At 66.2% G+C, this 109,077-nt stretch carries 120 protein-coding genes, 1 tRNA gene and 2 pseudogenes (2 of these 123 only partly in view); 60 read left to right on the forward strand and 63 right to left on the reverse strand.

What is annotated here, in order from left to right; translation table 11 throughout:
- Positions 1-197 (reverse strand): annotated as a pseudogene (locus tag HAPAU_RS03835) (basic amino acid ABC transporter substrate-binding protein); it reaches 579 nt to the left of the window's first position.
- 62 nt (positions 198-259) lie between these two features.
- Complete coding sequence (locus HAPAU_RS03840) at positions 260-1,051, reverse strand: alpha/beta fold hydrolase (protein ID WP_066379833.1); 792 nt, start codon at positions 1,049-1,051, stop codon at positions 260-262.
- Positions 1,052-1,185: 134 nt separating this feature from the next.
- On the opposite strand from HAPAU_RS03840, the gene HAPAU_RS03845 reads away from it, so the two are divergent.
- The gene (locus HAPAU_RS03845) at positions 1,186-2,613 is read left to right on the forward strand and encodes a sugar porter family MFS transporter (RefSeq protein WP_066379835.1); all 1,428 of its coding nucleotides are present in this window, start codon (positions 1,186-1,188) and stop codon (positions 2,611-2,613) included.
- A gap of 33 nt (positions 2,614-2,646) precedes the next feature.
- Here HAPAU_RS03845 and alaS read toward each other — a convergent pair whose 3' ends face one another.
- Both alaS and HAPAU_RS03855 read right to left on the reverse strand, forming a co-directional pair.
- Entirely contained in the window at positions 2,647-5,412 is a 2,766-nt protein-coding gene (gene alaS, locus HAPAU_RS03850) for an alanine--tRNA ligase (protein WP_066379843.1), read from the reverse strand.
- Positions 5,413-5,492: 80 nt separating this feature from the next.
- Positions 5,493-5,984 carry a YciE/YciF ferroxidase family protein gene (locus HAPAU_RS03855; protein ID WP_066379845.1) on the reverse strand — a complete coding sequence of 164 codons (492 nt, stop codon included), beginning with the start codon at positions 5,982-5,984 and terminating at the stop codon, positions 5,493-5,495.
- Positions 5,985-6,151: 167 nt separating this feature from the next.
- Here HAPAU_RS03855 and HAPAU_RS03860 point away from each other — a divergent pair, with 167 nt between their 5' ends.
- Positions 6,152-6,406 (forward strand): acylphosphatase, encoded by a 255-nt coding sequence (locus tag HAPAU_RS03860; RefSeq protein WP_245634021.1) that lies wholly within the window; start codon positions 6,152-6,154, stop codon positions 6,404-6,406.
- On the opposite strand, the gene HAPAU_RS03865 is transcribed toward HAPAU_RS03860, so the two are convergent.
- Positions 6,407-7,396: a replication factor C small subunit gene (locus HAPAU_RS03865; protein WP_066379848.1), complete on the reverse strand. Its 990-nt coding sequence runs from the start codon at positions 7,394-7,396 to the stop codon at positions 6,407-6,409.
- A gap of 96 nt (positions 7,397-7,492) precedes the next feature.
- Between HAPAU_RS03865 and HAPAU_RS03870 the strand changes: the two genes are divergently transcribed.
- Genes HAPAU_RS03870 through HAPAU_RS03880 form a run of 3 tightly spaced genes read left to right on the forward strand, consistent with a single transcriptional unit; the run spans position 7,493 to position 9,130 of the window.
- Complete coding sequence (locus HAPAU_RS03870) at positions 7,493-8,539, forward strand: bactofilin family protein (RefSeq protein WP_066379850.1); 1,047 nt, start codon at positions 7,493-7,495, stop codon at positions 8,537-8,539.
- A gap of 25 nt (positions 8,540-8,564) precedes the next feature.
- Positions 8,565-8,762 (forward strand): ubiquitin-like small modifier protein SAMP2, encoded by a 198-nt coding sequence (gene samp2, locus HAPAU_RS03875; RefSeq protein WP_066379854.1) that lies wholly within the window; start codon positions 8,565-8,567, stop codon positions 8,760-8,762.
- A complete protein-coding gene (locus tag HAPAU_RS03880; RefSeq protein ID WP_066379856.1) occupies positions 8,759-9,130 on the forward strand; it encodes a GNAT family N-acetyltransferase in 372 nt (123 codons plus the stop codon). Before samp2 ends, HAPAU_RS03880 begins: the two co-directional genes overlap by 4 nt.
- Here HAPAU_RS03880 and HAPAU_RS03885 read toward each other — a convergent pair.
- On the reverse strand, positions 9,114-10,484 hold the full coding sequence (locus tag HAPAU_RS03885) for a phosphoglucomutase/phosphomannomutase family protein (protein ID WP_066379857.1): 1,371 nt from the start codon (positions 10,482-10,484) through the stop codon (positions 9,114-9,116). The two genes, HAPAU_RS03880 and HAPAU_RS03885, sit on opposite strands and share 17 nt — an antisense overlap.
- 80 nt (positions 10,485-10,564) lie before the next feature.
- On the opposite strand from HAPAU_RS03885, the gene HAPAU_RS03890 reads away from it, so the two are divergent.
- On the forward strand, positions 10,565-11,128 hold the full coding sequence (locus tag HAPAU_RS03890) for an NADPH-dependent FMN reductase (RefSeq protein ID WP_066379864.1): 564 nt from the start codon (positions 10,565-10,567) through the stop codon (positions 11,126-11,128).
- Here the strand turns inward: HAPAU_RS03890 and HAPAU_RS03895 are convergent.
- The 3 genes from HAPAU_RS03895 to larB all read right to left on the reverse strand — a co-directional run bounded on the left by HAPAU_RS03895 (position 11,122) and on the right by larB (position 12,505).
- Positions 11,122-11,364, reverse strand: coding sequence for a GIY-YIG nuclease family protein (locus tag HAPAU_RS03895; RefSeq protein WP_066379865.1), 243 nt, complete (start codon positions 11,362-11,364; stop codon positions 11,122-11,124). The two genes, HAPAU_RS03890 and HAPAU_RS03895, sit on opposite strands and share 7 nt — an antisense overlap.
- A gap of 55 nt (positions 11,365-11,419) precedes the next feature.
- Positions 11,420-11,569 (reverse strand): DUF7563 family protein, encoded by a 150-nt coding sequence (locus tag HAPAU_RS20820; RefSeq protein ID WP_449267233.1) that lies wholly within the window; start codon positions 11,567-11,569, stop codon positions 11,420-11,422.
- A gap of 183 nt (positions 11,570-11,752) precedes the next feature.
- The gene (gene larB, locus HAPAU_RS03900) at positions 11,753-12,505 is read right to left on the reverse strand and encodes a nickel pincer cofactor biosynthesis protein LarB (protein ID WP_066379867.1); all 753 of its coding nucleotides are present in this window, start codon (positions 12,503-12,505) and stop codon (positions 11,753-11,755) included.
- A 96-nt stretch (positions 12,506-12,601) separates the two neighbouring features.
- On the opposite strand from larB, the gene HAPAU_RS03905 reads away from it, so the two are divergent.
- Positions 12,602-12,769 carry a DNA-binding protein gene (locus tag HAPAU_RS03905; protein ID WP_066379868.1) on the forward strand — a complete coding sequence of 56 codons (168 nt, stop codon included), beginning with the start codon at positions 12,602-12,604 and terminating at the stop codon, positions 12,767-12,769.
- A 37-nt stretch (positions 12,770-12,806) separates the two neighbouring features.
- Here HAPAU_RS03905 and rpiA read toward each other — a convergent pair whose 3' ends face one another.
- Entirely contained in the window at positions 12,807-13,490 is a 684-nt protein-coding gene (rpiA, locus tag HAPAU_RS03910; RefSeq protein ID WP_066379870.1) for a ribose-5-phosphate isomerase RpiA, read from the reverse strand.
- Positions 13,491-13,790: 300 nt separating this feature from the next.
- Between rpiA and HAPAU_RS03915 the strand changes: the two genes are divergently transcribed.
- From HAPAU_RS03915 to HAPAU_RS03925, 3 genes are all read left to right on the forward strand, one after another.
- A complete protein-coding gene (locus HAPAU_RS03915) occupies positions 13,791-14,135 on the forward strand; it encodes a four-helix bundle copper-binding protein (protein WP_066379872.1) in 345 nt (114 codons plus the stop codon).
- 80 nt (positions 14,136-14,215) lie between these two features.
- Positions 14,216-14,932, forward strand: a complete 717-nt coding sequence (locus tag HAPAU_RS03920) for an ABC transporter ATP-binding protein (RefSeq protein ID WP_066379875.1) — start codon at positions 14,216-14,218, stop codon at positions 14,930-14,932.
- Positions 14,929-16,167, forward strand: coding sequence for an ABC transporter permease (locus HAPAU_RS03925; RefSeq protein ID WP_066379876.1), 1,239 nt, complete (start codon positions 14,929-14,931; stop codon positions 16,165-16,167). Before HAPAU_RS03920 ends, HAPAU_RS03925 begins: the two co-directional genes overlap by 4 nt.
- 21 nt (positions 16,168-16,188) lie before the next feature.
- Here the strand turns inward: HAPAU_RS03925 and HAPAU_RS03930 are convergent, their stop codons facing one another.
- The 3 genes from HAPAU_RS03930 to HAPAU_RS03940 form a co-directional block, all read right to left on the reverse strand.
- Entirely contained in the window at positions 16,189-17,316 is a 1,128-nt protein-coding gene (locus HAPAU_RS03930) for an ORC1-type DNA replication protein (protein WP_066379877.1), read from the reverse strand.
- Positions 17,317-17,439: 123 nt separating this feature from the next.
- A complete protein-coding gene (locus HAPAU_RS03935) occupies positions 17,440-17,640 on the reverse strand; it encodes a hypothetical protein (RefSeq protein WP_066379879.1) in 201 nt (66 codons plus the stop codon).
- Positions 17,637-19,613, reverse strand: coding sequence for a MutS-related protein (locus HAPAU_RS03940; RefSeq protein ID WP_066379881.1), 1,977 nt, complete (start codon positions 19,611-19,613; stop codon positions 17,637-17,639). Before HAPAU_RS03940 ends, HAPAU_RS03935 begins: the two co-directional genes overlap by 4 nt.
- A gap of 92 nt (positions 19,614-19,705) precedes the next feature.
- On the opposite strand from HAPAU_RS03940, the gene larE reads away from it, so the two are divergent.
- Positions 19,706-20,563, forward strand: coding sequence for an ATP-dependent sacrificial sulfur transferase LarE (gene larE / locus HAPAU_RS03945; RefSeq protein WP_066379883.1), 858 nt, complete (start codon positions 19,706-19,708; stop codon positions 20,561-20,563).
- A 1-nt stretch (position 20,564) separates the two neighbouring features.
- Here larE and HAPAU_RS03950 read toward each other — a convergent pair whose 3' ends face one another.
- Positions 20,565-21,194 carry a DUF502 domain-containing protein gene (locus tag HAPAU_RS03950; RefSeq protein WP_066379887.1) on the reverse strand — a complete coding sequence of 210 codons (630 nt, stop codon included), beginning with the start codon at positions 21,192-21,194 and terminating at the stop codon, positions 20,565-20,567.
- Positions 21,195-21,231: 37 nt separating this feature from the next.
- On the reverse strand, positions 21,232-22,068 hold the full coding sequence (locus tag HAPAU_RS03955) for a proline dehydrogenase family protein (RefSeq protein ID WP_066379889.1): 837 nt from the start codon (positions 22,066-22,068) through the stop codon (positions 21,232-21,234).
- Between the two features lie 88 nt (positions 22,069-22,156).
- Between HAPAU_RS03955 and HAPAU_RS03960 the strand changes: the two genes are divergently transcribed.
- Together HAPAU_RS03960 and HAPAU_RS03965 are read left to right on the forward strand one after the other, a co-directional pair.
- A complete protein-coding gene (locus tag HAPAU_RS03960) occupies positions 22,157-22,702 on the forward strand; it encodes a CDP-2,3-bis-(O-geranylgeranyl)-sn-glycerol synthase (RefSeq protein WP_066379892.1) in 546 nt (181 codons plus the stop codon).
- A gap of 278 nt (positions 22,703-22,980) precedes the next feature.
- Entirely contained in the window at positions 22,981-23,385 is a 405-nt protein-coding gene (locus tag HAPAU_RS03965) for a hypothetical protein (protein ID WP_066379894.1), read from the forward strand.
- Here HAPAU_RS03965 and HAPAU_RS03970 read toward each other — a convergent pair whose 3' ends face one another.
- The 4 genes from HAPAU_RS03970 to HAPAU_RS03980 are packed head-to-tail and all read right to left on the reverse strand — an operon-like array spanning position 23,386 to position 26,955.
- Positions 23,386-24,216, reverse strand: coding sequence for an FkbM family methyltransferase (locus tag HAPAU_RS03970; RefSeq protein ID WP_066379899.1), 831 nt, complete (start codon positions 24,214-24,216; stop codon positions 23,386-23,388).
- Between the two features lie 56 nt (positions 24,217-24,272).
- Positions 24,273-24,407, reverse strand: coding sequence for a hypothetical protein (locus HAPAU_RS22735; protein WP_281177860.1), 135 nt, complete (start codon positions 24,405-24,407; stop codon positions 24,273-24,275).
- Positions 24,408-24,427: 20 nt separating this feature from the next.
- Positions 24,428-25,522 (reverse strand): aminopeptidase, encoded by a 1,095-nt coding sequence (locus tag HAPAU_RS03975; protein WP_066379900.1) that lies wholly within the window; start codon positions 25,520-25,522, stop codon positions 24,428-24,430.
- 38 nt (positions 25,523-25,560) lie between these two features.
- Positions 25,561-26,955, reverse strand: a complete 1,395-nt coding sequence (locus HAPAU_RS03980) for an SLC13 family permease (protein WP_066379902.1) — start codon at positions 26,953-26,955, stop codon at positions 25,561-25,563.
- Positions 26,956-27,066: 111 nt separating this feature from the next.
- Here HAPAU_RS03980 and HAPAU_RS03985 point away from each other — a divergent pair, with 111 nt between their 5' ends.
- Positions 27,067-28,083 carry a threonine aldolase family protein gene (locus HAPAU_RS03985; RefSeq protein WP_066379904.1) on the forward strand — a complete coding sequence of 339 codons (1,017 nt, stop codon included), beginning with the start codon at positions 27,067-27,069 and terminating at the stop codon, positions 28,081-28,083.
- Here HAPAU_RS03985 and HAPAU_RS22740 read toward each other — a convergent pair.
- Positions 28,080-28,211, reverse strand: a complete 132-nt coding sequence (locus tag HAPAU_RS22740; protein ID WP_281177861.1) for a DUF7859 family protein — start codon at positions 28,209-28,211, stop codon at positions 28,080-28,082. The two genes, HAPAU_RS03985 and HAPAU_RS22740, sit on opposite strands and share 4 nt — an antisense overlap.
- Before the next feature lie 113 nt (positions 28,212-28,324).
- Between HAPAU_RS22740 and HAPAU_RS03990 the strand changes: the two genes are divergently transcribed.
- On the forward strand, positions 28,325-28,804 hold the full coding sequence (locus HAPAU_RS03990) for a DUF2267 domain-containing protein (RefSeq protein ID WP_066379906.1): 480 nt from the start codon (positions 28,325-28,327) through the stop codon (positions 28,802-28,804).
- On the opposite strand, the gene HAPAU_RS03995 is transcribed toward HAPAU_RS03990, so the two are convergent.
- On the reverse strand, positions 28,801-29,304 hold the full coding sequence (locus HAPAU_RS03995; RefSeq protein WP_066379913.1) for a metallophosphoesterase: 504 nt from the start codon (positions 29,302-29,304) through the stop codon (positions 28,801-28,803). The genes HAPAU_RS03990 and HAPAU_RS03995 overlap by 4 nt on opposite strands.
- A gap of 100 nt (positions 29,305-29,404) precedes the next feature.
- Here HAPAU_RS03995 and HAPAU_RS04000 point away from each other — a divergent pair, with 100 nt between their 5' ends.
- Both HAPAU_RS04000 and HAPAU_RS04005 read left to right on the forward strand, forming a co-directional pair.
- Positions 29,405-30,355, forward strand: a complete 951-nt coding sequence (locus HAPAU_RS04000; protein WP_066379916.1) for a cation diffusion facilitator family transporter — start codon at positions 29,405-29,407, stop codon at positions 30,353-30,355.
- 37 nt (positions 30,356-30,392) lie between these two features.
- Positions 30,393-32,570, forward strand: a complete 2,178-nt coding sequence (locus tag HAPAU_RS04005) for an ATP-dependent DNA helicase (RefSeq protein WP_066379919.1) — start codon at positions 30,393-30,395, stop codon at positions 32,568-32,570.
- Here the strand turns inward: HAPAU_RS04005 and HAPAU_RS04010 are convergent.
- Positions 32,559-33,068, reverse strand: a complete 510-nt coding sequence (locus HAPAU_RS04010; protein WP_066379921.1) for a 2'-5' RNA ligase family protein — start codon at positions 33,066-33,068, stop codon at positions 32,559-32,561. The genes HAPAU_RS04005 and HAPAU_RS04010 overlap by 12 nt on opposite strands.
- Positions 33,069-33,486: 418 nt before the next feature.
- Between HAPAU_RS04010 and HAPAU_RS04015 the strand changes: the two genes are divergently transcribed.
- From HAPAU_RS04015 to argF, 9 genes are all read left to right on the forward strand, one after another.
- Positions 33,487-34,722, forward strand: coding sequence for an argininosuccinate synthase (locus HAPAU_RS04015; protein ID WP_066379924.1), 1,236 nt, complete (start codon positions 33,487-33,489; stop codon positions 34,720-34,722).
- Between the two features lies 1 nt (position 34,723).
- Positions 34,724-36,172, forward strand: a complete 1,449-nt coding sequence (gene argH, locus HAPAU_RS04020) for an argininosuccinate lyase (RefSeq protein WP_066379926.1) — start codon at positions 34,724-34,726, stop codon at positions 36,170-36,172.
- A 164-nt stretch (positions 36,173-36,336) separates the two neighbouring features.
- Positions 36,337-36,522: a lysine biosynthesis protein LysW gene (lysW, locus tag HAPAU_RS04025; RefSeq protein ID WP_008418861.1), complete on the forward strand. Its 186-nt coding sequence runs from the start codon at positions 36,337-36,339 to the stop codon at positions 36,520-36,522.
- A 96-nt stretch (positions 36,523-36,618) separates the two neighbouring features.
- On the forward strand, positions 36,619-37,485 hold the full coding sequence (gene lysX / locus HAPAU_RS04030; protein WP_066379929.1) for a lysine biosynthesis protein LysX: 867 nt from the start codon (positions 36,619-36,621) through the stop codon (positions 37,483-37,485).
- Entirely contained in the window at positions 37,485-38,561 is a 1,077-nt protein-coding gene (argC, locus tag HAPAU_RS04035; RefSeq protein ID WP_066379931.1) for an N-acetyl-gamma-glutamyl-phosphate reductase, read from the forward strand. The genes lysX and argC overlap by 1 nt, the downstream gene beginning before the upstream one ends.
- Positions 38,561-39,397, forward strand: a complete 837-nt coding sequence (locus HAPAU_RS04040; protein WP_066379934.1) for an acetylglutamate/acetylaminoadipate kinase — start codon at positions 38,561-38,563, stop codon at positions 39,395-39,397. The genes argC and HAPAU_RS04040 overlap by 1 nt, the downstream gene beginning before the upstream one ends.
- Positions 39,394-40,533, forward strand: coding sequence for an aspartate aminotransferase family protein (locus tag HAPAU_RS04045; protein ID WP_066379937.1), 1,140 nt, complete (start codon positions 39,394-39,396; stop codon positions 40,531-40,533). Before HAPAU_RS04040 ends, HAPAU_RS04045 begins: the two co-directional genes overlap by 4 nt.
- A gap of 1 nt (position 40,534) precedes the next feature.
- Complete coding sequence (locus HAPAU_RS04050; protein WP_066379939.1) at positions 40,535-41,581, forward strand: [LysW]-lysine hydrolase; 1,047 nt, start codon at positions 40,535-40,537, stop codon at positions 41,579-41,581.
- Complete coding sequence (gene argF / locus HAPAU_RS04055; RefSeq protein ID WP_066379941.1) at positions 41,578-42,486, forward strand: ornithine carbamoyltransferase; 909 nt, start codon at positions 41,578-41,580, stop codon at positions 42,484-42,486. Before HAPAU_RS04050 ends, argF begins: the two co-directional genes overlap by 4 nt.
- A 36-nt stretch (positions 42,487-42,522) precedes the next feature.
- Here the strand turns inward: argF and HAPAU_RS04060 are convergent, their stop codons facing one another.
- The gene (locus HAPAU_RS04060; RefSeq protein WP_066379944.1) at positions 42,523-42,990 is read right to left on the reverse strand and encodes a DUF6789 family protein; all 468 of its coding nucleotides are present in this window, start codon (positions 42,988-42,990) and stop codon (positions 42,523-42,525) included.
- A gap of 124 nt (positions 42,991-43,114) precedes the next feature.
- Between HAPAU_RS04060 and HAPAU_RS04065 the strand changes: the two genes are divergently transcribed.
- Genes HAPAU_RS04065 through thrC form a run of 3 tightly spaced genes read left to right on the forward strand, consistent with a single transcriptional unit; the run spans position 43,115 to position 45,057 of the window.
- Entirely contained in the window at positions 43,115-43,360 is a 246-nt protein-coding gene (locus HAPAU_RS04065; RefSeq protein WP_066379947.1) for a hypothetical protein, read from the forward strand.
- Positions 43,361-43,420: 60 nt separating this feature from the next.
- The gene (locus HAPAU_RS04070; RefSeq protein WP_394327288.1) at positions 43,421-43,777 is read left to right on the forward strand and encodes a helix-turn-helix domain-containing protein; all 357 of its coding nucleotides are present in this window, start codon (positions 43,421-43,423) and stop codon (positions 43,775-43,777) included.
- A gap of 23 nt (positions 43,778-43,800) precedes the next feature.
- On the forward strand, positions 43,801-45,057 hold the full coding sequence (gene thrC, locus HAPAU_RS04075) for a threonine synthase (RefSeq protein ID WP_066379953.1): 1,257 nt from the start codon (positions 43,801-43,803) through the stop codon (positions 45,055-45,057).
- A gap of 36 nt (positions 45,058-45,093) precedes the next feature.
- On the opposite strand, the gene HAPAU_RS04080 is transcribed toward thrC, so the two are convergent.
- Together HAPAU_RS04080 and serA are read right to left on the reverse strand one after the other, a co-directional pair.
- The gene (locus HAPAU_RS04080) at positions 45,094-45,636 is read right to left on the reverse strand and encodes a putative phosphothreonine lyase domain-containing protein (protein ID WP_066379956.1); all 543 of its coding nucleotides are present in this window, start codon (positions 45,634-45,636) and stop codon (positions 45,094-45,096) included.
- Positions 45,637-45,750: 114 nt separating this feature from the next.
- Positions 45,751-47,364, reverse strand: a complete 1,614-nt coding sequence (gene serA / locus HAPAU_RS04085; RefSeq protein ID WP_066379958.1) for a phosphoglycerate dehydrogenase — start codon at positions 47,362-47,364, stop codon at positions 45,751-45,753.
- A gap of 117 nt (positions 47,365-47,481) precedes the next feature.
- Here serA and HAPAU_RS04090 point away from each other — a divergent pair, with 117 nt between their 5' ends.
- Positions 47,482-48,189 (forward strand): class I SAM-dependent methyltransferase, encoded by a 708-nt coding sequence (locus HAPAU_RS04090; RefSeq protein ID WP_066379959.1) that lies wholly within the window; start codon positions 47,482-47,484, stop codon positions 48,187-48,189.
- 375 nt (positions 48,190-48,564) lie between these two features.
- Here the strand turns inward: HAPAU_RS04090 and HAPAU_RS04095 are convergent, their stop codons facing one another.
- Entirely contained in the window at positions 48,565-49,131 is a 567-nt protein-coding gene (locus tag HAPAU_RS04095) for an NUDIX hydrolase N-terminal domain-containing protein (RefSeq protein ID WP_084383661.1), read from the reverse strand.
- A 51-nt stretch (positions 49,132-49,182) separates the two neighbouring features.
- Here HAPAU_RS04095 and serB point away from each other — a divergent pair, with 51 nt between their 5' ends.
- Together serB and HAPAU_RS20825 are read left to right on the forward strand one after the other, a co-directional pair.
- Positions 49,183-49,833 carry a phosphoserine phosphatase SerB gene (gene serB, locus HAPAU_RS04100; protein WP_066379963.1) on the forward strand — a complete coding sequence of 217 codons (651 nt, stop codon included), beginning with the start codon at positions 49,183-49,185 and terminating at the stop codon, positions 49,831-49,833.
- A gap of 120 nt (positions 49,834-49,953) precedes the next feature.
- Positions 49,954-50,202 (forward strand): hypothetical protein, encoded by a 249-nt coding sequence (locus HAPAU_RS20825; RefSeq protein WP_157078415.1) that lies wholly within the window; start codon positions 49,954-49,956, stop codon positions 50,200-50,202.
- A 13-nt stretch (positions 50,203-50,215) separates the two neighbouring features.
- Here HAPAU_RS20825 and metX read toward each other — a convergent pair whose 3' ends face one another.
- Positions 50,216-51,415 (reverse strand): homoserine O-acetyltransferase MetX, encoded by a 1,200-nt coding sequence (metX, locus tag HAPAU_RS04110; RefSeq protein ID WP_066379966.1) that lies wholly within the window; start codon positions 51,413-51,415, stop codon positions 50,216-50,218.
- The gene (locus HAPAU_RS04115) at positions 51,412-52,701 is read right to left on the reverse strand and encodes an O-acetylhomoserine aminocarboxypropyltransferase/cysteine synthase family protein (protein ID WP_066379968.1); all 1,290 of its coding nucleotides are present in this window, start codon (positions 52,699-52,701) and stop codon (positions 51,412-51,414) included. The genes metX and HAPAU_RS04115 overlap by 4 nt, the downstream gene beginning before the upstream one ends.
- Before the next feature lie 180 nt (positions 52,702-52,881).
- Between HAPAU_RS04115 and HAPAU_RS04120 the strand changes: the two genes are divergently transcribed.
- The 10 genes from HAPAU_RS04120 to HAPAU_RS04150 all read left to right on the forward strand — a co-directional run bounded on the left by HAPAU_RS04120 (position 52,882) and on the right by HAPAU_RS04150 (position 61,058).
- Positions 52,882-54,078 (forward strand): MFS transporter, encoded by a 1,197-nt coding sequence (locus HAPAU_RS04120; protein WP_066380315.1) that lies wholly within the window; start codon positions 52,882-52,884, stop codon positions 54,076-54,078.
- An 83-nt stretch (positions 54,079-54,161) separates the two neighbouring features.
- Positions 54,162-54,557 (forward strand): hypothetical protein, encoded by a 396-nt coding sequence (locus HAPAU_RS22870; RefSeq protein ID WP_368085872.1) that lies wholly within the window; start codon positions 54,162-54,164, stop codon positions 54,555-54,557.
- On the forward strand, positions 54,470-55,243 hold the full coding sequence (locus HAPAU_RS22180) for a serine hydrolase domain-containing protein (RefSeq protein ID WP_368085873.1): 774 nt from the start codon (positions 54,470-54,472) through the stop codon (positions 55,241-55,243). The genes HAPAU_RS22870 and HAPAU_RS22180 overlap by 88 nt, the downstream gene beginning before the upstream one ends.
- Positions 55,182-55,334, forward strand: coding sequence for a hypothetical protein (locus HAPAU_RS22185; RefSeq protein WP_245634023.1), 153 nt, complete (start codon positions 55,182-55,184; stop codon positions 55,332-55,334). Before HAPAU_RS22180 ends, HAPAU_RS22185 begins: the two co-directional genes overlap by 62 nt.
- The gene (locus HAPAU_RS22190) at positions 55,331-56,020 is read left to right on the forward strand and encodes a hypothetical protein (RefSeq protein WP_245634024.1); all 690 of its coding nucleotides are present in this window, start codon (positions 55,331-55,333) and stop codon (positions 56,018-56,020) included. Before HAPAU_RS22185 ends, HAPAU_RS22190 begins: the two co-directional genes overlap by 4 nt.
- A gap of 57 nt (positions 56,021-56,077) precedes the next feature.
- On the forward strand, positions 56,078-56,554 hold the full coding sequence (locus HAPAU_RS04130; RefSeq protein WP_066379970.1) for a hypothetical protein: 477 nt from the start codon (positions 56,078-56,080) through the stop codon (positions 56,552-56,554).
- 36 nt (positions 56,555-56,590) lie between these two features.
- Positions 56,591-57,763 (forward strand): enolase C-terminal domain-like protein, encoded by a 1,173-nt coding sequence (locus HAPAU_RS04135; RefSeq protein ID WP_066379972.1) that lies wholly within the window; start codon positions 56,591-56,593, stop codon positions 57,761-57,763.
- Between the two features lie 102 nt (positions 57,764-57,865).
- Entirely contained in the window at positions 57,866-58,495 is a 630-nt protein-coding gene (locus HAPAU_RS04140) for a hypothetical protein (protein ID WP_066380316.1), read from the forward strand.
- Positions 58,492-59,358: an energy-coupling factor transporter transmembrane component T family protein gene (locus tag HAPAU_RS04145; protein ID WP_084383662.1), complete on the forward strand. Its 867-nt coding sequence runs from the start codon at positions 58,492-58,494 to the stop codon at positions 59,356-59,358. The genes HAPAU_RS04140 and HAPAU_RS04145 overlap by 4 nt, the downstream gene beginning before the upstream one ends.
- Positions 59,355-61,058, forward strand: a complete 1,704-nt coding sequence (locus tag HAPAU_RS04150) for an ABC transporter ATP-binding protein (protein WP_066379975.1) — start codon at positions 59,355-59,357, stop codon at positions 61,056-61,058. The genes HAPAU_RS04145 and HAPAU_RS04150 overlap by 4 nt, the downstream gene beginning before the upstream one ends.
- Positions 61,059-61,063: 5 nt before the next feature.
- Here HAPAU_RS04150 and HAPAU_RS04155 read toward each other — a convergent pair whose 3' ends face one another.
- Both HAPAU_RS04155 and HAPAU_RS04160 read right to left on the reverse strand, forming a co-directional pair.
- Complete coding sequence (locus HAPAU_RS04155; protein ID WP_066379978.1) at positions 61,064-61,963, reverse strand: nucleoside hydrolase; 900 nt, start codon at positions 61,961-61,963, stop codon at positions 61,064-61,066.
- 50 nt (positions 61,964-62,013) lie between these two features.
- Positions 62,014-63,126 (reverse strand): pyridoxal-phosphate-dependent aminotransferase family protein, encoded by a 1,113-nt coding sequence (locus HAPAU_RS04160; RefSeq protein ID WP_066380318.1) that lies wholly within the window; start codon positions 63,124-63,126, stop codon positions 62,014-62,016.
- 212 nt (positions 63,127-63,338) lie between these two features.
- Between HAPAU_RS04160 and HAPAU_RS04165 the strand changes: the two genes are divergently transcribed.
- Together HAPAU_RS04165 and ligA are read left to right on the forward strand one after the other, a co-directional pair.
- On the forward strand, positions 63,339-64,169 hold the full coding sequence (locus HAPAU_RS04165) for a manganese catalase family protein (RefSeq protein WP_066379983.1): 831 nt from the start codon (positions 63,339-63,341) through the stop codon (positions 64,167-64,169).
- An 84-nt stretch (positions 64,170-64,253) separates the two neighbouring features.
- Positions 64,254-66,368: an NAD-dependent DNA ligase LigA gene (gene ligA, locus HAPAU_RS04170; RefSeq protein WP_066379985.1), complete on the forward strand. Its 2,115-nt coding sequence runs from the start codon at positions 64,254-64,256 to the stop codon at positions 66,366-66,368.
- Here the strand turns inward: ligA and HAPAU_RS04175 are convergent, their stop codons facing one another.
- The 4 genes from HAPAU_RS04175 to HAPAU_RS04190 are packed head-to-tail and all read right to left on the reverse strand — an operon-like array spanning position 66,369 to position 68,706.
- On the reverse strand, positions 66,369-67,262 hold the full coding sequence (locus HAPAU_RS04175; RefSeq protein WP_066379987.1) for an ABC transporter permease: 894 nt from the start codon (positions 67,260-67,262) through the stop codon (positions 66,369-66,371).
- Entirely contained in the window at positions 67,259-68,167 is a 909-nt protein-coding gene (locus tag HAPAU_RS04180; RefSeq protein ID WP_066379990.1) for an ABC transporter ATP-binding protein, read from the reverse strand. Before HAPAU_RS04180 ends, HAPAU_RS04175 begins: the two co-directional genes overlap by 4 nt.
- A 42-nt stretch (positions 68,168-68,209) precedes the next feature.
- Positions 68,210-68,464 carry a hypothetical protein gene (locus HAPAU_RS04185; RefSeq protein ID WP_066379992.1) on the reverse strand — a complete coding sequence of 85 codons (255 nt, stop codon included), beginning with the start codon at positions 68,462-68,464 and terminating at the stop codon, positions 68,210-68,212.
- 38 nt (positions 68,465-68,502) lie between these two features.
- The gene (locus tag HAPAU_RS04190; RefSeq protein WP_066379993.1) at positions 68,503-68,706 is read right to left on the reverse strand and encodes a dodecin family protein; all 204 of its coding nucleotides are present in this window, start codon (positions 68,704-68,706) and stop codon (positions 68,503-68,505) included.
- A gap of 126 nt (positions 68,707-68,832) precedes the next feature.
- Between HAPAU_RS04190 and HAPAU_RS04195 the strand changes: the two genes are divergently transcribed.
- On the forward strand, positions 68,833-70,575 hold the full coding sequence (locus HAPAU_RS04195) for an excinuclease ABC subunit C (protein ID WP_066380000.1): 1,743 nt from the start codon (positions 68,833-68,835) through the stop codon (positions 70,573-70,575).
- 52 nt (positions 70,576-70,627) lie between these two features.
- Here HAPAU_RS04195 and HAPAU_RS04200 read toward each other — a convergent pair whose 3' ends face one another.
- The 3 genes from HAPAU_RS04200 to HAPAU_RS04210 all read right to left on the reverse strand — a co-directional run bounded on the left by HAPAU_RS04200 (position 70,628) and on the right by HAPAU_RS04210 (position 74,951).
- The gene (locus HAPAU_RS04200; RefSeq protein ID WP_066380001.1) at positions 70,628-71,437 is read right to left on the reverse strand and encodes a DUF7839 domain-containing protein; all 810 of its coding nucleotides are present in this window, start codon (positions 71,435-71,437) and stop codon (positions 70,628-70,630) included.
- Between the two features lie 122 nt (positions 71,438-71,559).
- Positions 71,560-72,552, reverse strand: a complete 993-nt coding sequence (locus tag HAPAU_RS04205; RefSeq protein ID WP_066380002.1) for a ribonucleotide-diphosphate reductase subunit beta — start codon at positions 72,550-72,552, stop codon at positions 71,560-71,562.
- Positions 72,552-74,951: a ribonucleoside-diphosphate reductase subunit alpha gene (locus HAPAU_RS04210; protein WP_066380003.1), complete on the reverse strand. Its 2,400-nt coding sequence runs from the start codon at positions 74,949-74,951 to the stop codon at positions 72,552-72,554. The genes HAPAU_RS04205 and HAPAU_RS04210 overlap by 1 nt, the downstream gene beginning before the upstream one ends.
- A 303-nt stretch (positions 74,952-75,254) precedes the next feature.
- On the opposite strand from HAPAU_RS04210, the gene HAPAU_RS04215 reads away from it, so the two are divergent.
- Complete coding sequence (locus tag HAPAU_RS04215) at positions 75,255-76,319, forward strand: nicotinate-nucleotide--dimethylbenzimidazole phosphoribosyltransferase (RefSeq protein WP_066380005.1); 1,065 nt, start codon at positions 75,255-75,257, stop codon at positions 76,317-76,319.
- On the opposite strand, the gene uvrB is transcribed toward HAPAU_RS04215, so the two are convergent.
- Complete coding sequence (uvrB, locus tag HAPAU_RS04220) at positions 76,316-78,376, reverse strand: excinuclease ABC subunit UvrB (protein WP_066380008.1); 2,061 nt, start codon at positions 78,374-78,376, stop codon at positions 76,316-76,318. The genes HAPAU_RS04215 and uvrB overlap by 4 nt on opposite strands.
- Positions 78,377-78,540: 164 nt before the next feature.
- Here uvrB and HAPAU_RS20830 point away from each other — a divergent pair, with 164 nt between their 5' ends.
- The 3 genes from HAPAU_RS20830 to HAPAU_RS04230 all read left to right on the forward strand — a co-directional run bounded on the left by HAPAU_RS20830 (position 78,541) and on the right by HAPAU_RS04230 (position 81,156).
- Positions 78,541-78,702 (forward strand): hypothetical protein, encoded by a 162-nt coding sequence (locus tag HAPAU_RS20830; RefSeq protein WP_157078416.1) that lies wholly within the window; start codon positions 78,541-78,543, stop codon positions 78,700-78,702.
- 79 nt (positions 78,703-78,781) lie between these two features.
- The gene (locus HAPAU_RS04225) at positions 78,782-79,543 is read left to right on the forward strand and encodes a sulfite exporter TauE/SafE family protein (RefSeq protein ID WP_066380010.1); all 762 of its coding nucleotides are present in this window, start codon (positions 78,782-78,784) and stop codon (positions 79,541-79,543) included.
- A gap of 56 nt (positions 79,544-79,599) precedes the next feature.
- Positions 79,600-81,156, forward strand: coding sequence for a stage II sporulation protein M (locus HAPAU_RS04230; RefSeq protein WP_066380012.1), 1,557 nt, complete (start codon positions 79,600-79,602; stop codon positions 81,154-81,156).
- Positions 81,157-81,342: 186 nt separating this feature from the next.
- Here HAPAU_RS04230 and HAPAU_RS04235 read toward each other — a convergent pair whose 3' ends face one another.
- From HAPAU_RS04235 to HAPAU_RS04245, 3 genes are all read right to left on the reverse strand, one after another.
- Complete coding sequence (locus HAPAU_RS04235; RefSeq protein WP_066380014.1) at positions 81,343-82,023, reverse strand: class I SAM-dependent methyltransferase; 681 nt, start codon at positions 82,021-82,023, stop codon at positions 81,343-81,345.
- A 46-nt stretch (positions 82,024-82,069) separates the two neighbouring features.
- Positions 82,070-82,585 (reverse strand): magnesium transporter, encoded by a 516-nt coding sequence (locus HAPAU_RS04240; RefSeq protein ID WP_368085874.1) that lies wholly within the window; start codon positions 82,583-82,585, stop codon positions 82,070-82,072.
- A gap of 116 nt (positions 82,586-82,701) precedes the next feature.
- A complete protein-coding gene (locus HAPAU_RS04245; RefSeq protein WP_066380015.1) occupies positions 82,702-83,271 on the reverse strand; it encodes a magnesium transporter in 570 nt (189 codons plus the stop codon).
- Between the two features lie 128 nt (positions 83,272-83,399).
- On the opposite strand from HAPAU_RS04245, the gene HAPAU_RS04250 reads away from it, so the two are divergent.
- Complete coding sequence (locus tag HAPAU_RS04250) at positions 83,400-83,978, forward strand: DUF7090 family protein (protein ID WP_066380018.1); 579 nt, start codon at positions 83,400-83,402, stop codon at positions 83,976-83,978.
- A gap of 55 nt (positions 83,979-84,033) precedes the next feature.
- Here the strand turns inward: HAPAU_RS04250 and HAPAU_RS04255 are convergent, their stop codons facing one another.
- The 5 genes from HAPAU_RS04255 to HAPAU_RS04270 all read right to left on the reverse strand — a co-directional run bounded on the left by HAPAU_RS04255 (position 84,034) and on the right by HAPAU_RS04270 (position 86,631).
- Positions 84,034-84,837, reverse strand: coding sequence for a DUF7089 family protein (locus HAPAU_RS04255; protein WP_066380020.1), 804 nt, complete (start codon positions 84,835-84,837; stop codon positions 84,034-84,036).
- Entirely contained in the window at positions 84,834-84,926 is a 93-nt protein-coding gene (locus tag HAPAU_RS20835) for an adenosine deaminase (protein ID WP_157078417.1), read from the reverse strand. The genes HAPAU_RS04255 and HAPAU_RS20835 overlap by 4 nt, the downstream gene beginning before the upstream one ends.
- A 178-nt stretch (positions 84,927-85,104) precedes the next feature.
- Positions 85,105-85,596 (reverse strand): Zn-ribbon domain-containing protein, encoded by a 492-nt coding sequence (locus HAPAU_RS04260; protein WP_084383663.1) that lies wholly within the window; start codon positions 85,594-85,596, stop codon positions 85,105-85,107.
- Between the two features lie 2 nt (positions 85,597-85,598).
- A complete protein-coding gene (locus tag HAPAU_RS04265) occupies positions 85,599-85,985 on the reverse strand; it encodes a DUF2073 domain-containing protein (protein WP_066380022.1) in 387 nt (128 codons plus the stop codon).
- A gap of 4 nt (positions 85,986-85,989) precedes the next feature.
- On the reverse strand, positions 85,990-86,631 hold the full coding sequence (locus HAPAU_RS04270) for an Era-like GTP-binding protein (protein WP_066380027.1): 642 nt from the start codon (positions 86,629-86,631) through the stop codon (positions 85,990-85,992).
- 676 nt (positions 86,632-87,307) lie between these two features.
- On the opposite strand from HAPAU_RS04270, the gene HAPAU_RS04275 reads away from it, so the two are divergent.
- A complete protein-coding gene (locus HAPAU_RS04275; protein ID WP_066380029.1) occupies positions 87,308-88,810 on the forward strand; it encodes a Cdc6/Cdc18 family protein in 1,503 nt (500 codons plus the stop codon).
- 36 nt (positions 88,811-88,846) lie between these two features.
- On the opposite strand, the gene HAPAU_RS04280 is transcribed toward HAPAU_RS04275, so the two are convergent.
- Positions 88,847-89,662 carry a S26 family signal peptidase gene (locus HAPAU_RS04280; protein WP_245634027.1) on the reverse strand — a complete coding sequence of 272 codons (816 nt, stop codon included), beginning with the start codon at positions 89,660-89,662 and terminating at the stop codon, positions 88,847-88,849.
- 81 nt (positions 89,663-89,743) lie between these two features.
- Between HAPAU_RS04280 and HAPAU_RS04285 the strand changes: the two genes are divergently transcribed.
- A complete protein-coding gene (locus HAPAU_RS04285; protein WP_066380031.1) occupies positions 89,744-91,324 on the forward strand; it encodes a DNA-directed DNA polymerase II small subunit in 1,581 nt (526 codons plus the stop codon).
- Positions 91,325-91,447: 123 nt separating this feature from the next.
- On the forward strand, positions 91,448-92,626 hold the full coding sequence (locus HAPAU_RS04290) for an aspartate kinase (RefSeq protein WP_066380033.1): 1,179 nt from the start codon (positions 91,448-91,450) through the stop codon (positions 92,624-92,626).
- A 1-nt stretch (position 92,627) separates the two neighbouring features.
- On the opposite strand, the gene HAPAU_RS04295 is transcribed toward HAPAU_RS04290, so the two are convergent.
- Positions 92,628-93,287, reverse strand: coding sequence for a metallophosphoesterase family protein (locus tag HAPAU_RS04295; RefSeq protein ID WP_066380035.1), 660 nt, complete (start codon positions 93,285-93,287; stop codon positions 92,628-92,630).
- Positions 93,288-93,312: 25 nt separating this feature from the next.
- Positions 93,313-93,891, reverse strand: coding sequence for an IMP cyclohydrolase (locus tag HAPAU_RS04300; RefSeq protein WP_066380036.1), 579 nt, complete (start codon positions 93,889-93,891; stop codon positions 93,313-93,315).
- Positions 93,892-94,023: 132 nt separating this feature from the next.
- Between HAPAU_RS04300 and HAPAU_RS04305 the strand changes: the two genes are divergently transcribed.
- The 4 genes from HAPAU_RS04305 to HAPAU_RS04320 all read left to right on the forward strand — a co-directional run bounded on the left by HAPAU_RS04305 (position 94,024) and on the right by HAPAU_RS04320 (position 96,036).
- A tRNA-Gln gene (locus HAPAU_RS04305) sits at positions 94,024-94,096 on the forward strand.
- 132 nt (positions 94,097-94,228) lie between these two features.
- Positions 94,229-94,570, forward strand: coding sequence for a DUF7344 domain-containing protein (locus HAPAU_RS04310; protein ID WP_066380045.1), 342 nt, complete (start codon positions 94,229-94,231; stop codon positions 94,568-94,570).
- A gap of 113 nt (positions 94,571-94,683) precedes the next feature.
- The gene (locus HAPAU_RS04315) at positions 94,684-94,878 is read left to right on the forward strand and encodes a cold-shock protein (protein ID WP_066380048.1); all 195 of its coding nucleotides are present in this window, start codon (positions 94,684-94,686) and stop codon (positions 94,876-94,878) included.
- A 225-nt stretch (positions 94,879-95,103) separates the two neighbouring features.
- On the forward strand, positions 95,104-96,036 hold the full coding sequence (locus HAPAU_RS04320; protein ID WP_066380050.1) for an oxidoreductase: 933 nt from the start codon (positions 95,104-95,106) through the stop codon (positions 96,034-96,036).
- On the opposite strand, the pseudogene HAPAU_RS04325 reads toward HAPAU_RS04320, so the two are convergent.
- The 8 genes and pseudogenes from HAPAU_RS04325 to HAPAU_RS04360 all read right to left on the reverse strand — a co-directional run bounded on the left by HAPAU_RS04325 (position 96,024) and on the right by HAPAU_RS04360 (position 103,507).
- Positions 96,024-97,344, reverse strand: a pseudogene (locus HAPAU_RS04325) (cytochrome P450). The gene HAPAU_RS04320 and the pseudogene HAPAU_RS04325 overlap by 13 nt on opposite strands.
- Before the next feature lie 93 nt (positions 97,345-97,437).
- A complete protein-coding gene (locus tag HAPAU_RS04330; RefSeq protein ID WP_066380055.1) occupies positions 97,438-98,028 on the reverse strand; it encodes a metal-dependent hydrolase in 591 nt (196 codons plus the stop codon).
- A 211-nt stretch (positions 98,029-98,239) separates the two neighbouring features.
- Positions 98,240-98,446, reverse strand: a complete 207-nt coding sequence (locus tag HAPAU_RS04335; RefSeq protein ID WP_066380057.1) for a hypothetical protein — start codon at positions 98,444-98,446, stop codon at positions 98,240-98,242.
- A 91-nt stretch (positions 98,447-98,537) separates the two neighbouring features.
- Positions 98,538-99,017, reverse strand: coding sequence for a DUF456 domain-containing protein (locus tag HAPAU_RS04340; RefSeq protein WP_066380058.1), 480 nt, complete (start codon positions 99,015-99,017; stop codon positions 98,538-98,540).
- Positions 99,017-100,306: an oxidoreductase gene (locus HAPAU_RS04345; RefSeq protein ID WP_066380060.1), complete on the reverse strand. Its 1,290-nt coding sequence runs from the start codon at positions 100,304-100,306 to the stop codon at positions 99,017-99,019. Before HAPAU_RS04345 ends, HAPAU_RS04340 begins: the two co-directional genes overlap by 1 nt.
- A gap of 39 nt (positions 100,307-100,345) precedes the next feature.
- Complete coding sequence (locus tag HAPAU_RS04350) at positions 100,346-100,720, reverse strand: DUF5789 family protein (RefSeq protein WP_066380323.1); 375 nt, start codon at positions 100,718-100,720, stop codon at positions 100,346-100,348.
- Between the two features lie 54 nt (positions 100,721-100,774).
- Positions 100,775-101,269 (reverse strand): KEOPS complex subunit Cgi121, encoded by a 495-nt coding sequence (gene cgi121, locus HAPAU_RS04355; RefSeq protein ID WP_066380062.1) that lies wholly within the window; start codon positions 101,267-101,269, stop codon positions 100,775-100,777.
- Positions 101,270-103,507 (reverse strand): ATP-dependent DNA helicase, encoded by a 2,238-nt coding sequence (locus HAPAU_RS04360; protein WP_066380071.1) that lies wholly within the window; start codon positions 103,505-103,507, stop codon positions 101,270-101,272.
- A gap of 88 nt (positions 103,508-103,595) precedes the next feature.
- Here HAPAU_RS04360 and HAPAU_RS04365 point away from each other — a divergent pair, with 88 nt between their 5' ends.
- Positions 103,596-103,841, forward strand: coding sequence for a ferredoxin (locus HAPAU_RS04365; protein WP_066380072.1), 246 nt, complete (start codon positions 103,596-103,598; stop codon positions 103,839-103,841).
- On the opposite strand, the gene HAPAU_RS04370 is transcribed toward HAPAU_RS04365, so the two are convergent.
- From HAPAU_RS04370 to mdh, 4 genes are all read right to left on the reverse strand, one after another.
- Positions 103,838-104,320, reverse strand: coding sequence for a cupin domain-containing protein (locus tag HAPAU_RS04370; RefSeq protein WP_066380074.1), 483 nt, complete (start codon positions 104,318-104,320; stop codon positions 103,838-103,840). The two genes, HAPAU_RS04365 and HAPAU_RS04370, sit on opposite strands and share 4 nt — an antisense overlap.
- Before the next feature lie 58 nt (positions 104,321-104,378).
- A complete protein-coding gene (locus HAPAU_RS04375) occupies positions 104,379-104,576 on the reverse strand; it encodes a hypothetical protein (protein WP_066380076.1) in 198 nt (65 codons plus the stop codon).
- Between the two features lie 46 nt (positions 104,577-104,622).
- On the reverse strand, positions 104,623-104,883 hold the full coding sequence (locus HAPAU_RS04380; RefSeq protein ID WP_066380078.1) for a hypothetical protein: 261 nt from the start codon (positions 104,881-104,883) through the stop codon (positions 104,623-104,625).
- A 65-nt stretch (positions 104,884-104,948) separates the two neighbouring features.
- Positions 104,949-105,863: a malate dehydrogenase gene (mdh, locus tag HAPAU_RS04385; protein ID WP_066380079.1), complete on the reverse strand. Its 915-nt coding sequence runs from the start codon at positions 105,861-105,863 to the stop codon at positions 104,949-104,951.
- A gap of 110 nt (positions 105,864-105,973) precedes the next feature.
- Here mdh and HAPAU_RS04390 point away from each other — a divergent pair, with 110 nt between their 5' ends.
- Both HAPAU_RS04390 and HAPAU_RS04395 read left to right on the forward strand, forming a co-directional pair.
- Positions 105,974-106,561, forward strand: a complete 588-nt coding sequence (locus HAPAU_RS04390; RefSeq protein WP_066380080.1) for an Sjogren's syndrome/scleroderma autoantigen 1 family protein — start codon at positions 105,974-105,976, stop codon at positions 106,559-106,561.
- Positions 106,562-106,697: 136 nt separating this feature from the next.
- Positions 106,698-108,326: an acyl-CoA synthetase gene (locus tag HAPAU_RS04395; protein ID WP_066380081.1), complete on the forward strand. Its 1,629-nt coding sequence runs from the start codon at positions 106,698-106,700 to the stop codon at positions 108,324-108,326.
- Here the strand turns inward: HAPAU_RS04395 and HAPAU_RS04400 are convergent.
- Positions 108,323-108,556: a hypothetical protein gene (locus HAPAU_RS04400; RefSeq protein ID WP_066380083.1), complete on the reverse strand. Its 234-nt coding sequence runs from the start codon at positions 108,554-108,556 to the stop codon at positions 108,323-108,325. The genes HAPAU_RS04395 and HAPAU_RS04400 overlap by 4 nt on opposite strands.
- Before the next feature lie 95 nt (positions 108,557-108,651).
- Positions 108,652-109,077: the end of a DEAD/DEAH box helicase gene (locus HAPAU_RS04405; RefSeq protein ID WP_066380084.1), read on the reverse strand. 1,989 nt of this gene lie beyond the right edge of the window; only the last 426 of its 2,415 coding nucleotides appear in the window; its start codon lies beyond the right edge, outside the window — the gene reads right to left on this strand; its stop codon occupies positions 108,652-108,654.

A 109,077-nucleotide genomic window follows, 5' to 3' on the forward strand; every position in this document is an offset into this window, starting at 1 on the left:
CTCGACGACGGCCGAAAGCAGGTCGACGTCGAACCCGACCAGATCGCCCCCTCCTTCATCTCGAACGGCGGGAACCCCGGCGCGGTCCCGGCGACGATCTCCGAGTCGTCGCCGCCGCCGAGCCCGCCGAGACAACCCGCAAGCGAGATCCCGGTGACCGCCCCGCCGGTCGTCTTCAAATACGTCCGTCTGTCCATACACTGATGTACGAAGCGGACGTTTATAACTACCTTTCGATGACAGCTATCGGCTTCGGTCGCTACTCGGGGATCGATTCGAAAAAGCCCGACAGGCGGTCGTTGACGGGGCGTGAGCGCTCGATCCACACCCCGTGGCCCGCCCCCTCGTAGACCTCGCGGGTCGCCCTCGGGAACCCCTCGGCCAGCAGATCTGCGTGCTCGACGGGAACGACCTCGTCTGCCCCGCCGTGGAGAACGAGCGCCGGGATCGTGACCTCGTAGAGCCAGTCGCTCGCGTCGAAGGCCTCGAAGGCGGCGTTCTGTGCCTCCCAGCCCGCACGATCCGCATCACCCGCCGCCCGCCACTCGACGATCCCCTCGATCACGTCGGGCTGTTCGGAGACGAAGTCCTCGGAAAGGAGTGCCAACAGCGAGTCCCGGAGCGCCTCGGGGTCGTCGGGCGGCGCGAACAGCCGCTTGCGGGGTTCCTCCGGGAGTCGCGACCGCGGTCCACCGGGGCTCGTCCCGATCAGGGCGAGGCTCCGCGCCCGTCCGTACTCGCGGGCGTACTGGAGCGCGACCATTCCTCCCAGTCCAGCGCCGACGAGGTGGGCACGGCGAATCCCGTGATCCGCGAGGACGGCCTCCAGATCGGCAGCGAGATCCCCGACCGAGTAGGGACCCGGCGGTGCATCCGACCGACCGGCCCCCCGCATATCGTAGCCGAGGACCTCGTAGGGCCCCGCGAGCGCGGCGTGCTGCCAACCCCACTGCCACGCACCCAGTCCGAGATCCGGGAGGAAGACGATTGTCTCGCCCGATCCCTCGCGTTCGTAGTACAGCGAAACCCCCTCGTGGTGTGCGCTGGCCATCACCGACGGTATCGTCCGGCGCAGGGTAAGATGCTCGATCACCAGTTCATGAACGATGATATAAATTTACAATCGTTGTAGATAAATCGAGAGATTCGTAACGGTATGGTTCAGAGTCTCGGAAACGATCGATAATGAGTGTACGAGACGGGGCGGGCCTCGCGGGAGATCGCAACCGATTCGTCGTGATCACCGCCGCGCTGGCCGCGCTGAACGGGCTGTTGTTCGGGTTCGACACCGGCGTCATCTCGGGGGCGCTGCTGTACATCGGCGAGACGTTCCCCGCACTGGAGGAGTCGGCGTTCCTCGAAGGGGTGGTCGTCAGCGGCGCGCTGGTCGGGGCGGCAATCGGCGCGGCGATCGGCGGCCGACTCGCCGATCGAATCGGTCGGCGGCGGCTGATCATCCTCGGGGCGTGTATCTTCTTCGTCGGATCGCTGGGAATGGCGACCGCACAGAGCGTCGCGTGGCTCATCGCCGCGCGGGTGTTCAACGGGATCGCGATCGGCTTCGCCTCGATCGTCGGGCCGCTCTATATCTCGGAGATATCGCCGCCCGAGATCCGCGGCTCGCTCGTCTCGTTCAACCAACTGGCGATTACCAGCGGGATCCTCGTCTCGTACGTGGTGAACTACGCGCTGGCGAGTCAGGGCGCGTGGCGACTCATGCTCGGTACGGGGATGATTCCCGCCCTCGCGTTGCTCGCCGGGATGTACTTCATGCCCGAGAGCCCCCGCTGGCTGATCGAGCAGGGCCGTGAGAGCGAGGCCCGCGGGACGCTCTCTCGGATCAGGAGCGAGGCGGGTCTCGACGAGGAGATCGCCGAGATGAAGCGGATGGCGGCCGTCGAGGACGGCGATCTGGGTGAGCTGGTGAAACCGTGGATCCGCCCCGCGATGGTCGTCGGAATCGGGCTCGCGGTCTTCCAGCAGATTACCGGAATCAACACGGTCATCTACTACGCGCCGACCATCCTCGCATCGACCGGCTTCGGCAGCGTCGGCTCGATCCTCGCCACCGTCGGAGTCGGCGTCATCAACGTCGCCATGACGGTCGTCGCCATCCTGCTGCTCGACCGGGTGGGTCGCCGCCCGCTCCTGATCGGCGGCATGGTCGGGATGTTCGCCACGCTGCTGGTGCTGGGTGGTGCCTTCTACCTGCCCGGGTTGGGCGGCACGCTTGGTTACGTCGCCACCGGCAGCCTGATGCTCTACGTCGCCTTCTTCGCCATCGGCCTCGGGCCGGTCTTCTGGCTGCTCATCTCGGAGATCTACCCGCTCAACGTCCGCGGGACCGCGATGGGCGTCGCGACGGTCGTCAACTGGCTCGCGAACCTCGCGGTCGCCCAGCTGTTCCCCCAGCTGTTCGAGCTGATCGGGCCCGCCTTTACGTTCTGGCTGTTCGCCCTGCTGACTGCCGGGGCCGTCGTGTTCTCTCACTACGTCGTCCCCGAGACGAACAGACGGACGTTAGAGGAGATCGAGGACGACCTCCGCGAGACGGCGCTCGGAAACGAGCAGCTGTCGATGGCCGATCGATCGACACAGGACGGCGGCGACTAAGTCCCGGCGGTCTGAAACCGCAAAAAGGCTATTTCAGGCGTTCAGGACCCGCTTGAGGACATCGGGGGCGTCTTCGAGCGCCTCGTCGAGTTTTCCAGCGTCGGGGCCGCCACCCTGTGCGAAATCCGGTGGGCCGCCCCCGCCGCCGCCGACGCGATCCGCGAGCGTGCCGACGACCTCACCGGCGTTGATGCCGACGCCGTCGGGGACCGCGACGACGAACTGCGCGCCGTCGGCACCGCTTCCGAGGACGGCGACCTTGCCCTCGCCCACGAGCGCGTTCGCCGTGGCGCGCAGCTCGTCGCTGTCGGCGTCGAGTCGCTGGATCACGGCGGTCGCCTCGCCCAGTTCGACCACCTCGCCCTCGCCGGCGCGTAGCTCGGCGAGTTCCTCGGTCAGCGCCTCGATCTCTTTTCCTCTGGCCTTCCACTCCTCGAAGAAGCGCTCGGCGGTACCGGGGACCTCCGCCGGTGAGACGTCGAGGACCGCGGCGGCCTCGTAGAGGGCGTCCTCGGTCTCCTGGGTCGCCTCGATGGCGGCCGCGCCCGCCGAGAAGGTCAGCCGTTCGACCCCGTCCTGAACCCGCTCGGTCGAAACGATCTTGATCGCGCCGATGTCGCCGGTTCGCGAGACGTGGGTGCCCCCGCAGGCCTGGACGTCCTCCGCGACGTGGATCAGTCGGATCCGCTCGCCCGGCGGGATCCCGCCCTGATAGAGGTCGAAACCGTGTTCGGCCTCGGCCTCGTTTCTGTGGGGCCACTCCTCGGTGACGGGGACGTTGTCACGGACAAGGTGGTTCGCGATCCGCTCGATCTCCTTTACCTGCTCCCGGCCGATCCGGTCGTAGTGCCGGACGTCGAGCCGGGCGCTCTCGACCCCCTTCTGTGCGCCGGCCTGCCGGATGTGCTCGCCGAGCACCTCGCGGGTCGCGTGCCCGACGATGTGGGTCGCGGTGTGATGGGCCATGAGCCGCTGACGGCGCTCGGGGTCGACCCGGCCGCGCACGAGCGCCCCTTTCTCGGGTTCCTCTTCGACCCGGTGGAGGACCACGCCTTCGTCTTCCTGTACGTCCGAGACGGCATAGCTACCGTCGTCGGTCGAAATGGTTCCGCGGTCGGCGGGCTGGCCGCCGCCCTCGGGGTAGAACATCGTCTGATCGAGGACGACGTCAAAGCCCTCCGCCCGGTCGATCACGTCGAGGATCACCGCCTCGAACTCCGTCCGGGTCTGGTCCTCGTAGTAGAGCTTCTCGGTGTCGGGAAGCTCCGCGACCCGCTCGTCGCGCTCCTCGGTATCGCGCATCGCTTCGCCGGCGTCGTGGCGACCCGCAACCAAACTGTAGAAGTCGTCGGGGATCTCGACGCTCGCCCCGACTTCCTCCGCGATCTTCTCGACCATGTCGGGCTGGATCCCATGGGAGTCGTAGAGTTCCAGCAGTTCCTCCGTGGGGATCGGCTCGTCGCGTTCGGCGTACTCCTGTGCGAGCTGTTCGACCCGCCGGCCGCCCCGTTCGAGGGTTTCACGGTACTTCTCGACCTCCGTGCGCACGATGTCGCGAATGGTATCGCGGTTCTCGTAGCCCAACCGTTCTGCCTGCATGTCGACGAGCTCGTCGAGCGGCGCGTCGACGCCCACCGTATCACAGAGCCGTTTGGTGCGCCGCAGGACCATTCTGGTCAGGTATCCCGTCGCGACGTTCGAGGGGACGATCCCGTCCCCGAGCATATAAGCCAAAGTCCGGCAGTGGTCGGCGATGGCGTAGACGGCCTCCATCGGTTCCATCAGCGCTTCGAGTTCGCTCACGTCGACGCCGACGCCGGCGGCGATCTCGCCGCGAGCGCTCTCCATGTCCTCGGCCTCGTCGATGTCCATGTGACCCGCGAGCTTCGAGGCCGAATGCAGCAGGGCCGCCTCCTCGTCAGTGTGGGTTATCCCGGCGTTAGTAGTCAAGAAGTCGATCATCTCCGGGTAGATCGCCTCGTAGACGGTCGGGGTACCTTGAGACACCCAGGTCCAGCGTTCGAGCCCGTAGCCCGTATCGACGATGTAGGTGTCCATCTTCGAGTAGCGGTTGCCGTCCTTGAGTTCGTACTCGCCCTCGGGGTCGGCCTCCATCGACATGAAGACGAGGGTGGCGAGTTCTACCCCCCGATAGATGACCTCGATGGCGGGCCCGGCGTTGCCGCCGCCGACCCACGGGTCCTCGATGTAGGTGATCTCCTCGGGATCCGCTCCGAGGGAAGTGAAAAACTCGTCGCAGTACTCCACCGTTTCGTCCTTCCAGTAGACCTCGCCGTGGTAGGCGTACTCGTCGGAGTCGACGTCCTCGCGGGTGTTGAAGGCGTGGTGGGCCATCATCTCGAAGGCCATCGTGTGCCGGCCCGTTTTACCGACGTTGTCGATGTCCTGCATTCGGATGCAGGGCTGGGAGATCGTCAGCGGGTTCGCCGGCGGCGGGGTCTTGCCCGAGGTGACGAGCGGCTGGAAGTCGTAGATCGAGGCCTGCGTCAGCAACACGTCGTCGCGCCAGCGGTTCGCGGCGACCGGATACGGATCGACCCGTTCGTGGCCATTCTCCTCGAAGAAAGAAAGAAAGTTCTCTCGCATCTCCTCCAGGGAGTATTCCCCCTCGAACCCGGGGTTGTCGATGAAGGAGTACTCGACACAGGGGGGCTCCCCACAGAGCTCCTGGTCGTGATCGCGCGTCCAGAAGTGGGCCCCACACTCCGGACACTCCCGCCTGACGAAGTCGTTCTCCTCGAAATAGTCGAGGCGGTATTCGGCCTCAAGCGCACTCATGATACCGCTAGTGGCCAATCGGCGCGTAAAACTGTTGCGCAACACCCGTCCGAATGGCGCTCGACGGCCGCCGCCGGCCATCAGGCCTCGATCCGGCCGTAGTCGAACTGCTCGCCCAACGTGGCGAGTTCGTCGAGCGCGTCCTGTTCCTCGCGCATGTTCCGTTCGAGGATGTCGGCGGCCTCGTCGAGGCCGAGCTGGTCTGCCATCGGCGTGAGGTTGCCGTAGCAGGCGATCTCGTAGTGCTCGGACTTCTGGCCGGCGGCGATGTTGAACCGGTCGAGCGCGCCATCGCTCGGCTCCTTCTCGACGAACTCCTCGTGGGCCTCGATCATCCCCTCGACGACGGGGTCTTCCGCGGCCTCGGGCTCCCGGCCGACGGCCTCGAAGACCTCCTCGAGGCGCTCGACGTGCTGCTGGGTCTCCTCGCGGTGCTCGGCGAAGCCCTCTTGAAGCTCCTCCTCGCTGGAGCTCTCCTCGAGCTCGGAGAGCGCGTCGAGCAGTCGCTGTTCGGTGTAGTAGACGTGCTGTAGCCCCTCGACGAACAGGTCCTCGGTGTTTTCGATGGTCATCGTGATCTCCGTCTGGGACCACTACTGGTATTTCAATAAACAGTCGGCTTGCACATGTGAGATGGCCGTATTCCGGCGATACGCTCGACGGAAACGTTGCGACTGACGGGCGAAGGGTTTTGAGAGGTGAACCGGAACGTCGGAGGAATGCCAGACTCCCGGTCCACGTGTTCATCGAGGGAAACGTCCAGGACGTCCACTTCCGCGACAACGCCCACGAGACCGCCCGTGCCCACGACCTCACCGGCTGGATCCGCAACTTGGAGGACGGCCGGGTCGAGGGGGTCTTCGAGGGCTCGGAGGAGGACGTCGAGACGATGATCGAGTGGTGTCGAACCGGGCCGATTAAGGCCGACGTCGAGGACGTCGAGGTCGAAGTCGGGAACCCGCAGGGCGACCTCGAGGACTTCGAGAAACAGTAGTTACTCTTCCTCTGCGAGCGCGAGCGAGGCCAGAAACGCCTCCAGCTGGATCTTCTCGTTTGCACCCTCGGTGATTCGATAATCGGTCTCGCCGATCCGATCGAGGGTGTGCACCGCCTTCCTGTCGCTGAGTCCGAGGTCCCACACCGAGCGGTGCAGTTGGTCGATGATGTCCCCACCCGAGAGACCTTTGTTCGACAACAGATCGTCGAGTGTCGCGCGCGCACCCGTGAAATCGCCCTCCAGCGCGCTCGTGACCATCGCCTCGATCTCCTCGGGGCGGGCGGTGGCGGTGATGGTGTAGACGGCGTCCTCGTCGACGGTCTCGCCCATGACCGCGGCGGCCTGTAGGGAGTTGACCGCCCGGCGCATGTCGCCGGCGGCGGCGTACACCAGCGCTTCGACACCCCCGTCGGTGATCTCGATCCCCTCGATCTCGGCGATCTCGCGGATCCGTCCCGCGACCGCCTCGTCGGAGATCGAGGAGAAGCGAAAGACCGCACACCGCGACTGGATCGGGTCGATGATCTTCGAGGAGTAGTTACACGAGAGGATAAAGCGCGTGTTCCCCGAGAACTGCTCCATCGTCCGCCTGAGGGCCGACTGGGCGTCCGACGTGAGCGAGTCGGCCTCGTCGAGGAAGATGATTCTGTAATTGTAACCCCCGAAGCTCGCGCGTGCGAACTCCTTGATTCGTCCTCTTACCACGTCGATTCCGCGGTCGTCCGAGGCGTTGAGTTCGAGGAAATTCTCGCGCCAGTCCTCGCCGTAGACCTCGCGGGCGATGGCGGTCGCACACGTCGTCTTGCCGATCCCCGCCGACCCCGAGAACAACAGATTGGGGAGGTCGTCGCGCTCGACGTACCGTTTCAGCCGGTCGGTGATCTCCTCCTGACCGATGACCTCCGAAAGCGTCCCCGGACGGTATTTCTCGACCCAGATCTCGTCGCGGCCGGGTCTCGACGCGCCGCCAGCCTCGGTCTCGCTCATACCCGATTCACGCACCGCGGGCGTGATAAACTCCCCGAGACGAACGGATGTATCCTTCCCGACACCTATATTCTCGGTCGTCACCTGAACACCTTCATGAAACGGGCACTCTCGGTTCTGGCAGCGGTACTGGTGGTGCTCTCGCTGTTTTCCGGCGTCGCCGCCGCCCAGGAGACCCGGTCGGGCGAAACCGTCGTCATCGAGGAGGGCGAGACCGTCAAGGGTGACCTGACCGCCGTCGCGGGCACCGTCGTCGTACAGGGGACGGTCGACGGCGACCTGACGGCCTTCGGCGGCGACGTGCTAGTCGAGGGCGAGGTGACCGGCGACGCCGACGCGTTCGCGGGCACCGTCCGCGTGGCCGGCGACGTGGGCGGCGAGGTGAGCGCCGCGGCGGGCACCGTCGTCGTAAGCGAGGACGCAAGCGTCGGGGCGCTCTCGACGGCGGGCGGCAACGTCGCGATCGATGGAACTGTCGCGGGCGACGTCGAGGCCGCCGCCGGCAGCGTCTCGCTCGGACCCGACGCCGTCGTCGGTGGCGACCTGACTTACGACGGGGCGCTGAACCGCCACCCCGACGCGACGGTCGCCGGGACCGTACGCGAGGGGTCGCCGGCCAGCCCCGTCCCGGCCCCGATCGGAGAGATCCCCACCCCGCCGCCGTGGCTGGGACCGGTCTACTGGCTGCTCGTCAATCTCGTCCTCGGCGCGGTCCTGCTTGCGGCGTTTCCGCGCTTTTCCGACGGCGTCTCGACCACGGCGAGGACGGAGACGCTCAAAAGCGTCGGCGTCGGCGTCCTCGCGCTCGTGGGGGTTCCGATCGCGCTCGGACTCGTCGCGATCACGCTCGTCGGGATCCCCCTCTCGGTCGCGGGAGCGTTGGTGTTCGCCCTGTTGCTCTGGGTCGGGTCGGTCTACGGCCGATTCGCCCTCGGGGCGTGGCTGCTCGCGCTCGCCGACGCCGAGAACCGCTGGGTCGCGCTGGCTCTCGGGCTGGTCGTCGTCGCCGTCGTCGGCCTCCTCCCGTATCTCGGCGGGTTCGTCGACCTCCTCGTGTTGCTCGTGGGGCTGGGTGCGCTCTCGCTCGCGCTGTACGGCCGGTACGGCGAGGCATGGAACGACGAGCGGACCACGACAGCCTGAAACCCCTCGCAGGGGTACTCGGCGCATGGACGTTACCGTCGAGGTCGTCGGCGAGGGCACCCACGACCTCTCGCTCCCGGAGCCGACCTACGCGGATCTGCTCTCGGAACTCGATCTCAGCCCCCACGAGGTCAGCGTCATGGTCGATGGTCGGCCCGTTCCCGAGGACCAGCCCGTCGAGGCCGAACGAGTACAGGTGCTCCGGCTGATCAAGGGCGGATGATCCGCGAGGCCCGCGAGGACGAGTTCGACGCGGTCATGCGGGTCGTGGAGGGCGCGCTGCTGGAGGTCGATCCCGAAACCGTACGCGGGGCGATCGCCGCGGGCGACGCGCTCGTCGCCGTGAATCGGAGCCACGTCAGAGGCGCGCTCGTCCTCGATGGCGCTCGAATCGAGGCGATCGCGGTGGTCAGAACCCATAGGGGACGGGGGATCGGCTCGGCGCTGGTCGGTCGGGCCGCCGAACGCGGCCCGCTTTCGGCCGACTTCCGCCCCGCCATCCGGCCCTTCTACGAGTCGCTCGGGTTCGAGATCGAGCGTGAGGACGGGCGGGAGAAACGGTATCGTGGCCGACTCAGCGGACCTCGGTGACCAGATCCCGACCGGCGGCGAGCAACTCATCGACCCGCGCTTCGCTACTGGCCTCGGCGTAGACCCGGAGTTTCGGTTCAGTGCCGCTGGGCCGGACGAGCAGCCACGCACCGCTCTCGAGGAGGAGTTTGAACCCGTCGGCCGTGTTGACGTCCTCGACACGCTCGCCGGCGGCCGAATCGGGAATGGCCTCCGAGAGCGAATCAAGCGTGGGTCCTTTCTCCTCGTCGGGACAGTCGACGCTCACGCGGTTCTGGTGGATCTCGCCGTGCTCCGCGAGCAGGCGGTCGACCCGCTCGTCGAGCGGCTCCTCGTCGTGGGCCGCCACAGCGAGCAGTGCGATCAGCACGCCGTCCTTTTCGCGGACGTGTCCCCGCATCGAAAAGCCGCCCGACTCCTCGCCCCCCATCAGGGCGTCGTGCTCGGCCATCGCCCGTGCGACCCACTTGAATCCGACGGACACCTCGATGGCCGCCTCGCCGTGGGATTCTGCGATCCGGTCGATCAGAAACGTAGTCGAGACGGTTCTGATGGCCGGACCCGAGTCGGTTTCGAGCAGGTAGTCGTAGAGCGCCGCGTACAGCAGGTTCGCGTCGAGGAGGCCCCGTTCGGGCGTGATAAGCGCGATACGGTCCGCGTCGCCGTCGTTCGCGATCCCGAGGGCGGCCTCACCCGACGTGACGCGCTCGACCAGTTCGTCGAGGTTCCCGCGCGTGGGCTCGGGCGAGACGCCGCCGAAGGTGGGATCGGCCTCACAGCGCAGGCGAGTGACGTCGACGCCCGCGCGTTTGAGCAGGCTGTCGGTGACGCCCCGACCGCTCCCGTGTATCGCGTCGTAGGCGACCGAGAGGTCGAGATCCGCTCCCACGAGGTCCAGCGCGTGGTCGGCGTGGGGCGTGACGAAGTCGACCTCCCGGACCGTACCCCACTCCGATTCGGGCAGCGGGTCGGGCTCGGCGAGGTTCGCCTCGATGGCGTCGGTGACCTTGGGCAGGGCGGGTGCGCCGTCCTCGGGAATGAACTTCACGCCGTTGTACTCGGGCGGGTTGTGCGAGGCGGTGATCATCAGCCCGCCCGCGAGTTCGCGCTCGGAAATGGCCCACGAGAGGAGTGGAGTAGGTCGGTCGCGCTCGGGCATCACGACGTCGAAGCCGTTCGCACACAGCACGCGCGCGAGTTCTTCCGCGAAACCCCGCGAGGACTCGCGGGCGTCGTAACAGACGGCGACCGGGTCGGTGAACCCCTCCTCGTCGAGGTACGTGGCGACCGCCTGTCCGACCATCCGAACCCGCGGCGCGGTGAAGGTATCGAGCGTCGCGCGCCAGCCGTCGGTCCCGAAACTGATCTGCTCCATACACGGACCTCATCGCCGGAGGGGAAAAATCGGCGGGGTCCGTTCGGTGTCGTTTTCTTTCCCCGTCCCCCAGTTCGGGTATGGCAAACCCCCGCGTCGTTGCCGTCTGTGGGAGCCTCCGTGACGGCAGCTACACCCGCCTCGCCCTCGGTCACGCTCTGACAGCCGCCCGCGAGGCCGGCGCAAGCGTCGAACTACTCGACCTGCGCGAGTACGACCTCCCGGTCTACGACCCCGACACCGAGGACACCGCCGACGCCGAGCAGTTGATGAGAGAGATCCGCGAGGCCGACGCCGTCCTCCTCGGGACCCCGGTCTATCACGGCACGATCTCGGCGGCGCTGAAGAACGCCCTCGATTACTGCGGGTTCGACGAGTTCGAGGACACCACGGTCGGCCTGCTCGCCGTCGCTGGTGGGGGCACCTACGGGCCCACCCTCGAACACCTCCGGGCGAGCGTGCGCGCGGTCCACGGCTGGGCGCTGCCCCACGAGGTCGGGATCCGCAACGCGAGCGACGAGTTCGATGCCGATGGCGAGTTCCTCGACGCATCGCTCGAAACGCGGGTCCGAAAACTGGGCCGGCAGGCCGTCGAATACGCCTTCATCGACCCCGAGCCGATCACCGAACACGCGGTTCAGTAGTCGATCAGACGCTCCTTTTCGCGCCGCGAGAGCTGTTTGATCGCGTATTCCCGGCTCATCGCTGCCGACCGACTCTCGAAGCGCTCGGTATGAACCAGCGAGACGGGCGTCCGCCCGCGGGTGTACTTGGCACCCTCGCCGGCGTTGTGCTCGTCGACCCGTCGCTCGACGTCGGTGGTGTAGCCAGTATAGAGGCTGTCGTCGGCGCACTCGAGGACGTAGACGTGGTGACTCATAGAAGGGGGCTTCGCGTGGTGATTGGGTTACGGTACGGGTAGCCGTAGGGCGAGGTTATGCGTTTCGCGCACGGAGCCTCGCGGCTTCCGCTATGCCCGCGTTCGCCGAACAGCTCGGACAGGCGTAGATCCGCCCGTGTTCGTCGGCGAACACGCGCTCGAAGCGCTCGGAGACGTGCGCATCGCAGTGGTTACAGTGTGGCATCGCGTTCATACCGGCTGATCACCGTGCCGGTAGCTAACAGTATGGGAGGACCCGATAAATACTCTTTCCAAAATCGGTCCGAAGTTCGCTTTCTCGAAAGAGAAATTTGCAATTTAGAAAGAGTGTCGTAGAATGAGCGAATGGAAAGTGAGACAGCGAGTACTCGCCTTCAGGATTCCCGAACTACGGGCGGGCATCTGCGATCGCGCTGGCGATCAGTCCCGCCTGTGTCCCCGCGACGAAGCCCGCATCGATGTTTACCACCGAGAGCGTGGTACACGACTGGAGCATTCCCATGAGTGCGGCCTCGCCGTTTCCGCCGTGGCCGTAACCGCTCGAGACCGGCAGGCCGATCACGGGTGCGGAAACGAGGCCGGCGACCACGGTCGGGAGCGCCCCCTCGCGACCGGCGGCGACCACGAGTACGTCCAGCTCGCGTAGGCGGGAGAGTTGGTCGACCACCCGAGAGAGGTTCGCCACGCCCACGTCCTCGATCCGCGTGACGCTCGCACCGATCTCGCTTGCGATCACCGCCGCCTCGCCCGCCGGTAGTCGGTCGGCGGTCCCCCCGGTGACGATCCCCACTGTAGCACTGATCTCGGGCGGTTCGAACCCCGGTTCGTGGACGACGAGACAGCGAGCGCGTTCGTGGTAGGTCGTATCGCCATCGAGCCCTTCGAGGGCGGCGGCCTCCTCGCTCTCGATCCGCGTGACGATCGCCCGTCCCGTGGTGTCGAGGGCGGTTTCGGCGAGCGCGGCGACCTCCTCGACGGTCTTTCCGGGCGCGAAGATCGCCTCGGGGATGCCGCGTCGGGATTCCCGGGCGGCGTCGAACCGGCCGGCGTCGGTCGTCGCGTAGCCTGCGAGGCGCGCCTGGGCCTCCTCGGGGGTTAATTCACCGGCATATACGCTATCAAGAATGTCTCGAAGTCCCATATTCGGGGGATAGACCCCCAGCTATTCCTATTCGTCGCCTTCGAGACGGGTCGATTTACGAAAGCTTATAAAGGCGGCCGGAAAAGGGCCGTTCGTATGGCAGACCTGATCGTCAAAGCCGCCGTAAAGGAAGCACTGTCCGACCACAACGTCTCCTCCGACTTCTACGACGCGCTCGACGAGGAAGTCGAGGGGCTCCTCAACGACGCGGCACGCCGTGCCGAGGACAACGACCGGAAGACGGTCCAGCCCCGCGACCTGTAAGTCGGCTTCCGAGCCCTTTTCGATTTTTTCGCACCGATCAGCGACGGCGTTCCTCGACGCGGTCGTGAGTGCCCACGAGTATCGTATCCGCCAGCCCGACGAACAGGCCGTGTTCGAGGGCGCCCGGAATCGAGGCCAGATCGTCCGCGAGGTCTGCGGGCTCCGCGATCCGGCCGAACTCGCAGTCGAACACGAGGTTGCCGTTGTCGGTGACGACCGGCCCGTCCTTTCGCTCGGCGGCCCTGAGTTCGGGCGTCCCGCCCAGTCCCTCGAGCGCCTCGGCGACGGGACGACGCGCGGAGGGCAGGACTTCGAGGGGGACGGGGCCATCGAACTCCTCGACCTCCTTCGAGGGGTCGGCGACGACGACGAACCGCTCTGCGGCGCTGTCGACCAGTTTCTCGCGTGCGTGGGCCGCGCCGCCGCCCTTGATCAGGTCGAAGCCCACGATCTGATCGGCACCGTCGATGGCCAGATCGGGAAGCGCGTCGTCGAGGGTCGTCAGCGGAATCCCGACCTCGCGGGCGAGGTCCGCCGACTGGTACGAGGTCGGAACCCCCCGTATATCGAGCCCCGCCTCGACCCGCTGACCGAGCGCGCGGATCGCGTGGGCCGCCGTCGAGCCGGTGCCGAGGCCGACGACCGTCCCGTCCTTGACGAGTTCGGCGGCGCGCTCGCCCGCCCTTCGTTTCGCCTCCTCGCTCCCGCCGGTGGTCTTCATGCGCGGGCGGTCGCTCCCCGGGAAAAAAAGCGTTTCAATCGGGCTGTGATTCGCTCGTGTGGAGGGGGACTGACCTCGGAATCGAAACCGTTCGCGGACGGAACGGGGGCGGTTCGTCGAGATTCGAGACCGACTCTGAGGGATAGTATCGCGAGTTAGCCGAGAACGGTCGCCTCGAACGCTATGAATGCGGCTTTCGCGGTCGCTCGGCGACGCCGGATTCCGAAGCGAGCCGGTCGACACGAGCGGACTATCGCAAGCGAAAGTGCGGAAAGGGATGCCGGCGTATCGGTAGACGCGATGGCACTCACCGAGATCGAACACCTCGACGACGAGATGGCCGACTGTCTGGACAACTGCCTCGACGCCGCCCAAGCCTGCGAGTGGTGTGCGGACGCCTGTGCCGACGAGGGCGAGGGGATGGCCGAGTGTATCCGGCTGTGTCGAGACGTCGCGGACCTGACAACGCTTCACGCCCGCTTCATGGCGCGCGATTCGGGCTACCACGCCGAGCTGGCGGCGGTCTGTGCCGACGCCTGCGAGGAGTGTGCAGAGGAGTGCGAGGGGCACGACCATGAGCACTGTCAGGTCTGTGCGGAGGTCCTGCGCGAGTGTGCCGAGACCTGCCGCGGAATGGCGGCTTGAGTCGAACGGTCGCTCCCGACACGAGCCGCCGGCCGTCGTATGAACAAGAGTCATAGCGCTCGCGACCGCTCTAGTTTTTCGTGGACGTCACCCCGGACGAGCCAGCGGTGGTTCTCGACGACGTGACCAAGACCTACCGGCTGGGCCAGCCCATCGACGCGCTCTCGTCGGTATCGCTGTCGATCCCGCGGGGATCCTACACCGCGATCATGGGCCCGAGCGGCTCGGGAAAGAGCACGCTGATGAACCTCGTGGGCTGTCTCGACCGGCCCACGGAGGGGCGGGTGCTGGTCGACGGGCGGGACGTCGCGGGGATGAGCGACCGCGAGCGGACGACCCTCCGGGGGCGAACGATCGGGTTCGTCTTCCAGACGTTCAACCTCATGCCGCGTCTGTCGGCGCTCGAGAACGTCGCCCTGCCGCTGGTCTTTCAGGGGGTCCGGCGGCGCGAGCGACGCGCTCGGGCCCGCGAACTGCTGGATCGGGTCGGTCTCGCCGAACGGGCGGATCACCGCCCCAACCAACTGTCGGGCGGTCAGCGCCAGCGCGTCGCCATCGCCCGCGCGCTCGTGGCCGACCCGGCCATCGTGCTCGCGGACGAACCCACCGGAAACCTCGACACCGCGACCGGAAGCGACGTGTTGGCGCTCTTCGAGGCGCTCTACGGGGAGGGGCGGACGGTGATACTCGTGACGCACGAACGCGACGTGGCCGAACACGCAGAACGGATCGTCCACGTCGTCGACGGCGAACTGGAAGGGATCGAGGCGGTCACCGGCGCGAGGCGGAAAGCGTGAACCCCCGGGAGGCGCTCTCGATGAGCCTGCGGGCGATCAGGGGCCATCCCCTCAGATCGTCGCTGACGGCGCTGGGCGTGTTGATCGGCGTCGCGGCGGTGATCGTCTTCGTGATCCTCGGGGCGAGCCTGCAGGCGGCGGTGATTGGCGAGGTCGGCGGCGAGGACGCCGAGCGGATCTACGTCTGGAACGGCCCCGAGGACGCACAGGGCCCGCCCGGTGCTGGCGCACGCGCCGTGTTCACCGAGGACGACATCGACCGGTTGCGCGCGATCGATGGCGTCGACGGGGTCGCCCCCTACGCGTCGGTCAGCGCGAACGGGTTCGAACACGAGGGCGATACGATCGCGGGTGGCGACGCCGTCGCCACCGGTCCCGACTACTTCACCGACGACGCGATCGCTGAGGGCCGGGCGTTCGAGTCCGGCGAAAACGAGGTCGTGCTGACGCCGCTGGCCGCGGCGGGGTTCGAGGAGGACGTCGCGGTCGGAGACCGGATGACGGTCACGTTCGAGGACGGCTCGGAGGCCGAGATGACCGTCGTCGGGATCCTCGAGGACTCGGGACCCCGAAGCCCGTTCGACGGGTTCGGCGAGGGCGCTCGCGTCTACATGCCCGCCGACCCCATCCACCGGACGACGGCCGAGAACGCCACCGGCGGCGAACAGCGCGTCTACCCGTACGTGGTGGTGACCGCCGACAGTCCCGAAAACGTCGAGGCCGTCACGTCCGCGGTCAGGACCTATCTGGAGGATGAATCGGACGCGAGCGAGGCCCTTCCCGGGACCTTCGGTGTCGAGATACAGACCAACGAGGACCTCCTCGAACAGGTGAACGGCCTGCTGGCGACGCTGACGGGCTTCATCACCGGGATCGCGCTCATCTCGCTGCTGGTGGGGTCGATCGGGATCGCCAACGTCATGCTCGTCAGCGTCACCGAGCGCACCCGCGAGATCGGGATCATGAAGACCGTCGGGGCACAGAAGCGCGACGTCCTCCAGCTGTTTCTGACCGAGGCGGCGATCCTCGGCCTGCTGGGCGCGGCGGCGGGGGCCGCGGTCGGCTTCGCGGGCGGGTACGTCGCGACCCGGATCCTCGAGTTCCCGTTCGTCGCGCCGCTCGAATGGGCGCTCGTCGCGGTCGTTACCGGTGTCCTCGTGGGGGCACTCGCCGGCCTCTACCCGGCGTGGAACGCCGCCCGGACCGACCCGATCGAGGCGCTTCGCTACGAGTGATCGGGATCGAACGCCGGTGGCTCACTCAAGGCGGTCCAGAACCGCCGCCGAATCGTACGCCAGCGAGAGCTGACGGGAGCGTCCCCGCCCCTCCATCCCGTCGTAGGAGGTCTCGACGATCCCGAGTTGATCGAGTTTGTTGACGATCTCCGAGTAGCGGGTGTAGCCCAGATCGGTCTCCTCGGCGAACGCCTCGTAGACCTCGCCGGCCTGCTCACCGTCGTGGTCGACCAGCACGCGAACGAGCGCCGCCTCGCTTTCGGCGAGTCCGCGGAGGCTCCGCGAGAGGTGGACGTATTTGGACTGTTCGTAGGCCTCCTCGACGTCCTCGATCTCGACGGTTCGACTGGCGCGCATCTCGGCGTTCAGCCCCGCCCGACGCAGGAGGTCGATCCCCACGCGCAGGTCGCCGCTCTCGGCGGTGAACTCCGCGACCCGGTCGAGGACCGTCGTGGAGACGACGCCGTCGTGAAAGCCGCGGTCGATGCGCTCCGTGAGGATGTCGACGATCTCGCCGGCGTCGTAGACCGGAAAGTAGACCTCCTCGGGGCGAAAGACGCTCCGAACCCTGGAATCGAGCTCCTCGATCGTGTCGAGCGCCAGATCCGAGGAGACGACGACCACGCCGATCCGCGTGCCGGGGTGGGCCTCGTGGGCGCGAAGAAGCGAATAGAGCGTATCGCTTGCTTCGTTCTCGTAGAAGAGGTAGTTCACGTCGTCGAGGGCGACCACGAGCACCTCGTCGGCCTCGACCAGCCTGTCTGCGACCTGTCCGAACAACTTTTTGAACGACACCCCGCTGGAGGGCGGTTCGTACTCGAAGATCCCCTCGAACAGTCTCGAAAAGACCGCATAGCGCGTCGAGTCGACCTGACAGTTGACGTGAACCGTCCGCACGCCCGCGTGGCCCGAGAGCTCGCCGAAGAGCTTCTGGACCGCCGTGGTCTTGCCGGTGCCGGGCGGGCCCTGCACCAGCGCGTTCAGCGGTCGGGATCCCCTCACGGCGGGCCGCAGGGCGTACTGCAGACTTTGTAACTGCGTCTCGCGGTGTTCGAACGTCTCAGGGAGGTAGTCGATCTCGAAGACGCGCTCGTCCCGGAAGACCGACTCGTCCCACGAGAGCATCCCCTCCTCGGGGTCCTCGACCATCACTTTCACCACGCTCGCCGGCCTATTTAATCGTTCGCCACGGCTGGTACCGTCGGCGATACGTCCGTAATCGAGGTCCCCGATCGCCTAGCGACTTCGATCGCGTAGTTATAGCCGACGGTATCACTCCCCGCGCCACGAAGGCGGGGCGAGGTCGAGGGCGAACACGGCGAGGACGTAGCTCACGCCGACCGCACCCGCGACCACCAGTTCCGCCCAAAGCGCAGTGATCCCGACGGAGCCCGCGAGGCGCAACGCGAGATACGCGAGGCCGACGACCGCAAGGAAATGGGCGATCTCGTAGGCGGTACCCTCCCGGTTCATGACTCGAATTTTCCGAGCAGCCGGTCGTAGATCGCCGTGCCCTCCTCGCGGGCGAGTTTCTCGACGATCAGTTCCGGCGTCGACCGGGCGAGACGGCCCTTCACGGGCGAGCGGTTCACCACGAGTTCGCCGTCTTCGAGGCCGACGGCCTCGATCCCGTCGACGGCGATCTCGCAGTCGGCGGCGCTCCGGATCTCGCGGGCGAGATGCGAGACGAAGACCGCCGTGGTGTCGGTCTCGGCGAGCGCTTCGAGGATGCCGGCGATAATCTTCGCGCTCGCGCCGGGTTCGGTGATGCTCTCGAGTTCGTCGACCAGCACCAGCCGGCCCTCACCCCCCGACGCGAGGTCGGCGAACTCCCGCACCGTTCCCTCGAAGGCCCCCGCGTCGAGGGTGCCCTGCGTCTTCGCGTGGTAGTGGACCTCTGAGAAGCGCTCCAGTCGGGCTCGGTCGGCGGGCACGGGCAGACCCATCTGGGCGAGGACTACCACTGTGCAGACCAGATCCAGCGTCGAGGTCTTCCCGCCGCTGTTGACGCCCGACAGCAGGGTGACGCCCGCCACCGAGTAATCGACGGGTTCGATCGCCTCCAAGGGCTCGGCGAGCAGCGGCGAGCGCCCGCCCTCGATCTCGATTCCCGCCCCGGAAAAGTCGGGCATCGTACAGTCGAACTCGCGGGAGAAGCGTGAGACCGCCAGCTCGACGTCGAGATCGAGGGCGGCCCGGACCAGCGCCTCGGACGGGTCCCGAAACGCTGCGAGGTCGGCGGCGAGTTCGCGTTTCCCACGCGTCGCCCGGCGTTCCTTTTCGGCGACCAGCTCCTCGCGCAGGCGTCCGACCACGTTCTCGTCGTGCTCGACGGGAAACGTCGGCTCCTCGGGGAAGGCCCCACGGGCGATCTCGCTCTCGCCGGGATCGAGCGCGAGCGCGTCGATCAGGTGTTCGCGGGCCGCCTCGATGGCTTCGGCGTACTCGTCTGCGAGTTCCCGCGAGAGCAGCGAGTCGATGCCCGCGCCGCGTTCCGCGAGCGAGAGCAGGTCCGTGCCCTCGATGGTCACGTCGCGCTCCTCGATCGCGTTCCTGAGGGAGTCGTTGGCGACGCTCTCTGCGGTGTGGACGCTCGCGTCGAGGTCCGACACCGCTCGGGTGAGTCGGTCGAGTTCGGCGTCGTCTCTCACCTCGCCGTCGGGACCCAATCGGGAGAGCGCGTCGTCCAACGAATCGAGGTCACAGGGCGGGTCCATCCCGTCGGTCCGGTGAACCGAGATCGCCGCGCGAATCGACTCCCGGTTTGTGGCGAAAAACGAGAGAACCCGTTCGGGGGCGATCTCGGCCGGATCCGAGAGCGCGTCGGGTCTGACCTGTACGTCGCCCTCGACTTCGACCCCGGTGAAGGCCTCGTCGAGCGCGATCACCGTCGAGTAGCTCCGCGCGAGGTCCGCCAGCCCGCGGGCGTCCTCGCACACCTCGACCGGGAGTTCCGGAAGCGCCTCGCGCGCAGCGGCGAGGGTTTCTGCGTCGCTCGTGACCAGACAGCGGTCTCGAACCCGCACGTCGCGCGGCGTTTCGAGGGGTGTGACTCCCGAGAGGGCCTCGCGGACATCGGGGTCGGGCTCGCGTTCGAGTGCGCGTCTGGCGAACGCCCGGACCTCCTCGATACGGGAGGGCGAACCGCTGGGATAGAACGTCTCGAGGCGGCGTTTTCCGTAGGCGGTGACCGCCCGGTCCTGCAACAGGGAGAGCAGTTCGCGGTGGATCTCGCGGGCACGGTCGGTCCTGAGCAGCCGACTCGAATCGTCGTGTTCCCGGCGGATCGCGCCGCGGGCGATCCGGGCGGCCCGGCCCTCGCTGATCCCCGGTGCGCTCGCGAGGTGGGCCACGTCACCCTCGCGGAGCGCGCGTTCAGCGCCCTCGACCTCGGCGAGCGCGCTTGCGGTCTTCGCGCCCACCCCGGGGATCGACTCGAACTCCATCAGTAGGCCCACTACCGGCGCGAACGCAAAAACGTCCCGGCCGGACCTCACGAGAGCGCACGGCTTTTGTCCGCGGGCGCGCAAGGGCGAGCATGTCCGCAGAGGAGAAACTGGCCGCCGCCCGCGCGGACCTCGCCGGCGAGGCGGGGATACTCGTCGCCTTCTCCGGGGGAGTGGATTCGAGCGCCGTCGCCGCCATCGCCCACGACGCACTCGGAGAGGACGCCGTGGCCTGCACCGCCAAAAGCGAGACGCTGCCCGAGGCAGAACTCGCGGACGCAACGCGGGTCGCAGCGGAGATCGGCATCCGCCACGAGGTCGTCGAGTTCTCCGAACTGGACGACCCCGAGTTCGTCAAAAACGACGGCGACCGCTGTTATCACTGCCGGTCGATGCGACTCGGGAGGATGTTCGAGAAGGCGGAGGAACTCGGGATTCCAGTGGTGTGCGACGGAACGAACGCCTCGGACCCCGGCGAGGGCCACCGGCCGGGCCTGCAGGCGGTCACCGAGCTCGACGCCCGCTCGCCGCTTCTCGAACACGACATCAGCAAGGACGAGGTGCGCGAGATCGCCGATATTTATGGGCTCTCCGTGGCCGACAAACCCTCGATGGCCTGTCTCTCCTCGCGGATTCCGACCGGGGTCGAGGTCACCGAGGAGCGACTCACGCGGGTCGACAAGGCCGAGGCCCTGCTGCGAGGGTGGGGCTTCTCGCAGTTCCGCGTGCGCGATCACGACGGGCTCGCCCGCATCGAAATCACGCCCGAGGAGCTAAAGGAGGCCCTCGATATCGAGTTCGTCCGGGCGACCCGCGCGCACATGGAGGATCTGGGCTTCGAGCACGTCACGCTGGATTTGCACGGCTATCGGACGGGAAGCGTCAGCCCCGGCGAGACAGCCGACACAGAGGCGGATCTGCTCGACACGCAGTACCCCACGGCGGAGTAGGTCAGTCGGTGGTCGGCGGTTCGTCGGCCTCGCGCTCGCGTTTCTCCTCGACGACGTCGATCGGGATCCCCGCAGGGGTCTCGTCGCGCTCGCCGAAGCCGGCGCTCAGGATCCGAGTCAGTGCCTCCTCGACGTTCTCGTCGGTCTCGATGACGTCCTCCTCCTCGACCTCGATGACGAACCCGCTGGTGATGTTCGGTGCAGTGGGTAAAAAGAGGAGTTTCCGGCCGTCCGGCGTCTCACGGCCGGTCTTGAACGCGGTCATGCGGACGTTCTCCCAGGTGTTTACCTTCACCGGTGCCTGCAGGTCGCTCGTCCCGGTCAGCGCGGTCTCGATCGCCATCTTCGAGGCGTTGTAGACCACGCGGAGACCGGGCACGCTGTTCATGACGGCGTCGATCCCGGCCTCGACCAGCGAGCCGATGGCCGTGCGCATCAGGTAACCGACGGCGAAGACCAGCAGGACGAAGACGGCGAGCGTGATGAACACGCGAAGCGCGGGGTTCGCGATGGACTGGGTCAGCGGGAGGTTCGCGATGAAGCGAAAGAGCCAGTAGACCACCCAGATGGTGACGATGATCGGGACGATGACGACCAGCCCGCTCGCCATGTCCCGCTTCCATGTCGACATTCGCTCGCCCCTTACGGGGCCGCGCTAAAAGAGTTGTTCATCGGCCCAGAATCGCCCGGAGCGCGAACCCTGCGTTTTCCTTCCGTTCCATCATCCGCCGGTAGAAATACGAGAGCCACTTCCCGCCGTAGGGCGCATACTGGTAGACCTCGTACTCGCGGGCGAGGTCGATCTGGACGTCCTCGCGCACCCCCATCAGCATCTGGATCTCGAAGGGCGTTCCATGAGCGTCGTGGAGTTCGCGTGCCCGGTCGATCATCACGGGGTCGTGGCTGCCGACGGCGATCCCGCCGTCGTAGGCCTCGAACATATACTCGAGGTAATCCTCGTAGACCTCGTTGACGCGTTCTTTACTCTTGTAGGCGGTCGCGGGCGGCTCGTCGTAGGCACCCTTGACCAGCCGGATCTTCCCGGGAACGTCCGCGAAACGCTCGATGTCGTCGCGGGTGCGCTTGAGGTTCGCCTGCAGACAGACGCCCATCCCCCCTCCTCGGGCCTCGACGAACTCCTCGAAGGCGTCGAGCGTGGCGTCCGTGGTGGTGTGGTCCTCCATGTCGAGCCAGACGAACCGGTCGTGTTCGTCCGCCCGGTCGACGATCCCCCGGAGGTTGTCGCGAAACCGGGCCTCGCTCACGTCCAGTCCGATCTGGGTGGGTTTGACCGTGATGCAGGCGTCGAGTCCGGTTCCGGCGAGGTCGTCGAGCAACGCGGCGTACGCGCGGGCGTCGTCGTCGGCCTCCGTGGGGTCCTCGTAGTGCTCTCCCAGAAGGTTAAGGAGCACGCCCACGCCGCGGTCGTTGCACTCACGGACGTGTTCGAGGGCGGTTGCTGGGGTCTCCCCGGCGACGAACCGGCGCGCGATCGGCGGGATCATGTCGCTCCCTTCGTCCCGGGTGACTTTAATGATGGATACCCGGGAACGAACCGTTGGGCATTAACTTACCCAGTGGCTCGGGGTCGGTATGGGTCCGCTCGAACTCCTCGTCGTCGCCTTCTGGGTGATGCTGCCCGCTTACGTGCCGAACAACGCCGCCGTCCTCGCGGGCGGGGGCGCGCCGATCGACGGCGGCCGAACCTGGAAGGGGCGGCGCATCCTCGGCGACGGCAAGACCTGGCGCGGGACGATCGTCGGCACGCTCGTCGGCGTGGGCGTCGCCTACCTGCTCAACGTCCTCCGTCCGACGGCCGTCGACGTCCTCGGGGTGTCGGTCCCGACCTTCCCACTCGCGGTCATGATCACCCTCCCGCTGGGTGCGATGCTCGGCGACATGGCCGCCTCCTTCATCAAGCGCCGCACCGGCCGGAATCGCGGCGCGCCGCTGCCGGGCGTCGACCAGCTCGACTTCGCCGTGATGGCGCTCGTCCTGACCGCGGTCGTCGCCTTCGAGTGGTTCGTCGCCGTCTTCACCCTCGCGCTGCTCGTGGTCGTTCTGATCGTCACGCCGATCCTCCACGTGATCACGAACGTGCTCGCCTACCTCTTCGGGTTCAAACACGAGCCGTGGTAGACGCAGCCCTTTTACTGCGTTCCGGCGCTTCACACCTTCGCTGGTAAACCTGGACCGAAACGCGGCTCGTTCTCTCTGGTCACTTACTGCGACCGCTCGTTCCCTTCGTTTGTCACCGGCGGCTCTGCCGCCGGTTTCCAGCGGGACTCCTCGAAAACGCTTCGCGTTTTCGAGCTCGCGGAAATCTACGATTTCCGCAGACTTCGGTCCCGTACGGCCCGCGGGCAGAAACAGCCAGTGACCGGCGAACTAAAGCCTCCCTATCGAGAACACCCGCCATGCGCTCTCACGAACACGCGGCCATCGGCGCGCTCTGTGGTGCGCTCGCCGTGACCCTCCTCGCGCGCGGTCGGTCGTTCCTCGAGAAACTCGCCCTCTGGACCTACGGCCTGCTTCTCAGTGTGTTCATCGACCTCGATCACTTCGTCATCGCGCGCGCGAAGACCGGCAGTTGGTCGTATCTCACACGGGCGGTTCGCCACCCGGTCTGGGCGTTCACCGAACAGGAGTCCGTGTTCCCCGACGTGGAGATGAAACTCGACCGGTTGGCGAGTCACGTCCTCATCGGCGGCGGCCTCGTCCTCGCGCTCCGACCGCTCAGTCGCCTGCTGGCGGTCTTCAGTGCGGTCGTCGTCTACGCACACGTGCTCGCGGACCTCCTGCGGGAGATCGAGGTCGCCTGATCACCGTTTCGTCGCCTTGATCAGGTACTCCCCGCCCCGGTCCTCGAGGCGCTCGATATCGAACCCGAGGTCCGAGAGGGAGTCCTCGACGGCCGCTGGGCTCGACCCGTAGTCGGCGGGCGAGCGCCGGAGTTCGCTCTCGCGGTGGATCTCACAGTAGACGAGCCGACAGTCCTCGTGGGCGAGCGAGTCGGAAAGTCCCTCGATGGCCAGCGATTCGGCTCCCTCGACGTCGATCTTCAGGACGGTCGGCCGTGGAGCCTCCCCCGAAGCGACCAGTTCGTCGCCGGTCCGGGTCTCGACCGAGACGGCGGCGGGTCCCGGATCCGTGGTGAGCGAGGGCGTCCCCTGCCAATTGTCGCGTTCGCGGTCCGGGTTGTCGAGCGCCGCGGTTCCCGTCGAATCCGACAGGGCGCACTCGAAGAGCAGGGGATCGGTCCCGAGGGTTTCGACCCGCCGATGGAGCGTCTCCCTGACGTCGGGATTTGGCTCGAAGGCGCTCACGCGCTCGTCGAGGACGGCGCTCGCGAAGACGGTGTAAAACCCCCCGGCCGCGCCGATGTCCCAGAAGACGTCCTCCGGACGGAGCTCCGCGAAGAGGTCTGCGAGCATCCGGCCCTCGATCTCGAGGAACCGGCGGAGAAAGCGTGCGTCCTCACGACCGTCGAGTTCGAAGACGACCGACAGCCTGTCGACCGTGACCGGACGCCGCCCGCGGGCCGCCCAGTAGCGGTCGGCCACACGACGACGAACCGAGAGAACCGCCGTCCGGACGAGTTCGAGGGCGTCCCATTGGTGAGCGAATCCGGGCACCCGTTCGAGAGTCGCCATTGTCGGCCGTACAATCGTGAGAGATATAAACAGACGTGGTTATTGTCGGTCGAAAATCAGTAATCGGGACTGCGTGGGTCGTGGATCCGCAGTCCCGTTCGCGAATCGGGCCATTCGGTCACACCGGTCTTCGCCCGTTCGGCTCGCGGTGCTCGCTCCGAACCGCGCTGCTCACGGCCCACGCCGTTCACATTCGGGGCCTTCGATTCGCTCAGTCCTCGCCCTCCTCGAATCCGTCCTCGAACCGGAAGGTCCCGTTTCGCTGGACGATCTCACCGTCGACCTCGATCCGCGACTCGGCGCTCATATCGACGATCATGTCGACGTGAACTGCGCTCTCGTTCTCCTCGTTACCCTCGCCGACACACTCGCCGTAGGCCATCCCGACGGCCATGTGGACGGTGTCGCCCATCTTCTCGTCGAAGAGCATGTTGTAGGTGAACCGGTCGATATCACGGTTCATCCCGATCCCGAGCTCGCCCAGGCGACGGGCCCCGTCGTCGGTGTTCAACACCTCGGTCAGGAGGTCCTCGTTCTGGCCTGCCGAGTGGGAAACGACCTCGCCGCCTTCGAATTCGAGGGAGACGTCGGTGATCTCGCGGCCCTGATGGTAGAGCGGCTTGTCGAAGAAGACCGACCCCTCGACGCTGTCGGGGACGGGCGCAGTGAAGACCTCCCCGCCCGGGAGGTTCTTCTCGCCGTAGTCGTTGAGCGTGGTGTTGCCCGCGACGCTCATGGTGACGTCCGTCCGGTCGCCCGAGACGATCCGGACCTCCTCGGCGGGGTCGAGGATCTCGACCATCCGAGACTGAAGCTCCCGTTGTTCGTCCCAGTCCTTGTTGATCGCGTCCCAGACGAAGTTCTCGTAGGCCTCGGTACTCATGCCCGCCAGTTGGGCGTTCGCGGGCGCGGGGAACTGCGTGAGACACCAGCGCTTCGAGAGACGTTCTTCCCGAATGGGCTGTTGGGCCACCGAGTAGGCGGCCGTGACCTCGGGATCGACGTCGCCCGTCTCGGTGGCGTTCTCGGTCGCGCGCAGGTGGATGAAGGCGTCGGTCTCCTCCATCAGCGCCCGTTCGTGACCCGGCGTCTCGAACTCCGCCGAGGCGCGCAGAAAGGCGCGCTGTGCGCGCTCGTCGGCGTTGAGCGAGACCGGGTTCGCGCCGCGATCGCCGAGCACCTCGTGGAGCGCGACGACCAGATCGCTCGCGACGGGGGGCGCGCTGACGATGACGTCGTCACCCTCGGCGATGTCCGTCGAGTGATCGACGATGATCTCTGCGTGTTCGCGGATGCGTGGGTCCATACCGGAACTGGCGGGCGGTCGACCAAACCCGTTTGGGTTCAGTACAGGATCGAAAAGACCCCGAGTTGGATCGGCAGGAGGATCGCGATGGTCGCCAGCGAGCAGGCGACCGTCACGCGGATCAGATCGCCCGCCTCAACGCCGTCCTGTGCGAGGATCGCGACGAGGACCGCCGACTGGTAGGGAAAGAAGTAGGTTCCCAGGGCAAGGGCCTCAGTCATCACCACCGGCTCCAACGGCAGGCCCGCGCTCGCGGCATACGAGACGAGCACGGGCGTCAGCACGCTCGCGACCGCGAGCCCCTCCATGAGGAGGTTCAGCAGAATGGTCGCTCCGAAGACGAACGCGAGGACGAGCGCGAGCGACCCGTCGGCGGGGATCGCGTCGAACAGCGTCCCCGCCGCCAGATCCGCAAAGCCCGTCCGCGAGAGCCCCTCGCCGACGGCGAAGACCCCGCCCAGAAAGAACAGGATCGAGTAATCCGGCTCGCCGGCCCGTGAGAACTCGACAACGCCGATAGAGGGGAGAAAGGCGAGGGCGACGACGAGGATCGCCCCGAAGACCGGATGCAGGCCGTGGAAGAAGTCAGTGGTCCAAAAGAGGGTGCCTACGAGCAGGAACAGCGCCATCCGCCGCTCGCTCGCGCCCGCGGCTCCGGGGCCGTTTTCGGGGACCTCGACGCCCGAGTCGACGGCGGGCCGATACAGCGCGAGGACGATGCCCGCGACGAGCAGCGTCCGGGCGAGCCCCATCACCGGGAACAACACGAGCGCCCACTCGGTCCACCCGATGGCGAAATCGCCGACCGATTCTGCGATCCCGGTGATGATGACGTTCGGGAGCGCGGCGGTGTAGATCCCCGAGGCGCCGTAGAAGGTGGCAAAGAGCGGTCCCAGAAAGAGTCCGATCCGGGCCTCGCGGTCCGCGAACGACTCGCCGGTCTCGTAGAGCACCGGCGCGAGCACCAACACGCGCACGAGCGTCGAGGGGACGAGCAGGGCGAACGCGAGCGCGCCCAGACAGAGCGCGACCAAGAGCGAGGCGTACGCCCGGATCGGGTCCCCGCGCCAGCGGGTCGGAACGGCGCGGGCGACGAGCCACCGGCCGGCCCAGTCCGCGAGGCCGCTCTCGCGGGTCGCGAGGCCGATCAGCAGGCCGAAACCGATCAGCCAGGTCGCGGGTGAGCGAAAACCGACCAGCGCCAGTTCCGTAGAGAAGGCCGCGCCGACGAGGCCGATACAGAGTACGCCCGTGTAGGCCGGCGGGACGGGCGTGAGCACCCAGAGGACGACACAGAACAGCGTAATCGCGAGCATCGTTGCGGCGTCGGTCCCGATCGGGAAGCCGACAAACACCGCAAGCGCCGCAACGACCGTGAGCAGAAATGCGGGACCCGGCGAGCGGATTCGTGCGAATCGCTCCGTGAGCGTCATTCACCGGCCCTTCTCGGATCGATGCTAAAAGCGAGACGATAGTGGCAGGCCCCGCCGGGCGGGGCGGGCCGAGACGGGCAGGGTTTTGCCGGTCGACCCGCCATATTCGGTATGATCGACCTGCGAAGCGACACGGTGACCCGACCCGACGACCGGATGCGCGAGGCCGCCCGGGAGGCCGAAGTGGGTGACGACGTCTATCGCGAGGACCCGACGGTCAACGAACTCGAAAAGCGGGCGGCCGACGTGGTCGGAACGGAGGCGGCGCTGTACGTCCCCACGGGGACGATGGGCAACCAGGTCGCGGTGCGTGCGCACACCGAGCGCGGCCAGGAGGTACTCAGCGAGCGCGAGAGCCACGTCGTGAAGTGGGAGCTGGGCGGGATGGCCCAGCTCTCGGGTCTGCAGGTGCGCACGATAGAGGGCGACGACCGCGGGGTCGTCTCGCCCGATAAGGTTCGAGAGAACTACGTCGCAGAAGACCTCCACCGGCCGGGTACCGGGCTGCTCACGCTGGAGAACACCCACAACAGCAAGGGGGGAGCGGCGATCGAAGCGGAGGATATCGCGGCCGCCGCGGAAGCGGCCCACGATCTGGGCGTGCCGGTCCACCTCGACGGCGCGCGCGTGTTCAACGCCGCGGCGGCCCTCGGTGTCGAGGCCAGCGAAATCGTCGAGCCGGTCGATTCGGTGATGTTCTGTCTCTCGAAGGGATTGGGCGCGCCCGTCGGCTCGATGGTCGCGGGCAGCGAGGAGTTCATCGAGCGTGCCCGACGCAACAGGAAGCTGCTGGGCGGCGGGATGCGCCAGGCGGGGATCATCGCCGCACCCGGCCTGCTAGCCCTGGAGAACCGCCATCGGCTCTCCGAGGACCACGAGAACGCCAGCCGGCTCGCCGCCGGACTCGACGACATCGAGGGGCTTTCAGTCCTCGAACCGGAGACGAACATCACCCTGGTCGACTGCTCGGAAAGCGACTACACCGCAGCGGAATTCCTCGACGCGTGTGAGGGCGAGGGCGTTCTCGGGGTGGCCTTCGGCGAGTACGTCGTGCGCTTCTGTACCCACTGGGACGTCGGCGAGGCGGACATCGAGGAGGTGATCTCTGCCGTCGGGCGGGCGCTCTAGCGTCGTCCGCTCTCGATGCCGTCGCGAAAGCCCGTGAGCACCTTGCGGACGAACAGATACGAGCCGGCGACGAAGAAGACCAGGATCCCGACGAAGACGAGATAGACGGGATCGATCTGGAGGAGCATACGTTCCCCTCGTCTGCGCAGGAAAAGAGCGTTTCGGCCGGGCGGGCGGACTTCAATCGTATGCACGCGCCGGCAGAACCGAGTACTACCTCACGGCGGTAGGCGCCGGTGTCATGGATCACGACACGTTCATCGGCGAGGTGCAGAACCGTGCCGAACTGGCGTCCCGTGGCGAGGCGCTGAGCGCGACGCGGGCGACCCTCCAAACGCTCGGCGAGCGGATCCAGGAGGGCGAGGCGACGAACGCCGCCGCCCAGCTTCCCGACGAACTCGGCCGGTTCCTCAAGGAGAAAGCCGACACCACCGAGTCGTTCGACTACCGGAAGTTCATCACCCGCGTCGCCGAACGCGAGGAGAACCTGGACGATCCCGAGGACGACGACGACCGCTCGGCGGCCGCGCTGCACGCCCGCGCCGTGATCGACGTCCTCGACGAGGCCGTCACCGAGGGACAGGTCGAGGACCTCCGCGACCAACTCCTCGACGAGGCCGTCACCGAGGGACAGGTCGAGGACCTCCGCGACCAACTCCCCGACGAGTACGCCGACCTCTTCGAACTCGCCGAGGTCGAGGGGTCCCCCGGTCAGGTCTAAAGCGAGAACTCCTCCATGACCGTTCCGTCCGGTTGTCGGAGTCGGACGCGGACCCCGTTTTCCGTCGCTTCGAGTTCCGCGTGGCCCGGCCGATTTCCTCGGGGTTGTGCGTGACTGCCGGGGTTCAAGAGCGTGAGCTCGTCGGTCCGGGTGACCGAGGGACGGTGGGCGTGGCCCGAGATCACCAGATCCGCGCCGCGCTCGCGCCCGAACATCGCCAGTCCCGTCGGCCCGCCGTTTCGCCGGTGGGTGAGCGCGACCTGCAACCCTTCCCAGTCGAGGGTTCGGGCTTCGGGCAGTCGATCCCGAACTGCCGTGGCGTCGGCGTTACCGTGGACGGCGTCGAGGCGGGCGGCCTCGTCCTGAAAGGCCTCCAATGCCGAAACGGACGTGAAGTCGCCGGCGTGGATCACGCGCTCTGCGGTTCGGACCGCTTCGAGCGTCCGGCCGGTCAGTGCATGACCCTCGCTGCTGTGGGTGTCGGAGACGACCGTGAGCATACGTGGACGTGATCGGCGACGGTACTGTCGGTTTCGCTCTCGGGACTCTCGCTCGGGATCGAACCCAAACGGCATTACCCCCCGGCGAGTAGCGGAGCCGATGGCAGGTGAAAGCGTCGGCGTGGTGCTGGCTGCGTTGGTGGCGAACGGGGCGATCGCGGCGCTGAAGTTCGGCGGGTTCCTGCTGACAGGGAGCCCGGCGATGCTCGCCGAGACGTACCACTCGGTCTCGGATACGGGCAATCAGGTCTTCCTCCTGATCGGGATCTACTACGGCCGACAGGACCGGGACCGCTCCCATCCCTTCGGCTACGGCAAGGCCGAGTTCTTCTACAGCTTCCTCGTGAGCGTCCTGCTGTTCGGGATCGCGGGCTGGGAGAGCGCGAAGGGCGGCTACGAGGCGCTCGTCCACGGCGAAGTCCACCTGACCGAGGGGACCGTTACCCTGCTCGGGACGACCGTTCCGGGGATCTACGTCAACTACGCAGTGTTGCTCGGCGCGATCGTCTTCGAGACCTACGCACTCATCAAGGCCCGAGCGGCGATGCGCGCGGAGATCGACGAACGGGGCTGGAGCGGCTACCGCGAGGCGTTCAAGAAGACCAGCCGGACCACGGTGCTGACGGCGCTGACCGAGGACACGGTCGCGCTCGCCGGGCTCGGGATCGCGCTCGCGGGCATCTACCTCACCCGCGTCACCGGCAACCCCGTCTACGACGGGACGGCGGCGCTATTGATCGGGCTGATACTGATGGGCTTTGCCCTCGCGCTGGCCTGGGAGAACAAGCGCCTGCTGATCGGCGAGAGCCTCCCGAAGACCGACGAGCGGGAGCTACGGGAGATCGTCGCCGGTTGGGACGGCGTCACCGAGATCACCGGGTTCCGTAGCGTCCATTTCGGTCCGGACTACCTGCTCGTGGCCGCCGACGTCGGGTTCGACACGGCCCTCGACGGGGACGAGATCGACGAACGCATCGGCGGGATCGAACGGACGTTGCGGGAGGCAAACGAGAGCATCAAAAGCGTCTACATCGAACCCCAGACGGCCTGATCCGAGCGTTTTTATCCGATCGGAACCCAGAACCGGTGTGGCGACGACCGACTCCACGCGCTTTTTCCCGTACGAGGCTCCCTACGAGAACCAGCGCGAGGCGATCGAGCGGATCGAAAACGGTCTCGCGCGCGGCCAGGACGTGCTCTTCGAGGGTGCCTGCGGGACGGGAAAGACGCTCTCGGCGCTCGTGCCCGCGCTCTCGCATGCCCGTGAGACGGACAAAACGGTCGTGATCACGACGAACGTCCACCAGCAGATGCACCAGTTCGTCGAGGAGGCCCGCGCGATCACGCGCGAGGAGGCGATCCGGGCGGTCGTCTTCAAGGGGAAAGCGTCGATGTGTCACATCGACGTGGGCTACGAGGAGTGTCAGGTGCTTCGCGATACGACCCGCGATCTCGCCGAGTCCGAGATAGACAGGGCTCAACTCGAACGCAAACAGGACGAGCTGCTGGAGGAGAGTCAGGCGGGCGATCAGGGGGCCGCCGAAGCCCGCAGCGCGGTGATGGACGAGCTCGAATCCGTCGACGAGGAAGTCTCGGACCTCGAAGAAGAGCCCACCTGCGAACACTACTACAACAACCTGATGGGCGATACCGACGCGTTCTACCAGTGGCTCTTCAGCGACGTGCGCACCCCCGAGGAGGTCTATGAGTACGCCGAACGCGAAGGGTTCTGTGGGTACGAACTGCTCAAAGACGGGATGGAGGGCGTCGACCTCGTGGTCTGTAACTACCACCACCTGCTCGATCCGATGATCAGAGAGCAGTTCTTCCGGTGGCTCGACCGGGATCCCGAGGACGTGATCTGCGTCTTCGACGAGGCCCACAACATCGAGGACGCCGCCCGCGACCACGCGACGCGCACGCTGACGGAGAACACCGTCGACAGCGCCCTCGACGAGTGTGAGGACTCGGACGACCCGAGAAGCGAGGACGCCTTCGCGGTTTTTGCGGCTTTTCGCCGCGCGCTCGTTTCGACCTACGAGGACTCCTTTGGCTTCGGCGACCGGGGAAAGGTCGACGAGAACTGGGAGGACGTCGCCATCGCCAACGAGTCGGGTCGCGACGAGCTCACGCTCGCCTTTCTGGAGGAGTACACGGGCCAAGGGATCGACCGCGATCTCGAAAGCGCACTGGAGTTCGGCGAGGAACTCGACGAGCAGTACGAGGAGGCCTATCGCAACGGGCAGGCCCAGACGCGAGCGGAGTGTCAAACCCTCCAGGCCGCCGCGTTCATCGAGGGCTGGCTCGACGACGGGGCCGCGCTCGGCCAGTACCCCGTCCTCGGGGTGCGCCGCGACGAGGGCACCGAAGAGGTGTACGGCCGGGCGGAACTCTATACGTGTATTCCCCGCGAGGTCGCAGAGAGCCTCTTTTCGAGCGTGCACGCGAGCGTGCTGATGAGCGCAACGCTTCGCCCGTTCGACGTCCTAGAGGACGTTCTCGGATTAGAAGACCCGATAGAGATAGCCTATGGCCTCGAATTTCCCGAGGACAATCGGAGGACCTTCGCGGTCGAGACGCCCGCACTCTTTTCGAGCGAGCGCGAGGACCCCGATACACAGCGGACGATCGCGCGCGTGATCGAGGACGCGATCCGGATGACGCCCGGCAACTCCCTGATATTCTTCCCGAGCTACTACGAGGCCGAGCGCTACTACGGGCGGGTCGAGACGCGCGCGACGCCGTATCTCGATCAGCCCGGAGTGGGTGCCGAAGAACTCAGACAAGAGTTCACCGACAGCGACGACGCGGTGCTCTTTACCTCGCTGTGGGGCACCCTCACCGAGGGGGTGAGCTTCGACGGCGACGACGCCCACACGGTGCTCGTCGTCGGGGTTCCCTACCCGCATCTCGACGAGCGCATGGACGCGGTGCAGGAGGCCTACCAGTCGATCTACGGCGAGTTGAACCCCGACGCAGGCTGGGAGTATGGCGTCGAGATCCCGACCATCAGGAAGACCAGACAGGCGCTCGGGCGGGTGCTTCGCTCGCCCGAGGAGGTGGGCGTGCGCGCGCTCGTCGACAAACGCTACACGCAGACCGCCGAGCGCGAGATGGGGAAATACAGCGTCCGGAGCGCGTTCCCGCCCGAAGAGCGCTCCGAGATGATCGACATCGCTCCCGAGAAACTCCAGTTCTCGATGCTGAACTTCTACGGCGATCACGACGCCTACGACGACCCACCGGAGCCTCGGTTAGACGGGTAGCGAAAACCGGGTGGCGACCTCCTCGTGGGTCGCGTCCCACAGTACGAGTTCGTTGACGTCCCACGTGACCGGCTCGATTTGGCGATCTCGGAGGCGTTCACGCTCCGCTCGGGTCCCGCCGCGCGCAAGGGTGACGTGTGGGACGTAGTCCTCGCCGTCGATCCCCTCGATCGCGCCGAAGGTTTCCGAAAGTCGCGCGTTGAGTTCGCGGAGAAGGGGGCTCTCGACGGCGAGATACACGACAGGAGAATCGCCCTTGGTCGGCGCTTCGAACGTTTCAATCCCGGTGATGCGGGCCTCAAAGGGAGGCGTGGCGGCGATCGTCTGGCGGACTGCTGGAACGAGACGGGCATACTCCATCGGCGTCCGCTCGCCGAAGCGCTTGATCCCGAGCGTGAGGCGTCTGCGGACGTGCTCGAACGTGTAGAGGTCGGGTTCGAGGCCGCCGGCGAGGCGTTTGACCTGCCCCGGAACGGGGACGTTCAGGCTGATCGGCACTACCGGCTCCCAGCGCTCACAGCACGATAAGGGCGGTGATCGAGACGGCACCCCATTAGTGGACGGTGTGAGAGGGGCTCGATACCTCGACAAGGACTGCCGGGCCAGAAGAGTTTAATAGGCCCGGCCTATTCCGTTCGCACAATGAGTCGGCCGACGCTCCAGAGATCGTGTTCTCCCGCGAGCGTCGCCGCCGCCTCGTGGCTCGTGGCGCCACGCACGCGGTCCGTAGCCCCGCACTCCCGACGACCGCGACCGGGCCCCCGCTAGGCCCACTACTATCTTCATCCCCTGACTTTCACCGAACTCGACGAGTAGTCGATTTGCCTGTTTTCCCGCGTAGCGTAGCCCTTGTCTTTATTTTTCACAATCTAAAAGGAAGAATTTATGTCCTCCGAACGGGTTCGTTCGAGCAACGATGGAACGCGTGGCACTCGCCTTCTCGGGCGGGTTGGATACGACCGTCTGTGTACCGCTGCTCGAAGAGGAATACGGCTACGACGAGGTGATCGGCGTCACCGTCGACGTCGGCCAACCGGAGGAGGAGTTCGCCGAAGCCGAGGAGACCGCAGAAGCGCTCGGCCTCGAGAACCACATCGTCGACGCCACATCGGAGTTCGCGGAGACCTGCTTCGACGGCGTGAAGGCCAACGCGACCTATCAGGGCTATCCACTCGGCACCGCGCTCGCCCGCCCGGTGATCGCGCAGGCCATTCTGGAGGTCGCACAGGAACAGGATTGCTCGGCACTGGCCCACGGCTGTACGGGGAAAGGAAACGACCAGCTCCGGTTCGAGGCCGTCTGGCGCGGCTCGGACATGGAGGTCATCGCGCCCGTCCGTGAACTCGGGCTCACTCGGGAATGGGAGATCGAGTACGCCGACGAGAAGGACCTTCCAGTCGAAGCGGGCAACGAGGGCGTCTGGTCGATCGACACGAACCTCTGGAGCCGCTCGGTCGAGGGCGGCCAGTTGGAGGAGCCGAGCTACGTGCCCCCCGAGGAGATCTACGAGTGGACTGCCGAACCGACCGACGAAACCGAACTCGTCGAGATCGAGTTCGAGGAGGGCGTGCCCGTCGCCGTCGACGGCGAGGCGATGGACGGCGTCGAGTTGATCGAGCACCTGAACGAACTCGCGGGCGCCCACGGCGTCGGGCGCACGGACCTGATGGAAGACCGCATGCTCGGCCTGAAAGTCCGCGAGAACTACGAGCACCCCGCGGCGACCGTGCTGTTGAACGCCCACCGGGCGCTCGAGGACCTCGTGCTGACGAAGGGCGAACGCTCCTTCAAGGTCGGCGTCGACCACGAGTGGTCCGAGAAGGCCTACGAGGGGCTGCTGTTCGCACCACTCGTGGAGGCGCTGAACGGCTTCATCGACGAGACCCAGACGAAAGTGACGGGCACGGTGACGATCAAGCTGGAGGGCGGAAAAGCCCGTCCCGTAGGCAGGGACAGCGACTTCGCGGTCTACTCGGCGAGCGCGGCGTCGTTCAACACCGAGACCGTCGACGGGATCGCCCAGGAGGACGCCACCGGCGTCGCGAAGTACCACGGCCTGCAGGAGCGCCTCGCGAACGCGGTCGAGGCCGACATCGGCGAGAAGACGCCCGCCGTGACCGACGGTGGGGACACGAGCGAGGGGGACGAGTAGAATGGACGAGGGATCCGGGGACGTGGTCCGCCGCGAGCGGTTCAGCGGCGGCCCCGCTCGCGGGTTCCTCTCCTCGATGGGTGCGGATAAACGGATCTTCGAGGCGGACCTCGCGGTGGACCGCGCCCACGTCGTGATGCTCGCAGAACAGGGGATCGTTTCCGAGGAGGAGGCCGGCGAGATCCTCGGCGCCCTCGACGAGGTCGAGGCGGCGGGCTACGACGCCCTGCCGGAGGGCGAGGACGTCCACGCCGCCATCGAGACGGCCGTGATCGATTCCATTGGACCGGTCGGCGGAAAGATGCACACCGCCCGCTCGCGCAACGACGAGGTGGCGACCTGCATCCGCTACCGGCTTCGTGAGGACCTCATCGAGGCACTCGAATCGACTCTCGCCTTCCGTGAGGCGCTCGTCGAGGCCGCCGAGGACCACACCGAGACGCTGATGCCCGGCTACACCCATCTCCAGCCGGCCCAGCCGACTACCGTCGCCCACTGGCTGCTGTCGTACGAGGGGGCGGTGGCCCGGGACACCGAGCGCCTGCTCGACGCCTATAGCAGGACGAACCGCTGCCCGCTGGGGGCGGCGGCCTTCGCGGGCACGCCCTTCGACATCGATCGCGAGCGGACCGCGGAGCTGCTGGGCTTCGAGTCGGTCGTGGAGAACTCGATGGACGCTTCCTCGACGCGGGACTTCCTGCTCGAAACGGTGAGCGCGCTCGCGACGTTGGCGACGACGCTTTCCGGGATTGCCGAGGACCTGATCCTCTTCTCGAACAAGGGGTACGTCGATCTCTCGGACGACTACGCCTCGACCTCCTCGATCATGCCCCAGAAGAAGAACCCTGACACGCTCGAACTCGTCCGGGCGACCGCGGGCGACGCCTCCTCGGGCCTATCGGGTCTGCTCACGACGCTGAAAAGCCTACCGAGAGCCTACAACCGCGACCTCCAGCGTGCGACGCCCCACGCGTGGGGAACAGTCGACGCCGTCCGCGAGGCGATCGAGGTCGCGGCGGGCGCGGTCGCGACCGCCGACTGGGACGAAGGGGAACTGAAGACGGCCGCGGGAGAGGGTTTTTCGACCGCGACCGGCGTCGCCGACGCACTCGCGACGGCCGGACTGCCGTTCCGCACGGCCCACGAACTCGTCGCGCTCGCTTCAGAGGACGGTGGCGACTACGAGGCGCTGGACGCGGCGAGCGAGGAGGTCCTCGACGAACCTCTCGACGCCCACGTCCCCCGTGAGGCGGTCGAGTCGGCGCTCGACCCGGAAGAAAGCGTCGCGAGCCGGGACTCGCAAGGTGGACCCGCCCCCGAGGCAGTCGAAGAGACTCTGTCGGCGGCCCGCGAGGCGATCGTCACCGACAAGGGAGCGGTCGACGACCGCCGTGAGGCACTCGACGGGGCCGCCACGGCGCTGGACGAGGAGGTGCGTTCGTATGATTGAGCGACCGCCCCGCCCGGGGCACACACACACACTTCGTCGCTGATATTTGAAACGCGGGTCGCGGGCTGAGGGCTTTTCTGCACGCTTAGCGGGCACTGCAGTCGTGTTAATTAAACGATAGATTCGACGGGTTTAAGGTGAGTCGTGCGATAGGAGGAGATACAATGGCAGACGACAGCACCATCACGGCGGAGGACCCCCTGACCGGCGACGAGATCGAGGTACCGGCCGACGTCGAGGTCGGCGAGATCATCGACAGCCCCGTGAGCGGCGCGGAGCTCGAGGTCGTCTCGACGGACCCCGTCGAACTCGAGGAAGCCCCCGAACTCGAGGAGGACTGGGGCGAGTGATGGCGACCGGCGAGAAGGCGAACGCGACCGCACAGCAATGAACACACAGACAGCGACCCGTTTTTCCGTCCGCCGTTCGAGGTGGACCCGATACGAATGAACGTAGGCATCCTTTACTCCCGGATCCGCAGAGACGAGAAGCTCCTGCTGAACGAGCTTCGCGAGCGCGACCACGAGATCACCAAGATCGACGTGCGAAAACACCAGTTCAACGTCCACAATCCCCCCGAAATCTTCGAGGGCGTCGACGTCGTGCTCGACCGGTGTCTCTCGACGAGCCGGAGCCTCTACGTCACGCGCTTTTGTGAGGCCTACGGGATCCCCGTGGTCAACGGGCCCGACACCGCAGAGACCTGTGCGGACAAGGTCAAAAACAGCCTCGCACTCGCGAGCGCGGACGTCCCGACGCCCGATACGGACGTGGCCTTCACCACCGAGGCCGCCCTCGAGAGCATCGAGGCCTTCGGCTATCCCTGCGTGCTCAAACCCGTCATGGGTTCGTGGGGCCGCCTGATGGCAAAGATCGAGAGCCGATCGGCCGCCGAGGCGATCCTCGAACACAAGGAGACCTTGGGCCACTACGAGCACAAGGTGTTCTACATCCAGGAGTTCGTCGCCAAACCCGACCGCGATATCCGCGTGGTGGCCGTCGACGGCGAGCCCATCGCCGCGATGGCCCGCTCGTCGGATCACTGGCTGACCAACGCCGCGAAGGGTGCGACGACCGAAGTCTTCGAACCCGACGCGGAGGCGCTCGATCTCGTCGAGCGCGCGAGCGACGCGGTCGGCGGCGGCCTGCTCGGGATCGACCTGATGGAGACCGAGGAGGGCTATACCGTCCACGAGGTCAACCACACCGTCGAGTTCAAGGCGCTCAACGAGGTCGTCGACGTGGACGTCCCGGCGAGAGTCGTCGACTGGCTCGAAGCGCAGGTCCCCGCCGAGACCGGGGTGACCGCCTGATGGCGGTCGAGGGAGGCTCGAAAGCGAGCGAGGGTTCTGAGACGCTCACCGCGAGCGTGGTCGGCGGAAGCGGGTTCACCGGCGGCGAGCTCCTGCGGCTGCTCGACGGCCACCCGAACTTCGAGATCGCACAGGCGACGAGCCGATCGGCCGAAAACAAAACGATAGGATCGATCCACCCGAACCTGCGGGGTCGGACCCTGCGGTTTTCCGATCCCGCGGATCTGGAGTCGGTGGACGTGCTCTTCGCGGCGACCCCTCACGGAGTGGCGATGGAGCGTATCGATGCCTTCGAGGACGCGGCGGACACTGTCGTCGACCTCTCGGCGGACTTCCGGCTCGACACGGAAGAGCAGTACGAGGAGTGGTACGACGGCCACAGCGCGCCGGAATACCTCGAGAAGTCGGTCTACGCGCTGCCCGAGCGGAATCGGAAGGAGCTTCCGGGCGCCGAGTTGATCGCCTCGGGGGGCTGTAACGCCACCGCGACGATGCTCGGACTGGGCCCGCTGTTCGACGCCGGACTCCTGGACGGCGACGAGCAGGTCGTCGTCGACGTGAAGGTCGGCTCCTCCGAGGGCGGTGCGAGCGGCGGCGCGGCCTCCTCGCACCCCGAGCGCTCGGGGATCGTCCGGCCCTACGCGCCGACGGGTCACCGCCACGAGGCCGAGATCGAAGGGGAGTTCGGGATCTCGGTCTCGTTTACCGTCCACGCGGTCGACATGATCCGCGGGGCGAGTGCGACCTGTCACGTCTTTCCCGACGGGCCGGTCTCGAAAAAGGACCTGTGGAGCGCGTACCGCGACAGCTACGCCGAGGAGCCGTTCATGCGGATCGCTTCCGGTGGTGGTGGCGTCTATCGCTACCCCGAGCCCAAGGCCGTCGCTGGGACGAACTACGGCGACGTGGGCTTCGAACTCGATCCAGCCAACAAGCGAATCGTCGTCTTCTCGGCGATCGACAACATGATGAAGGGGTCGGCGGGCCAGGCGGTCCACGCCGCCAATATCGCGCTCGGACTGGAGGAGACGGCAGGCTTGGAGTTCCAGGGCCTGCATCCCGTGGGGGCTCCCTAATGGTTATCGTCGTCAAGATCGGCGGCGCACGCGCCGTCAAACCGGAAGGCGCGCTCGCGGACATCGCGCACCTGACGGCCAACGGCGAACGGGTCGTCGTGGTCCACGGCGGCTCGACCGCGGTCGACGAGCTGCTTGCCGATCTCGGGGCCGAGCCGGAGTACGTCACCACGCCGGGCGGCGTCACCGGGCGCTTCACGGACGAGGAGACGATGGAGGCGTTTACGATGGCGATGGCCGGCCGGGTCAACACCGACCTGACGGCCGCGCTGCGAAACGAGGGCGTCAACGCCCTCGGACTTTCGGGCGTGGACGGCGGTCTTCTCACTGGCCCCCGCAAGTCGGCGGTCAGGGTGATCGAGGACGGCAAGAAGAAGATCAAACGGGGCGACCACTCGGGGAAGATCGAGTCGGTCAACGCCGATCTCCTCGAAACCCTGCTCGAATCGGGCTATACACCAGTCGTGAGCGTACCCATGTTGGCTGACGACGGCGTGCCTGTCAACGCCGACGCCGACCGCTCGGCCGCCGCCGTGGCGGGCGCGCTCGGCGCGTCGCTGGTGGTGCTGACGGACGTCGCGGGCGTCTACGAAGACCCCGACGATCCCGAAACGCTGATCGAGAGCGCCGAGACGCCGAGCGATCTGGAGCGCGTCGAAGCGGCCGCTGAAGGGTTCATGACCAAGAAGGTGATGGCCGCAAAGGAGGCCCTCTCTAGCGGGGCGAGCGAGGTGATCGTCTCCGACGCGAACCTCAACGACCCGATCCTGGCGGCGCTCGACGGCCACGGGACACGCTTTAGCCCCGGCGCGCTCGAAGCGGAGGGCGAACAATGAGTGGATTCGTCTTCTCGGAGAAACCCATCAGGATCGAACGCGGCGAGGGGCCGTATCTGTACGACGACTCGGGGACGGAGTACCTCGATTTCGGCGCGAGCTACGCGGTCACACCGGTCGGCCACTGCCACCCCGACGTGGTCGCGGCCGCGAAGGACCAACTGGAGGAACTGATGTTTGTCCAGGCCTCCTATCCCAACGACGCCCGAGACGCCTGCTACGAGAAGCTGGCGGATGTGGCACCCGAGGGGATCGACAACGTCTGGCTCTGTAACTCGGGTACCGAGGCCAACGAGGCGGCCCTGAAGTTCGCCCGCAGCGCGACAGGTCGGCAGAAGATCGTCGCCACCCAGCGCGCGTTTCACGGCCGGACGATGGGCGCGCTCGCCGCCACGTGGAAGCAGAAGTACAAGAAGCCGTTCGAGCCGCTGGCGGCGGGCTTCGAGACGGTGCCCTACGGCGACAGCGAGGCGCTCGCGGAGACGGTCGACGAGGAGACCGCCGCGGTGATCGTCGAGCCCATCCAGGGCGAGGGCGGGATCAACCCCGCGCCGGAGGGCTATCTCGAAGCGGCCCGCGAGGCCTGCGACGAGACGGGCGCGGCGCTCGTCTTCGACGAGATTCAAACGGGTTTGGGCCGCACGGGCGACTTCTGGGCCTGCGAGCACGAGGGCGTCGTACCCGACATCCTGACGAGTGCGAAGGGACTCGCGAGCGGCCTGCCGCTGGGTGGGACCCTCTGTCGGGACTGGATCGCCGAGGACGCCGGTCCCCACGGCTCGACCTTCAGCGGCAATCCGGTAGTGTGTGCGGCCGCCGCGGCGACCCTCGACGTGCTGGTCGAAGACGACCTGCCGGCTCACGCCGCCGAGATGGGCGAATACCTCCACGAGGAGATCGAGGCAGAGGACCTGCCGATCCGCGACGTCCGCGGGCGCGGGCTGATGACCGGCATCGAGGTCAAACGGGGCTCCAATCGCCTCCTGCGGGACCTCGCACTGAATCACCGGATCCTCGCGCTGCCGGCCGGCCGATCCGTCCTCAGACTCCTGCCACCACTGGTCATCGACGAGGAGCACGTCGACCGTGTCGTTGGGGCGCTCTCGGAAACGATGGGCGCGAGTACGGAGTCATGAGATGAGCGTTTCGAGCGGCTCGGCGCGCGACCTGCTGGTCGGGATGGTCTCGACCCCCTCGCCCTCGGGCGAGGAACGGACGGCTGCAGAGCGGCTGGTCGACTTTTTCGAGGCCCACGACCGCGAGGCGTGGCTCGACGAGGTGGGCAACGTCCGCGCGCCCGCCGACGACCGCGTCCTACTCACCTCGCACATCGACACCGTTCCCGGAGAGATCCCCGTCCGGACGGAAGACGGCACCCTCTGGGGTCGGGGCAGCGTCGACGCAACCGGCCCGCTGTGTGCGATGGCCTGTGCCGCCGTCGTCTCTCATACGAGCTTCGTCGGCGTCGTCGGCGAGGAGACCGACTCGCGGGGCGCGTGGCACCTGATCGAAGACAGGGAGAGTCCCGACGCCCTGATCAACGGCGAGCCGAGCGGCTGGGACGGGGTGACGCTGGGGTATCGTGGCATGCTCGCGGGCACCTACGTCGCGACAAGCGAGTCGGGCCACACCTCCCGACCCGAGCCCAACGCGATCCAGCACGCCATCGGCTGGTGGAGCCGCGTCGAAGAACGCTTTGCTCCCGACGAGGACGAGGAGTGGGGCCCCGTCTTCGAGCGTGTGACCACCAAGCCCGTCGAGATCGAGGGCGGGACCGACGCCGACGGTCTGTCGGTTTCGGCGACCCTCGACGGCCAGTTCCGGGTCCCTCCCTCGATGACGACCGAGGAGGTCCGCGAGATCGCGGAAGGACAACTCCGGACGGACACGGACGCCGCGGGCACCGTCAACTGGGGAAAGCCGATTCCACCCGTGATGGAGAGCCCACGAACCGAACTCGCGCGTGCCTTTCGGGTCGCCATTCGGGGCGAAGACGGCGACCCGCGTCTACTCCGTAAGACCGGTACCAGCGACATGAACATCTACGCCTCGGCCTGGGATTGCCCGATGGTGACCTATGGCCCCGGCGACTCGGATCTAGATCACGCGCCCGACGAACGTCTCGATCTCGCCGAGTACGACCGTTCGATCGCCGTTCTCACGGAGGTCGCAGACCGCCTATGACACGACACTTCACCGATATCGACGACCTGAGTAGTGACGAGCTAGCGGCAGTTCTCAACCGCGCCGCCGACTACAAGGAGAAACAGCGGGCCGGAATCCCGCACCCTGACCTCGAACGCCAAACGATGGGAATGCTCTTTCAGAAGCCGAGCACCCGTACCCGAGTCTCCTTCGAGACGGGGATGACCCAACTCGGCGGCCACGCCGTCTTCCTGGGCGAGAACGACATCCAACTGGGCCACGGTGAGCCGCTGAAGGACACCGCGCGGGCGCTGTCGGGCTACGTCGACGCGATCATGGCTCGCGTCTTCGAGCACGCGAACGTCGAGGAACTGGCGCGCTACGCCACCGTGCCCGTGATCAACGGTCTGACCGACGACGCCCACCCCTGTCAGACGCTCGCGGACCTGCTGACGATCCGGGAAGCGTTCGGCGGGTTCGAAGGGACGTCCGTGGCATGGGTCGGCGACGCGAACAACGTCGCTCGCTCCCTCGCGCTGGGCTGTGCGCTCACGGGAGTCGATCTGACCGTCGCGACGCCGCCCGAGTACGCGCTCGACGACGACGTAATGGAGCAGGCCGAAGCGCTGGGACCCGCCCCGACCGTCACGGACGACCCCGCCGAGGCGGTCGCGGGCGCTGACGTCGTCTACACTGACGTCTGGATTAGCATGGGCCAAGAGGACCAACGCGACTACCGACTGTCGGCGTTCGAGGGCTTTCAGGTCAACGGGGAGTTGCTCGCGGGATCCGACGACGCCCGCGTGATGCACTGCCTGCCGGCCCATCGGGGCGAGGAGATCACCGACGAGGTCATCGAGAACGAGCGCTCGCTGGTCTTCGAGCAGGCCGAGAACCGGCTCCACGCCCAGAAGGGACTGCTGGCGTGGCTGCTCGACGAGTAAGAGCCGACCCGTAAATCGATTTCTGACGACTCGATCCTACCGGAACGCGGCGTAGACGATACCTAGCACCACGCCGTAGACCGCGTGGCCAACGAGGCTCATCGGATTGAAATTCGGCAGTGGCGGGGACATGGGGAAGCCGACCGCCGAGAGCCAGACCGGCATGACGATTGCCGCGAGGACGACCCAGAGGACGACCCCGTAGGCGAGCCCCGCGCCGGCGAGTTTACCGGTATCTGAGAGGGCGCTCGCGCCGACGAGCGCGCCGAAGACGACGCCCAGCACCGCGCTGTTTGCCATGTGAATGACCCAGCCGGCGAGGCCGGCCGGTCCCGCGATCCCGTAGAGGGCGGGGATCGCCATCTCGATCACCGGCGTCATCATCATCGTCAGCATCGCGCCGAAGACCGCCCCGCCGACGATTCCCCCGACGAGGCCGGCCTGCCAGGGTTCGAGACGCGTCTCGTTCGTCATCTCCGTCCCGGTTCGTGTTTTCGTGCTCATAGTTCACAAGAGACATGCAATGATAGTAACGATTGTTCGGCAGGGTTTTGAGGACGCACGGACGACGAACGTTCATATAGAGGAAGCGAACGCTGATTAACCGGGAGGCCGTCCTCGAAAACGGATGGTCGAACCGTTACGTGTCCAGCCGGACGAACGCTCGACCGAGGAGCTGATCGAGCTGCTCGATTCCGGGCGCCGGGTCCTGATCGAGGTCGAGATCGCCGGCACGATCAAGGAAATCGCCCTCCGGCAGCGGGACGGGGTCTATTACTGTGATACGCCGACGACGCTACACACCCACGAGACAAGGGACGGGATCCGGAAGTGTCTCGAGAATCAGGGGTACGCGGCGGAGAGCGAACGCTGATTACGACCGGACCGCTCTAGAGGGACGATGGCCGAGTCCGACGCCGACCTCCACGGTCTCATGCTGATGGACGAGCCCGGGTTCGAGCACGTCATGCAGTGTGTATTCGGGATCCAGGACCACGAGTGTCGGACCTACGTCGAACTGCTCGACGTACCGGGAAGCACCGTTTCCGAACTGGCCGAGGACCTCGATCGGGACCGGAGCAACGTCAATCGGTCGCTGGCGACGCTCATGGAGAAGAGGCTCGTCGAGCGCGAACGTCGGTTGCTCGATTCGGGCGGCTACGTCTATCAGTACACCGCGGTGCCGTTGCCCGAGGCGAAAGAACGGATGCACGAGGCCTTAGAGGAGTGGAGCGAGCGGGTCCACGGGCGGATTGACGGGTTCGGAACGGGGAGTAACGAGGCCTTTTGACCCCGCGCCCCCTCCACCCGACAATGAGTTCGGATCTCACGGTCGGAGGCGAGGAGCCACCGGAGGTCGCCGACGACGGCGTCTGGCTCGAATGCATCGAAACGGGCGAGCAGTACGCCCCCTTCGAGGGGGTTAGGTATCGAAGCGACGCGGGCGCGCTGCTCGAGGTCCGCTACGCCGAGCACCCCACCTTCGAGGAGTTCTCGGGCGAGGGGGTCTGGCGCTACGACGCGGCGCTTCCGGTGGAGCGGGAGGTCACGATCGACGAGGGCGCGACCCCGCTGTACGAGGTGCCCCGACTCGAAGACGAGGTCGGCGTCGAATCCCTTCGGATCAAACACGAAGGGATGAATCCGACGGGCTCTTTCAAGGACCGCGGCATGACCGTCGGCGTCGGCGTCGCCCGCCGGCTCGGTGTCGACCGGCTGGCGTGTGCTTCTACCGGAAACACGAGCGCCGCGCTCGCGGCCTACGGCGGCCGGGCGGGCATGGAGACGCTCGTCCTCCTCCCGGCGGGCAAGGTCGCCGCGGGCAAGATCGCCCAGGCGAGCCTCCACGGCGCGCGCATCCTCGAGGTCGACGACAACTTCGACACCTGTCTCGACATCGTGCAGGACCTGGCGAGCCGGGGCGAGGCCTACCTGCTCAACTCGCTGAACCCCTTCAGGCTCGAAGGTCAGAAGACGATCGGCTTCGAGATCCTCGAACGCCACCGCGAGGAGTATGGAGAATTCCCCGATCGGATCGTCCTCCCCGTCGGCAACGCGGGCAACACCGCAGCGCTCTATAAGGCCTTCAGGGAGCTCGTCGCGAGCGGCGCGCTCGACGAAGAGGACGTGCCGAAACTGACGGGCGTCCAGGCCGAGGGCGCGGCACCCATGGTCGAGGCCGTCGAGAACGGCTGGGACGAGATTGAACGCTGGGAGGACGTCGAAACCCGCGCGACCGCGATCCGGATCGGTAACCCGGTGAACGCACCGAAGGCGCTGCCGGGGATCCGTGCGACCGGCGGGACGGCCGTCGCCGTCTCGGACGCGGAGATCACCGACGCCCAGCGCGCGCTGGCGGGCGAAGGAATCGGCGTCGAGCCCGCCTCGGCGGCGAGCGTCGCGGGACTGCGGAAACTGCGCGAGAACGGAGTGGTGGGAAGCGACGAGCGGGTGGTCTGTCTGACGACCGGCCACCTGCTGAAGGACCCCGACGCGGCGGCCGCTGCCGGTGTGGAGCCCGAATCGGTGCCGGGCGAGACGGAGGGCGTGTTGAAGCACCTCGACGAATAGAGAACGTTCGGTTTCGACTAGAACTATTCCGAGGAGTTAGTCGATATATCGCGCAGGAACGGAGAGGCCGAATTCCTCGGCCGTCTCTCCGACGATCCCCTTTCTCGTGTAAATATCGGGTTTGTAGTACAGTTCGTGCGTCACTTTGTACTCGTCCCGGAGATGTTCTCTGACGCGACCGACGTCGGGTCTATCGAAGTAGTTGGGCGTATAGACTGTAAGGATGTACTCATCGTACATCGGGAAGTTAGCATACCCGAACGAGGTCATCGCCTTCACTGCCCAGAGAGTGCCGTCCTCCGCATCACTGACGAGTTCGGGCCAGAGTTCGTCAATCCGCTCGGCCGATCCGGTGAGTTGCCACTTTCCGAAGGGAAGATTCTCCTCGAGTGCCTCCCGGTCGATCTCTCGCACAGCCTCGTTCTCTGCCGGTGGGAGGTCATCGACTGTAATCGCCTCGGGGCGCGCAACGCCGTGCTCGGAGAAATACTGATCGCCGCCGACCATCGGGGAATCGCTTACGTCCCTACTACGGAGCCAATACTGTTCTTCTTCGCGAATACTGAGGGGAGACTGCATGGTGATCCAGTACAGAATAGTCCAGAATCACACAAGAGCGTGTGCCAGCCGGAGTGAAAGTAGAACTCAGACTGAGAACAACCGACTGCTTTCAACCTCTATCAAGCGAGGTAGTTAGAGAGACGTCCGAACCGTATCCGCCCCGTCGAGCGTGATGTACCGGGCCTCGATGATACGCTCGTCGGCCTCCAACTGGTCGAGCAGTTCGTCGCTCACCTCCTCGTCTAAGTCGTAGACGGTGATCGCCTCGCCGCCGATAGCCTCGCGGGCGTTGAACATCCCCGCGATGTTGATGTCGTTCTCGCCCAGCACAGTTCCGATGAACCCGATCGTACCGGGTTTGTCGTAGTTGCGCGCGACGAGCATGTGGCCGTGCGGGATGGCGTCCACTCGATAATCATCGATCCGGACGATCCGTGGGTCGTCGTCGGCGAAGAGAGTACCGGAAACGCCGAGTTCGGTCTCGCCGTCGCCGTTTCCAACTGTTACGGTGACCACGCTACGGAAGTTCTCGGCCTGATGGCTCTTGGTCTCGGTGACGTCGACGCCGCGGTCCTCGGCGACTTGGGGAGCGTTGACGGCGTTGACCTGCCACTCCAAGGGAGAAAAGACACCCTTCAGCGCGCTCGCGGTCACGAGGTCGACCTCCTCTTCCGCGATCTCGCCGGCGTAGGTGACGTCGACACTCTCGACGCGCTTATCGAGCAGTTGGGCGGCGATCCGGCCCGCGGTTTCGGCGAGTTCGATGTACGGGCGCACGCGGGGGAACGCGCTCTTGTCGATCGAGGGGGCGTTCAGCGCGTTCAGGACGGGTTCCTCGTTGAACGCCGCGAGCACCTGCTCGGCCGTGCTGGTCGCGACGTTCTCCTGGGCGGCCTCCGTCGAGGCGCCGAGATGCGGCGTGACGATGACGTCCTCGACGTCGAGAAGCGGGTTTTCGGGCGAGATCGGCTCCTCCGCGAAGACGTCGAGCGCCGCGCCCTTCAGCGTCCCGTTCTCGACGGCTTCCGCGAGCGCGGCCTCGTCGACGACGCCACCGCGCGCGCAGTTGATCAGGTAACCCCCATCGAGCTTCGCGAGTTCGTCGTGGCTGATCAGGTCCTCGGTTTCGGGGGTCAGCGGGGTGTGAACGGTCAGGAAGTCCGCCTGCTCGATGCACTCCTCGAACTCGACGAGGTCAGCGCCGATCTGGTCGGCGCGGTCCTCCGAGATGTAGGGATCGTATGCCACGAGGTCCATCCCGAGGTTGTTCAGCCGTTTCGCGACCTCCTGACCCACGCGACCCAGCCCGACGATCCCCAGCGTCTTGTTGTTGACCTCGGTCCCCAGGAAGTCGCTTTTGGCCCAGTCGCCGGCTTTCAGGCGGGTGTGGGCCTGTGGGATCGAGCGCGCGGCGGCGAACGCCATCGCGACGGTGTGTTCTGCGGCCGCCCGGACGTTGCCTTCTGGGGCGTTGGCGACGATGACGCCGTGTTCGGTCGCGGCGTCAATATCGATGTTGTCGACGCCGATCCCGGCCCGCCCGACGATCACGAGCTCGTCGGCGCCGTCGAGGACCTGTCGAGTCACCTCGGTCCCCGAGCGGACGATCAGACCGTGAACACCCTCGAGGGCATCTACGAGGGCGGGCCCGCCCTCGATCCCGTAGTCGGTGACGACCGCGTGGCCGGCCTCGCGCAACGTCTCCAACCCCGCATCGTCGATGGGGTCCGTAACGAGAATCCTCATGCGAGAGACCTGCCACGCGGCGGGGTTAACGCTTGTGTCATCGGCAGGGATGACCTTTCGAGAGGGGGGTACCGAGGGGCAATACAGGCTGATAAGCGGGGCGTGCTAGCTCGGAGTATGGCCGATGCCTTCGGACGGATGGTCGAGGACTTCCACCACGGACGGCTGGTCGAGCGGCCGGTTTACCGTCGGGACGACGGGCACGTCAGCGAGGCGCATCTCGCGGGATATTTCGCCGATTACAACGACTGGAGCGACCTCGAAAAACGGATGGCCGAGCGGGTTTCGGGATCCGTCCTCGACGTCGGCTGTGGCGTCGGGCGGACCACCCTGTGGGCGCGACGGGAGGGCCACGCCGTGTGCGGGGTCGACCGGAGTCCCGGCGCGATCCGGGTCGCCCGCGAGCGGGGCATCGAGCGGGCGGCCGTCGGCGATATGACGGCCCTCGGGATCGACACGGGATTCGACACGGTACTCGTCGTGGGGAAACAGCTCGGCCTCGGGCGTTCGCGGGCGGCCCTCCGGGGGACGCTCGCGGAACTCGCCCGCGTCACGGAACCGGGCGGACGGCTCGTCGCGGACCTGAACGACCCGACTCATCCCGACGCGCGGGCGGAGCCGGAGTACCTGAACGAACGAACCGTGGAAGAGGGGCTGACGTACCGGCGTTTTCGCGTCGAGTACGACGGGCTGGTTGGCCCGTGGATCGACCTCTTGATGACGAGTCCGGCGACCCTCCGCGGGGTCGCCGAGGAGACGGGGTGGACAGTCGAGGCGGTCGTCGAGAGCGAGACGTCCGCCTACGCGGTCGTGCTGGGCCGGTAGGTGTCGGAAACGGAGGGTGTGATCGCCAGCGGGTCTCGCAATCGGCGGTCCCCGTCGTGGGTGCCTCTGACGGTTGGCCGCGGTCGACACTGGGCCGGTTTCCGGGAAGTACCTGCCGTTCGCTGATTCGGCTCCACGACACCCTTGTCCTATGACCGGGATCCCGTTGGAACGTGAGAGGATTCGTCGTTGATTCAGCGCACGAACGACCCGAACGATCGTCCGACGCCGATTTCCCCTTCGAGGCGCCCGTTTCGGGGCGATCGAGCGGTCGACGACCTATCGGATTCATGGACGGTCGACTGTCCGCCGTCCGAGGGGTCCGACTCGCGACGGTGACCGATCGAATTCGCGTCCCTGGTTGTCGAAGAGGTCTCAATCGAGGGCGTCGCGGGCGACCCGCTCGTGGTCGGCGTGCCAGTCCGTGATCGCCTCGACGGGCCGGTACGCGAGGTCGAGGCCCTCGTGGGAGAGCGAGAGGTCGCCGCCGCCGCGCTCACACCGGTAGGCGATCCCGACGAAATCGTGGGGGCCGTACCGCCCGGGCGGTCGGTAGTAGACCCCGACGAGGTCCGCGACCCGGACGTCGAGACCGGTCTCCTCGCGCGTCTCGCGGATCGCCGTCTCCTCGGGGGATTCGCCGGGTTCGGTGTAGCCCGAGGGGAGACACCACCTGCGGTCGTCGACGCGCTTCATCACCAGCAGGCGGCCCTCGTCGTCGGTGACGACGGCCTTCGCACCGGTCTTGGGGGTGACGTAGCCGAGTTCGTCGGCGAGGCGGTCGTGGACCTCGGCGGGCGGGCGCTCGAGGACCTCGCCGTATCCCATCGACGCGAGTTCGAGCAGGCGCTCGTAGCGCTCCCGATCGTAGGGGTTATCGGCGTCGACGAGGCCGTTTTTCGCCATCACGCGCAGTTCCTCGAACAGGGCGAGCGAGTCCATACCGGGGGTGGGATGGCAGGGTTGAAACCCCCGGCGAACGAATCCCGACCGATGACACTGGTGGCGTTCGACTTCGACGGGACCCTCTCGGACTCGGAGATGACCGTCCTGCTCGGCGAACGGTTGGAAGTGGCAGGGGAGATGGCCGAGATCACCGAGCGGGCGATGAACGACGAGATGAGCTACGCAGAGAGCCTGCGTCAGCGTGCCGGCCTCCTGAAAGGACTCCCGCAGGCGGATGCCGAGAAGGCCTACGGCGAGGTCCGCCTGCGGCCGGGCGCGGCCGAGGTGATCGAATCGCTCAACGAGGCGGGCGTCCACACGGCGATCCTGACCGGCGGGTTCGAACGCGGCGTCGAGCGCGCGCTCGCCCGCGAGGGCGTGGCCGTCGATTCGATCGTCGCAAACCGCCTCCCGATGGCGGACGGGAAACTGACGGGCGAGGTCGAGGGCCCGCTGATCGAGGGGACGAAGGACGACGCCCTGCGTCGACTGGCGAGCGCCCAAGGCGTCGACCCCGAGGACACCGTCGCGGTCGGCGACGGCGCGAACGACCTCCCGATGCTTCGTGTCGCGGGCCTCGCCGTCGGCTTCGACCCGAAACCCGCGGTCGAACCTCACTGCGACGAACTGGTCACCGACATGGTCTCGCTGCGCCGCCTGTTCGAGGAGCGTGGAGTTCTGGAGCCCGCCGCCGAGTAGTCGTGTAATTTAGTAGAGATAAGACGGGTTCCGTTCGCCGTCGCCGGTCCCCGACACGGCGTCGACCCGGACCGGGCGCGTGGATTCGTCCCGACCGACCTGCGGCGGTGGAGTCGACGGATGGCCGCCCGACGACACACCGCCGACCAGTACCTCTTCGAGCGAGGACCGAAACAGGGTAGTGAGTCGCCCCCTCATCCTGGAACGGCAATGGACTTCACGCTCCTGCATACCGGTGCCGAACACCCCGATCTGACGCTGCTCGTGCTGACAGGGATCCTCTCGTTCGCCGCCGGAACCGGACTGGGCGCATACGCGGCGCTTCGCGGGAAGGTCGCGGACGCACTCGGCGAGACCGCGGAGAATTGAGCACCGAACCCGATCAGCGCGGAAAGAGGCTCGCGTGAACGGGGGCGAAGTCGCCGCTGTCGTCGGCTTTCTTCGTGTCCGTGATCGCCTTGCCGGCGAGCCCGTCGTCGACGAAATCCGCGAGCGGCGGCCCGACCTTTCCGGGTTCGACGAGGAAGGCGTCGTGGCCGTGATCCGACTCGACGACGTGGTGGGCCGCCTCGCCGGTTGCGCGGACCGCTTCGGCCACTCGCTCGGACTGGGCGACCGTGAAGTGCCAGTCGCCGGTAAAGGACATGAGGAGCGCCTCGCCGGTAAAGGCGGCGAGCGCGTCGGCGTCGGACTCGTAACCCGCGGCGAGGTCGTAGTCGTCCATCGCCCGCGTGAGGTAGAGGTAGCTGTTGGCGTCGAAGCGCTCGACGAATTTTCCGGATTGGTAATCGAGATACGACTCGACGTCCCGGTAGGGGAAGAAGTCGGCGGCGGGGTCGGCGGGAAACGCCTCGCGGTGGGCGTCCCGTCCCGCAGAGCGCCGTCCGAACTTCCGTTCCATCGAGTCCTTCGAGAGGTACATCATGTGGCCCAACTGGCGGGCCAGCGCCAGCCCGTTCTCCGGTTCGGCTCCCCCATAGTACTCGCCGCCCTGCCAGTTCGGATCGGTCGTGATCGCCCGGCGGGCAATGGCGTCGAGCCCGAGACACTGGGCGTCGAGGCGGGCGGCCGCCGCGACCGCGGCAACCCGATGGACGTCGTCGGGGTACCTGACCGCCCAGTCGAGCGCGTTCATTCCCCCCACGGAACCGCCGACGACGGTGTGGAGCCGGCCCACACCGAGGTGATCGAGCAGTGCTCGCTGGGCGCGCGTCCAGTCGCCGACCGTGACAGGGGGGAAGTCCGTACCGTAGGGCTCGCCCGTCTCGGGATTCTCGCTCGGGGGGCCCGACGAGCCGTAACACGAGCCCGGAACGTTGGCACAGACAACGTAGTACTCGGCGGTGTCGATCGCCTTTCCCGGTCCGACGATGTCCTCCCACCACGCCGAGGCCTGATCCGTCGTCGAATCGCGAAACGAACCCGCGACGTGGGCGCTCCCTGTCAAAGCGTGACACACCAGCACGCAGTTCTCGCCCGTGAACTCGCCGTAGGTCTCGTAGGCGATTTCAAGGTCGGGGATCGACTCGCCACAGGCGAAGCGGAACTCCCCGAGGGAGGCGGTTTCGCGGTTCTCGCTCATGATTCGGTCGAACGCCCCGTAGCGACTTCGATGGCTCGATCGAGATCGGCCAAGATGTCCTCGGGGTCCTCGATTCCCACCGACAGCCGAACCAGGTCCTCGGTGACGCCGCTTTTCGCGCGCTGCTCGGGGGTGAGCTGTCCGTGGGTCGTCGAGGCCGGGTGGATGATCAGCGACTTGGCGTCGCCGATGTTGGCGACGAAGCTCACGAGATCGACCGCCTCGCAGACGCGTTTCCCACCTTCAAAGCCGTTTTCGAGGCCGAACGCGATCATGCCGCCGAAGCCGTTTTCGAGGTATTCGCGGGCGTTGTCGTGGGTCGGATGTGACTCCAGTCCGGGATACGTGACCCACGCCACGTCCTCGTGATCCGCCAGGAACTCGGCGACGATGGCGGCGTTCTCGCAGTGGCTCTCCATCCGCAGAGGGAACGACTCGAGTCCCTGAAGGGTGGCCCAGGCGTCGAAGGGTGCCTGCTGGGCGCCGAGCGCCCGCAGCGAGCGGTATCGGGCGGCGGCGGCGAAGGGCGCCTCGGGGAAGTCCCGACTGAAGTCGATGCCCTCGTAGGCGGGGTTCTCGCCCGCGAGTTCCTCGTAGCCCGTCCAGTCGAAGTCGCCGCCGTCGATCAGCGCGCCACCCACCGTCGACCCCGACCCGTGGAGCCACTTGGTCGTCGACTCCCAGACGAGATCCGCACCGCGTTCGAGGGGCCGACACAGCGCGGGCGTCGCGAACGTGTTGTCGACCACGAGCGGGGCGCCGTGTGCGTGGGAGATTTCGGCCACTCGTTCGAGATCGGGGGTAACGAGCGACGGATTGCCGATGGTTTCGAGGTGAACATACGCCGTCGAGTCGTCGATCGCTTCCTCGTACCCTTCGTAATCGAGCGTGTCGACGAAGCGCGTCTCGACCCCCCGGCGGCCGGCGACATGGTTAAAGTACGCGGTGGTCCCGCCGTAGATCGCGGCGGCGGAGACAATCGAATCGCCGGGCGCAGCCAGCAGGAAGGTCGCGGCGTCGAGGGCGGCCATTCCCGAGGAGGTCGCGACCGCCCCGGCGCCGCCCTCGAGGGCAGCGAGACGCTCTTCGAGCGCGCTCGTGGTCGGGTTGCTGATCCGGGAGTAGACGTCGCCCTCCGCCGAGAGCGCGTAGAGGTCGGCGGCGTGGTCCGCGCTCTCGAACTCGTAGGAGGTCGTCTGGTAGATCGGTGGCGCGCGCGCGCCCGTCGCCGGGTCCGCGCACCCGCCGGCGTGGACGCTCCGCGTCGCGGGTCCCCATCGGGTCATGTATGTGGTGCATATCGCCGTAGAGATTTATAACCAGTAATAACGGCAAGATTCGCAGCGACCCACGAACCGCACCGTGCTCGCGGGGACCGAAGCCGAGCTACCATCCGTCCCTGCAGGGATCGCGGTCGTCCCGGTCGATCCGTAGAACGTTAGGTGGTCGACCCCCTAGAGGCGACCGTGACATCTCCGAGACGCGATCGCATCGCGCTCGCGACCGTGATATTCGTCGTCCTGCTGGCACAGGTGTTGCTCTATCCGGGGATCGCTGGCCTCGTGGCGGCGCTCGGTGCGAGCACCGACCTCGACGCGAGCATGTGGTTTCTCGTCGCGGAGTTCTCGGCGTTCGTCGTCTGTGCGAGCCTCTGGGGGGCCGCAAGCGACCGGGCGGGCCGTCGAACCCCCTTCATCGCCGTCGGGGCGGCCGGCGGCGCGGCCGGCTATCTCGTCCTCGCGGGCCTGCCCGCAGTCGTGGATCTCACCTTCGCTCATGTGCTGTTGATCCGCGTCCTGCAGGGGGCGATGACCATCGCCGCCTTCTCGCTCTCGATGACGATGCTCATGGACCTACCCGGCGGCCACGGGAAGAACATGGGCGCGGCGGGCATCGCCATCGGCGGCGGCACCGCGACCGGCGCGCCCCTGGGCGGCCAGCTCGCCGCGTTCGATCCGCTGGCGCCGCTGTGGGCCGCCGGATTCCTCCTACTCTCGGTCGTCCCCCTCCTCGGGTTCGTCTCCGATCGCGCTCCAGCAGGAGGGCGGCGCTCGATCCGGGAGGTCCTCGCCGGCCTCTCGCGAACGCCGACGCTCGGGCTCCCCTTCGCCTTCGGCTTCGTCGACCGCCTCACCGCCGGGTTCTTCGCGCTCGTTGGGACCTTCTACTTCCAGGAGGCGTTCGGGATCGGCCCCGCCCAGACCGGGATCGTCCTCGGACTCTTCTTCGCCCCGTTCGCCCTGCTTCAGTACCCCTTCGGGATCCTCTCGGATCGGATCGGCCGGACGCTTCCCATTGTCGTCGGCTCGGCGTGCTACGGGGGAGCCATCCTCCTCGTCGGTCTCGTCCCCACGCTGGCGCTCGCACAGGCGGGGATGGTTCTGGTAGGGATCCTCGGCGCGCTGGTCTCGCCCGCGACGATGGCGCTGGTGACGGATCTCGCCGAGCAACGGGAACGCGGCGCATCCATGGCCGGGTTCAACATCGCCGGGAGCCTCGGCTTCCTGACCGGGTTCCTGCTCGGCGGGACCGTCGCCGATACCTACGGCTATCTCGCCGCCTTCGTCGTCGTAGGCGGCCTCGAGGTCCTGATCGCCGCGGTCTGTCTCCCCCTCTTCCTACGGGTGGAGATCCCAGTCGAGGGGACGTTCCGACCCGAGTGATCGCCGTCATGGACCACGGACCGCCCCGGAGGACGGCCCATCTTTATGTATCTGTCCCGATTCAGTAGGAACGCATAACGGAAATGGAAGGAGCGACCGAACTCCGTCGTCGGACCGTGCTGAAGGGCGCGGGTATGGCCGCCGCGGGCGCGCTGGCCGGCCGACCCGCCGGCGCCCAAGAGGGGGCGACGCCCGAACCCGACGACTTGGAGGCGTTCGTCGACGGACTGATGGCCGAGGGGCTCGCCGAACACGACGTCGCGGGCGCGACCGTCGCGGTGGTCGGCGGGGGCGAAACCCTGTTGGCGAAGGGCTACGGCCGCGCGGATGTCGAACGGGGGGGCCCGTCGACGCCGCCGAGACCCTCTTCCGGATCGGGTCGGTCTCGAAGCTGTTCGGCTGGACCGGCGCCATGCAGGGGGTCGAACGCGGCGAACTCGATCTGGGGACCGACGTCAACGATTATCTGGCGGAGGTGACGATCCCCGAGGCCTACGGCGAGCCGGTCACGCTCGAACACCTCGACACCCACACGCCCGGCTTCGAGGAGCGCTATCGTGGTACCTTCGTCGAGAGCCCCGAGGACCTCCGGCCGCTCGGGGAGACGCTCGCCGACGAGCGACCCGCGCGGGTGCGTCCGCCGGGCGAACTGGCCTCCTACTCGAACTACGGGGCGGCGCTCGCGGGCCATATCGTCGCCGAGCAAGCCGGAACGACCTTCGAGGAGTACGTCCGGGAGAACGTCTTCGAGCCGCTGGACATGGAGCGAAGCACGTTCGCTCAACCCGTTCCCGACGGGGTCGGCGAGGTCTCGAAGGGCTACCGGTATCGGAACGGGGAGTTCGTCGAGGGCGAGTTCGAGTACGTCGGGATCCCGCCCGCCGGCTCGATGAGCGCGAGCGCGACCGACATGGCGCGGTTCATGCTGGCCCACTTGAACGACGGGGCCTTCGACGGCGGGCGGATCCTCGAATCCGAGACGGTCGAGGCAATGCACCGCCGGCGGTTCGCCCACGACGAGCGGGTCGACGGGATCTGCTACGGCTTCTACGAGACGAGCCACGGCGAGGAGCGGGCCATCGGCCACGGCGGGGACACCCAGCTTGTTCCACAGCCAGCTGTTGCTCGCACCCGAGCGCGATCTGGGCCTGTTCGTCTCGTATAACAGCCCCGGCGGGGCACAGGCCCGCGAGGAGTTCGTCGAGGCGTTTCTCGACCGGTACCTCGGCGAGCCCGAGCCGCCGGCGCCGGGGTGACCCGCGGCGAGGATCACTCGGGCTCCTACCGGGCGATCCGCTACCCCCATACCACCTACGAGAAGGTCGGCGCGCTCGTCACCGAACTTCCCGGGGTCGGCGTCGAGCGGTGGGTCGAGGACGAACCGCTCGTCTTTCGCCACGAGGACGGCGGGGACACGCTGGTCTTCGAGGAGGGCGAGGACGGGATCACCCACCTCTTTCTGGGGAGCGTCCCCGTGATGGCCTTCGAGCGCCTCGGGTGGTACGAGGCGACGACGACACAGCTCGCGGCGATCGGGCTCTCGCTTCTCGTGTTCCTCTCGGCGGCGGTCGGCTGGTCCGCGCTCGGGTCGTGGCGCCGCGCGAGGGACCGGCCGCCGGGGGCGGAACGGTCGCGGGCCGCCCGGTGGACGGCGGGGCTCGCGAGCGCACTGTTCGTCGGGTTCGCCGCCGGGCTCGGCGCGCTCGTGGCCGTCGACCCGAGTTCGATACTGTTGGAGGCGTCCCCGACGTTGCTGGGGCTGCTCGCGCTACCGGTGCTGGGCGCGGTGGCGACGCTCGGAACGCTCGCGTGCTGCGTCCTCGCGTGGCGCGATCGCTACTGGGGACTGCTCTCTCGGCTCCACTACACGCTAGTGGTGCTGGCGTGTCTGGCGTTCCTCGCCGTGCTTCGCTACTGGAACCTGCTGGGGTTCAGGCTCTGAGGATCGCCCTGCAGGCGCAGGGAGGCTTTTTGTCCGTCTAGAGCGTCAGAATCGGGTATGGCACCGAACCTGCCGGACCTGCTCGGACGGGGATTCGACCGGGGACTGGAGGCGGCCTTTACTGCAGATTCGATCACGCAACTCGTCGAGGCGGTCGACTTCGAGGCGCTCGAACGGGGCGATCCCGGGGCGATGGACTTCGAGCGCATGGGCGAACTCGTCGGGCAGATGACCGGCCGGCTCGTCGTCAAGCAGACGGTGGGACGGTACACACCGGGTCAGTTCGCAGAACAGACCGTGGGCTACGCGATCGGCGGCGCGATCGGCCGCGAGGGCGGGCGACTCGTCCTTCAGGTGGTCGAGGACCAGTACGGCGACCCCGTCGAGGTCGACATCGACGTACTCGACGAGGGCGAAGTCGAGGAGAGCGACGACATCCGCGATTTGGGCGACGGGGAGGACGTGGACGGTCTCGACGACCTGGGGGGCGGACTCGACGGCGAGGACGGGGGCCCCGACGCGGACGAGGAATAGCCCCAACCTTTTTCCGCTCGACGGCGAGTGCCCGGTATGGACCCACGGATCACGCGGATCCAGACGACCGAGTTCTCCTACCCGATCGAGGACGTCGGCACCGATACCCACGGCTTCAACCTCACCTACGAACCCGGCGCGGTCACGGAGCGAAAGCTGTTCGCCATCCAGATCGAGACCACCGAGGGGATCACCGGCGAGTACGTCGGCGGCAACTCGCCGGCGTTCGCCCAGATCAACACGGTAGCGGAGTACCTGATCGGGAAGAATCCCCTCCACCGGGAGCGCCACTGGAGCGAACTCAAGCGCGCGCTCAGGAAGTACGACCGCATGGGAATCGGCCCGCTCGACATCGCGCTGTGGGACTTCGCAGGAAAATACCACGACGCCCCGATCCACGAGTTATTGGGGACCTACCGCGAGCGTCTGCCCACGTATGCCTCGACCTATCACGCAGACGACAGCGGCGGGCTCAACTCCCCCGCGGCGTACGCGGATTTCGCCGAGGAGTGTCGCGAGCGGGGCTTTCCGGCGTTCAAGATCCACGGCTGGGGCGGGGGCGACGACGCCCGCCAGATCGACCGGGAGATCGCCACGGTGCATGCCGTCGGCGAGCGCGTCGGTAGCGGGATGGACCTCATGCTCGATCCCGCCTGCGAGTACGAGACGTTCGCCGACGCGCTGAAGGTGGGGAAAGCGTGTGACAAACAGGAGTTCTACTGGTACGAGGATCCGTACAGGGATGGCGGCACCTCCCAGCACGCCCACCGCAAGCTGGGCGAGCACCTCGACACCCCGATCCTCCAGACCGAACACGTCCGGGGCCTCGAACCGTTCACCGACTTCATCGCGAGCGGGGCGACCGACTTCGTCCGCGCGGATCCCGAGTACGACGGCGGGATCACGGGTGCGATGAAGCGCGCGAAGATCGCCGAGGGGTTCGGGCTGGACGTGGAGTTCCACGCGCCCGGCCCCGCACAGCGCCACTGCATCGCGTCGACCCGGAACGCGAACTACTACGAACTCGCGCTGGTCCACCCCAAATGCGCCAACACCCAGCCGCCGGTCTATCTCGGCGGGTACTCGGATCAACTGGACACGATCGATTCCGAGGGCACGGTCGGCGTTCCGGACGACCCCGGACTCGGCGTCGAGTACGACTGGGAGTACATCGAGTCGCGCGCGCTGGGCGGCCGGGAGTACGAGTAGCGGCGAACCGTGTCAGTCCGTGTCCAAGGGGTTAAGTAGCGGCTGTCTGTTTCTACCGGTAACGATGGTACTACATACGATCGGCTACGGGAGGTGGCGCTGATGGCGGGGGAATCGCAAACGATGACCGACCGGCTCGGCGGCGGGTTCACGACGCTCGCGTGGGTTCTGATCCCCGTCGCGGTCGGGATCAACGTCGTCGGCGGGGCGCTGACCAACGCGCTTCGGATCCCGCTGTTTCTGGACGTGATCGGGACGCTGTTGTTGGCGATCCTCGCCGGGCCGCTCGTCGCGGCCGTCGGCGGGATCCTGACGAACGTCGTGCTCTCGGTGGTCCGCTCTCCGACGATGTTGCCGTTCGCGCTGACGCAGGCGGCCATCGCGCTGGTCGCGGGCTACCTGGCGATGCGCGGGTGGTTCATCATCCGCGAGAAGCGTGATTACCTGAAACTGGCCGGCGTGGCGATCGCGGTGTCCGCGACCTCGGTGCTCGTGAGCTGGCCGATCCTCGTCTGGCTGTTCGGCGGGATCACCGGCACCGCACCCGACGTCGTCGTCGCGGCCTTCCTCGCCTCGGGCTTCAGCACCGAACTGGCCGTGCTCGGCTCCCAACTGGTGATGGAGCCGGTCGACAAGATCGCGAGCGTCGTGATCGCGTACTTCATCGCCAAATCGGTTCCCGAGCGCTACCGGCCCTCGTTCGGCCAGCGGGCGCTCGCGCGCGATCGATGAGCGACGGCGCGACCGCCGGGGCCGGGACGACGGACGTCGACGTCGAGGCGCTGATCGAGAACGCCGACGGGACCGACTCGCTGTTCGAGTATCGCCCCGGATCGAGCGTCCTCCACCGGCTGAACCCGGTGACGAAACTGGTCGCGAGCGGGGCGCTGATCCTGATCGCCTTTCTCCTCCCCACCTTCTGGGGCCCGCTCGCGCTGACGGTCGGGCTGTTCGTACTGGTCGCGACGGCGGGGGCGGGCGTCGCACGCTCCGTAGGGACCGTCCTCGTCGCCGTCGGGGGCCCGCTCGCGCTCTCGCTCGTGCTCGTTCAGGGGCTCTTCTATCCGCAGAACGAGACGGTGCTGGTCTCGCTCGCCGTGCCCGTAATCGACCGGTTGGCGTTCTACGAGGAGGGGATCGAGTTCGCGCTGTTGATCCTCTTTCGGCTCACCGTCCTCATGATCGCGCTGCTGGGCGCGATCGTCACGACCCATCCGAAGAAACTGACGGTCGCGCTGATGGAGAAGGGCGTCTCGAACAAGATCGCGTACGTCTTCATGGCCGCACTCCAGTTCATCCCACAGATGCAGACCCGAGCGAAATCGATCCTCGACGCCCAGCAGGCCCGGGGGCTCGACACCTCGGCGAACCTCACGAGCCGCGTGAAATCGTACGTCGCGCTGATGGCGCCGCTGCTGATCGGAACGCTGATCGCGACCGAGACACGCGCGCTCGCGCTCGAATCGCGTGGCTTCACCCGGAAAGGCGAGCGGACCTACCTGCTCGACGTCGCTGATACGGGGCTCGACAGGGCGATTCGCTGGCTCGCGGGACTGGCCCTGATCGCCGTGATTGTCTGGAGGCTGGTACTGTGACACACATCACATTCGAGGACGTCACCTGGGGGTACCGGACCGGAGAGGGGCGGGCAGTCTCGAACCTCGACTTGGAGATCGAGTCGGGCAGTTTCGTCGGGATCACCGGCCCGAGCGACGCCGGCAAGTCGACGTTCTGCCGGCTGATCCCGGGCTACGTTCCCCACTACTTCGACGGCGAACTGGAGGGGAGCGTCCGCGTGGGCGACCGGGCGGTGCGCGAGGCCTCGATCGGCGAACTCGCAGAACGGGTGGGCATGCTCTTCGAGAACCCGTTCGACCAACTGACCGGCGCGAGCACCACGGTAATCGAGGAGGTCGCCTTCGGCCTCGAGAACCTCGGGTTGGCTCGCGAGGAGATCGTCGAGCGCTCGGTCGGGAGCCTCCGGCAGGTGGGCATCGAGGAGCTGATCGACCGCAACCCCCAACGACTCTCCGGGGGCCAGTCCCAGCGGGTCGCGCTGGCCTCGGTGCTCGCGATGGCCCCGGACGTGCTCGTACTCGACGAGCCGACCTCCCAGCTCGACCCCCACGGCGCCGAGGCGGTCTTCGAGATCGTCGCCGGGATGAAGGAACAGGGATACACGGTGATCGTCGTCAGCCAGCGTCTCGACCGGCTCGCGCCCCACCTCGACCGCCTGCTCGTGATGGAGGACGGCGAGATAGCGCACGACGGCGCCCCCGAGGAGGTCTTTACGACGCCGGGGATCGACGCGGTCGTCGACGTGCCTCAGTCGGTGCGGATCGGGCGGCGGCTCCGCGAGGTGGGACACGAAACCGACGGGGCTCCACTGACCGTTCCGGCGGCCATCGAGGAACTGCGCCCGCACGTCTCGGACACGAGCGCCGGACGGGCCGACGGGGGCGTGACAGTCCCCTCCTCGCCGGAGGGGAGGGAAGCGGACGGCGACCCGCGCGTCGCCTTCGAGGAGGTCGCCCACGTCTACGAGGGCGGTGTCGAGGCCCTGTCCGGGGTTTCCCTCGACATGGCGTCGGGCTGTGTCTGTCTCGTCGGCCAGAACGGCGCTGGCAAGACGACCTTCGTCAAGCACATGAACGGCCTGCTCGAACCCTCTCGAGGGGTCGTCCGGGTCGACGGGATAGAGACGACGGACGCCCGCGTCGCCCAACTGGCCCGGCACGTCGGCCTCTCGTTTCAGAACCCCGACGACCAGCTGTTTCACGACAGCGTCGAGGCCGAAGTGCGCTACGGACCGAAGAACCTGAAGTTCGACGAGGAGCGGGCGGACGAAACCGTCGAGCGCGCCATCGAGCGCCTCGATCTGACGGACGCCCGCGATCGAAACCCCTACGACCTCGGGATGCCGCGGCGAAAGCGCGTTGCCGTCGCCTCGGTGCTCGCGATGGACACCGAGACGGTCGTCCTCGACGAACCCACCGGCGGGCAGGACGCCCCCGGGACCGCGCTGTTGGGCGACGCCATCGAGGAACTGGTCGCGGAGGGCAAACTCGTCGTCGTCATCACCCACGACGTGGGCTTCGCGCGCAGACACGCCGACCGCGTGATCGCGCTCGGGCAGGGCGAGGTCCTCCTGGACGGGAACCCGCGGGAGGTCTTCGGCAACCCAGAGACCCTCGCCGAAACCGACGTCGACCCGCCGGTCGTGACCCGAATCGGCCACGAGCTCGGCCTTCCGACCGTGCTCTCGATCGACGAACTGTTCGAGTACGTCGAGTAACGGCCCTACAGGGCGGACCCGATCGCCCCGCCGAGCGCGTCGCGGAAGGCCGACACGTCGATGTCGGTCGCGACCCGGCCGTTTTCGGGCTCCTCGGTGACGCCGTACTCGTCACTGAGGAGCGCCCCGCGGCAGGGCCCCTCGCGCGTGTCGATCTCGAGGGCGCGTTCTTCGACCGTCAGCACCCCGTCGGTGAGATGGGCGATCACCGCCGCGTCGTGGACCGGCGAGTGGTTGATCCCGTAGCGCCGGCGGACGTGATCGGGGTAGTACTCCAGCCACTCCTCGACGACCGCACCGCGCGAACCCGAGAGATCGAGGGTGGCGGGGTCGAGCGTCGCCCGAACCGTGATACCGAGGCCGACGAACGTCGGGTCGAGGGATTGGAGAACTCGGCTCGCGGCGTCGGGGTCGGCGTGGAGGTTCGCCTCCGCCGCGGGCGTGCGGTTACCGGGCGCGTAGACCGCCCCGCCCATGACGAGGACTTCGTCGAGGTAGTCGGGCAGGTCCGGTTCGATCCCGAGCGCCAGCGCGAGGTTCGTCAGCGGGCCGATCGCGGCGATCGTGAGGTTTCCGTCCTCGCGTGCCTTTTGGACGATGAACTCGGCTCCGGAGACGTCGACCGGCTCCCCTGACGGAGCAGACAGGTCGCCCTTCAGCCCGCTTTCGCCGTGGATGAACTCGGCGGTGTCCTGCTGTTTGACCAGTGGGCGCTCGGCCCCACGGGCGACCGGGGGATCGCGGTCGAGGAACTCGAGCAGCGCGAGCGTGTTCCGGGTGGTGTTCGCGATAGTAGAATTCCCGGCAACGGTCGTCAGCCCGACGATGTCGAGGCCGCTTTCGAGCGCGAGCAACAGCGCGAGCGCGTCGTCGCAGCCGGGATCCGTATCGATGAGAAGCGACATGGACCCGCCTACGGGGTCCGGAGGGTAAAGGTTCGGTCGAGTTCGAGGGGTTAGAGCCCAGCGACGTCCTCGATGGCGTCGGTCAGTTCCTTGATGCTCTCGACGTCGTGTTCGCCCATGTGGCCGATGCGGAACGTCTTCTCGCCGAGCTGCGAGCCGTAGCCGTTCGAGAAGACCATGTCGTACTCCTCGCTGACGGCGTCGATCGTCCCGGCGACGTCGACCCCCTGGGTGTTCTCGATACAGCTCACCGTCTGGGACTCGTAGCCTTCCTCGGGGAACATCCCGAAGTGCTCGCGCGCCCACTCGCGAGTGTACTCGGCCATCTCGCGGTGGCGTTTATCCCTACTTTCGTGGCCCTCCTCGAGCATGTGCTTCATCTGTTTCCGGTAGGCGAGCATGACCGGAATCGCGGGCGTCGAGTGGGTCTGGCCCTTGCGGTCGTAGTAGTCGATGGTGCGCTGGAACCCGCCGTACCAGGATGCAGAATCCTTCTCGAGTTCGCGCTCGTAGGCACCCTCGCTGACGGTGCAGACCGCCAGCCCCGGCGGCATGGCGAACGCCTTCTGCGAGGACGCAAAGAGCACGTCGATCCCGTGTTCGTCGATGTCGACGTAGTCCCCGCCCAGCGCGGAAACCGCGTCGACGACGAAGTAGGTGTCGGGGTACTCCGAAACGACGTCACCGATCTCCTCGACGGGGTTTCGTACCCCGGTCGAGGACTCGTTCATCACGCAGGCGACGACATCGTACTCTTTGTCGCTTTCCTCGATCGCCTCGCGGACGTCTTCGGGTTTGACCGCCTGCCCCCACTCGTACTCGAGTCGGTCGACGCTCTTTCCGAGGCGCTCGGCGACGTTGGCGTGGCGCTCGCTGAAGCTCCCGCAGGTCGCGACGAGGATCTCCTCGTCGACGAGGTTGAGCGTCGAGGCCTCCCAGAACTCCGTGCCCGAGGCGGTGAGGATGACGACGTCGTTGGCGGTGCCGAGGAACTCCTTGGTGTCCTCGACGATGGTCGTGTAGAGGTCGGTCATCCGCTCGCTCCGGTGGCCGAACATGGGTTGGGCCATCGCCTCGATGACGTCCTCGCGGACCTCCGTCGGTCCCGGAATGTACAGCGTCTTGTCCGTGTAGTCGTCCGTGTACTCGCGTTTATCGGTCACGTGAATCACCCGGTTGAGTCGATCCGTCCCGCGCGCTCAGCGGGCGCCCTCGAAACCGAGGGGATCATCGACCCGTCCGTACCTCGCGGTTCACGCGCGAAGGGATAAGCCCCATGGGTCGACATCGGCGCAAATCCCGCATCTGAGGGGTCATGATACCGACGCCCACGCAAGCAGCACCGCTTACCAACGGACCGTCCTACCGACAGGTGATGTTCTACCACGATAACGAACTCCAGTACCCGGTCGAAGTAGAGGAGCCCGACCCGGCGTTCGCGCGGATGCTCCAGCAGGCGATCGGGGGCGTCGAGGGCGAGATCCGTGTGTTCATGCAGTACCTCTTCCAGGGGATGAACCAGCCGCCGGAGAACGAGAAGATGCGCATGCTGCTCTACGAGACGGCGATGGAGGAGCTGGGCCACGTCGAGATGCTCGCGACGGCGGTCGCGAAGAACCTCGAAGGAGCCCCCGTTGGGATGCGCGAGGAGTTCGCCCAGGACGGCGCGGTCAACGCCGCGATGCAGGGCTACCTACCCCGGCAGTTCCTTTCCGCAGGCTTCGGCGCGATGCCCGAGGACAGCCAGGGCAATCCCTTCAGCACGGATCACGTCTACGCGAGCGGCAACCCCGCGGGCGACCTCTACGCGAACGTGACCGCCGAGGCGACGGGGAGGACGCTGGCGACGCGTCTGTACGAGATGACCGACGATCCGGGCATGAAGGACATGCTATCGTACCTCATTGCCCGCGACACCATGCACCAGAACCAGTGGCTCGCGGCGCTGCAGGACCTCGGGGACCCCGAGGACGCCTTCGACCACCTGCCCGTGCCTGACAGCTTCCCGCAGGAGGAGGAAAACCGGGAGTTCAACTACGAGTTCTTCTCGACGACTCGGGAGCCGACCGACGACCCCGAAATGCCGTGGACGACGGGCGAGTCGGTCGACGGCAAGGGCGAGTTCTCGTTCGCCCGCCAGCCCGGCGGCGGGAAACCTGACCTGCCCTCGCCGGACCCGCGGGCGTACAACGAGCCGACCGAGTAACCGACACCCCGAAGCCGACCGCAAACGACCTGGAACCCACACGAGAAGGAGGCGTTTTTGATCGGCGGGCCGAAAGCGGGGCCAATGAGCGAACGCGAGCAGAACCCCTATCTCCGGGAGCCGCCGGAGGACCTCACTCCCGTCGACGAGTTAGACGAAGAGGGAGCCGAGCGCGAGGCCGAGCTGTTGCGCGAGGCGATCCGCCACCACGACCGCCGGTACTACGTCGAGAACGAGCCCGAAATCGCGGATCGGACCTACGACACCCTCTTTCAGCGCCTCGTCGACATCGAGGAGAGCTTCGGCCTCCAGACCCCCGACAGCCCCACCCGACGGGTGGGCGGCGAACCCCTCGACAAACTCGAGACGATTGAGCACGTCGCGCCGATGCTCTCGATCCAGCAGAGCGGCGAGGCGGCGGACGTCCGGGAGTTCGCCGAACGCATGGACCGCGAAGTAGGCGAGGTCGAGTACACCTGCGAGCCGAAGTTCGACGGGGTCTCGATCGAGGTCGTTTACACAGAGGGCGTCTTCGAGCGCGCGGTGACCCGCGGAAACGGGAGAGAAGGCGACGACGTGAGCGAAAACGTCCGAACGATCCGCTCGATCCCCCAGCGTCTCCGGGGGGAGTATCCCGGCTTTCTGGCCGTTCGCGGCGAGATCTTCATGCCGCGGGACGCCTTTCAGGAGTACAACCGCGAGCGGGTCGAACGCGGCGACGATCCCTTCGCGAACCCGCGAAACGCCACCGCGGGAACGATCCGCCAACTCGACCCCTCCGTTACCGCCGAACGCCCGCTCGACTGCTTCTTCTATGACGTTCTGGACGCCAGCCGGGAGTTCGACACCCAGTGGGAGGAAATCACGACCCTGCCGGAGTACGGCCTGCAGACCAACGACCGCGCCGAACTCGTCTCGGATATCGAGGACGCCATCGCCTACCGCGACCGACTGATGGACGAACGCGAGGAGTTGAACTACGAGATCGACGGCGTCGTGATCAAGGTCGACGACAGGGCCGCCTGCGAGGAGTTGGGCGCGACCGCTCGCCATTATCGCTGGGCCTTCGCCTACAAGTTCCCCGCGCGGGCCGGCGAGACGGCGATTCAGGACGTCGCCCTGCAGGTCGGCCGGACGGGACGATTAACCCCGGTTGCGCTGCTCGATCCGGTCGACGTCGGCGGCGTCACCGTCTCGCGGGCGAGCCTGCACAACCCCGCGGAGATCAGGGAGAAAAACGTCAACGTCGGCGACGTGGTGCGCGTCGAGCGCGCGGGCGACGTGATCCCCTACGTCGACGAGGTGGTCGAAAAGCGTTCCGAAGGGTTCTTCGAATTTCCCGAGACCTGCCCGGTCTGTGACAGCGCGATCGAGCGCGACGGCCCGATCGCCTTCTGTACCGGCGGGCTCGCGTGTCCCGCCCAACTTCGCCGGTCGGTCCAGTACTACGCGAGCGACTCCGGCCTCGATATCGAGGGGCTGGGCGGCGAACGCGTCGACCAGCTGTTGGAGGCCGGGCTCGTCACCGAAAGCGTCGCCGACCTCTACCGACTCGACCGGGAGGACCTCGTCGAACTGGACGGGTGGGGCGAAAAGAGCGCCGAGAACCTGCTGGCCGAACTCGAAGGGTCGAAATCGCCGCCGCTCTTTGCCTTCCTCGCCGCCATCGGCATCCCCCACGTGGGCCGGGCGACCGCCCGCGAACTCGCGAGCTCCTTCGGCGATCTCGACGGTCTGATGGAGGCCAGCGAGGACGAACTGCAGGAGGTCGACGAGATCGGGGAGGTCGTCGCCCGCGAGATCCGCGACTTTTTCGACAGCGAGGGGAACCGGCGGGTGATCGAGGAACTTCGCGAGGCGGGCGTCTCTCCCGAGTCGGTCGAGCGCGAGACGGGAGACGCCCTTTCAGGGCTGACGTTCGTCTTCACCGGCTCGCTCCCCGACCGGACCCGAAGCGAGGCACAGGAGGAAATCGAGCGGGCGGGCGGCTCGGTCACGGGCAGCGTCTCGGGCAACACCGACTACCTCGTCGTCGGCGAGGACCCCGGAACCAGCAAGCGCGAGGACGCCGCGGAGAACGACGTGCCCGAACTCTCGCCCGAGGAGTTCGAGGAGCTGGTGGGGACGGGTGAAGAGATGGATCGACAGGATCACGAGGAATCACCGAACCAGCGGACGCTCGATGACGCGTTCCGATAGCTACAGATCGGCGTCCCGGAAGGCGAGATAGCCCACTACAGGTGGAAGGACCAGCCACGCGAGGAAGACGACTGCGACGACCGGGTCCGAGAAATAGGCGGGGAGGGGATCGAGCGCCTGGCCGTACACCTGTCCGGCGAGCCCGCCGCCGAACAGCGAGAGGCGCGCGCCCAGCGCGTCCTGCGTCCAGAGGATCGCGGCAAGCGACTGGTAGGCGTCGACCGGGTTGAGCAGTCGGGTCGCGAGTTGGACCCGCACGAGCGTCTCGAAGGCCGTATCGGTGTATTCGTTGAGCAGGCTGACCAGCCCCTCGGCGAAGCTCCCCCAGAACAGCGAGAAGATCACGTAGACGCCGACGTTCCCGAGCATGGCCTGTCGGCGGGTTCGGGCCGCCGCGGAGATCCCGACCGCGAGACAGACGAACACCACGCCCAGAAGCGCCGACAGCAGCGCGAAGGCGACGTAGTTGCCGACTTCGAGCGAGACGGGCGTGATCAGGAAGACGATCGCGGCGGCCAGAAAGCCCAGCAGGATCGGCAGGACGATCACGGCGCTTCGTCCGACGATCTTCCCGAGCACGACGTCGCGGCGCGAGTGGGGCAGCGCGAGCAGGAGCTTCAGCGTGCCCGAATCGCGCTCGCCGGCGACCGAGGCATAGGCGAGCACGATCGCGACGATCGGGATGAGGAAGGCGACGAACGACGCCAGCAGGCTGATGAAGGCGTCCGAGGAGATCTGCTGGCCGGTCTGCTGGACGACGGCCCCGCCGACACCGTCGGCGACGAGGTAGGCGGGCACGACGAACAGCACGAGGAAGACCGCCGAGGCGACCCACAGCCCCCGCGAGCGGATCGAATCGGCGAAGTCCTTGCGGGCGACGACCTGCCAGCTCATGCGGCACCCTCCGTGTAGGCCCGAAAGAGGTCTTCGAGCGAAGCTTCCTCGGTCTCGAAGTCCCGAACCTCCGCGCCTTCCTCCTCGAGTGTACTCAACACGGCGGTCTTCGAGCCATCCTCGACCCCCACTCGGAGGACCGAGCCGTCCTGCTCGACGCCCGAGACGCCCTCGAGGGCACGCACCCGGTCGAGCGCCCGCGAGGGGAGTTCGCCGACCGTGATCCTAAGCGTCGCGTCGGTCCCCGCGGCCTTGCGAAGTCCCGAGACGCTGTCCTCGGCGACGAGCCGGCCCTCCCGCAGGATTCCCACCCGATCGCAGACCGCCTCGACCTGCCCGAGGATGTGGCTCGAAAAGAAGACGGTCGCCCCGCGCTCGACCTCCTCTCGCACTATCTCGCGCATCTCGAGGGCGCCGTTCGGGTCGAGCCCGGTCGACGGTTCGTCCAGAATCAGGAGGTCGGGCGAACCCGCAAGCGCCATCGCGAGTGCGAGTCGTTGAGTCATCCCCTTCGAGTAGTCGCCGGCCTTGCGGTCGGCGGCGTCGGCGATACCGACCCGCTCGAGGAGGGCGTCGGCGTCGTCGCTCGCCTCCTTGGAATCGATGGCGAGTTCGACGTGTTTCCGGCCCGTGAGACGGTCGTAGACGTCGAATCCTTCGGGGAGGACGCCGATCCGTTCGCGGACCCTGAGGCTGTCGGCGTGGGCGTCGTAACCGAGGACTTCGATAGTCCCCTCGGAGGGGTGGACGAAATCCAGCAGCATGTTGATCGTCGTCGACTTGCCCGCGCCATTGGGCCCGAGAAAGCCGAAGACCTCGCCCTCCTTCACACCGAGGTCGAGGTCCTCGACCGCGACGACGTCGTCGTAGCGCTTGCTCACGCCGTGCAGTTCGATCGCGGCCATTGCCCGCGCTAGACCCAGCCCCGATATAGGTCTTTAGGTCGATCAGATCGACTCGTCGGGGTCGTGGCGTCCGGCCATCCGTTCTGCCTCGCCCTCGTAGCGCTCGGCGTTCTCCTCGTCGATCGGGTCGAGCTTCTCGGGATCGACCTCCATCGCGGCGGTCGCGTCGACGCCGCTCGCGGCCGCACGCTCGGTGACGAACTGTCCCGAGCCGTCGGTCGGGGCATACACCAGCCGGATCAACCCCTTGTCGTCGTACGTGCGCTCGACCAACCAACACTGGACGGTCTCGGTCATACCCCACGCTTCGGGTCGGCCGGGTTTGTATGCGGCGCTTACCCCTGGACCGGGAACGCGATCTCGACGGTCGCCTTGTATTCGGTGATCTGGCCGTCCTCGACGCTCGCGGTCCAGTCTTCGATTTCGATCCCCCTGATCCCCTCGACCGACTGGTTCGCCCGCTCGATGGCTTCCTCGGCGGCCGCTTCCCACGATTCCTCGGAGGTACCCAGCACTTTGATGATCTTGACGGCGGTCATAGGAAGTCGGTACAACCGGCCGCGATATATAGTTAACCAGTTGATATTTATTAGACGGGTTTCCGGTCGGACGGAGGGGAAAAGCGGGCGGCAGGTTCAAACGATTCGCGCGACTAGAACGGACGAATGGACGGGGCGGAACTCGGAGACCATGCAGCGACGCTGCCGCGCGAACCGGGGGTCTATCAGTTCCTCGCGGAGGGGACGACGCTGTACGTCGGCAAGGCGGTCGATCTCAGGGATCGAGTCCGATCCTATGCGGACCCCAGGAGCGCGCGGATCCACCGGATGGTGCAGGCTGCAGAGACGATCGATTTCGCCGTCACGGACACCGAGACGCAGGCCCTCCTGTTGGAAGCGAACCTGATCAAGCGCCACCAGCCCCGGTACAACGTCCGGCTGAAGGACGACAAGTCATACCCGCTGGTCCAGCTCACGGACCACGAGTTCCCCCGCATCGAGATCACGCGCGATCCCGATCCGGCGGCCACCGCCTTCGGACCCTTCACGAACAAGGGGGTCGTCGAAGTCGTGGTGAAAGCCCTCCGGGAGGTCTACGGCGTGCGGGGCTGTTCGGACCACAAGTTTTCGGGGAGAGCGCGACCCTGTCTCGATCACGACATCGGACTCTGTACCGCGCCCTGTACCGGCGAGATCGGACGCGAGGCGTATATCGGAGACGTCGAATCGGTGAACCGCTTTTTCGCGGGCGAGACGGGTGTGCTCGGCGACCCCCTCCGACGACGGATGGAACAGGCCGCTCAGGAGCAGTCCTTCGAGCGGGCGGCGAGCCTGCGTGATCGACTCGACGCGGTCGAGAGCTTCCACGAGGGACGGGGCGAGGCCATTAGCGACGCGAGCGACGCCCGCGCAGTCGACGTGCTCGGGGTGGCGACCGAGGGCGAGCGCGCGATCGTCTCGCGCCTGCAGAGCGAGAACGGTCAGCTGGTCGACCGCGAGCGCCACCACCTCACGATCCCCGACGCCGAGGAGGGTACGGACGGCCACGCGGGCGTCCTCGCGGCCTTTATCGCCCAGTACTACGCCGAACGCGACCTTCCCGACGCCGTTCTGGTCCCCGAAGACCCCGCCGACCCCGAACTGCGCGAGTGGCTCGAACGCGAGGGCGTCGACCTCCGGGTGCCCGGTGCGGGCCGGGAGGCCACTCTCGTCGATCTCGCGATCAAGAACGCCCGGCGGAGCGACTACAGCGACGACCCCGTGAGCGCGCTCGGGGAGGCCCTGTCGATGGATCGTCCGGAACGCATCGAGGGGTTCGACGTGAGCCACGCTCAGGGGAGATCCGTCGTGGGAAGCGACGTGCTGTTCGTCGGCGGCGAGAGCGACACGTCGGGATATCGCCGGAAGAAACTCGAGGAGCGAAACGACGACTACGCCAACATGCGCGCGCTGGTGCGCTGGCGCGCGCTTCGGGCCGTCGAGGGACGGGACGACCGCCCCGACCCCGACCTCCTGCTCATCGACGGCGGGGAGGGCCAGCTCGACGCCGCCCGCGAGGCGATGCGCGAGGTCGGCTGGGAGATACCGACGATCGCGCTCGCCAAAGCCGAGGAGCTGGTGATCACGCCCGACGGGCCGCTGGATTGGCCCTCCGATGCCGCGCATCTCCACCTCCTCCAGCGGGTGCGCGACGAGGCCCACCGCTTCGCGGTCCAGTACCACCAGACGCTCCGGGACGACGTTTCGACCGTGCTCGACGACGTGCCCGGAATCGGCCCGAAGACGAGGACGAGCCTCCTGCGACGGTTCGGTAGCGTCGAGGGGATCAGGAAGGCCTCGACGGGCGACCTCGAAAGCGTCGAGGGCGTCGGGAAAAAGACCGCGAGGACGATATCAGAACGGCTCTGAGGCGTGATGAGATCTCCGAACGGCTCTGAGGCGGAGGACGGTCGCTGCGGCTCTACCTGTCTGCGGCCTCGACCATCTCGTAACCGACGGTCCCCTCACGCAGCGCCTCGGTATGGGCCGCCAGTCGGTCCTCGGTCGCCAGCAGGAGCACGTCGAGTCCCTTCGTCGCCGCCTCCCTGATCGCGTCGGGCGTCCCGAATCGGATCTCGGGGTCGAGGCCGGCCGCTCGCGCGGCCGCGACCGCCTCGGTTCCCGCGGTCGCCACCAGATCGTGGGCGGCGGCGTACTCTCTGAGGGGTTCCGAATCTGCGACCGAACTGCCGCCCTCGTGGACCCGGGGCAGCGAGACGATCGTGACCCGACCGAGTTCGTAGTCGAGCACGCCCTCGACGTCGGTGATCCCGACGTCCTGTCCCTCGTCGGCGCCCGTGATCGCGACGGCGGTCGCCGCGCCGGCCTCGCCGGGGGTCGCCCGGAGTACCCCGTCGGCCATCGAGAGGCTCACCGTCCGGCCGTCCTCGATCGCGTCGGTCGCGAGCGCCGTCTCGATCTCGACCTGGCCGATGACGTCCTCGGCGACGTGGGCCGTGAACGTCCGGAGCTCGTCCGTCCGGCCGATCAGCCAGTCGACGCCCTCCTTGCTCACCTCGTAACGCCCCCGACCGCCCTTCTCAACGAACCCCTCTTCGACGAGTCCCCGAAGGTAGTCGCTGACCGCCTGGGCGGTGATCCCGATGGCGTCGGCGATCTCCTGCTGGCTCACGGCGGGCTGGCGTTCGGCGATCTCCACGAGGATCTGATACCGCGTGGCGTCGCGCTTGCTCCGCAGGACGCTCGACCCCGCTCTTTCGGTGTCCGCCATTGGGGCCACTCGGGAGCCACAGGACAAGTAATTTTGTGCTTCGAGCGGGTGAAGACGGATTTCGCTCCAATACACTTGTGTTTCGGTCGGGGCGAACGGCCGGGAAACGCCCTCGGCGGTACCTACCACTCCAGCGAGCCGCCCGACTGGTACTCCGCGACGTTGGTCTCGAAGAAGTTCTTCTCCTTGTTCAGGTCGACCTGTTCTGCCATCCACGGGAACGGGTTGTCGGTGTCGTAGACCGGCTCCATCTCCAGCTGGTCGAGGCGTCTGTCGGCGACGTACTCGACGTACTCGGCGAACTGCGCCGGCCCCATCCCGAGGAGCTCCTCGGGGCAGGCTTCGCGGGCGTAGCGTCGTTCGAGCTCGACGGCCTCACGGATCAGTCCCTCGATCTCGCGTTCGAATTCGGCAGTCCACACCCTTGGATTCTCCTCGCGGATCGTCTCGATCAGGTCGACCCCGAAGTTCAGGTGCAGCGACTCGTCGCGCATGATGTACTCGAACTGCTCGCCGACGCCGACCATCTTTCCGTTCCTCTTCAGCCCCAGCATCATCGCGAAGCCCGCGTAGAAGAAGACCCCCTCCATGATGACGTAAAAGCCGACGAGGTCCCGGAGGAACTCCCGGACGTCTTCCTCGCTACGGATCTCGAAGTCCGGGTCGTCGATCACCTGCGTGAGGTCGACGACGAACTCGTCCTTGGCCTCGATGGCGGGGATGCGGTCGTACATCCCGTAGAGGTACTCAGGATCGAACCCAAGGGAATCACAGCAGTAGATGAACGTGTCGGTGTGGATCGCCTCCTCGTAGGCCTGTCTGAGGAGGTACTGGCGACACTCGGGGGCGGTGACGTAGTCATACACTGCAAGAACGATGTTGTTGGCTGTCAGCGACTCCGCAGTGGAGAAGAACCCGAGGTTCCACTCGACGAGCTGTCGTTCTTCGTCACTGAGCGCGTCGTTCTCCCACTGGTGAACGTCGTCGGCCATCGGCACCTCCTCGGGCGTCCAGTTGTTGGCGACGCCGGCCTTGTAGTACTCGCGGGCCCAGTCGTAATCGATGGGCAGGATCTTGTTGGGGTCGTGGTGGCCCTGGTCGTTGATGATCGGCATTACTGGCAGGCCTCGCAGGTGGGGTCCTCAACGCTCGGCAGGCTACTCTCCTCGTTTCCACCGTCCTCGTCGTCCGAATCGCGGAACTGGGTGTCGTCGTACTCGCGCATGTCGAGAGTGGTCTTCTCGACCTGGCTCGCGCCCAGCGTCCGGAGGTAGTAGGTCGTCTTCAGGCCGAGCTTCCAGGCGGTCTCGTAGACGCCCGCGAGCAGCGAGCCGTCCGTCGACGGGAAGAAGACGTTGTGCGACTGGCTCTGGTCGATCCAGGTCGCACGCTCCGCCGAGAGGCGAAGCTGGTGACGCGGGTCGATCTCGAAGGCGCCCCGGTAGAGCTCCTTCAGCTCGTCGGGGATCGCGTCGATCTCCTGGATCGAGCCGTCGTGGTACTTGATCCGGTCGCGGATCTCGCCGGTCCACAGCCCCCGCTCGCGCAGATCGGCGACGAGGTGGTCGTTGATCACGGTGAAGTCGCCGGACATGTTCGATTTTACATATAAATTCGAATAGACCGGCTCGATCGAAGGGGTTGTCCCCGCGATCGTCGAGATGGTCGCCGTCGGCGCGACCGCTATCGTGTTGGAGTTTCGCATTCCGTGCGTGTCGACGTGCTCGCGCACCCGCCCCCAGTCGAGGCGCTCCTCGACGTCGATCGGGATCTCCCGTCCCCGTTCCTCCTCGAGGAGTGAAACGGTGTCCTGCGGGAGGAGGTCGCGGTCCCACTTCGACCCCTCGTAGCTGTCGTAAGCGCCGCGCTCGGCGGCCAGCTTCGAGGAACTGAAGATCGCGTGATACGAGACAAATTCTTGAGTGCGGTCGGCGAACGCGACTGCTTTCTCGGAGTTCATCGGGATCCCCTGCTCAAGCAGGGCGTCGTGAAAGCCCATGATACCGAGGCCAACTGGCCGGTGGCGCATGTTCGAGCGCTCTGCCTTCTCCGTGGGGTAGAAGTTCAGGTCGACGACGTTATCGAGCATCCGCATCGCGGTGTGGACAGTGTCCTCTAACTGCTCGCGGTCGAGGCCGTCCTCGCTTGCGTGGCGCGAGAGGTTCACCGAGCCGAGGTTACAGACGGCGGTCTCCTCCTCGCTCGTGTTCAGCGTGATCTCCGTACAGAGGTTCGAGGAGTTGACGACACCCGCGTGATCCTGGGGCGAGCGGACGTTACAGGGGTCCTTGAACGTGATCCACGGGTGGCCGGTCTCGAACAGCCGAGTGAGGGTCGTGCGCCACAGCTCGGCGGCCTCGCACCGCTCGTACTGGTCGAGTGCGCCATTTTCGGCCTGTCGTTCGTATTCCTCATAGCGCTCCTCGAACTCGGCTCCGTAGGAGCCGTGCAGATCCGGCACCTCCTCGGGCGAGAACAGCGTCCACTTTTCGTCGTTCTGAACGCGCTTCATGAACAGGTCGGGCACCCACGCCGCCGTGTTCATGTCGTGGGTTCGCCGGCGCTCGTCGCCGGTGTTTCGCCGCAGGTCGAGAAATGCCGGGAAATCCATATGCCACGCCTCCAAGTACGCACAGGCCGCCCCGCGCCGTTTCCCGCTCCTGTTTATCGCGCCGGTCACGTCGTTCGCGATCTTCAGGAACGGGACCGTCCCCGTCGACTCGACGCCCGTCGAGGAGATCCGCGCGCCGCTGGCGCGAAGGGGGGTCCAGTCGTTGCCGAGCCCGCCCGACCACTTCGAGAGCTTCGCGTGTTCCTTGTACGCGTCGAAGATGCCCTCGAGGTCGTCGGGGACGGTGGTCAGATAGCACGAAGAGAGCTGCGGGTGGGTCGTCCCGGCGTGAAACAGCGTCGGCGTCGAGTGGACGAACCGCAGCGTCGAGAGCAGCTCGTAGAACTCCCTCGCGTACTCCTCGCGCTCGTCGGGGGCCTCCCGGAGCGCGATTCCCATCGCGACCCGCATCCAGAACGTCTGGGGCAGTTCGATGGGCTCGTCGCCGTCACGGAGGAAGTACCGTTGAGAGAGCGTCTCCATCACCATATAATCGAGTCGGTCGTCGCGTCCGATCTCCAGGGCCTCGGCGAGGCTCGAGAGGTCGTACTCGGCCATGCGCTCGTCGAGCAGGTCGGCCTCGACCCCGCGCTCGATCGACGCGACGAACGACTTCCGGTAGGCCTTCTCACGGTCCCCGTCTTCAATCTCGCCGACGCGCTCCTCGAAGTACCGCTCCCGGAAGACCCGTGCGGCAACCGTCTTATACTCGGGTTCGCGGTCGATTCGGGCGGTGAGTGCCCCGATAACGGCCTCGTAGACCTCCTCGCGGCTCGCGCCCGCATAGCAATCGCGCTCGGCCGCGCGGGCGATCTCCGAGCGCGCCTCGTCGTCCACCCGGTCGCTCCACGCCCGTTCCAATATCGTTTCGATCGTGTCGGTTCGCTTCGTAGCCTGGCTCATGATAACTCGACCCGACAGCGTCGCCACTACCGGCACAGCGCCACTCAGGGCGGCGGATCGGGCCGTGTTCGTCCCTCCGTCGGCACCGGCATAAATATTACCAAGTTTAGTTTTTATAGAACAAGTATGATTGATATAGTTGGTGGCGAAGCGGGGCTCAACGAGCGCCGAGGGGAGGATCGAGTCCGGAGGACTCCCGCGAGAGAACCCACACACCGAACCGACGAGCCACCGCCACCCGAACCCGCGTTGAACCCCTCTATCGACCGATTAAAGTCCGGTTGGGAGAGAGACGGCTCAGTGATGGTCGAGGAACGAGGGCGGCGGCCAGGCGGGACCGAAGCGGAGCGGCTGATCGTTGTCGCCGGGAGCACCCGAACGGCGGGGGTCGAGGGGAGGGATGGACCGATCAGCGCCGCCGGGGCGGATCCCGAGGCGATGGCGACCACCCCGAGTGCGGACCTCGAGCTCCTCGAATACGGCGACGTGACCCGCGCCCCGACCGTACCGGTCAGTCCCACCGGCTGTCCGACCCCGGCGGTCCACACCCGCGCGATCCGCGAGTTGGTGGGTTTCGACGTGACACCGATGGACGCCGGACTCGAACGGGAGAGCGGCGCGCCGACCGTTTCGCTGGGCGAGGAGCCGGGCAGCGATATCCGGGACGAGGAACCGGTCGAAAACGCCCGCGAGCTGTTCGACACGGCAAAGGGGTTCGGCCGGTCGCTTCCCGATGCCGAACTCGCCATCGGCGAGACGATCCCCGGCGGGACGACGACCGCGATGGCGGTCTTGGGGGCGCTGGGCGAGCGGCCGGCCGTCTCCTCGTCGCTACCGGCGAACCCGCTTGCGCTCAAACGGAAGGTAGTGGACGACGCCCTTGCTTCGAGCGGGCTCGAACCCGGCGACGCCGCGGGCACACCGATAGAAGCGGTTCGGTGTGTCGGCGATCCCGTTTTGGCTGCGGTCGCGGGCCTGATCGTCGGGGCGACCGACGCCGGGATCGAGGTGACCCTCGCGGGCGGTACCCAGCTCGCGGCGGCCGCCGCGCTGGCGCGTCACGCGGGCGTCGAGGCACCGCTGCGGCTCGCGACCACCTCGTTCGTCGCCGAGGACGGGAGTGCCGGGATCGAGGCGCTGGCGACGGATCTCGATCTCGACCTTCAGGTGACTGACCCCGGATTCGATGGTCGAAACCACCCGGCGATGGCCGCCTACGCCGCCGGCGAGGCGAAGGAGGGCGTCGGGATGGGCGGGGCACTGTGGCTGGCCGAGCGCGATGGGGTTCCGATGGACGCGGTCCGCGAGCGGATCGAGACGGTCTACGACCGGCTCACTCGCTCGAAACGCTCGCTATCGCGGCCTTAGAACTCGGTTTCCGGTTCGGGAACGACGCCCTCGTCGTCGGCGAGCGCGTCGAACTCCTCGCGGAGTTCGCGGATCCGATCCCGGATGTCCGCCGCGAGCTCGAACTCCAGGTTGCTCGCGGCCTCGTTCATGCGCTCTTCGAGGGCCTGAATTCGCGCCTGTGCGGCCTCCGCGTCCTCGGGGGCGTCGCCGGTCACGCTCGAGGTGTCGGTCTTACTCCCCGGGAGGTTGGTCTCGCCGACCTCCTTGTCGATGGTTGTCGGCGTGTAGCCGTGCTCTTCGTTGTACTCGCGCTGGATCTCCCGGCGGCGCTGGGTCTCCTCGATGGCCTCGGCCATCGCGTCGGTCGTCTCGTCGGCGTACAGGACGACCTCGCCATCGGCGTTTCTCGCGGCCCGACCCATCGTCTGGATCAGGGTGGTCCGCGAGCGCAAGAATCCCTGCTGGTCGGCGTCCAGAATGGCGACCAAGGAGACCTCCGGGATGTCAAGCCCCTCACGCAGGAGGTTAATACCTACAAGAACGTCGAACTCGCCGAGTCGAAGTCCCCGGATGAGTTCGTGGCGTTCGAGGGTGTCGGTCTCGTCGTGCATGTACTCGACGCCCACGCCCGCGTTTTCGAGGTACTCGGTGAGGTCCTCTGCCATGCGCTTGGTAAGCGTCGTGACCAGCACCCGCTCGTCGCGCTCGACGCGCTCATCGATCCGGGCCATCAGGTCGTCGATCTGCTCCTGTGCGGACTGGACCGAAACGGCGGGATCCACGAGGTGCGTGGGCCTGACGATCTGTTCGACTATCTGCTCGCTGACCTCGCGTTCGTAATCGCCGGGTGTCGCCGAAACGTACAGGCGTTTTCCGACCCGTTCTTCGAACTCTTCGAAGGTCAGCGGGCGGTTGTCGTACGCCGTGGGAAGACGAAAGCCGTTCTCTACCAGCGAGTCCTTGCGCGATTTGTCGCCGGCGTACTGGCCCTTGATCTGCGGAATCGTCTGGTGGGATTCATCGATGACGGTGAGGAAGTCCTCTGGGAAGTAGTCGAGCAAGGTATAAGGAGCGTCGCCCGACTCGCGATCCGAGAGATACACCGAGTAGTTCTCGATGCCCGAACAGTAGCCCGTCTCGCGCATCATCTCGATGTCGAAGGTGGTGCGCTCCTCGATACGCTGGGCCGAGAGCATGTCGCCGTTTCGCTCGAAATAGCGGATCCGTTTTGCGAGGTCCTCCTCGATCTCGCTGATGGCGTTTTCCATGCGCTCTTCTGGGATCGAGTAGTGCTCCGCGGGGTGGATGAGGACGGCCGGCTCCTCGCTTTTGAGCTCGCCTTCGAGGGGGTCCAGTTTACTGAGCCGGTCGATCTCGTCGCCCCAGAACTCCACGCGCACGGCATACCGACCGTACATCGGGAAGACCTCGACGGTGTCGCCCCGAACCCGGAAGGTCCCCTGCGTGAAGTCCACGTCGTTGCGTTCGTAGTTCAGGTCGACGAGGCCCTTGAGCAGCTCGTCGCGGTCGATCCGCTGGCCCTGCTCCAGTTGGAGGCTCATGTCGACGTAATTGCGCGGGTCGCCCAACCCGTAGATGGCCGAGACCGAGGCGACGACGATCACGTCGTCGCGGGTGAGTAGCGAGCGGGTCGCGGAGTGACGAAGCCGGTCGATCTCGTCGTTGATCGAGGCGTCCTTGTCGATGTAGGTATCGGAGGCCTCGACGTAGGCCTCGGGCTGGTAGTAGTCGTAGTAGGAGACGAAGTACTCGACGGCGTTGTCCGGGAATAAATTTCTGAACTCCTCGTAGAGCTGGGCCGCGAGCGTCTTGTTATGGGCGATGACCAGAGTAGGAGTTTGAATGCCCTCGACGGTCCAGCTGACGGTATTGGTTTTGCCCGAACCCGTCACGCCCAAGAGGGTTTGGCGGTCCATTCCCGACTCGTAGCCCGAAACGAGCTGTTCGATCGCCTCGGGCTGATCTCCGGCCGGTTCGAAGGGAGCCTCGACGCGGAACGGCTTCTCGGCCTCCGGTCTGTCGGGCCGCAGTGGACCGGAACTGCTGTCGCTCATTGAGTGTGCAAGGGTCCGGAGCCACTTGATCCGCTCGCCTGCAGGGTGAAAGTGAACCGTCCCTCTGGACTCGATTACGACCGGTACCGGTCGCCTCAGGGGTAAAACACCTCAACTGCGGGACTCACGACGGGGTTAAGCTGTGCTATGATGTAACACAGTATATGGGAACAAGATGCACGCTCTGCCGGCATCGCTTCCCGGACTACACGCTACAGGAGTGGTGTGAGTGCGGGTGGTGTATGGACGAGAACTGCAAGCGCAATCACGAGCCGTTCTGCCCGGCCCACGGCGAAGACCGCTGGATCGGCACAGTCGAGTTCTGAGTCGGTTCAGTGGATCGATTTCCGGATTCATCTGCAAGCCGAATCCTCAACGGGGCCACGCGAATAGGCGTGGCCCTGAATGGCATTCGCGCTCGGTACCGGAGTCCTCCTCGCCCTCGCCGTCCTCTCGTTTCTCGGCGGGATCATCGTCTCGACGATTGGTCCCGGCGGGATCCTCATCGTCACCGGCCTGTACCTCCTGACGCCGCTTTCGAGCGCCGAGGTCGCGGGCACCTCCAGTGCGACGTTCGTCGTCGGCGCGATGCTCGGTAGCGCCGTCTACGCGCGCTCGGGCGAGATCGACTGGCGGGTCGCGGGCGTCGTGGGCGCCGCGGCCGCCGTCGGCACCTGGGTCGGCGTGCAGGCCAACGCTTACCTCTCGCGTGGGCTCTATGGACTGATTCTGGCCGCGATGCTCGCGGCGGTCGGACTCAACGTCCTCTATCGGGAGTACCGCGACCTCGAACCCCGTGTCGAGCTCGGGCGCGAGGGTCGGGATCTCCTCGCATTCGTCGTCATCGGCCTCGTGATCGGCGTCTTCGGCGGGCTGTTGGGGATCGGCGGGGCGGCGCTGTCCGCGCCGGCGCTCGTCCTCGTGGGCGTCCCGATGCTCGTGACCATCGCCGTCACGCAGGTCGTCGTCCTCGTTACCGCGCTGTTCACGACCGCGAACTACCTGCTGCTCGACACGGTCGTCACCCCGCTGGTGTTCCTGATTACGGCCGCCTACCTCGGGGGCGTCACGCTGGGCTGGTGGCTCGCTCACCGCATCGTCGCCGACCGGCTGAAGCTCGCGCTCGGGGTCGTCCTGCTGGGGCTGGCCGCGTCGCTCGTGATCTGACGGCCACCGTCGAACGGTCGTAATGATTATGCGACTAACAGCCGGAGAGCTGATAGATGAAGGTCACCGACGCGCTCGACGGCGCCCTCTCGACGCTGGTCGAAAAGCCCGCGGCGGTCCTGCCGGCGTACTTCGTCGGCTACGGCGCCGGTACGGCTGCGCGGACGATCCCCCTCGTCGGGCTCGTTCTCGCGTACCTCCTCCTGCTCGTCCAGGGCCGTCTCGCCCCGGTCGAGGAGGCGCTCGCGGCGACCGACTTCGACGCGCTCGCGGAGGCGACGGACGACCCGGCGACCGCCGATCCCGCCGCCCTCCCGACCGAACAGTTGGACGAGGCGCTCGCGGGCCTCGTTACGCCGGGCGTCGTGGCGGTCCTCGGCCTCTCGATCCTGCTGGGACTCGCCGTCTGGATCCTCGTCGGTGCCGCCTTCCACGCCGGACAGATCCATACGGTGTACGCCGCCCTCGAAGGTAGAACGCCCGTCGAGTCGGGGGTGACGGGCGCGATTCGGGACACGAAGTCGTTCGTCGGACTTCGAGTACTCGAGTACGGCCTCCTTTTCGTCGCGAGCCTCGTCTACGGGCTCGTCGTCTTCGTCGCGAGTGCGGTCTACGCGGCCGATCAGGGGATCGGGCTGTTCGTCGCGGTCGGGGCCGCACTGCTGGCCCCGGTGTGGCTGCTCTCGCTTCTCGTGATCGCCGCCGCCTTCGTCTTCGCGCCGCAGGCGGTGGTCGTCGACCGTGGAGGGGCCATCGAGGGGCTCAAACGGAGCGTGGGGTTCCTCCGGCGACGACCGGGCGCGTTCGCCGTCTACGTGGTGATCGCGATCGGGATCTCGGCCGCGATCGGCGGCGCGACCGCCCTCCTCTCGGTTCTCGGCGTCTCGAACGTCGTCTCGGTGCTCTCGTTGCTGTTCGTCACACCCTTTCTCCACCTCCTGAAGACGGCCATCTACGCCGAGGGCGAGCGGATCGACACCCGCCCGCTGCTCTCGGACAAGGGTCGCGGGGTCCGGGCGCGACTCCGGGACGGCTGGGAGAAAAGCACGGGGTCGCTGTGGTCGTTTGCCGTCTCGACGACGGGACTCGCGCTGACGGCGGCGAGCCTCGCGCTGTTCGGTCTCGGCACCCTCGGGGGCTATCTCGCGGTCGGCGGGTTCGCGATCGGGACGGGCGAGATCGCGGATCCCGCCGCCGTGTTCGGAGCGGTCCCGCTCGATATCTTCGTCATGATCGCGGTGAACAACTGGCTGGTCGCGCTCGGCCAGACGTTCGCGGGGCTCGCGCTCGGGATCCCGACCGCGGTCAACCTGCTCTTTAACGGCGCGGTCGTCGGGATCGTCGCCGGGATCAGTAGCGATCTACTCGTGGTGGCCGCACTGGTCGTCCCCCACGGGATCGTCGAAATCCCCGCACTGGCGGTCTCGGGCGCGATCGGCCTTCACCTCGGGCACGTCGGCTGGCGGCGCTTTCGAGGCACGATCGACGACGCGGCGCTCGCGGCGGAGATCCGCACGGCTTTCTGGGTGATGGTCGGACTCGCGCTCGTATTCGTGGTCGCCTCGTTCGTCGAGGCGTTTCTCACCCCACGGATCGCGGGCTGGCTGCTGTGACTCCAGCCGAAGCGAAGGGGTTGTGAACCTCACACACTAGTTTTATCATGGATAATAACTATCGAGTAAAATCGGTGTACGGATCGGTCTTTCCAGCGGGGAGGATGGCGTTGGCCGCCGAGATCCCGTTCGATGGCTCGCCCGCCCTCGAACGACTCGGATGATAGAGGTACGTTTCGGGTGGAGCTACGGGACGACACCCACGGTGAGAAGCGTGCCGTAGGTTCGATAGCGCTCGACCATTTCTTCCCTGTCCTCCCAGTCGTCGGTCGGAAACGCGCTCTCATCGGGGATCTCGATCTCGCGGTCGGGGATGGCGTCCTGTTCGGCGACGTGAAAGCCCGCCTCTCGAAAGGCCTCGCGGTACTGGGCACGCGACCAGCGGGTCATCTCGACGGCGATGTCCTCCTGCCACCCGTGGGAATGGACGTTCTCCTCGTAGTAGTTGACCGCACAGAAGAACGTGCCGCCCGGCCGGAGGATCCGGGCGAGCTCTGGGAGCGTGTGGTGGGGGTCGCTCGCGTAGTAAAAGGCCTCCATCGAGAAGACGTGGTCGACGCTGTCGGAAGCGAGCGGGAGCGAGTCGAAGTCGCCGATCAGGAACGAAATCGAGGAATCGTCGGTGTACGAGCGGGCGTTTCGCGCCATCTCGGGCGAGCCGTCCAACCCGTAGCCCCGGCCCGCGCCCTTGGTGTCACGGAGCGCACGGAGCGCATACCCCGAGCCGGTCCCGAGGTCGAAGACGGTATCGCCCTCCTCGACGGGCATGCGGGCCAGCGCGTGTTTCGCGGTGTGCCAGTGGCGCTCCTCCATCCCCCTGTCCCGGCCCTCGGCGGCCCACTCGTCGAACTCCTCGCGAACGCTCATACGGGGTGATCGGGTGGCGACGACAAAACCGGTTCGAAACGGACGGCTAGATCACGACCGACGCGACCCCGAAGAGGAGCAACACCCCGACGATGTCACAGACGTTCGTGACCAGCGGAATGGTGGTGTCGTCGGGGTCATACCCCAGCCGGAACGATCCCCACACCGAGAGCAGACTGAGGACGACCACGAGGACCGCGAGCGCCATCCCACTGACCATCGAGATCGTGAGCACCGCGAGGAGCGCCAGATCCCCGCCCAGCACCCGCCCGATCGCCCACGCCGCGATCCCGACCACGAGAAACACCGTCGCCGCGAGCCCGAGGATCGCGAGCGTGTTCGCACGGACGTCAGGGTTCGAGGGGTCGAGCTCGAACGTTCCGAGGTGGAGCTGGGTCGACAGGCGCGCGCACATGATCGAGGCGAGGTTGCCAGCGGTGCCGATCTGGACGGGGACGAGCACGAGGAGCGCGGGATAGGCGAGCAGGGTCTCCTCGAAGGCCTGGAGGACCGACCCTGAGACCATCTGGAGCACCGACAGCACCGCGAGTAGGGGGAGCATCGTCGTGACGATCGTCCGGGTCGCCCACTGATCGAGCGGGTCGTCATCCTCGCCGAACAGCCCCTCGTAGAGCTCGTCGAGTCGGTCACTCATCGCCGAGAGGTCGTCGCCGAACGTCACAGGAACCACCCGACGATCAGGACCCCCACGAGCAAGAAGAACACGCCGAAGACGTCTCCCAGCGTCGTCACGAGCGGGCCGATCAGGTTGTCCGGGTCGAACCCGCGGCGGTAGCCGACGAAGACGACGCTCACGAGCACCGAGAGCATAAGCAGCGCGCTCAGAAAGCCGGCGATCAGCATGATACCGACGAGCTGGAGCAGGCTCCCCTCTCGGCCCGAGACCACGAGCACGAGAAACGCCACACACGCGATGAACACGGAGACGGCCATGCCGTTGATGAAGGAGGCGACGACCGCGTTGACGAGGCGCTCGTCGGCCTCGAACCGGGGTTCGATCACGCCCTGGTGGAGCCCGCTCGAGAGGCGCGCACCCAGCGAGCCGTAGACGCTGCCGCGGGTCGCGAGAAACGCCGGGAGCAGGAGCAAGAGCCCGGGGACGCTCTCGATACCCGCACGCATCGTCTCGCTACCGAGGATCGTCCCGGCGAACAGTCCGGCCACGAGGCTGACCAGAATGACCGGCAGCGCGCTCCGGTAGACCTCAAGTGCCGTGTCGTGGGGCATCGTTCCGTTCGGTAGGTGTCGTCACTGGTAGAAAAAGAACCCGGCAGAACCGGACGGGAAGAGCGCGATGCGGGACGGATCCCCCGAGATCCACCTACGCTTAAGTCGATCCGTCGGGTGGCCCCAGTATGGACTACAGGCTGGCGATCGAAGGGGCACCCGAGACGGTTCCGGGCGGAACCGGCGTCCTCCTCCTGCATCCGAGCACCGGCGAGACCGACCGGATCGACACCGACTTCCTCGCGACCGACACCGACCACTTCCTCGTCATCTCGACCCGAACGACCGCCCGCGAGGTCGAGCAGAAACTCGACTACTACGACGTCGACGAGTCGCGCGCGGTGATCCTCGACACCCTCTCGGTCGAACGGGGCTACTCGCGGCGAAGCGGCGAGAAGGTCCACTACGTCTCGGCCCCCCACGACCTGAAGGGGATCCTCGCACAGGCCCGGAACTTCCTCGAATCCCACGACGGAAAGCTCCGGATCACGGTCGATTCGGTCACGGAACTCGCCTACTACGCCGACGAGGACGCGGTCTACGACGCGATGGGCGAACTGCTCTCGCTCCTCGAAGAGTACGACGCCATCGGCCTCTTTCACCTCTCACAGGAGGTCCACGACGAGGAGACCACGCAGAAGTACATCGAGTTGTTCGACGGCACCATCGACCTCAAGGTCGACGGCAGCGTCAACTGCGAGTTCTGAACCGGACCGCGTCGAGCTATAGTGGTCGTCGAGGGCGAACGGTGTGTGAACCGTTTCAACGACTGCTATCGTCGTCCCCTTCGACCGCATCGAACGTCTTTTCGACCCACCGTACCGCGAAGGGTGCGCCGTGGTCGCGATACGCCTTCGTATCGAGCGCGCCGAAGGGCGCGGGAAGGTCGAGGCCGTGTTTGATCGCGCTGCAGGCGAGTTCGGTCGCCTCCGCGAAATCGAGTTCGTTCGTAGCGATCAGCGAGGGGAGCTCCCCGATCCGGCCTTCGAGGCGCTCGCCGGCGTCGACCCACGCGTCGTACAGGGTGGGTTCCTCGCCGTCCCAGCCCGCGAAGACCTCGCGGGTGGAAAGCCCGCGCCACCCCGCAAAGAGGGCCGTGGCGACCTGATAGGTGGCGTTGGGACCGAGTCCCGTCGCTCTGGCGAGGGCGGGATATGCCTCCTCGAAGAATCCAAGAAACTGTTCGGGGACGTCGAGCCCGACCTCGACGAGCGCCTCGGCGATCAGGAAGTCGACGAACCCCTCGGGGACTCCTTCGATCCGTGCCTTGACGAAACAGAGCGGCGGCGCCGTCTGCGTGGTCCACGCGATGCTTCCGGCTCCGGGAGTGCCGACGACGAGGTCCGAACCGGCGTACCGCCGGAGGATCGCGGGGGCGTCTTCAGGGAGCCACTCGTCGGGGTGGCTCGTCGGCGAAACGTCCTCGACGATGAGGGCGAGATCGTCGAGGGCCTCCCGAGGGAGAGTCTCGAAATCCCCGTCGCAGTCGAGCACCAGCGCGTCCGGAGCGTGTTTCTCACGCACGCGCGAGAGGGCGGGCGAGAGCGGCCGCTCCTCGAACCTCATACGAGGAACGCGTAGTACGCGATCAACGCGAACGACAGGACCACCGAAATCGCGATCGTTCCGACCACGACCTTCGTAGCTTGGCTCATACCGATCGAATCGCCGTCCCGGCGTATAAAGGTGAACATCCGAACCTCCGGGACTCCGTGACGACCACACCCCGTCTTCGGGTGGAACGAACCGCCGATATCGGCGGTTCGTCAGTGATTCTAGACGTGTTGCAGGCGAAACGAAGGGGTTATCACTCAGTTGAAGGTATCGGTGCTGTCAGTTCTCGGGGCCGCGCCGGAACGATTCGGGTACTTCAATGACGTACCGGCCGTTCTCCTGGAGCGCGATGATGAACTCCTCGCGCTTGTAGAGTTCCATCAGGTTGAGTTCGTACTGACCGTGATCGACGATCCGGATACTCTCGAACTGGTCGTTCAGTTCCTCTCGAAGCTGTGAGAGGTCCGGTCTGTCGTCGGCGTCGGGTTCGGATGCGGGTTCGCTTGCGGCCTCCGACAGTTCGTCGGCGTCGACGACCGACGAGCGGGCGTCCGCCTGCGCGCGGTCCTCGCGGTCGGGTGTGCCGCTCGACGCCGGTCGTTCATCCGACGGTTCGGGGGTCGGATCGGGCTCCGACTCCGGTTCGTCGGGCCGTCTCGCCCCCTCGGGGAGGAACTGGAACTTGTTGCCGCCACACTCCGGACAGCCCGAAAGCATCTCCTTCGAGCCGTCCTCGAAGGAGTGGCCACATTCCGTACACTGGTGGGGCACGGTTACTCTCGTGAGACGAGCGCGCTGATGAGCGTCTCGTCCTTGTGAAGGGTTTCGATCTGGTTGGCCGGCCCGATCACGGTCAGCTTCTTCGTCTCCCCTTTCCCTATCAACCGCCCCAGAAAGCCGGCGTCCTTGGTCCCGGACTTGGGGTAGGTCTCGATCTCGATGCCGTTGAAACCATCGGGATTGATCTCGCTCATCGTCACCTCGATCAGTCTCGACTCCTCCTCGGGGGTCAGGCCCTCCTCTAGGATGACGATGTTGCCCTCGTGAACCCCGTCGAGGATCATCCGTATCTTCTCCATGCTCGCGAGCGAGTCCATGCGCTCGCCGCTGATGAGGTCGATCTGCACCCCGTTTCCGTCCGAGCCGGTTATCTCTGCCATTCGATCACCCGAAGTACTCCGCGATCTTGTCGTAGACTTCGTCCATGTTCTGCCCTTCGAGCGCCGACAGCTCGACGGTCTCGTGCTGTGGGAAGGCATTCTCGATGCGTGTGACGTTCGACTCCTCCAGATCGATCTTGTTCGCGAAAATGAGGACGGGAAGGTTCTGGCTCTCGATGATCCCGACCAGCATGGTATTCACTTGGGTGAAGGGGTCGTCCGTCGAATCGAGCACGTAGATAACGCCGTCGACGTCCTCACGCAGCCAGTGCATCGCCTCGGCGACACCCTCGGTCGCCTCCCGGGAGCGACGAACGGCGTCTTCTTCTTCCATGTCGTACTCGAGGAACTCGTTGTAGTCGACCTTCGTCGTCACCCCGGGGGTGTCGACGATGTCGATCGAGACCGACTGGCCGTTGCGCTTGATCTCGACGTTTTCCTTCCGGCGGGCGCGTCGGGTCTCGTGTGGTACGTGACTCTCCGGGCCGATGGCGTCGCCGGTCCAGTCACGGGCGATTCTGTTCGCGAGTGTCGTCTTACCCGCGTTCGGCGGGCCGTAGATACCGATCCGCTTCTGGGTATCGGTAGCGAAGAGCCGGTCTGCCGCGCGTGAGATACTATCTTTGATATCTGTGAACAGTCCCATCCTGTCCTCCCGCGCCAGACGGCGCGTCCATGCGCGTAGACGAGTAGTCAGGGCTACTTAAGCCTGCGTCAGACATCCATACGATAGATTATACGAACGGGGAAACGCCGGTAGCGGACGGCGAGCGTGTCGTATCAAGACGGATGAACGAGTACAGCCTGATTACCGTCCGGCTCGGGAAGAGTAAAGTCGCCGAGTCGGAACACCCCCACCCCTTCGTTTCGACTGGAGAGCGTCGAACGACCGGGACCCAATTCGAGAGCGAGTTAGATTCCACTAGTAACAAGTCTCTAGACAAGAATATACTCTCCCTTAATAATTGCTGCTACTGCAGTACGGGTTTGGTTGTTTTTGCTACCTCTTAGTGATTCCCCTTTACTAGAGCCCTTTCCGAGGGGGACCCTTCTCTTACCGGTTCCACCTGAAACGAAGGGGTGGGGGGGATTGGTGAGAAATATCGAAGAATCAACCTTTCTTCGTTTCCCGATTGGTTCACGAACGGAAAGACAGTTTTAAGGCCCACTGTAACCTTGGGTTCGTCTGCACTACCTCTCGCCCGTTGGTCGTTTGAAACCCCTCGAATCGGTTGTTTCGGGCGGTTTTGGCGTCAAATCGGGCGTTCGAGCGGTAACTCCACTTGAAACAAGGGGGTTCGCGGACGAGGCGCGCACGACCCATGACAGCGAATGACTCACCAAGCGAGGACGGAACACCCAACGAGGAGCGAGACCAGTCGTTCGCCGTCGACGTCGAGGACGTCCTCGAGGACGGAATGCTCGATGAGACGGATTCGGGCTCGCAGGGGCTGTTCGACGACCTCCTTTCGGGCGAACCGATCTTCGAGAACAAGGAGGTGCTTCGCCCCTCCTATACCCCACACGAACTCCCGCATCGCTCGGATCAGATCAACAAGATGGCGACGATCCTCGTCGCCGCGCTCAGGGGTGAAACCCCTTCGAACATCCTCATCTACGGGAAGACGGGGACGGGAAAGACCGCGAGCGCGAAGTTCGTCAGCCAGGAGCTAGAACAGACCTCCAAGAAGTACGACGTCCCCTGTGAGGTCGAGTACATCAACTGCGAGGTGACCGACACCCAGTACCGCGTGCTCGCCCAGCTCGCGAACAAGTTCATCGAGCAGAACGAGGCCCACGTCGAACGCCGTCTCTCGGATCTCGCCGACCTCCGCGAGGCCGTCGAGGAGGGTGTGACTGCAGCCGAAGCGACCCCCTTCGAGGATATCGGGGGGATCGACTCGCGGGTCGACGAACTCGAAGGCGAACTCGAGGACATGGAGCCGGTGCCGATGACCGGCTGGCCCACTGACCGGGTGTACAAAGAGTTCTTCGAGGCCGTCGACTACCGCGAGCGCGTAGTGGTCATCATGCTCGACGAGATCGATAAGCTCGTCGAGAAATCGGGCGACGACACCCTCTATAACCTCTCGCGGATGAACTCCGAACTCGATAATTCAAGAGTGTCGATCATGGGCATCTCGAACGACCTCAAATTCACGGACTTCCTCGATCCTCGCGTGAAATCTTCGCTGGGCGAGGAGGAAATCGTCTTCCCGCCCTACGACGCGAACCAGCTCAGGGACATCCTACAGCACCGCGCGGATATCGCCTTCGAGGACGCCGCGCTGACCGACGACGTGATCCCCCTCTGTGCTGCGTTCGCCGCCCAGGAACACGGCGACGCCCGCCGGGCGCTCGACCTGCTTCGAACCGCGGGCGAGCTCGCAGAGCGCAGCCAGTCCGAGCACGTCGACGAGAGCCACGTCCGCAAGGCCCAGGACAAGATCGAACTCGACAGGGTCGTCGAAGTGGTACGGACGCTTCCGACCCAGTCGAAACTCGTCCTCTTTTCGATCATCCTCCTCGAGAAGAATGGCGTTCACAACGTCAACACCGGCGAGGTGTTCAACATCTACAAACGCCTCTGTGAGGAGGTCGACGCAGACGTGCTGACCCAACGGCGGGTCACCGACCTGATCAGCGAACTCGACATGCTCGGGATCGTCAACGCCATCGTCGTCTCGAAGGGGCGATACGGCAGGACGAAGGAGATCAGCCTCTCGGTTCCGATCGAGGAGACCGAAGCGGTCCTGCTCGCGGACTCACGGCTCTCGGAGATCGAGGAGATCCAGCCGTTCGTGCAGGCCCGGTTCGACAATTGACGCCCTCGACCCGTGTCGCGTCGTCCTCCCGGCGGGCTATGCGACTACGGGATCGACCCACTCTACGGGCTCGGTCGATCCGCCCGGGGTCGGCGATTCCACTGGAACCGGCGTCGTCTCGAGCATTACCTGTGGAGCCCCGCCGGCGGCGAGTTCCGCGAGTTGCAGTCGGACCCAGCCCAGCCACGGGATCCGGATCTCGGCGGTGCCGATCACCCACTCCTCCTGGACGGGTCCACTCAGTCCGCGGGCCTGGTCGTAGCGCTGGTTCGTCACCTCGTTGTCGCCCTTGGTGATGAACCCGGCGTTGGGGGCCGGGCAGTTCCTGAGTTCCTCACAGTTCTCGGCATCGCCCACGTAGTCGGGGTTCGCCCGGTCGTACCAGTTCTCGCCGTCCTCGACCCAGAAGTGCGCTCGGTGGATGATCGGTACCTGCCTGTCGTTGCCGTTGGGCTCGTAGACTATCACGTCGCCGTAATCGCCGAACATCGTGTACCCCACTTCTCGGCCCGTCTCGTGGGTCACGACGCCGGTATCGCCGTGGGCGGCGTCCTCGATGAACCGGTCGTTGTCGGTGATGAAGACCAGATCGTTCGTCTGCATGTGTGGCTCCATGCTGCCGCTCTCGATGGCGACCATCGGCGGCCAGACGCCCGAAAGCGAAAACAACAGCAGACCGACCAGGAGGACCGCACCGACGCTGACGAGGAACTCGCGGACGACCATCGCGCTGCCGCGATCGACCGTCCAGAACCAGTGAAGCCAGCCACGAACCGTCTGGGGACGGTCCTCGGCCCGTCCCGTCCGTGCCGACTCCTCGGAGGGCGAGCGACCGTCGCCGGGGGAACTCATTGTCCTTGTTACTCCGGGTTCGGGTTTCAACCTTCTGGGTTTTCGGCACGCTTTTGACGGCGCTCCGACTATCGGAGGGGTGTGCCGGGAGAGACGGACAGACGGATCATCACCGAACTCGCCGCCCGCGGCTACAACGCCGACCGCGAGGCCGTGACCCTGCTCGCGAGCGAAGCGGACCCCGACGATGCACTCGAGCGCGCCGTCGAGGCCGCACCCCCCGATGCATTCAAGATCACCGGCGAACACCTCCGAGAAGTCTTCGAGGCTGACGCCCGGGACTCACCGCGGGACCCGACCGCCGAGACTCCCGATTCGACCTCGAACACCGACCCCTCGATTTCTCCTGCAGAACTCGAAGACCGAACGACGGATAGCGCTGATACTTCTCCATCCGAAACGGTGGGTGACGATCCGACCCGTACCACGGACGAACGGGTCCCGACCGATCCCGAACACCGGTTCGTCGAGATCGTCGGCGACATCACCGGACAGAGCACGGGCACCGGCGAATACTCGGACTTCGTGACGGTCTTTCGCGATCGCTACGAGCGCCTCGCCGGCAAACTCCGCGGACGGATCAATCACCGGCCCGCCGACGCGATCCAGACGATGCCCGGCGGGGGCGACGCCGAGATGATCGGGATGGTAAACGACATCCGCTCGACGGCGGGCGGCCACTGGCTGATCGAACTCGAGGACACCACCGGCGTGTTCCCCTGTCTCGTGATGAAGGACCGCGAGATCGCGGAGCTGGTCGGCGAGATCGTCTACGACGAGGTGATCGCGGTTCGGGGAACGCTCGCCGACGACGCGGGCATCCTCTTCACCGACGAGATCTTCTTCCCCGACGTCCCCCATACCCATCAGCCGACCACCGCCGACAGACATGTCCAGGCCGCGCTCATCTCGGACGTCCACGTGGGCAGTCAGGAGTTCGCCGAAGAGGCCTGGAGCCGCTTCGCCGACTGGCTTCACACCGCCGAGGCCCAACACGTCGAGTACCTGCTGCTCGCGGGCGACATGGTCGAGGGCGTCGGCGTCTATCCGAACCAGGACGAGGAGCTCTCGATCGTCGACATCTACGAGCAGTACGAGGCGTTCGCGGAATACCTAAAGGAGGTCCCCGGCGATCTGGAGATCGTCATGATCCCCGGGAACCACGACGCGGTACGGCTGGCCGAACCCCAGCCCGCCTTCGACGAGGAGCTTCGGGAGATCATGAGCGCACACGACGCCCGCATCACGGGCAACCCCTCGACTGTCACGATCGAGGGCGTGTCCGTGTTGATGTACCACGGGATGAGTCTGGACGAGATCATCGCGGACCTCCCCGAGGAAAAGGCGAGCTACGATAACCCCGAAAAAGCGATGTACCACCTGCTGAAGAAGCGCCACGTCGCGCCCAAATACGGCGGGAAGATGCGGATCGCGCCCGAGGAACACGACTACTTGGTGATCGACGACGTACCCGACGTCTTCCATACGGGTCACGTCCACAAGCTCGGGTTCGGCACGTATCACAACGTGACCGCGATCAACAGCGGCTGTTGGCAGGAACAGACCGAGTTCCAGAAGAGCGTCAACATCGACCCCGACGTGGGCTACGCGCCGATCGTGGACCTCGATACGCTCGACGTCACCGCCCGGAAGTTCACCTGAGAACGGGACCGCAGTGGGCGAACCGCCGGTGCCGGGTCGGGCAATTCTGCCCCGGATGAGTAGGGTTATCTGTCCGCTTTTGTTATTCTCCGGCATGATCGCGACACACGCGGGTGAGGGCGAATGCGCGTCGTAGCGAAGTTCGGCGGGACGAGTCTGGGAAGCGGTGACCGGATCAACCGCGCCGCGGACTCGATCGCGAGTGCGGTCGAGGGCGGCCACGAGATCGCGGTCGTCGCAAGCGCGATGGGCTCGACCACCGACGACCTCCTCGACGACATCACCTTCGAGACCGACGAGGCCGACAGGGCCGAGATCGTCAGCATGGGCGAGCGCACCTCCGTCCGGATGTTGAAGGCCGCGCTGGCCTCCCGGGGCGTGAACGCGGTCTTCGTCGAACCCGGCAAAGAGGAGTGGCCGATCGTCACCGACGAGTACGGCGAGGTCGATGTCGAGGAGACCCGCCGGCGTGCCAGAGAGCTCGCCGCCGACCTCGATGGGGTCGTCCCCGTCATCACCGGTTTCCTCGCCGAAACTCGTGAGGGGAGCGTCACCACCCTCGGACGCGGCGGGAGCGACACCACCGCCGTCATGCTGGGCAAGTACATGGACGCCGACGAGGTCGTGATCGTCACCGACGTCGAGGGCGTCATGACGGGCGACCCCTCCGTGGTCGAGGGCGCGCGAAACGTCGGCGAAATAAGCGTCGACGAACTCCGCAACCTCTCGTTTCGTGGTGCGGAGGTCGTCGCGCCCTCGGCGCTCTCGTATAAGGACGGCCGGATGGGCGTCCGGGTCGTCCACTACCAGCACGGCGACCTCCTCACGGGGGGAACGAGCATCGAGGGCGAGTTCGAGAACCTCGTGGACATGCGAGAAGAACCGCTCGCCTGTGTGACCATCGCGGGACGGGCGATCAGGAACCGTCCGGGGATCCTTTCGGACCTCTCGACCCCACTCGCCGAACAGGGGATCAACCTCGACGCGGTCGCAAGCGGGATGGATTCGGTCACCTTCTACGTCGACACCGCCGCCGCAGAGGAGACCGAGGCGATCCTCCACGAGGCCGTCATCGAGGACGACTCCCTTTCGAGTGTGACTCTCGAGGGCGACTTCGCGGTCATTCGTGTGACGGGCGGGGAACTACCCAACCAGTCGGGGATCATCCAGGAGGTGATCACGCCGGTCGCAGAGCAGAATATCACGGTCCACGACGTGATCACCAGCGCGACGAGCGTCGCCGTCTTCGTCCCGTGGGCCGACCGCGAGCGGACCCTCGAAGTGCTCCAGAAGGCGTTCTAACTCAACGGCCCTCGCGGAGCCGATTCCCGATCTCCGCCGGGAGATCGGCCGCCTCGACCGCCCCGATCACCGAGTCGATGTCGTACTCCACGCGACGCTCCTCGACCTCCCGCTCGTCGAGATCCACGACCGCGTACGCGGCGCGTGGATCGCTGTCACGGGGCTGGCCGACGCTTCCGGGGTTGCAGACGATCCCCCCGTCGTAGATCTCGTGGGCCTGGATGTGAGTGTGACCCATCACGAGGAGTTCCTCGTCTCCCAGGAGATCGGCCCCGAACTCCGCGGGATAGGTGTAGTGATCCGGGTTCTCGGGGTGGCCGTGGACGAGTTTCACGTTCCCATCCAGCTCCGTGCGCTCCTCCGGAAGCGCCGCGAGCCACTCCAACTGCTCGTCCGAGAGCTCCCGGCGGGCGTGCTCGACCCCGGCTCTCGCCATCGCGTTGAACCGAAAGGCGGTGTCGCTGGCGACCGCCCGGTCGTGATTCCCCATCACCGTCGGAATTCCCCGTTCGCGGACCGTTTCGAGACACTCGGCGGGCCACGGGTTGTAGCCGACGACGTCGCCCGCACACAGCAGGTGATCGACCGCGGGCATGTCCGAGAGCACTGCTTCGAGTGCGACTCGATTCGCGTGGATGTCGGAGAGGAGGCCGACGCGCATACCCCCTGTATGGGAGTGGAGGCCTTCAGTCCTGCCCGTTCTCGATCGCCCACTCGAACCCGTCGTCTTTCCGAACGACGCCCGCAGCACAGACCGCGTGTTCGAACTCGTGGTCGTATACCGTTCGAGCGGCCTCCTCCGCAGTTTCGGGCGAAAAGTCGATTTCCTCGGGACTGTCCTTCTCGTAAGTCGCGACCAGCCTCGGCTCCTCGACGCGCTCAACCAGCAGGGCGTCCTTCCGGACGATGCCTATGACGGCGCCCTCCCCGTCGAGCACGCCCGCGATCCGGGGGGTGTCGTAGTCGTCCTTCTCGTAATCCAGCGCGAGCAGGCTCGAAGCGAGCGCGTCGCGGGCGGGGTAGCCCAGGTCGATCTTCTCGGCGATCGGGTCGACGTGCGAGCCGTTGCCCAGTACCGCACCGTTTCCGGTCGAACGCACGCAGTTGTACGAGATGTAGGGGTTCTCGGTCTCCTCGGCCTCTTTGGTCGGGCCGACGGTGAGACGGTCTTCGCGCTCCGTGATCCGGCGGTTCGGGAACGAGCGTGAGGAGACACGGTAGGCCCCACAGTCGGGGCCGACGATTAGGAAGCGGCCGACGTACATACACGTCCGTGACTACTTCGTGGACAAATAGATGTCGATGTATGCATAGACAGGGTATGTGTGCTAGTCACATTGATGGTCGAAACGCGCAACGCTTACATTGTAGCGACGGATACGGACGGGTGCAAGCGTAGTCCCATGGGGTAGTGGCCAATCCTGAAGCCTTCTGGGGGCTTCGACCCAGGTTCGAATCCTGGTGGGACTATACCTTCCTTTCTGGCCTTTGGAACCGCGCTAGACCCCCGATTCCGATTCCAATCCGTGATCGGAATCGATTCGATGTCCAGTCCGTAATTTTATTACAGATTCATCTGTGTCTCAACTCGTCACTAGCTCTATGGTAACTTTAGACACGGTCTTCGATCTCCTTCGCAAGGAACGCCGTCGATACGCGCTGTACTATCTCGAACAGCAGGAGGGGAGGGTATCGATCGAGGAGGTCGCCGAGCAGGTCGCACAGTGGGAGGACGATTCCGCCGGCGACCCGACACCCGAGGAGTACGATCGGGTCGCGTTGTCGTTGTATCACACCCATCTCCCGAAGACGGCGAGTGCGGATTTCATCGAGTACGACGCCGAGGAAGGCGTGATAACCGTTCATGGGACGCCGACGGAGTTCGACGCCGTCCTGACGGTTGCGGAAGTGTTCGATGACAAGGACGAAACGACCGACTCGTGACGCCGACACTCGACCGTTTTCCCCTCCCATCCCTCTCCAGTCGTGTGAATATCAGGCACGTCGAATCGGATCACGGAAGCCTTATCCGTCGAGGGGGCATGGTTCTATTCGTAATGGCGAAAGGCGAAGTTGATTTCTTCAACGACACTGGCGGCTACGGTTTCATCTCGACGGACGACGCGGACGACGACGTGTTCTTCCACATGGAAGACGTTGGCGGCCCGGACCTCGAAGAAGGCACCGAGATCGAGTTCGACATCGAACAGGCCCCCAAGGGCCCCCGAGCGACCAACGTCACCCGCCTGTAAGGCGGACCACGACGTCTCAGCGGTTTCAACACATTCCAACATTTTTCGGACACTCATCCCATAGTGGCGTCGCTTCCGACATACCCCGGCGCCAAGCGAGTCGCTTCAAGGACGGCCACGAACCGTCGAACTGCCGGCGGGTACCGGTGAGCCACTCCGAAGACGGAACGCCCGCGATCGCCGCCTCACCAACCGTTTACCGCCTGTGATCCGTATTCGGTGTCGATGGCAGCCAACTGGAGCGCCGAGTCGATACAGGACCTTTCAGGGGCAACGATCGTCGTCACCGGTGCGAACAGTGGTCTCGGCTACGAGGCCACGAAAGCGTTCGCCCGCGAGGGCGGGCACGTGATCATGGCCTGTCGGAGCGAGAAACGGGGCCGGACCGCGGCCGAATCGATCCGCGAGGACCTCCCGAGCGCCTCGCTGTCGGTCCACGAGTGCGATCTCGCGGATCTGGATTCCGTTCGGGCGTTCGCCCGGGAGTTCGAGGCGACCTACCCCTCGCTCCATGTCCTCTGTAACAACGCGGGCGTAATGGCGATCCCCCGGACCGAGACCGAACAGGGCTTCGAGACGCAGTTCGGCGTCAACCACCTGGGCCACTTCGCGCTGACGGGCCTCCTCCTCGACCGCCTCCGCGAAACCGGCGGCGAGACCCGCGTCGTCACCCAGAGCAGTGCGGTCCACGAGCGCGGCCGAATCGACTTTTCGGACCTACAGGGCGAAACACAGTACGACCCGTGGAACGCCTACGCCCAGTCGAAACTCGCGAACCTGCTCTTTGCCTACGAACTCGACCGGCGACTCTCCGAGAGCGAGGGCGAGATCGAAAGCGCCGCCTGTCATCCCGGTTACGCCGCGACCGACCTCCAGCGACGCGGCCCGGAGATGCGCGGGTCGCGTCTCCGGTTGTGGGCGATGGGCGCGATGAACGCCCTCGTCGCCCAGGACGCCGAGACCGGTGCACTCCCCCTCCTCTACGCCGCGACCCACCCCGAAATCGAGGGCGGAGAGTACGTCGGCCCCGGCGGGTTCATGGGGATGCGCGGCGCGCCCGAGATCCAGCGTTCGAGCGAGCGCTCCTACGACCGCGAGGACGCCGCCCGGCTCTGGGAGCTCTCCGAGGAGCTCACCGGCGTCGATTACCGCCTGTGAACCCGCATCGCCATCCCGTCGGCGGGATGCATCGTCAGCGAGGGCCGCAGATCGAGCGGTCCCTCCCCGACCCGCTCCAACCTGTATTCCCGGCCGACAGTCGCGAGGATCAGCGTCGCTTCGAGGAGTGAGAACTGCCGGCCGATACAGCTCCGGGAACCGCCCCCGAACGGGAAGTACGCGAACCGGTGGCGTTTTTCGGCTCGTTCGGGGAGCCACCGGTCGGGGTCGAACTCCTCGGGGTCGTCGTACCATCTGGGATCCCGGTGGACGCCCCACTGGGGCAGCATGAGTAGCGAGCCGGCAGGAACGTCGTAGCCCGCGAGATCCATCGGCGTGACCGTCTCGCGGAACAGGGTGTAGACCGGCGGGTACAGTCGCATCGCCTCCGTGAGGACGCGGTTCGTATAGTCGAGCTTCCGGGCTTCGGCCGCCGTCGGGGATGCCCCGCCCAGCACCGTGTCGAGTTCCTCGTGGAACCGTCGCTCGACTTCGGGGTGTTCCGAGAGCAGGAACCACGTATAGGTCAGCGACAACGCGGTCGTGTCGTGACCGGCGAGCAGCATCGTCATCAGTTCGTCGCGCACTCGCTCCTCGGGGATCGCACCGCTTCGCTCGGCCCGAAGCAGGATCGCCAAGAGGTCCTCGCCCTCCTCCCCGCGGCGTTCGGCGACGATCCCGTCGATCACCGCCTCCAGTTCGCGGATCGACGACCGGTACGAGCGAGTCTCGGGGGTCGGCAACCAGTCGGGTAACAGGAACCGTATCGGGTCGGGTTCGAAGCGCCGACCCAGGGGTTCGAGGTTCTCCTGGACTCGCCGGGTTCGTGCCTCGCCGAGGTCGGCCCCGAACATCGCTTCGACGATGATGCCGACGGTCAGACGCGCCATCTCCCGTTCTACGTTTCGCACGTCGCCGTCGGTCCACCCTGCGATTGCATCGCGTGTGCGCTCGACCATCATCGAGTCTAATCCTGCTAACCGGCGCATGTCGAAGGCGGGCTGGGAGAGTTCGCGCATCCGCCGCCAGACCGAGCCCTCGCTCAACAACAGCCCCTCGCCGAGAAGCTCCCCCCAAGGCGTCGGCCTGAAAGTCGGGCTTTCTCACCGAGTCCTCCTCGCTGACCAGCACCCGCTCGATGTCGCTCGGATCGGTCAGCAGCCACGTCTCGCGGGGTCCCAGCGTGAAGACGGCGGCGTCGCCGTAGGCGTCACGGACGGCCTCGATGAATCGAAACGGATCCCGCGCGTAGCGATGGGTGTTCCCGACGACCGGTAGCCCCTTCGGCCCCGGTGGATGCGTCGCCATGCCGTCACTACGGATGCTGACAGGAATACTCTTTGCCCGCCACGATTTCGGCCGAACGCGGGCCGAACCCCGATCCCAACGGATCCGTGCGTGTTACGACCGCTCGGTCCCGGTCACCTGTCGATGGGTGCCGACGACGAGTTCCCGGAGCACGGGCATCCCGTCGTAGGTCCACAGCAGGAACGCACAGCCCATCAGTCCGAGCTGGAAGGTCAGCTCCGGCGACGGATCCAGCGTGATCAGTTGGTAGGCGAGGGGGACGAACGCCTCGAGGAAGCCGTTGATCAGCCCCTGTCCGTGTTCTCCCTCCGCCTGTTCGAGCGGCCAGAGGACCCGCTCGACGGGGAATCGCCCGTAGCGGGGGTAATCCGGGATCACGTCGCTCGGCAGGTGCAGCAGGTAGCCGGCTCCGAACGCGAGTCCGGCCCGTGGGCGTCCCAGCCGATGGGCGAGCACGCCGGCGAGGACCGACAGCGGGACCGCGACGAACACCGAGTGGCCAATCGCGTACCCACCGGGGAATATCCCGAACTGCCACGACAGGGTCTTATCGAGGAGATCGGGAAACAGCGCCGCGAAGACGACCGCCAGAGCCGCCACTCCGTCCGGCCCCTCGCGGTAGACGAGGTGGCTGAACAGGGAGTAGGCGACGTAGCCGACGATGACGTGTTCCCAGGGCCACATGTTCTACTCGCCTGATAGTTACGCGCGTGACGTTAATACCTTTCTGCATGTCGTTGTTAACTCGCCACACACCGATTTCGCCTCGAGTTGTGCCAGTTTGGTCCGGTTTCACGAGCTGCTTACCGCCGTCCTCGCCGTCGAACGGGCCGTGAAGGCCGTAGATACGTTCTCGAACCGCGGGGTCGTCCCTTCGTACCGGAGTTCGTCGTCGCTATCGCTGCCACGCCCCGGGGGCGATTCCGAGACGGCGGGCGGCGAATGGGTAGCCCCCTGCGATCAGGATCGCTACCGCGAACGAGGCCCAGAAGCCGATATCGCCGTAGAGTTCCTGGATCGCAAACAGTACCGCGAACATCGCCGCGACCATCGCCAGGTAGTGCGGCAGTAGTTCTACGAGTCGGGAGCCGAACGAAGCCATTTACCCGCCCTACGCGTCCAGACGGAGTATAGTTACGGATTCCGATACCCGTTTGTCGCTGGAGTCGAACGACGAAAGCTCCCTCTGGTGATCACCACACGACTACGAGGAACCCGACGAGCAGCGCGCCGGTGAGTACGACCTGCATCGCCGTCGAGGCGAGCATTCCCAGTGTCGTGTAGAGCGCCGTCCGACCGCTCCGTTCGAGGTCGCCCGAGCGCTCGAACTCGAGGGCGAAGGTCACGATCACTACGCCCGCGAGCATACCGATCGGCCCCGTCAGGAAGAGGAGGACGAACCCGACCGCCCCGGCGATCGCCGCCGTCTTCAACGAGGCCCCGCTGGCCGTCGAGGAGATCACGCTCGAGAGGAAGTCGAAGGCGAGCGTCAACAGTCCCAACAGGGTCGCCCCCACGAGAAAGAGGACACCGGGTTCCGCGAAGCCGCTCTGCCACCAGTAGTAGTAGATCCCGACCAGCGAGAGCAGCGCGCCCGGAACGAGCGGAACGAAACTCCCCAGTACCCCACAGACGAGCAGCGCGACGGCGAGTGCGAGCACGAGGTCGACCATCAGCGTTCGTAGGCCCCCCGTCGGACCAACTCCCCGCGTTTTGCGAGCACGCTCGGGGTGCGACAGACCCCCCGTGCGCCCGCGACCTGCGGGACGGTGCAGTTGTTGCAGTTCTCACAGACCGCCCGTTCACCCGAGAGAACGCGCGCGGGCAGGCGTGGCTCGGCGTAGAAGGGTCGGCCCATCCCGACGGCGTCGGCCCCCGTACCGAGCACTCGCCCTATTTGGGGGCCACGGATCCCGCCCTCACAGAGGACGGGAATCGAGACCCGCTTGCGCACCTCCTCACAGAGCCCGGCGTTCCACGCTGGCTCGAAGTCGAAACCAGTGGCATGGATTCGGTTGGCGAGCGCGACCGCCCGCCAGCCCGCGCCGAAGGCGTCCTCGTAGCCCTCGGCGAAGCGCTCGTCGGCCCACGCGCGCTCGGGGAACTCGCCCCTGATGAGGCTCATGTCCCAGAACACCGAACCCCGAACGGGGGCGACTGCGTTGTAGCCCATCGCCTCGCAGGCCCGGCAGATCTCGATGGCATCTCGTTCTGAGAGATATCGCCGGACGACGGCTGGACTCCCGGTTTCGGCGGGAACTTTCGTCACGAGCGGCACCGACCCGGCGCGCTCGCGGACCTCGTCGTGGATCGCGGCGAGGAACCTGACGCGGTTCGTGAGGGACCCTCCGAACTCGTCGGTCCGACGGTTGTAGAACGGCGAGAGGAACTGCTGGACGATCCCCATGTTCGCACCCGCGATGTGGATCCCGTCGTAGCCCGCCGAGAGGGCGTATTTTGCCGAACGTCCGAAGTCGGCGGCCAGATCGTAGACCTCCTCGGTCGAGAGAACCTGCGGGTCGTACTCGAGGATTCCCAGCCGATCCGCGAGCCGGAGCGATCGGGGCGGCCGTGAGACCGCGAGCTGTTTTATATCCGGGTGCTCGGCGCGATAGCCCGCGTGCCACGTTTCCATGCTCCGCAGTCCGCCGTGTTCGAGTTGGAGGAAGACCCGCGAGCCATGGTCGTGAATCGCGTCGGTCAGTTCCCCGAGACGGGAGACGAACTCGGGATCGTGGACGCGGGTCATCCCCGGTGCGGCACAGCCGCCCTCGCCGCGGACGATCGTTGCGCCCTGGAATATCAGACCGACACCGGATTCGGCAGCGGGTTCGAGCTCGCTGATCAGGGTGTCGACCGCGCCGGGACCGTTGCCCGCACACTCCAGTAACGGGGCGCGATACAGTCGATTGGGTATCGAGAGCCCGCCGATAGTGAGTGGGTCGGTGAGCCGCGGGGACATGGCCCCTACTACGGGATCAGGAGAATAAGGGGTTCGGCCCTACAGCGAGCCCTCGGGCTGGTCCTGGTCGCCTTCGACGTCCTCTTCGATCCCCGCTAGATCCCGCTCGTCGTTGTACTCCTCGGGGCCTCCCTCGCTTCCGGTGAGCTCGTTGTACAGCGCCTCTTCTGCCTCCTCGGCGGTGTCGAAGCGCTCACCCTCCAGCCGGTCGAAGACGCTGCCGATGGATTCGGTTTCGTTGGGCATGTCGATGGGCTCCTGCCCGTAGTCGACCGCGAGCTCCTCGCTGGTCGCGGGGTACTTGTGCTCGGAAAGCATCTCGCCGAAGCGGTCGTCCGCGGCGGCGGATTCGGCGGCTTCGGCCCGCTCGCGCTGGCGTTCGCGTGCGCTCTCCTGTGGGTCTCGTTCTCCCATGTCCGTCGGTTCGTCGGCCCGGCCCATAACGGTTGGACCTGCAGACGCACCGTCCTATCGCTCGACGACCAGTAGCGCGACCCGTTCGCAGACCAGCTCTTCGAGGCTCGCGTCGCTCGCCGCTCGCTCGGCGTCCGTGATCGCGTAAAACTCCGTGATTCGTCCCTCGTCGGCCCGGTCACCGGGCTTCCACCCAGTCGGTTCGACGTGTTCCGAGAGCGCCTCGATCACCCCGCTCTCGTCCTCGCCGTCCACGACGATCACGACCGCCTGTTCGCCTTCTGAAACGCCGATTCCGAACGCCCGGTTGATCTGTCTTCGTCCGGCAGCATACAGCAGAACCTCGACGCTTTGCTCGCGGGCGATGGTCTCTCCGCGCTCGCGTGCCCGGTTCGCGAGTTCGACTGCGCGCGAGAGGTGGTCGGGACCGGCGACGTAGCGGGCGTCGAACGCCTGTACGACACAGCCGAACCGTTGGCCGATCGAGTCGAGATCCCCGAGAAAGGTATCGAGATCCGTAATCTCGGCGCTCCCTGCGAGAAGTTCCATTCAGAAATCACCCAACCCCGCCTGCCCATCGCCGCGATCGGGCTCGACTTCGACGGCCGCCGACTCGTCGGCCTCTACCCCCTCGATCGAGGGGTTCGGGTGGCCGGCGTTTCTGAGGATCGTCTCCGTGGTCTTCTCTCGTCCGCGAAGCGCCCCGAGGACGACCGATTTCTCGGCCGTTCGGAGGTCCTCACGGGTCTCGATCCCGGCCTCGAACAGCCAGCGCGCGCGCTTTCGGCCGACGTTGCCGACGCCGGTGAGCCCGAGCAGCTCCTCGCCCACGCCGTGTTCGACGCGCTGGCGCGCGGCGCTGATCGACGCGACCACGTCGGGTCCGAGGTCGAGTTCGACCGCGAGGCGCTCGGCGGCGTTGAGTAGCCACTCGGCAGTCTCGACTTTCCCACGGAGATCGCCGGGGCCGATCGAGTAGCGCTCGGTGATCCGGTCCTCGTCGACCTCGCTCGCCCAGTCCTCTAGTAAGGAAGCGGTCTTGAGCGCCGAGAGCCAGTCTTCGAACCTTTCAGACTCGAACTCGGTGGGCATATCTCCCAAGAACTCGGTCTCGCGCTCGTAGGCGATCTCGGTGTACTTCTCGCGGTCGCCCGACCGGAGGTAGAGCTCCCACATGTCGGGGGTGCGCGCGACGAGGTGATACAGGCCGAGCGCGCTCGCCTGCTCCGAACCCCGGAGTCCGTCGATCATCTCGGCGGCGCTCATGGGGTCGAGGTAGAGCCGCGAGACAGTGTGGCCGATTCCCGTCGCCTCGATGTTCCCACTATCGAGTTCGAGGAAGCCGTTCCGTTCGAGGTAGTCGAGCATCCGGTCCGTCACCGATTCGAGCCGACCGGGATCGGTCGACTGGGTCGCATAGAGGGTGCGTTCGAGGAACTCGAGGAGTCCCTCGTGAGTGTTCGCGAACCCGGAGGCGATCGTCGCGAGGATATGTGTGCGGAGTGCGGGTTCGGTCGCCAGTTTCGAGCGGACGGGTTCGGGGTCGGCCCAGACGTACCGTTCGAAGAGTTCGTCGAGTTCGTCGTGGTTCTTCGCGAGCAGCAGGGCCTCGCCGTAGGGATCGAGCCCGGGCCGGCCGGCTCGCCCCATCATCTGGTGGACCTCCAGCGTTGCGAGCGGTTTCATCCCGCCGGCGTCGCCGTCGTAGCGCTGCCAGTCCCGAACGATCACCCGCCTGCTGGGGGTGTTGACGCCCGCCGCGAGCGTCGGCGTCGCGCTGATCGCCTTGATCAGCCGGTTGCGGAAGGCGTCCTCGACGAGCGTGCGGTGCTCGCGCGCGAGGCCGGCGTGATGGAACGCCGCGCCGTTTTCGATGGCGTCAGCCAGATCGTCGCTGGTCTCCGAGTCGCTTACGCCCCGGACCTCCTCGGCGAGTTCGGCGAGCCGTGCTCGCTCTTCGTCCGTGAGCTGGTCCTCCACGGCCCCGCCCAGCCGGCGGGCGGCGGCCTCGGCGTTCCGTCGGGAGTTGACGAACACGAGCGAGGACCCCCCGTCGGAGAGGGCATTGGAAACGAGCGCAGTCGTCGGGTTTTCGCCCGACTCAACGACGAACTCCTCCTGTGAGCCGTCGTCGAAATGGAGTGCGCTGCCGTAGTGGACGCCTGTCCGAAGGTCGATGGGGCGCCACTCCGAGTGGACGAGTTCGGCGTCGAGCCACTCGGCGATCTCGCCCGCGTTTCCGACGGTCGCCGAGAGCGCGACCGTCTGGAGCGCGGGGTTCAACTGTCTGAGCTTCGCCAGCGTGACCTCCAGCGTGGGTCCGCGGTTCGCGTCGTCCACGAGGTGGATCTCGTCGGCGACGACACACGAGAGGTCCTCGATCCACGACGCGCCGTTCCGTACGAGCGAGTCGACCTTCTCGCTGGTGGCGACGACGATATCCCGATTGGAAAGCCACTCCTCGTCCGAGTCGTAATTTCCCGTCGAGACGCCCACCGAAACGCCGAAGGACTCGAAGCGCTCGAATTCTCGCTTCTTCTCGCTCGCCAGTGCCCGTAGCGGGACGATATACAGCGCCTTGCCGCCGCGTTCGACCGACGCGAGCATCGCGAGCTCGGCGATCAGGGTCTTGCCGCTGGCGGTGGGGACGCTCGCGACGACGCTCTCCCCCTCGGTGACGCCGGCCTCGACGGCCTCCGCTTGGGGCGGGTAGAGTTCCTCGATGCCCTCCTCGCGAAGGTGTTCCGCCACCCCCTCGGGAAGGCCCGAAAGCTCCGCGGTTTGCATTGGACGTTTTTGGCCCGTCAGTGGGTTTAAACTGTCGCACCGGGGCGGGCTCCGCCACGGTTTTAGGCCTCTCGGCGCAACCTCGGGTATGCGAATCGAATATGATAGAGACACCTGCATCGGGATCTACCAGTGCGTCGACGAATGGGAGAAGTTCGAGAAGGACATGGACGCCGGGAAGGCCGAACTCGTCGGCGCCGAGGAGACCGAGGACGGGACGTTCGTCCTCGAAGTCCCCGAGGGCGAGGAGTTCGACGCCGAGATGGCTGCCCGGGTCTGCCCGGTCGACGCCATCACGCTCTACGATGACGACGGCGAACAGACGGTTCCTTAACTCTGTAGATCCCAGAACTCGCGGGCGTCCTCGCGCTCGAAGAAGCCCTCCACACTGCGTTCCTCGCGTCCGCCCGGCGGCGACCCGGCGAAGACGCCGATCGCGTCGGCATCGGGATAGACGGTCACGTCGGGATCGCGCATCGTCGAGATCGCGAGATAGCGAAGCGGCTCCTCGGAGTCGTTGATCACGCGGTGAGCACCTGCCTCGCCGACCGGGAGCGCGACGTACTCGCCCGCCCGGAGGTCGTGTTTCTCCTCCTCACCTCGTAGGACGCCGGTCCCCGAGAGGACGTAGAGCGCCTCCTCGTTTCCCGTGTGGTAGTGATAGGGCCACGACCCGCTTTCAGGTGGGAGTTCGTAGAGGCTACACCCGATCCCCTCACCGCCCGCTTCCTCGGCCAGTTGCTTGCGCCGAAAGCGCGTGTCGCCGCGATCGGTTTCGTTCCACTCGAGGTCGGACTCGTTGACGCGATCCATGAGCACGTGCTCGCCGCGGACGGCGATAGTCGTTCGGGGCGGCTCGGTTCCCGCCCGGCTACTCGCCCGATGTCGACCGGTATCCGGCGGCGATCCCGGCGAATCCGACGAGCAGCATGAGTATCATCCCCGGATCCAGCAGTACCGCCGGATCGAACTCCCCCGAATAGGCGGCGGCCCACAGGACCGCCACACCCGGTAGTACCACGAGCGCCAGCACCAGCGCGGTCACGAACCCCTCGCTCGACGCGTTCACATCCCTTCTCTCGATGCGGCCCTCATACGATCTCGGGGTGGGGTGATCACTCGTATCCCTGCCGGTAGTCGACCGCGCGGTACAGGACGAAGAGTACGGCGTTGAGCACGCCTGCGAGCGCGAGAACCGTTCCGATCTGCGGACCGAGGGTCTCGAGCAGGCTGCCGGTCGATCCCACGTTGGCCATCCCGTACGTAAAAAAGGCGGCGATGGCACCCCAAACGAACAAAATCGCCGCGATTCGGGCCCCGTCCTCTACGTAATCCGACACCGGATGTGCGCTCGGAACGGAGGGTGGCTCGGACATAATTCCTTCTAATACTCGTGAAAAATATATGTTCCGGCCACGCGAGCGATGCCATCCGGCGCCGGTCAGGCGATCTCGTCGTACTGCTCGGCCAGTTTGTCGGCGGCCGCCCCCAGCTGCTCGCGCTCGTACTCGTCGAGGTCCCACTCCACCACTTCCTCGACGCCCTCGCTACCGAGTTTCGCGGGCACGCCCAGTCCGACGCCTTCGTGGCCGAACTCGCCGTCCAGGGGGACCGAGGCGGGGAACACCTCGCCGGTGTCGCGCACGACGGCCTCGACCATGTGGCCGACACCGGTGGCGGGGCCCCACTCGGTCGCGCCCTTGCGCTCGATGACGTTCATCGCGCTCTCCTGGAGTTCGTCAAGGATCTCCTCCTTTTCCGCATCGGAAAAGTCGGGATCCGTACCGTCGACGCGCACCTTCGAGAAGACGGGTACCTGCGCGTCGCCGTGCTCGCCGAGGATCGTCGCTTCGACGTTTTTCACCTGGGTGTCGAAGCGCTCGGCGAGGACGTATCGGAACCGTGCGGAGTCGAGCCGGCCGCCGAAGCCGATCACTTTCGTCCTATCGCGGTCGCCGACCTCGTAGAGGTGGCGGTTCAGCAGATCCACGGGATTCGAGGTGGTGATGGTTACGAAGTCGTCGTTGTGCTCGGCAAGCGAGGAGCCGATGTCGTCCATGATCGGGGCGTTGTCGCCGGCCAGATCCGTCCGACTCTGGCCCGGCGAGCGGGGGATTCCGGCGGTGATGACGACGACGTCCGAGCCCGCGGTGTCCTCGTAGCCACCCTGTCGGATCGTGGTGTTGGCGTCGTAGGCCACCCCGTGGTTGACGTCGGCGGCCTGCCCCACCGTGTCGTCTTCCTTCTCGGGGATGTCCACGAGGACGAGTTCGTCAGCGATGTCCCGCAGCGCGATGTTGTAGGCCGCGGCGGCACCCACCGTGCCGGCCGCGCCGACGACGCTCACTTTCGTCATATCACGTAGTACGGCCACGCCGAGGCCGTTAAACGTATCGGAACGGGGGGTTCTCGCGTCGGTTTGAGCGACCCACAGTCCTTTTCGGTATCACCGCCCTCTCTCCTCGTATGAGCGACTTCGATAAGGAAGCCGAACGCGAGAAGCTCCGGAAGAAATACGCGAACGAACGGCAGGACCGCGAGGCCACCCAGCGCATGAGCGACCTCCTGCTTCAGGGCGCGACCATGACCAACAAGCACTGTGATCGGTGTGGTGACCCGGTCTTCCGCTACGAGGGCCAGGAGTTCTGTGCCTCGTGTCAGGCCGCAGGACAGGTGGCCGATACCGGTGGAGCGGCCGACCCGGAGGAATCGCCCGACCCCGCCGAGACGGCCCCCGAGAGCGAGGCCGCCGCCCGCGCGGTCGCCGACGAGGAGCGCTCGGACCCGGTCGACACCGGTTCCCAGCCCTCCGAGGTCCGCGATCCCGAACCTGAGTCGGAGAGCCCGTCCTCCGCCGAGTCCCGTGAGTTACCCACCGAAACCCGGTCGGCCCCGACCGGGGCCGATCTCTCTGGAGCGCGCGAGGAACTCGGGCGGACGATCGCCACGCTCGCCCGACGGGCCGCCGACGCGAAGGATCCCCGGCGCGCCCGCGAATTCCTCGAAGCCGCGGACGAAGCCGCCGAAACCCTTGCAACGCTGAACGGGCGGTAATCGGACCGTTTCGAGCACGAGCGGTTCGATAGCCGAATTCCATCCTCTTCCCGCAGCACCCTTTGCGAACCCCGTTTTGCCATCGCCCGTGAATTAGCACGATCATTTATGCGTGATACGCCCACAAGCACGGACGATGTCCACGCACAACATGGCGGACTACGACGACTTACGCGAGACCTTTGAGTGGGCCGATATCTACACCGAAGCCGACTGGAACGCCCCCGAGGAGCTCAACGTCGCCCATGAGGTCTGTGATCGCCATCCCCCCGATCGAACCGCACTGGAGTACGCCGGAAGCGAGGGAGAGCGTGAGACGCTCACTTTCGGCGATCTGACCGAGCGCTCGAACCGATTCGCGAACGTTCTCACCGACCTCGTCGACCGGGGCGACCGCGTCTTCTCGTATATGCCGCGGATCCCCGAGCACTACGTCGCGCTCGTTGGGACCCTGAAGGCCGGTGCAGTCTTCGGCGGGGTCAACGAGCGGTTCGGTCCGGAGGGGATCGCCTATCGGCTCGACGACTGCGACGCGAAGGCTGTCGTCACGACCGCCGACAACCGCGAGACGGTCGGAACCGCCCTCGAAAACGCCCCATCGGTCGAGCACGTGATCACCGTCGGCGAGGGTCGGACGGGGGACCTCGACTTCCACGAGGAGTGCGGGGCGGCGAGCCCCGAGTTCGAGGCCGTCCGTACGGGTGGCGAGGACGACGCCCTGCTCTACTACACCAGCGGCACTACCGGCAGGGCGAAGGGCGTACTCCACAAGCACCGCTGGATCGCGGGCGTCGCGGCCACCCAGCGCTTTGCAGTCGACCTCCAAGACGAGGACCTCTACTGGTCGACCGGGGACTTAGGCTGGCTCACCGGCCCGATCAACACGCTGGGAGCGTGGTTCTGGGGAACGAGCCAGTTCACCTACGAGGGCGAGTTCGACCCCGAGGCGTGGGCGGAACTGCTCGACGAATACCCCATCACGGTCCTGTTCAGCGTTCCCACGGCCTACCGGATGCTCCGCGAGCGCGAGTCGATCCTCGAGGACGTCGAGTTGGACCTGCGTCACGCCCTCTCGATCGGCGAACCCCTTTCCGCTGGCGTCGTCGACTGGGGCGAGGAGGTACTGGGGGTGACGATCCACGACACCTACGGCCAGACCGAGACGGGGAACATGATCATCAACAACTACCCCACGATGGAGGTACGTCCCGGTAGCATGGGAAAGCCCCTCCCCGGAATCGAGGCGACCGTCGTGGATCCCGAGACGGGCGAACCGCTCGAACCCGGAGAAACCGGCGAGATCGCCCAGCGAGGGGACTATCCCTGCTTTTTCGCCGAATACTGGGAGCAGCCCGAGAAGACAGAGGGATGTTTCAAAAACGACTGGTACCTCTCGGGGGATCTCGGCTACCTCGATTCTGATGGCTACTTCTGGTTCGAGGGGCGGGCCGACGACGTGATCATCTCCTCGGGTTACCGGATCGGTCCCTTCGAGGTCGAGAGTTCGCTCGGCGAACACCCCGCCGTCGCCGAGGCCGCCGTCGTCCCGAAATCCGACCCCGAGCGGGGCAACATCGTCAAGGCCTACGTCGTCCTCAGCGAGGGAACCGACCCCTCCGAGGCCCTCGTCTCCGACATCCAGAACCACGTCAAAAAGGAACTCGCAGCCCACGAATACCCGCGAGAGATCGAGTTCGTCGAAGAACTACCCAAGACGGTGACCGGCAAGATCCGCCGTACCGAACTCCGCGAGGAGACGGCTTAGTCGCCGGCCGACAGCGGCTGTGTTCGTCTCCCCGCCGGTAGGCTGGCGCTCTCGTCTTCGATCCGGTACTCGATTTCCGTGACGAACTCGATATCGACTAGTGTGTCCTGCTGGTCGCCGTTGCCGTAGTACTCGCTCTCCCACTCGTTCCACCGCTCCTCTTCGTGTTGTGGCTCCCCGTACCGCGATTGCGGATCTACGTCCGCCGATTCGGATCGCGTAGTAAACATTGTTTCTCGTATTCGAGTAAACTCTCTCCATACTAATAACTCTACTCTACAAACAACTAGTTGTGTATAATGACCACGGGTGTGAATCAGTATCCCTATGAGTCGTACCTGCTGGCGACGACCTCGCGGATCCGGTCCGCCGTCACCTCGCCGACGCCCTCCGCCTCCATGAGCTCCTCCTCGCTCGCGGTCAACACCGCCTCGACGCTGCCGAACTCGGCGAGTAGCGAACGGGCAGTCACGGGTCCGATGTCGGCGATCGACCCGACGACGTACTCCTGTTGTTCGGCGAGCGTCTTCGAGGACTTCCTGCCGTGGACGCTGACCTCGCGGTCGGCGGCCTCCTGTTCGCGTCCGGCGATCACGGCGAGCAGGTCGGCGGTGTCGGCCTCGTCCTCGGTTCGCAACACGGAAGCCCCGAAGTCGATCGCGAGGCTCGCGAGCGCCCCTCGGATCGCGTTCGGGTGGACGTTCCGCTCCTCGTAGAGGCCCTCGCCCTCGATGATCACGACGGGCCGGCT

The organism is Halalkalicoccus paucihalophilus, from assembly GCF_001593955.1.
Taxonomy (GTDB): domain Archaea; phylum Halobacteriota; class Halobacteria; order Halobacteriales; family Halalkalicoccaceae; genus Halalkalicoccus; species Halalkalicoccus paucihalophilus.

Coding starts and splice junctions, on each gene's coding strand:
- thrC (WP_066379953.1), top strand. CDS start 43,801: ATGAGTTCGGATCTCACGGTCGGAGGCGAGGAGCCACCGGAGGTCGCC.
- HAPAU_RS04200 (WP_066380001.1), bottom strand. CDS start 71,437: ATGGCGGACACCGAAAGAGCGGGGTCGAGCGTCCTGCGGAGCAAGCGC.
- HAPAU_RS04050 (WP_066379939.1), top strand. CDS start 40,535: ATGAGCGTTTCGAGCGGCTCGGCGCGCGACCTGCTGGTCGGGATGGTC.
- HAPAU_RS04335 (WP_066380057.1), bottom strand. CDS start 98,446: ATGGCTTCGTTCGGCTCCCGACTCGTAGAACTACTGCCGCACTACCTG.
- HAPAU_RS03885 (WP_066379857.1), bottom strand. CDS start 10,484: ATGGAGCAGATCAGTTTCGGGACCGACGGCTGGCGCGCGACGCTCGAT.
- HAPAU_RS04225 (WP_066380010.1), top strand. CDS start 78,782: ATGGCATTCGCGCTCGGTACCGGAGTCCTCCTCGCCCTCGCCGTCCTC.
- HAPAU_RS20830 (WP_157078416.1), top strand. CDS start 78,541: ATGGGAACAAGATGCACGCTCTGCCGGCATCGCTTCCCGGACTACACG.
- HAPAU_RS04230 (WP_066380012.1), top strand. CDS start 79,600: ATGAAGGTCACCGACGCGCTCGACGGCGCCCTCTCGACGCTGGTCGAA.
- mdh (WP_066380079.1), bottom strand. CDS start 105,863: ATGACGAAAGTGAGCGTCGTCGGCGCGGCCGGCACGGTGGGTGCCGCC.
- HAPAU_RS04240 (WP_368085874.1), bottom strand. CDS start 82,585: ATGCTCCCCCTACTCGCGGTGCTGTCGGTGCTCCAGATGGTCTCAGGG.
- HAPAU_RS04310 (WP_066380045.1), top strand. CDS start 94,229: ATGGTAACTTTAGACACGGTCTTCGATCTCCTTCGCAAGGAACGCCGT.
- HAPAU_RS03940 (WP_066379881.1), bottom strand. CDS start 19,613: ATGGAGTTCGAGTCGATCCCCGGGGTGGGCGCGAAGACCGCAAGCGCG.
- HAPAU_RS20825 (WP_157078415.1), top strand. CDS start 49,954: ATGGCCGCCCGACGACACACCGCCGACCAGTACCTCTTCGAGCGAGGA.
- uvrB (WP_066380008.1), bottom strand. CDS start 78,376: ATGAGCGACAGCAGTTCCGGTCCACTGCGGCCCGACAGACCGGAGGCC.
- HAPAU_RS04330 (WP_066380055.1), bottom strand. CDS start 98,028: ATGTGGCCCTGGGAACACGTCATCGTCGGCTACGTCGCCTACTCCCTG.
- HAPAU_RS04165 (WP_066379983.1), top strand. CDS start 63,339: ATGTTCTACCACGATAACGAACTCCAGTACCCGGTCGAAGTAGAGGAG.
- HAPAU_RS04130 (WP_066379970.1), top strand. CDS start 56,078: ATGGCACCGAACCTGCCGGACCTGCTCGGACGGGGATTCGACCGGGGA.
- HAPAU_RS03975 (WP_066379900.1), bottom strand. CDS start 25,522: ATGGACCCACGCATCCGCGAACACGCAGAGATCATCGTCGATCACTCG.
- HAPAU_RS04250 (WP_066380018.1), top strand. CDS start 83,400: ATGGACTACAGGCTGGCGATCGAAGGGGCACCCGAGACGGTTCCGGGC.
- serA (WP_066379958.1), bottom strand. CDS start 47,364: ATGAGGATTCTCGTTACGGACCCCATCGACGATGCGGGGTTGGAGACG.
- HAPAU_RS03905 (WP_066379868.1), top strand. CDS start 12,602: ATGGCAGACCTGATCGTCAAAGCCGCCGTAAAGGAAGCACTGTCCGAC.
- HAPAU_RS04245 (WP_066380015.1), bottom strand. CDS start 83,271: ATGCCCCACGACACGGCACTTGAGGTCTACCGGAGCGCGCTGCCGGTC.
- HAPAU_RS04380 (WP_066380078.1), bottom strand. CDS start 104,883: ATGTCCGAGCCACCCTCCGTTCCGAGCGCACATCCGGTGTCGGATTAC.
- HAPAU_RS03990 (WP_066379906.1), top strand. CDS start 28,325: ATGGATCACGACACGTTCATCGGCGAGGTGCAGAACCGTGCCGAACTG.
- HAPAU_RS04140 (WP_066380316.1), top strand. CDS start 57,866: ATGGCGGGGGAATCGCAAACGATGACCGACCGGCTCGGCGGCGGGTTC.
- HAPAU_RS04300 (WP_066380036.1), bottom strand. CDS start 93,891: ATGTACGTCGGCCGCTTCCTAATCGTCGGCCCCGACTGTGGGGCCTAC.
- HAPAU_RS03935 (WP_066379879.1), bottom strand. CDS start 17,640: ATGAACCGGGAGGGTACCGCCTACGAGATCGCCCATTTCCTTGCGGTC.
- HAPAU_RS04400 (WP_066380083.1), bottom strand. CDS start 108,556: ATGTTTACTACGCGATCCGAATCGGCGGACGTAGATCCGCAATCGCGG.
- metX (WP_066379966.1), bottom strand. CDS start 51,415: ATGAGCGAGAACCGCGAAACCGCCTCCCTCGGGGAGTTCCGCTTCGCC.
- HAPAU_RS04060 (WP_066379944.1), bottom strand. CDS start 42,990: ATGAGCACGAAAACACGAACCGGGACGGAGATGACGAACGAGACGCGT.
- HAPAU_RS04320 (WP_066380050.1), top strand. CDS start 95,104: ATGGCAGCCAACTGGAGCGCCGAGTCGATACAGGACCTTTCAGGGGCA.
- argF (WP_066379941.1), top strand. CDS start 41,578: ATGACACGACACTTCACCGATATCGACGACCTGAGTAGTGACGAGCTA.
- HAPAU_RS22740 (WP_281177861.1), bottom strand. CDS start 28,211: ATGCTCCTCCAGATCGATCCCGTCTATCTCGTCTTCGTCGGGATCCTG.
- HAPAU_RS04270 (WP_066380027.1), bottom strand. CDS start 86,631: ATGGGACTGTTCACAGATATCAAAGATAGTATCTCACGCGCGGCAGAC.
- HAPAU_RS04280 (WP_245634027.1), bottom strand. CDS start 89,662: ATGAGTTCCCCCGGCGACGGTCGCTCGCCCTCCGAGGAGTCGGCACGG.
- HAPAU_RS04235 (WP_066380014.1), bottom strand. CDS start 82,023: ATGAGCGTTCGCGAGGAGTTCGACGAGTGGGCCGCCGAGGGCCGGGAC.
- HAPAU_RS04195 (WP_066380000.1), top strand. CDS start 68,833: ATGGACGGGGCGGAACTCGGAGACCATGCAGCGACGCTGCCGCGCGAA.
- argH (WP_066379926.1), top strand. CDS start 34,724: ATGGACGAGGGATCCGGGGACGTGGTCCGCCGCGAGCGGTTCAGCGGC.
- HAPAU_RS03870 (WP_066379850.1), top strand. CDS start 7,493: ATGAAACGGGCACTCTCGGTTCTGGCAGCGGTACTGGTGGTGCTCTCG.
- rpiA (WP_066379870.1), bottom strand. CDS start 13,490: ATGAAGACCACCGGCGGGAGCGAGGAGGCGAAACGAAGGGCGGGCGAG.
- ligA (WP_066379985.1), top strand. CDS start 64,254: ATGAGCGAACGCGAGCAGAACCCCTATCTCCGGGAGCCGCCGGAGGAC.
- HAPAU_RS04065 (WP_066379947.1), top strand. CDS start 43,115: ATGGTCGAACCGTTACGTGTCCAGCCGGACGAACGCTCGACCGAGGAG.
- HAPAU_RS04365 (WP_066380072.1), top strand. CDS start 103,596: ATGCGAATCGAATATGATAGAGACACCTGCATCGGGATCTACCAGTGC.
- HAPAU_RS04175 (WP_066379987.1), bottom strand. CDS start 67,262: ATGAGCTGGCAGGTCGTCGCCCGCAAGGACTTCGCCGATTCGATCCGC.
- HAPAU_RS03845 (WP_066379835.1), top strand. CDS start 1,186: ATGAGTGTACGAGACGGGGCGGGCCTCGCGGGAGATCGCAACCGATTC.
- HAPAU_RS04070 (WP_394327288.1), top strand. CDS start 43,421: ATGCTGATGGACGAGCCCGGGTTCGAGCACGTCATGCAGTGTGTATTC.
- HAPAU_RS20835 (WP_157078417.1), bottom strand. CDS start 84,926: ATGAGCCAAGCTACGAAGGTCGTGGTCGGAACGATCGCGATTTCGGTG.
- HAPAU_RS04390 (WP_066380080.1), top strand. CDS start 105,974: ATGAGCGACTTCGATAAGGAAGCCGAACGCGAGAAGCTCCGGAAGAAA.
- HAPAU_RS04135 (WP_066379972.1), top strand. CDS start 56,591: ATGGACCCACGGATCACGCGGATCCAGACGACCGAGTTCTCCTACCCG.
- HAPAU_RS03980 (WP_066379902.1), bottom strand. CDS start 26,955: ATGACGCTCACGGAGCGATTCGCACGAATCCGCTCGCCGGGTCCCGCA.
- HAPAU_RS04190 (WP_066379993.1), bottom strand. CDS start 68,706: ATGACCGCCGTCAAGATCATCAAAGTGCTGGGTACCTCCGAGGAATCG.
- alaS (WP_066379843.1), bottom strand. CDS start 5,412: ATGAGTGCGCTTGAGGCCGAATACCGCCTCGACTATTTCGAGGAGAAC.
- HAPAU_RS04000 (WP_066379916.1), top strand. CDS start 29,405: ATGGCAGGTGAAAGCGTCGGCGTGGTGCTGGCTGCGTTGGTGGCGAAC.
- HAPAU_RS20820 (WP_449267233.1), bottom strand. CDS start 11,569: ATGCCACACTGTAACCACTGCGATGCGCACGTCTCCGAGCGCTTCGAG.
- HAPAU_RS03855 (WP_066379845.1), bottom strand. CDS start 5,984: ATGACCATCGAAAACACCGAGGACCTGTTCGTCGAGGGGCTACAGCAC.
- HAPAU_RS03840 (WP_066379833.1), bottom strand. CDS start 1,051: ATGGCCAGCGCACACCACGAGGGGGTTTCGCTGTACTACGAACGCGAG.
- HAPAU_RS04315 (WP_066380048.1), top strand. CDS start 94,684: ATGGCGAAAGGCGAAGTTGATTTCTTCAACGACACTGGCGGCTACGGT.
- HAPAU_RS03950 (WP_066379887.1), bottom strand. CDS start 21,194: ATGTCGACATGGAAGCGGGACATGGCGAGCGGGCTGGTCGTCATCGTC.
- HAPAU_RS04275 (WP_066380029.1), top strand. CDS start 87,308: ATGACAGCGAATGACTCACCAAGCGAGGACGGAACACCCAACGAGGAG.
- serB (WP_066379963.1), top strand. CDS start 49,183: ATGACACTGGTGGCGTTCGACTTCGACGGGACCCTCTCGGACTCGGAG.
- HAPAU_RS03890 (WP_066379864.1), top strand. CDS start 10,565: ATGGCAAACCCCCGCGTCGTTGCCGTCTGTGGGAGCCTCCGTGACGGC.
- HAPAU_RS04155 (WP_066379978.1), bottom strand. CDS start 61,963: ATGTCGCTTCTCATCGATACGGATCCCGGCTGCGACGACGCGCTCGCG.
- HAPAU_RS22870 (WP_368085872.1), top strand. CDS start 54,162: ATGGAAGGAGCGACCGAACTCCGTCGTCGGACCGTGCTGAAGGGCGCG.
- HAPAU_RS04255 (WP_066380020.1), bottom strand. CDS start 84,837: ATGAGGTTCGAGGAGCGGCCGCTCTCGCCCGCCCTCTCGCGCGTGCGT.
- HAPAU_RS03865 (WP_066379848.1), bottom strand. CDS start 7,396: ATGAGCGAGACCGAGGCTGGCGGCGCGTCGAGACCCGGCCGCGACGAG.
- HAPAU_RS03965 (WP_066379894.1), top strand. CDS start 22,981: ATGCGCTCTCACGAACACGCGGCCATCGGCGCGCTCTGTGGTGCGCTC.
- lysX (WP_066379929.1), top strand. CDS start 36,619: ATGAACGTAGGCATCCTTTACTCCCGGATCCGCAGAGACGAGAAGCTC.
- HAPAU_RS03880 (WP_066379856.1), top strand. CDS start 8,759: ATGATCCGCGAGGCCCGCGAGGACGAGTTCGACGCGGTCATGCGGGTC.
- HAPAU_RS04185 (WP_066379992.1), bottom strand. CDS start 68,464: ATGACCGAGACCGTCCAGTGTTGGTTGGTCGAGCGCACGTACGACGAC.
- HAPAU_RS04115 (WP_066379968.1), bottom strand. CDS start 52,701: ATGACCCGATGGGGACCCGCGACGCGGAGCGTCCACGCCGGCGGGTGC.
- HAPAU_RS03895 (WP_066379865.1), bottom strand. CDS start 11,364: ATGAGTCACCACGTCTACGTCCTCGAGTGCGCCGACGACAGCCTCTAT.
- HAPAU_RS03915 (WP_066379872.1), top strand. CDS start 13,791: ATGGCACTCACCGAGATCGAACACCTCGACGACGAGATGGCCGACTGT.
- HAPAU_RS04090 (WP_066379959.1), top strand. CDS start 47,482: ATGGCCGATGCCTTCGGACGGATGGTCGAGGACTTCCACCACGGACGG.
- HAPAU_RS04180 (WP_066379990.1), bottom strand. CDS start 68,167: ATGGCCGCGATCGAACTGCACGGCGTGAGCAAGCGCTACGACGACGTC.
- HAPAU_RS04145 (WP_084383662.1), top strand. CDS start 58,492: ATGAGCGACGGCGCGACCGCCGGGGCCGGGACGACGGACGTCGACGTC.
- larB (WP_066379867.1), bottom strand. CDS start 12,505: ATGGGACTTCGAGACATTCTTGATAGCGTATATGCCGGTGAATTAACC.
- HAPAU_RS04290 (WP_066380033.1), top strand. CDS start 91,448: ATGCGCGTCGTAGCGAAGTTCGGCGGGACGAGTCTGGGAAGCGGTGAC.
- HAPAU_RS04265 (WP_066380022.1), bottom strand. CDS start 85,985: ATGGCAGAGATAACCGGCTCGGACGGAAACGGGGTGCAGATCGACCTC.
- HAPAU_RS04340 (WP_066380058.1), bottom strand. CDS start 99,017: ATGGTCGACCTCGTGCTCGCACTCGCCGTCGCGCTGCTCGTCTGTGGG.
- argC (WP_066379931.1), top strand. CDS start 37,485: ATGGCGGTCGAGGGAGGCTCGAAAGCGAGCGAGGGTTCTGAGACGCTC.
- HAPAU_RS03985 (WP_066379904.1), top strand. CDS start 27,067: ATGATCGACCTGCGAAGCGACACGGTGACCCGACCCGACGACCGGATG.
- HAPAU_RS04395 (WP_066380081.1), top strand. CDS start 106,698: ATGTCCACGCACAACATGGCGGACTACGACGACTTACGCGAGACCTTT.
- HAPAU_RS04360 (WP_066380071.1), bottom strand. CDS start 103,507: ATGCAAACCGCGGAGCTTTCGGGCCTTCCCGAGGGGGTGGCGGAACAC.
- HAPAU_RS03955 (WP_066379889.1), bottom strand. CDS start 22,068: ATGATCCCGCCGATCGCGCGCCGGTTCGTCGCCGGGGAGACCCCAGCA.
- HAPAU_RS04095 (WP_084383661.1), bottom strand. CDS start 49,131: ATGGACTCGCTCGCCCTGTTCGAGGAACTGCGCGTGATGGCGAAAAAC.
- HAPAU_RS03970 (WP_066379899.1), bottom strand. CDS start 24,216: ATGGCGACTCTCGAACGGGTGCCCGGATTCGCTCACCAATGGGACGCC.
- HAPAU_RS04080 (WP_066379956.1), bottom strand. CDS start 45,636: ATGCAGTCTCCCCTCAGTATTCGCGAAGAAGAACAGTATTGGCTCCGT.
- samp2 (WP_066379854.1), top strand. CDS start 8,565: ATGGACGTTACCGTCGAGGTCGTCGGCGAGGGCACCCACGACCTCTCG.
- HAPAU_RS04015 (WP_066379924.1), top strand. CDS start 33,487: ATGGAACGCGTGGCACTCGCCTTCTCGGGCGGGTTGGATACGACCGTC.
- HAPAU_RS04205 (WP_066380002.1), bottom strand. CDS start 72,552: ATGCCGATCATCAACGACCAGGGCCACCACGACCCCAACAAGATCCTG.
- HAPAU_RS04295 (WP_066380035.1), bottom strand. CDS start 93,287: ATGCGCGTCGGCCTCCTCTCCGACATCCACGCGAATCGAGTCGCACTC.
- HAPAU_RS04045 (WP_066379937.1), top strand. CDS start 39,394: ATGAGTGGATTCGTCTTCTCGGAGAAACCCATCAGGATCGAACGCGGC.
- HAPAU_RS04040 (WP_066379934.1), top strand. CDS start 38,561: ATGGTTATCGTCGTCAAGATCGGCGGCGCACGCGCCGTCAAACCGGAA.
- HAPAU_RS04215 (WP_066380005.1), top strand. CDS start 75,255: ATGGTCGAGGAACGAGGGCGGCGGCCAGGCGGGACCGAAGCGGAGCGG.
- HAPAU_RS04350 (WP_066380323.1), bottom strand. CDS start 100,720: ATGGGAGAACGAGACCCACAGGAGAGCGCACGCGAACGCCAGCGCGAG.
- HAPAU_RS03930 (WP_066379877.1), bottom strand. CDS start 17,316: ATGGTCGAGGACCCCGAGGAGGGGATGCTCTCGTGGGACGAGTCGGTC.
- larE (WP_066379883.1), top strand. CDS start 19,706: ATGTCCGCAGAGGAGAAACTGGCCGCCGCCCGCGCGGACCTCGCCGGC.
- HAPAU_RS04345 (WP_066380060.1), bottom strand. CDS start 100,306: ATGTCCCCGCGGCTCACCGACCCACTCACTATCGGCGGGCTCTCGATA.
- HAPAU_RS04210 (WP_066380003.1), bottom strand. CDS start 74,951: ATGAGCCAGGCTACGAAGCGAACCGACACGATCGAAACGATATTGGAA.
- HAPAU_RS03995 (WP_066379913.1), bottom strand. CDS start 29,304: ATGCTCACGGTCGTCTCCGACACCCACAGCAGCGAGGGTCATGCACTG.
- HAPAU_RS03960 (WP_066379892.1), top strand. CDS start 22,157: ATGGGTCCGCTCGAACTCCTCGTCGTCGCCTTCTGGGTGATGCTGCCC.
- cgi121 (WP_066380062.1), bottom strand. CDS start 101,269: ATGGAACTTCTCGCAGGGAGCGCCGAGATTACGGATCTCGATACCTTT.
- lysW (WP_008418861.1), top strand. CDS start 36,337: ATGGCAGACGACAGCACCATCACGGCGGAGGACCCCCTGACCGGCGAC.
- HAPAU_RS04370 (WP_066380074.1), bottom strand. CDS start 104,320: ATGGATCGCGTCAACGAGTCCGACCTCGAGTGGAACGAAACCGATCGC.